The sequence below is a fragment of the Roseateles terrae genome, from assembly GCF_014192155.1.
GTDB lineage: Bacteria > Pseudomonadota > Gammaproteobacteria > Burkholderiales > Burkholderiaceae_C > Roseateles > Roseateles terrae.
On record NZ_JACHXO010000001.1, the window covers coordinates 460,069 to 575,002 of the forward strand.

The following is a 114,934-nucleotide window of genomic DNA, read 5'->3' on the forward strand; positions in this document are numbered from 1 at the left end:
CCACTGTATCCACCGCATCGAGCGCATCCACCGCATCCACCGCATCCACCGCATCCACCGCATCCACTGTATCCACCGCATCGAGCGCATCCACCGCATCCACCGCATCCACCGCATCCACCGCATCCACTGTATCCACCGCATCGAGCGCATCCACCGCCTCGACCTCCAGGGCCTCCGCAAGCTCCGCGACGTCACAGGCATCGTCCGCCGCCTCCACGGCATCCACGTCGACCCCGGTGGCCGCAACCTCCTCAGACGCCTCTGCCGCCGCAGCGGTCACCGCTGCAGACTCTGCCGACAGCGGCTCCAACGCCAGCGATGGCGGCAGTGCCACCACCAAACCCCGGCAGAAGCAGAAGCTGCAGCCGGTCGTCGTCACTGGCAATCCGCTGGGTCTGCGCGACCTGGTCACCCCCGTCCAGACCCTCAGTGGTGACGCCCTGACCCTCAAGCGCGGCGCCACCCTCGGGGACACGTTGGAGGACATGTCCGGCGTCGGTTCCACCTACTTCGGCCCCAACAGCAACCGCCCGACCATCCGTGGCCTCGATGGCGACCGCGTCAAGATGCTGAGCAACTCCGGCGCCTCGGTGGACGCGTCCAGCCTCAGCTTCGATCACGCGCTGCCGGTGGATCCGCTGGTGCTCACCCGTATCGAAGTCCTGCGCGGTGCGGCCGCCCTTCAATACGGCGGCAACGCCATCGGCGGAGTGGTCAATACACTGGACAACCGCATCCCCCGCGCGCCGCAACCCGGCATCAATGGCGCGGCCGAAGTGCGTCTGGGCGGTGCGTCCAATGAATACGGCGGTGCGGCGGTGCTGGACGGCGGTACGCAGCAATTCGGCTGGCACGTCGATGCGGCCGATCGCCACGCTGACGATCAGCGCGTGCCGCGTTTCACCGACAACGAAGGCACCACGAGCACGCACGTCCGCAACTCCGACAGCCACAGCCGCAGCGGCGCCCTGGGCGGATCGTTCTTCTTCTCGGACGGTTTCGCCGGGGTGTCAGTGGAGGACTATCACACCCAGTACGGCGTGACGGTCGAGCCGGATACCCGCATCGAAATGCAGCGTCAGCGCATCGCCACCGCCGGTGAATGGCGCAACGTGGCGCCCGGCGTCGCCCGGGTGCAGTGGCAGTTCGCCAGCAGCCGCTACAAGCATGCGGAAGTGGAGGGCGACGGTGCCATCGGCACCACCTTCCAGTCGGACGGCAAGGACGCCCGCATCGAAGCCCAGCATGTGGCCGTGCCCCTGGGCAGCGGCGAGCTGCAGGGCGTCGTGGGATGGCAGTGGGAAAACAGCGACTTCTCCGCCCTCGGCGACGAAGCCCTGGTGCCCAACACGACCACCCGCAACGGCGCGCTGTTCCTGATCGAGAACTTCAAGTCCGGTCCCTGGAGCCTGCAGGCCGGCGCCCGGTCGGAGCGGGTGACGGTGTCGTCCACTGGCGGTGACGAAGACCGCTTCGGCGCGCCCACCTCCAAACGCTTCAGCCCGAAGAGCTTTGCGCTGTCCGGCGCGGTGGATGTCGGCCGGGGCTTCAGCCTGTCCAGCAGCGTGAGCAGCTCCGAGCGAGCTCCGACGTTCTATGAGCTCTTCGCCAACGGCGTGCACGTGGCCTCGGGCGCGTTTGAGATCGGCGATCCGTCCTTGCGGCCGGAGAAGGCCAAGTCCGTGGATCTGGGTCTGCACTGGCAACAGAATGGCGCCAAGTGGGGCGTGCAGGTTTATCAAACCCGCTTCTCCAACTTCCTCGCCATGGACGCCAACGGCGACACCCGCACGGAGATCAATGACGCCGGTGAGGCCGAATCGATTCCGGTCTATGTTTATCGGGGCGTCCGGGCGCGCATGCATGGCGTGGAACTCGAAGGCCGTCAGCCGTTGCCGTCGGTGGCCGGCTGGGACCTGACCCTGGGCACGACGGTGGACCTGGTGCGCGGCACCAATCGCGACACCGGTCAGCCGCTGCCGCGTCTGGCACCGGTGCATGGCACCCTGTCGCTTCAGGGCGAGAGCGGTCCGTGGATGGTGCAGGCGGAACTGCGCGCTGCGGCGCGTCAGAATCGCGTGGCCGAGTTCGACACGCCCACCGCGGGTTACGGCACGCTGCGGCTGAATGTTGCCCGGCATTTCGACCTGGGCAGCTACGACGCGCTCTGGTATGTGAAGCTGGATAACCTCGCCAACAAGCTGGCCTACAGCGCCAGCAGCGTGGCCACCATCCGCGACCTGACGCCGCTGCCGGGCCGCAGCATCTTCACCGGCGTGCAGGTGAAGTTCTGATCCGCTGACCCCAAGGCTGCCGGCACCACGATGAAGCTGGACCGTGGTGCTGGCCGGTCGCCGGTGGCCGGTCGCCGGTGGCCGGCGGCCGGCGGCCGGTGGCGGTGGCCGACGGGAGAAGGAACGTCCTCAGGAGCGCCCGGAAAACCCCTGGGATGGCCGAGGGAAGCCCCAGCGAAGGCTTATGGTGCCAGCCGCTCCCGCACCCACTGCCCGTTCACCAGCCTGTAGCACAGGCGGTCATGCAGGCGAGACTTGCGGCCCTGCCAGAACTCCCACCGGTCGGGCTTCAGCCGATAGCCACCCCAATGCGGCGGCCGGCTGGGGCTCAGGCCGTGCTGGGCCGCAGCCTTGGCGGCATTGGCCACCAGCACGGCGCGGCTGCTGATCACCTGACTCTGCGGCGAGGCCCAGGCCCCCAGCCGGGAATCCAGCGGACGTGAAGCGAAGTAGGCATCCGACTGCGCCGGGTCGACCTTCTCCACCTGGCCTTCAATCCGCACCACCCGCTCCAGCTCCACCCAGTGGAACTGCAGGGCGGCAAACGGATTGCCCTCCAGCTGCTGCCCCTTGCGGCTGTCATAGTTGGTGTACCAGACAAGGCCCCGTTCATCCATGTCCTTGATGAGGACAATGCGGGTGGACGGTCGCCCGTCCGGCCCCACGGTGGCAAGGGTCATGGCGTTGGGTTCGGGCACCTGGGCGTCCATGGCCTGTCGCAGCCAGTGCTGGAATTGCAGCAAGGGCTCGGAGGCGGAGGCGTTTTCGTCGAGCTCGTCCCGTTCGTAGCTCTTTCGGAGATCGGCAAGTTTGTCCATAGGGCTGAAGTATGGGGCGAATCCTTAGGTAAAGCTCCCAGTCGTGAAACTCCGGGTGTGATGATGCGCCCCGGGCAGGCATGCTGGGATCAACTGATCGCCAAAGAGTCAGCCGCAGCGAGGAATCAACCTGAAGGAAGTACGCATGGATCAGCGACGACCGGCTGTCGTCGTGCTCGCGGCAGGACGAGGCCAGCGCTTTCGCGGCGAGGGTCACAAGCTCGAGCAGTTGGTGGGTGGGGAGACGGTGTTGGCTCACACCCTGCGCCAGACGATGGCCTCCGGATTGCGTTATTTGGTGGTGACGTCCACAGCGCTGGCACCGCTGGTGCGGCGCCATGTGGCCGAGCGTGACATGCTGGTGCTGCCCACGCAGGACCGCCTGGGACGCCCCGCGCCGGTCGGCATGGGACATTCAATCGCGGCCGGCGTAGCCGCCACCGGGGACGCGCAGGGCTGGCTCATCGTGCCGGCGGACATGCCGCTGCTGCAGACCAGCACGCTGCTGGCCGTGGCACGGGCGTTGGAGCACGACCCGATCGCCTATGCGCAGTACGATGGCCAGCGCGGCCATCCCGTGGGCTTCAGCGCCGAGCTGTTCTCCGAGCTGACGGCCCTGCAGGGGGACGAGGGGGCCCGCAAGCTGCTGGCCCGATTTCCGGCGCAAGCGGTGGATGTGAACGACCCCGGCGTGCTGGTGGACGTCGACACGGTGGAAGATCTGGCGCGGGTGGTGTCGGTGCATCCGGCGGTGCCGGTGCCGGCCTCGGCGCGCCACCGGCTGCGGCCGTCAGAGTCCGTGTGAACGCGCGAGCGCCAGCTGGTGTTCCAGGGAACGGTCGTGAATGCCATGCTCACGCAGGCAATGGACCGCGCGCTCCAGATAGTCCAGGGTGGTGCCGTAGCGGCCACGGGCATGCCGCAGGATGTGCAGCAGCCGGTCGTCCGGCAGGTCGCCGGCCCATCCCGGGCTTCTGCGTGACAGGGTGAAGGCGAGGGCGCGATGCTCGCCCACCGGGCTGAAGCAGGGCAGCCAGCGAGGCACATAGGTGCCCACCACCATCTCCCGCAGCCAGAGTCGCTGCAATTCGGCTTCGGCGCGTTCGGGTGGGATGCGGTAGACCAGACCCTTGCAGCTGCCGCCGGACAGCAGGGTCATGACCAGGCCGGGCACCTCGGCGCTGCCGCGGTTCACCAGTGAGCGCAGCCGCAGCGCACGGTGATAGCCCTGGACCTTGGCCACCAGCGTGTCCGCCGGCGCGAAGCCCGGGTTCCACATCAGCGAACCGTAGGCAAAGATCCAGAGGCCCTCGCTGCGGTCCCATTGCTGCTGGAACTGGGTGAGCCAATCGCGGCTGTGGGCGGGCAGGTCCTCCACACGCGCTCCCGCGAGCGGATCGCAGGCGGGATGTCCGGGCGCAGGGGCGGCCGTCTGGGCGGCCGTCTGGGTTGCCTTTGGGGCTGCCTCCTGGGCGGCCACACCAGCGGTTGCATCGGGCGCATTCAACATGCCCTTGATCCTGCCACAAGCACCGCCCGCCCGTCCTCAGTTGGACACACTCCGAGCGGGGGTGACACAGGAACTCACCGCTGTTGCGCACCTCGCACAGCCGGCGTGCTGCGCGCCAGCCAGACGCCGAACACCGAGAGCCCCATGCCGACGATGGCCAGTCCGCTCAGCGTTTCGTGAAACAGCGCCCAGGCGATGACGGCGGTGGTGGGCGGCGTCAGATAAAAGAGGCTGGCCACGTTCACCGCACTGCCGCGGCGGATCAGCAGATTCAGCAGGCTCACCGCGCCAATGGACAGCACCAGCACCAGCCAGCCCAGGGCAAAGAGGAAAGACGGCGTCCAGTGCACCGTGGTGTTCTCCGTGGCCAGCGCCAGTGCAGCGGTGATGCCCAGGCACGGCAAGAACTGGATGACCGCGCCTGTGCGCAGGTCGAAGGAGGGGCAAAAGCGTTTCTGGTAGAGCGTCCCTGCGGTGATGCCCAGCAGCGCCAGCACCGCCGGCACCAGCATCGTCACCAGCGCGTGGGAGGGCACCGAAGCCGTCTTGGCCGCCACAACGAGGCCCACGCCGAGGAACCCGAGCGTCAGCCCCGTCCATTGGGCCGGCCGTACCTGTTCACCCAGCACCGCGCGCGCACCCAGCGCGGTCACCACCGGCTGAAGGCCGACCACCAGCGCGGTGATGCCGGCCGGCAGCCCGTGGCTGATGGCGGTGAACACACCGCCCAGATACACCCCGTGGACCAGCAGCCCCGACACCGCAATATGCCCCCAGGCCCCGGAGGCTTTGGGCCAGGGCGCGCGTGTCACCGCGACGATCACGCCCATCAGCACGATGACCGCCGCATATCGCCACGCCAGGAAGGTCAGCGGCGCCGCATCGGGAAGGCCGAACTTCGCACCGATGAATCCGGTGCTCCAGAGCAGCACGAACAGCAGCGGATACAGCGCTTCAACGGCGGGCCGGGTGGCAGCGGGCGGCGGGACAATCGTCCCGGTAACAGGGCGGGAATCAGGCATGCCCCGAGTGTGGCCGAAAAGCATGGGCGACCGCCTTGCCCCGTAATCGTTCCGTACCCGGAAAAACGCTCCAAGCCCATGGCCCGAGCGTGTAATATGGTTACCAATACAACCCAAACCGAGTTACATCGGCAGCAGGCATGAACAAGACGCTTCTCGAGGTTACGGCACGCATCCGTGCCCGCAGCGCCGCCAGCCGCGAGCGCTACCTGGACCTGATTGACCGCATGTCGCGCCGCCAGCGCGGCGTGCAGCGCATGGGCTGCGCGAACGTCGCCCACGCGGTGGCGGCGTTGCCGGAGAACGACAAGCTGCGCATCGTCGCCGAGAAGGCGCCGCATCTGGGCATCGTCACGGCCTACAACGACATGTTGTCGGCACACCAGCCGTATGAAACCTATCCCGCGCTGATCCGCGACGAAGTGCACCGCCAGGGCGCGACCGCCCAGGTCGCCGGCGGTGTGCCCGCCATGTGCGACGGCGTCACCCAGGGCACGCCCGGCATGGAGCTGAGCCTGTTCTCGCGCGACACCATTGCGATGGGCACGGCGGTGGCCCTCTCGCACGATGTGTTTGATGGCGCGCTGCTGCTGGGCATCTGTGACAAGATCGTCCCGGGCCTGCTGATCGGCGCCTTGCACTTCGGTCATCTGCCTTGCGTCTTTGTGCCGGCCGGGCCGATGAGCTCCGGCCTGTCCAACAACGAAAAGGCCAAGGTCCGCGAGCTGTACGCCCAGGGCAAGGTGGGGCGCGAGGAGCTGCTCAAGGCCGAGTCCGCGGCCTATCACGGCGCCGGCACCTGCACCTTCTACGGCACTGCCAACAGCAATCAGATGCTGCTGGAAGCCATGGGCCTTCATGTCCCCGGCGCCGCATTCGTGCATCCGCATGACGGTCTTCGCGAAGCGCTGACGCGGGAAGCCGTGCGTCAGCTGCTGGGCATCATTCCGCAGCGCGACTACCGTCCGATCGGCCGTGTGGTGGATGAGCGCTGCATCGTCAACGCGATGGTGGCGCTGCTGGCCACCGGCGGCTCGACCAATCACCTGATCCACTGGGTTGCCGTGGCCCGCTCGGCCGGCATCCTGATCGACTGGAGTGATTTCTCCGATCTGTCCGCGGTCGTGCCGCTGCTGGCCCGGGTGTATCCCAATGGCAGTGCCGACGTGAACCAGTTCCAGGCCGCAGGCGGGCCCGGCTTCGTGATCAACGAGCTGCTCAAGTCGGGCGCCATGCATGGCGATGTGCTGACCAGCGTGTCCGGCCAGTCGCTGAGCGCCTATGCGCGCCTGCCCGAACGTGCCGAAGACGGCAGCGTGACCTGGCGCGACATGCCCGAGACCAGCAGCGACGAGACCGTGCTGCGCACTGCGGCGGCACCGTTCTCGCCGACGGGTGGCCTGAAGCTGCTCGCCGGCAATCTCGGTCGCGCGGTGATCAAGGTGTCCGCCGTGCCGGAAGACCGTCACACGGTGGAGGCGCCGGCCCGCATCTTTGACAGCCAGGAAGCCATGCAGGTGGCCTTCAAGAACGGCGAGCTGGAACGGGATGTGGTGGTGGTGGTGCGCTTCCAGGGCCCGCAGGCCAACGGCATGCCGGAACTGCACAAGCTGACGCCCCCGCTGGCCGTGCTGCAGGGCAAGGGCTTCAAGGTGGCGCTGGTGACCGACGGTCGCATGAGCGGCGCGTCCGGCAAGGTGCCGGCGGCCATTCACGTCAGTCCGGAGGCTCTGTCTGGCGGTCCGCTGGCCAAGCTGCGCGACGGTGACCGGGTGCGGGTCTGCGCCACCAGCGGTGAACTGACCGCGCTGGTGGATGAGGCCACCTGGGCGGCCCGTGAGATCGCCCAGATCACGCCAGAAGCCGTGCGTGACAACGGCGAGGGCCTGGGCCGCGAACTGTTTGCCGGCATGCGCCGCAATGTCTCCAGCGCCGAAGAGGGCGCGGTGACCTGGCTGTAATTCGACAAGGACAAGACTTCATGAGTGAGACTCTGGATACCCTCAGCCTGGCCCAGCATGGCCCGGTGATTCCCGTCATCGTCATCGACAAGCTCGAACATGCGGTGCCGCTCGCCAAGGCTTTGGTGGCCGGTGGTGTGAAGGTGCTGGAAGTGACGCTGCGCACGCCGGTCGCGCTGGACGCGATTGCGGCCATCGCCAAGGAAGTGCCGGACGCCATCGTCGGTGCGGGCACGCTGCGTACGGCGGCGGATGCGGCTGCGGCCAAAAAGGCGGGCAGCCGGTTTGCGGTCAGCCCCGGCTTCACGCCGGAACTGGCGCGGGCCTGCGAGGCCCAAGGCCTGCCGCTGCTGCCGGGCGTGTCGACCGCCAGCGAGGTGATGATGGCGGCGGATGCCGGTTATCGGTTCCTGAAGCTGTTCCCGGCCACGGCCGTGGGCGGCACCACGCTTCTCAAGGCGCTGGCCGGTCCGTTCCCGGACATCGCCTTCTGCCCGACCGGTGGCATCACGGTGCAAACGGCGCCCGACTTCCTGGCACTGCCGAACGTGAAGGTCTGCGGCGGCTCGTGGCTGACACCCGGCGATGCGGTCAAGGCCGGCGACTGGGAGCGCATCACGCGTCTGGCAAGGGAGGCCGGCGCCCTGCGCGGCTGATCGGCGGCTGACCGGCGGCTGATCGGCGTCGGGGACGGGTTGAGGGTCAGCGGAAGGATCGGCTTGGGGTTAGCCCCGGCGGATCCCGCTGTCGATGACCACGTCCCCGTCTTCCTTGGTGAAGGCGGGCAGGGGGCCCACCGGCAGCAATTCCAGCACCCGTTCGGACGGGCGGCACAGCGCTGTGCCGAGCGGCGTGACGACCACCGGCCGATTCATCAGGATGGGGTTGGCGGCCATCGCATCAAGCAAGGCCTCATCTGACACGGACGGGTCATTCAAGCCCAGCTCCGCCGCCTGGGCTTCCTTGCCGCGCAGCATCGCCCGCACGGGTTCACCGGTGGCGGCCACCAGCGCCCGCAGACCTTCCTTGTCCAGCGGCGTCTTCAAATACTCAATGACGGTCGGTGCCAGCCCCGCGTGACGGATCAGCGCGAGGGTGTTGCGGGACGTGCCGCACTTGGGGTTGTGATAGATGACGATGTCACTCATGGCGTCGGGTTCCCGTCCGGTCATTCCACTCGGTTCGCTCAGTTCAGTCAGTCCAGCGTGACGATGACCGGCGCGTGATCGCTCGGGCGTTCGTTCTTGCGCGGAGCCTTGTCGATGACGCAGGCGGTGACGCGTGGCTTGAGCGCTTCGCTCACCAGAATGTGGTCGATGCGCAGGCCCTGGTTCTTGCGGAAGGCCAGGTTGCGGTAATCCCACCAGCTCCAGCTCTTGGGCGGTTGCTCGAAGAGGCGGAAAGCGTCCACCATGCCGGCGGCCAGCAACTGCTGGAAGTGCTCCCGCTCCTGCGGTGTGCAGTGGATCTGCCCGGCCCAGGCGACGGGGTCGTAGACATCGCGATCTTCCGGAGCGATGTTGAAGTCGCCCATCAGCACCAGGTTGGGGTGGGTCTTGAGCTCTTGCTGCACCTGCGCGCGCAGGCCGTCCAGCCAGGCCATCTTGTAGACGAATTTGTCGCTGTCGGGCGCCTGACCATTGGGGAAGTAGGCGCCGATCACACGCACGCCGGCCAGGGTGCCGGAGATGACGCGGGCCTGCTCATCGGCATAACCGAGGATGTTGCGGGAGACGTCGGTGGCGGCTTCCTTGCTGATCAGGGCCACGCCGTTGTAGGTCTTCTGGCCGAACCACTGGACCTGGTAGCCGGCGTCCTGAATCTCCTGGGCGGGGAACTTGTCATCGGTCAGCTTGGTTTCCTGCAGCACGATGGCATCGACCGGATTGGCGGCCAGCCAGTCCAGTAGCTGAGGCAGCCGCACGGCGAGGGAGTTGACGTTCCAGGTGGCGAGTTTCATGAGGGTCCGGGCAGAGATGCGCGCGCGGGGGAGGGCGCGGGGTGCTCATGGTAGCTGAGTGCTCAGCCACCCTGACGGTTGCGTGCAGCGAGGGGCCCTGGCCAGGGGCCACGCCGCAGGGTGAGGGTCGCCCTGCCGCGAGAGGCCGCTTATCCCCGTCATTGACCACTGATGGAAGGAGGTGCGGTTGCGACTTCCGGTCATTGACGCACGAGGACGGTCGTTTCAAAGTTATCAGTCCCTGGTGATATCATCCGGAGGCGATTTTGGTTGAAGCGGGTCACTGGAAGGTCGAATTCCATGACGATTTCGAGAAGGAGTTTGAGGCCTTCACCGTCGAGGTTCAGACCGAACTCCTTGCGAGCGCGAAAGCCGTTCAGCGCCTGGGGCCGAAGGCGGGCCGCCCCCACGTGGCAACGCTTGCAAATGCCCGGCATCCCAACATGAAGGAACTGCGATTCAATGCGCATGGAGCCACTCAAGTCTGGAGAGCGGCCTTTGCATTCGATCCCGATCGCCGCGCAGTCGTTCTCGTTGCTGCGGACAAGCAGGGACTCGACCCCACGCGGTTCTACAAAGAACTTCTCAGGAAAGCGAATGACCGGTTTGATCGCCACTTGGCGAGCTTCAAGAACGACAGGCCGGTGTCAACCATAGAACCTGCAGGAAACTAGGAGCACCGATGGGACGCCAGATTGACGACATCATTTCAAGTCTGCCCCGCGAGCGGCGGGAGAAGATCGATGAACTCGCGCAACAAAAGGTGCGTGACATGGTGGCCCATGCGCGCACGCTCAACGACTTCCGGAGGGCCGTAGGCAAGACGCAAGCCGAGGTGGCCAAAGAGTTGGGAATTGGACAAAACGCTGTGTCTCAACTCGAGCGCCGATCTGACACCTATGTTTCCACGCTTCGAGGTTTTCTGGGGGCGCTCGGCCTGACCTTGGAAATGGCAGTGGTTGCGAAGAACGGCGAGCGAATCAGCCTTCCAAACTTCCGCCCCTGGGAAGCGTCAATGGACGACAGGCCACCCGCACCAAAGCGGGCCCCGGCGAAGCGTGCCCAGACGGCCAAACGCCAGAGCACGTCATCAGGCAAGAAGGGACTTACCACGTAGTTCCAGGTGAATGCCTCGTCGCGAGTGACACCCTATCGTCGCCCGTCTGCGCATTCCTGCCCTCCAGTGTGATCAGTGCGTCCTGACTGCACGCTGTTGCGTCATCCCGTGCACAAGCCCTCAACTCAGGGAAACAACTTGGTACGTTAACGATTGTGAAGCCGTACACTTCGTAAATTACGACGTACGTCTCAGAGTTTTCATGGCGCGGCTTCGAATCGTTCATGCGGTGTTTTCTTCCAAACTGGCGGGAGGCGAACAGCATTGCGCAGACCTCGCCAATGCGCAGGCGGAACTGGGCCATGAGGTCCACGTCGTCGGTCCCTGGGGCGCGCAGGTGGCCCATGCGCTGAATCCACGCGTGCGTTATCACGGCTTCCGATTCCCGGTGCTGCGCGGCCTGCGCCTGCGACGACTGGCGCAGTCGCTCGGTGCGGACGTGGTGCACGGCCATCTCGGGCCGGCCTGCAAAGCCACCGCTTGTGCCACTTCGACGCTACGCATCGGCACCCTGCATGTGGGTTACAAAACCCATCATCACGCCAAGATGGATGGGCTGATCTGCGTCAACATCAAGCAGGTCGATACGCTCAGCGCCTTTCACCGCCCGCATCGCGTCATTTACAACTGGGCGCCGGATCGCTCTCACTGCACCCAAGCCCATCCTGGCAAAGAGGGCGCATTGCGCACGTCTTTGGGCATTGCAGCGACGGCGCCGGTGGTGGTGTCCGTCGGACGATTGCATCCGTCCAAAGGCATGCATTCACTGATTCAGGCTTTCCAGACGTATGCGCCGCCGCAAGCCCATCTGGTGCTGATGGGCGAGGGTCCGCAACGGCAGGAACTCGAAACACTCGCCGCCGGCGATCCCCGCATTCATCTGGTCGGCTTCCGCTGGGATGTGGATGCCTGGCTGACCGACGCGAACCTCTACGTGTCCGCCTCGCTTGAAGAGCAGTTCCCGCTGTCGATGCTGGAAGCGATGCGCGCCCATTTGCCCATCGTGGCCACTGCCACGCAAGGCGCGTGCGAAATGCTGACGCCGGCACAGTCGGCCATCGTCCCGATCGGTAACATCCCGGCCATGGGCCAGGCCATCGCGAATGCATTGATGCCGGGCGCCCAGGGCGTTCAACATCACATTCATTACGACATGAGCCGGTTCGACCGTTCCACCGCCGTCAGCGCCACCGTCGACTTCTACCTCGAAGTCCTGCGGGCCCAGCGCACCCTACAAACTTCCCAGCAAGGCAGGACGCTGGAAGACGCGCGTGCTTAAACGCCCGAAGACGGATTTCTGGACCGTCGGCGTGGTTCCGGCACCCATCGCCGAACTGACCCCTGAACGCCTTCATCAGCTCCGCGACCGTATTCAGTGGATGCCGCTCGCCGGCCCCTGGCAGTACTACGCCGATCCTTTCGGGCTGCGGGAGGGGGAGCGTCTGCATGTCTTTGTGGAGCATTTCCACTATCGCAACAAGAAGGGTGAGCTGCACCGCCTCACGCTGGACCTGCGCACCGGCCGTTGGTCTGAACCGCAATGCGTGTTGGAGTTGGCCGGCCATCTGTCCTACCCCTTTGTGTTCTCGCATGAAGGGCAGTTGTGGATGGTGCCCGAATGCAGTCAGGCCGGCGAGATCGCCCTGTATCGCGCCGATGGCGGCGCCGACGATCCGACCTCCGCCTGGACCCGTGTGAGTGCGTTGCTCCCTGGCGTCCCTGGGGTGGATGCGTCGCTGATTCATCACGGCGGCCGGTGGTGGATGTTCTATGCCGTCATTGGTCCCGGAAAGAAGGACCAGCGCGAATTGCATGTCGCCCATGCGGAGTCGCTGCACGGTCCCTGGACGGTGTCGGCGGCCAACCCGGTATTCACCGCGGAATCCGGCGCCCGACCGGGCGGCACGCCCTTCGTGGGAATGGACGGCCTGGTGCATCTGCCGGTGCAGGATCGCACCCACGGCTATGGCTCCGGTGCGCGGTTGCTACGCGTTGACGAACTAACGCCTTCCAGCGTGAAGGTGGTCGATCCGGGCAGCCGCTACACCGGCGACCTGGTACATCCCGACTATCCCGATGGCCTGCACACGCTGTCTGCCTGCGGGGACCTGACGCTGATCGACGTCAAACGCATCGACCGTTCGCGCGGACGTACGGTGCTGGACATGAAGCGCCGCTGGCGGCGCGCGCTACAGCGCGTGATGCCCTGATCGCCGCAGGACTGCCCCGCATCGGGCGCTCCGGGCACACCCTGACTTTCCGCGGGGCCGATGCTCCGTCGCGTACTGGCGCATCACGGCTGCGACGTCGCCGCCGCATCCTTGGTGGGAGCCAGCGCTGGCGGCGACGCGTCCTGCAGCATCTCTCGCACATTCGCCGGAAGCGCCTGCTGCCGTGCGCGGATCAGGTCATAACGATCCAGCGTCAGCCGCTCGGCGGCGTCGTCGTCCAGCATGATCACCGGACGCAGAAACACCAGCAGGTTGGTCTTTTTGCGGGTGTGACTGCGGCTGCTGAACAGCCCGCCCACCAGGGGCAGCTTTCCAAGACCGTAGAGATGGTCCGCATCCGCGGTGTCGCTGTCTTCGATCAGGCCGCCCAACACGATGATCTTTCCGTCCTTCACCGTGACCGTCGATTCCACCGACCGCTTGTTGGTGGTCGGTCCGGCATTGGTCGTTCCCGGCGTGGTGGTGGACGAGACCGATGACGACTCCTGATAAATGGTCAACCGGATGCTGCCGTTGGGCCCGATCTGCGGCCGGATGCGCAGGGTGATGCCGACGTCCTTGCGTTCGATGGTCTGGAAGGGCGAACTGCTGGCGCTGGTGGTCGTGTAGGAGCCGGTGACGAAGGGAACGTTCTGCCCCACGACGATCTTGGCTTCCTCGTTGTCCAGCGTGACCAGATTGGCGGTGGAAAGGATGTTGGTGCCGGACATCGACTCCAGCGCATTCACCACCGTGCCCAGCGTGATGTCGGTGGTGGTGGTGCTGATGTTGAAGATCTGCTTCCACTGGATGCCCACGTCCAGCGCCTTGCTCGCGTCGACCTCGACGATCAGCGACTCCACGTAGACCTGAGCGCGGTTGGAGTCCAGCAGGTCCACCACCGCAGCGAGTTCGCGGAAGCGCGGTTCCGAGGCAGTGACGATCAGCGCATTGGTGGCCGGGTCCGCCTGGATGAAGCCTCCGGTCGAGGGTTCGGCCGTGGCCGACACCGGCGCCGTCGCCTGCTTGCTGGAGGTGCTGCTGTCCGACCCGCTGCCGGCACTGCCACTGCTGCTGCCACCGGACACCGACGCGAAGGCGGTGGTCGCGCCGCTGGAGCGGCCGCTGCTGCTGGTGCCGCCGCCGCTCTCGGTGGCATTCAAGCCGTTGTTGGTGTCCTGCGCGGAGAATGCTGCCCGCAGCACCGAGGCCAGTCGTGTGGCCTCCGCATGCTTGAGGTAGATCACATGGATGCTGCTGCCCGCAATGCCGTTGTTGCCGGGCTTGTCCAGTCGCGACACCAGCGCGCGGATGGCCTGCAGGCGTGCCTGGCTGGGTGCGCGGACCAGCAGGGCGTTGCTCGTGATGTCGGCATAGACCTGGGCAGACCCACTGCTCGTGCCCGTGCTGCCGCCATTGCCCATATTGCCTGCGGACGCGTTGCCGCCGGCCGCCGTGCCGGCCGAGCCGCCCTGTGCCCGCTGCACGCCGTCCACCATCCTGGAGACGATCTGCGCGACGGTGGCGGCCTGCATGTGCTTGAGCGGAATGACTTCCACATCGGTCGCACTGGGGGTGTCCAGCGCGGCGATGATGGCGGCCAATCGGGTCTGGTTGTCCGCATAGTCGGTGATGACCAGCGAGTTGTTGCCGGCATTCACATTGATGGTGTTGTTGGCGGTGATCAGCGGGCGCAGCACCGCCACCAGATTGCTGGCGTTTTCATATTGCAGCTGAAAGATGCGGGTGACGATCTGGTCCTGTCCGCGCGGTTCCGTCCCGGCGACGACAGTGCCGGACTGCACCTTGGCATCCCCCTCCGGGACGATCTTCAAAAGACCGGCGCTCTCCACCACGGCGTAGCCCAGCCCGCGCAGCGTGCTGGCGAAGTACTGGTAGACCTGCGGGCGGGTCAGGCCTTCGTCGCTGACCAGGGTCATCTTGCCCTTGACGCGCGGGTCGACCAGGATGGGGCGGCCCAGAATCGCAGCCACGGCGCGCGCGACCGCATCGACATCCGCATCGACGAACTTGACGACCGCGAGGGAGGTGGTGCCCATCGCCGGCGCGGGCGCGGCGCGACGCGCAGCCGAGGCCCCCTTCGGCGCGGGTGTCCTGGACCAGGTGGCGCTGCCGCTGTCCGGGTTTCGAGTGGGCGCAGACGCGGGCAAGGAGGAGGGCGAGGAGGAGGGCGCTGTTTTGCGGGCGCTCGCGGTCTCGGCGGACGGACGGGTCTCGGCGGACGCGCCGCTCTCAGCAGGTTCACGGGCCTCAGTGGCCTGGGCCAGAGCGGGGGGACGTGCACGGCCCGTCGGCGCCGCAGCCCAGAGTGTGGGCGTCACCATCAGCGCCGTCGACATCGCCAGTGCTGGCAAGCAACGGATCGACGCCATGAGCCGGTGGAGCCGGTTGAGCCCGATGCACCGGATGGTGCGGATCGAGCGGATCAACCGAACGGCGCAGTTTGACGGGAGGGCGGAGGCGCGCCGGGCAGACCGTGCGATCCGTGGGCGCCGGCGGCGGGGAGCGGGGGCAGTGGGCTTCAACGTCTCGAGGTGCGGTCAGCGTTCGCCCGCGACATCGGGCGATCAGGCTGACCATTTCAACAACGCAGGGTTGCTGCGCAGTTGCCTCAGAGACGAGAGTTGTGAAGCGAAGCCGGTGAAAGCGCAGGTCGCTGACACAAGGCGGTCAACAGGCCGGCACAGGCGGCGTGCTCCCGTCTGCCGCATGTCAACGTTGACACGCGGCAGCGCCGGTGGACGCAATCGCCGCGGAGGCGTGCACTCAGAGGTGCAGCCAGGCGGCGATGCCCAGGCCCACCCCCACCACGCCCACGCCGATGGTGGCGTATTCCATCCAGCGGCGACGGGTCAGGAGCGCGATGGCCGCCAGCGCAATGCCGATCTGCAGCGCCGTGGTCGCCTGGGCCCAGCGGTGATGCAGGTGCATCTGCTCTTCACTGCGGTGATCCCATTCCAGCGACTGGGCTTCCAGCTTGTCTGCCTTGGCCTTGATCTCGTTCTTCTCGGTCTCGTACCGCGCGGCCTTGTCCCGGTACTTCAATTTCTGCTCGTCGGTGGGAGCGAGTTCCACCGCCAGCTCTGCCAGGCTCTGCTTGCTGCTCTTGGCCTGGAAGTAGTTCCATTGATTGGCCGCCTCGGTCTTGGTGATGGCCGCGTTGTTCTTGTAGAGGCCGGCATTGGCCTGCGTAGCGCCGCCCATGTAGCTGAAGAACGCGCCGACGGTGGCGAGGATGGCGGTGATGACCGCGAGCTGGCCGCCAAGGCCTTTAGGCTCGTGCTGGGCCGCATGCTCCAGTTCGTGGTCATGCGGGCCGTGGACGTGGAAATGACTGCCGGACATTCGGGCTCCAGGGAAAAGTCAGGGGGATCAGAAGGCGATCTGAACGGAATCGGAACAGATTTGGGACGGCGCTGGCGTGTTGGAGTGCAACCAAGCTGCCGGTGGTGCAGGGTTCACTGCGGCGGCCGATTCAGCGCCGGATTCGCTCATAGCGGACGAAATCGAAATGCCAGCCCTGACCCTGCGCCGCGTCGCTGAGCTGGCGCTCCCGCGACGTCGCGTGGAACTCGGCGGAAGAGACGGGGGGGAAAAACGCGTCCGCCTCGAACTGGTGATCGATCTCGGTCAGTTCCAGCGTTTCGGCCAGAGGCAGTGTCTGGGCGTAGATCTGCGCGCCCCCCATGACATAGACGGTTTCATCTGCAGCGCAGGCCGCCAGCGCGGCGTCGACCGAAGCGAACACCTCGGCGCCTTCCAGCGTGAGGCCCGCCTGACGGGACAGCACCAGGTTGCGGCGTTGCACCAGCGGGCGGAAGCGGGCGGGGATCGAGTCCCAGGTCTTGCGGCCCATCAGTACCGTATGTCCCACCGTCAGGGCCTTGAAGCGGGCCATGTCCTGCGGGAGGCGGCAGAGCAGTTCATTGTCCCGGCCAATGCCTCGCGCACGGTCCAGCGCCGCGATGAGGATGAGATGAGGCATGAGAGACAACTCCACAGTGACGCCAATGGCGGAAAACGAATGGCGGAAAACGTACGGCGATTTTAGGGGGCTGCACGTCCTCGAGCTGTGACGTCTGGTCAACGATTTGGGGGGGCATCACCCGCAGGGAGAGCGGGGGAACTGCCGAGCGGGTGGCCGGCAAGAGCGCTTGCGCACGACTTGAGTAGACTCGCCACTCGGTCCCTGCTGTTTCCGGTCCTGCGCCGGGCTTTCCGCGATGTTGCTGCCACGCCCACGATTCCGCCACGCCACCTGGGAGTTTCCGGTGCATCACATGCGGGGTGGCACGTCCACCGGCCTCGTTTTGTGGACGCGCATCGCACCGGCGGAGGAAGACCTGCGGGAAGAACTGCTGAGGCACCTGATGGGCGTGCCGATGGACGGTGAACATCCAGGAAACCGGCAGACGACGGGGTTGGGACGCGGCACCGCCACCAGCAACAAGGTCTTCTTCGCCGACGTCGAAACGATGCCCGAAGGTCCCCGGCTGGTGAGCACCCTGGCCCAGCTCGCGTCGGACCATGGGCGGGTCGATTGGGGCGTCAACTGCGGCAACATGTCGTCCGCCTTGCAGCTGTGGGCCGTGGACTCCGAACTCAGCGTCGTCCGCACACCCGGCCCGCATCTGCTGGAGATCCACAACACCAACACCGGCGTGCGCACCACCTCGCGCATGGCGCTGGCCGACGACGGCACGTGGAAGACTGCGGAGATCCCGGGTGTGATGGGGCGGCATCCTGCGGTGGATCTGTTTTTGCATGCGCCGGCAGGTGCCAAGACGGGCCGGCTTTTGCCGACCGGTCAGGCGATGGAGGTGATCGATGGCGTGTCGGTCAGCTGCGTGGATGTGGCGGTGCCCATGGTCATCATCCGGGCCAGTGATCTGGGCAAGACGGCGCAGGAGCCGATGCAGGCCTTGACCGCGGATGTCGACTTCATGGGGCGCCTGCGTCATCTGTGGGTCGAGGCCGGTCTCCGCATGAGCCTGCGGCGAAAAGACGGCGTGCTGATGTCGGCGGAGGAACTGGCGCGCAGTGAGACGATTCCGAAGGTGTGCATCGTCGGAGCGGCCCCCCACCGATCTGCCGATCTGGCGGTCCGTTATTTCACACCGCAGACCGGCCACGCTTCCCTGGCAGTGTCCGGTGGTTGCTGCCTGGCGTCGGCGACCTTGATTCCCGGCACAGTCGCCCATGCCTTGGCGCCGAAGACGGTCTCTGCTGCGTTGCGCGAATATGTGGTGAATATTGAGAACCCAGCCGGCGTGCTGTCGACCACCGTCGTGGCCTCCATAGACAGCGCGGGCGTGACGATTGCGTCGGCAGCATATCAACGCAGTGCCCAGGTATTGATGAGGGGTTGGGTGCCGCTCCCTGCGGCGTCTGACCGACTGAAACAAGCCTTGGCCGCCGTGGCGGCCTGATCGTCATGCATGTGGAAAACACCGCACAGGGCGCACAGGGCGCACACGCCGATCATGCCGCCCCTGCCACCCGACTCGGGAGGACGGTTTCAGCATGCCTGATCGCGGTATCCGCGCTGTCTGCACTGGCGTCCGGCCCGGCGCTGGCGGAAGAAGAGACCCGCGACGCCAAAGCGGTGACATTCGCCTTCCAGTTCCAGACGCTGCCCGCCACCGCGTGGCCGGCGGATGCGCCGCCCATCCGTTTCTACTTCAACCCCGGATCGTCCGCCCCCGCCTGCGGTCTGCTGCTCAGCAGCACGCAGCGGCTCGTTCCCCTTGTTGAACCCGACGACGGCAGCGACTTTCCCCAATGCACGGGCGTCACTGCCGGGAGGGTGTTGGTGCGGGACACCCAGCGCTTCTACCTGCTGCGCGTCCAGCAGAAAGACACTCGGGAAGACAGTAGCGTGCAGGACGTGTTGCTGGCGCAGCAAGGGGATCGGGTAGTGCAGACCGATGGGCTCTTAACGTCCGCCGCCCCGATGCCGCCCAAACCGATCAGCCAGGTGGCTGCGTGGCTGCGGGCCCAATGGACCCTGGACGCGGAGGGTCGCCGGGGCGCTCACCCTTTGCCCGAACACACGGCGACCACATCCGGAAGCTATCTGGCGCTGTCCCTGAGCCCGCCAGGCACTTGCCGGTTGGCGATCGGCAGCGCAGAGCTGGATGCGCCCGTGCTGACCGTCACTCACCCCTGCGCACGCGTGCTGGCAACGTCGGCGTTTCAGCAGGGGGCGAAGGCCTGGTTCGTGGCCCTGATCGATGAAGCGGGACAGGGGGCGCAGGCGAAAGTCTTCGAGATGCAGGGCAGGGACGCGCGCGAGAGGCCCGAGATGGCGGCTGCCCTGCGCGGCCCTGCGTCCGAGGGCAAGATCCTGCCGGTGCGGCAGGCCTTGCAGAAACTGGTGGCGGCAGGTCGCTGAGGGCAGCCCCTGCCGCTGCTCACTCAGTTCTTGACGGCGGCGTTGTGCTTCTTGTTGTAGATGCGCGCGCTTTGATGGTTCTCGGCGTGCTGGATGTTGCGCTGCTCGCGGGCGCTGATGTGACCGTCGGCGGCGGCGTGAGCTTCACGCGCATCCACATGGGACTGGCCGCGCTCCAGACCGGCCGCTTCACGATTGGTCAGGCTGCCGCTGGCGACGCCCTGGTTGATCCGCTTCTCCTGCGCAATGTTGCGCTGCACATCGGCCTGCGCCCGCTGCGATGAGGCGGACAGCGGATTGGCGTTGACGCCGTTGTTGTTGGCCATGCGGATGTCGCGGCTGGCCTTGTCCTGCGCGGCGGTGACCTGGGCACGCTCGGCGGCGGTCATTTTGCCGTCCTTCAGGACCTTGGCCTCCAGGTGATCCACGCGGGCTTCATCGCTCTGCAGCCGGGCGTTCTCCCGCGGGGTGATCGTGCCGTTGCGCAGACCGTTTTCGATGCGCTGTTCCTGCTTGACGTCGCGCTGCGTGGTGGTGGCGGCGTTGGTTTGTGCCGATGCCGCAAAGCTGCTGCCGAAGGCGGCGGTGGCGATCAGGGCAGTGACGAGAAGGTTGCGGTTCATGGAGAGGCTCCAGAGTGTGTCGGTGTCGAGATAACGGGTCTGCGGAAAAGTCCGATGACCGTTTCGACAAACATCACTTGCAGTTGCAAGTTGTTTACCGAGCAGCAAAGGAAGGCGCCGGGCCGCTGTGCGTGCGCTTTCCTTTGCGGCGATGGTGTAGCTTTCAGGTGCCGCATCAGAAGGATGAAAAGTGCGGGATGATGACGCTCCTTTCCGCGCGCGCTCGACGCGCCTCTTCAGGCCTGCCCCTGTGACGACGCCAGCTTTGAACCCCCGATTGCACCCGCACGCCGTCAAGGAAGTGGTCGCCAGCGTGGCCGTGCTGGCCGTTCTGCTGTTTGGCCTGAAAACGGTCGGGGCGCTGGTGGCCGGGCAGATGGGGTGGCGGCCCGCTGCGGGGGATCTGCTGGGCGGGGTGCTGTCCTGCATTGGAGCGATCCTGCTCTACCGGTCGCTCGGTGTTGGCGGGCGGATCGCATCTGGCGTTAGCGCCGCACCATTCATTGCCACCCCGCCCCCGATCTCGATTCCGAATTCGGCGACCCCGAGCCCGACGTCCACGCGGACACCAACACCAACGCTGACGGGTAGGCCGACGCATCACGTCCAGAGTCTCGGCTTGGTCTGCCTCGCCAGCGGCCTGCTACTGGTGATGCATCTCGTGGCGATCAAGGCTTCCACGGTGTCGGCCTGGGCGCCGCTCACCGCGTTTCATGCGAGGTGGGAAGTGGCAGCCTATCTGATGTCTTTCGGTGTGCTGGCGCCGATCTGTGAAGAGACCCTGTTCCGGGGATATCTCCAGCGACGGGTCACCGCCGCGGCGGGCGTCATCTTCGCCATTGCGCTGTCGTCGGTACTGTTCGGCATGGCGCACTGGGCGTCGATGATCACCATGATCTTTGCCGGTCTTTTCGGGCTGGTGCTCAGCGTCTATCGCGCATTTGGCGGCTCGCTGGCGGTGTGCTGCGCCATTCACGCAGCACACAATCTGGTCGTCTATGGCGACAAGTATTTCTTCGGGTATTTCGTTCGGAGTTGATGGGACGCCCTGGTCCTTGCTCCCACATGGACCCAGCACCAGATCCGGAACGACCAGAGAGGCTGACCTACATCCGCGACCGCCGGGCAGCCCGGCGCTGGCGTCTCACGCCTTCAGCGGATAGGTGAACAACACAAAGTGCAGTGCGTTCACGCCAAAGTGGACCAACACCGCAACTTCGATGCGCCGTTGCCAGTGATACGCCACGGCGTACCCCAGGCCGGCCACCGCGGCGACGACGATCATGCCAAGCCCCCCACCCGCATGGACGGCGCCGAACAGCAGGGCAGAGACGACGATGCCAAGACCCGTGGGAACGATCGTGTGAATGCGCTGCGGCATGACCGAGCGCGCCCCTGTCGCCAACTTATCCTGCACCATCACCCGAAACAGCGCTTCCTCTGCCACGCAGGTGAGCAGCAGATTCGTCACCAGAAACTGCAGGGTCTGCGGTGGCCATTTGGGATCCCAGCGGATCATGCCCAGCGCTACCGCCAGGCCCAGCGCCAGACCGGCCACCGCCACCGTGAGCAACAGCGTCGACCCAAGCGTCCGGGCGACCGCGTCCTCGCGCCGCAGGCGAGGCGCGAGCAAGGCGAGCAGCACCAGTCCGACCGAGCCTTTGTCGAAGTTCAGATATTGCGTGAAGGGCCGCGCATCCTCCGAGAACCGGACGGCGTCGATGGCGATGGGGTTCCTGAATCCCGGCACGGCATGCAGGCACAGCGCCCCCACCAGCAGCAAGAGCGCCGCGAACACCAGTCCTTGGAGGGCTGGGCGCGTCTGGCGCCCCAGCGTGTCAGCCAGCAGCACCAGCATCGCCAGCGCTGCGGCCCCCGTCACGCTCACGACACCCTGCAACAACGCCAGTCCGATCGCGGCGGCATACAGCACCAGCCATGGTGCCACCCGCCATCCCCGCGCGCGATTCACCGGCACCGAAGGCAGCCAGACCGCCACGATGGACAGCAGCAACAGGACGAACGGCGCCGGCATGGTCAGCGAAGGAGCGGCGACGGAGGCCGTCCGGCGCCCACGGAATCAGACCGCCACCGGCGCCTTGATCGGCGCGTGGTGCTGATAGTCCTGTAGCTCGAAGTCCTCAAAGGCGTAGTCGAAGATCGAGTCCGGACGGCGCTTGATGTGCATCGTCGGATAGGGAAACGGGTCGCGGCTCAGCTGCGTCTGCACCTGCTCAAAGTGATTCGCATAGATGTGGCAGTCGCCACCGGTCCAGATGAAGTCACCCAGCGCCAGATCACATTGCTGCGCCAGCATCATCGTCAGCAGCGCATAGCTGGCGATGTTGAAGGGCACGCCCAGGAAGATGTCCGCGCTGCGCTGATACAGCTGGCAGGACAGCTTGCCGTCCGCCACATAGAACTGGAAGAACGCGTGGCAGGGCATCAGCGCCATCTGGTCCAGATCCGCCACATTCCACGCACTCACGATGATGCGGCGCGAGTCTGGATTGGTCTTGAGCTGCTGCACCACCTGGCTGATCTGGTCAATGTGCCCGCCGTCAGGCTTGGGCCAGTTGCGCCACTGCACGCCATACACCGGGCCGAGGTCGCCGTCTTCGCGCGCCCATTCGTCCCAGATGGTGCAGCCGCGCTCCTGCAGCCACTTCACATTCGAATCCCCACGCAGGAACCACAGCAGTTCCAGAATGATCGACTTCAGGTGCACCTTCTTGGTGGTCACCAGCGGGAAGCCCTCGTTCAGATCGAACCGCATCTGATGGCCAAAGACGCTGCGCGTGCCGGTGCCGGTACGGTCGCCCTTGGTCACGCCATGCTCGAACACATGGCGCATGAAATCTTCGTATTGGTGGCGGACAGGGCGATTCATCGGCGGGTCAATGACAGGTCGGGGGGATCGCGCGGGCGATCAACGGCACATTCTAGTGGGGCTCAATGGTTGAACTGCAGCGCCGCCAGTCGGGCATACAAGCCGCCCTGCGCGACCAGTTCCGCATGCCGGCCTTGCTCCACGATCCGCCCCTGGTCCATCACGATGATGCGATCCGCCCGTTGCACCGTCGCCAGCCGGTGGGCGATGACCAGCGTGGTGCGGTCCCGCATGGCTTCGTCCAGCGCTTCCTGCACCAGGCGCTCGCTTTCTGCATCCAGCGCGCTGGTGGCTTCGTCCAGCAGCAGCAGCGGCGCGTTCTGCAGCATGGCACGTGCGATGGCAATGCGCTGGCGCTGTCCGCCGGACAGCCGCACGCCGCGCTCGCCGAGGAAACTGTCGTAGCCCTGTGGCAGTTGTTCGATGAACTCGTGGGCGTGGGCGGCCCTGGCGGCGGCCACCACCTCGTCGCGTGAGGCCTCCGGCCTCCCATAGCGGATGTTGTCCAGCGCCGTGGCCGAGAAGATGACGCTTTGCTGAGGCACCAGCGCCATGCGCGCCCGAAGCTCGGCCAGCCGCACACGGTCCACCCGCACGCCATCCACCAGGATGTCGCCGTCCTGCACATCGTAGAAGCGCTGCAGCAGTTGCAGCACCGTGCTCTTGCCGGCGCCGCTCGGGCCCACCAGGGCCACGGTCTCGCCGGGGGCGATGTCCAGGTCGAAAGTGCTCAGCGCGGCCCGGTCCGGACGGGACGGGTAATGGAAACGCACCTGCCGGAACTGGACATGGGCAGGACCTTCCACCGGCGTCATCGCCAGCGGAGTGGCCGGATCGGCAACCGGAGAACGGGCGGCCAGCAGTTCCATCAGGCGCTCGGTTGCACCCGCGGCGCGCAGCAGATCGCCCCAGACCTCAGCCAGTACCGCCACGGACGAGACCAGCAGAATCACGTAGACGACGGTCTGGCCCAGGTGACCCGCGCTGATGTGCCCGGCCATGACCGCCTGGGTGCCTTGATACAGGCCCCAGAGCAGGGCCCCAAAGGTGGCGGTGATGATGAACGCCACCAGCAGCGACCGCACCTTGGTGCGCTTGCGGGCGGTGTCGAACGCCGCTTCGCTGGCCACACCAAAACGTGCCGCCTCGCGGTCTTCCTGCGCATGGGACTGCACCACCGAGATGGCATTGAGCATTTCGGCGGCGATGGCGCTGGTGTCCGCCACCCGGTCCTGGCTGGCGCGGGACAGGCGTCGGACCCGGCGGCCGAAGAACATCGCCGGCAGCACCACCAGCACCAGAATGCCCATCACCTGGCTCATCACCCAGGGGTTGGTGGCAATCAGCAGCCCGACCGCGCCGAGCCCCATGATCATGTTGCGCAGACCCATCGACAGGCTGGAACCCACGATGTTCTGAATGACCGTGGTGTCCGTTGTGATGCGACTGATCACCTCGCCGGTCTGCGTCGTCTCGAAGAATTCGGGGCTCTGGCGCAACACATGCGCGTACACCGCACTGCGAAGGTCCGCACTGACGCGCTCACCCAGCCAGGTCACCGCGTAGAACCTCAGCGCCGAGAACACCCCCAGTGCCGCGCCCACGGCGAACAGTCCGAGGAAGTGCTCGCGCAGCGCCATCATGCGGTCGCCCGGGTCGGCGGAGATCAGGCCTTGGTCGATCAATTGGCGCAGGGCCAGCGGGAAGATCAGCGTCGACACCGCCGCCAGGATCAGGAACAGCACCGCCGCGGCGATCCGTCCCTTGTAAGGCCGCAGGAACGGCCAGAGCGCCGGCCACATGGCCCGCAGGGGCGGGCTTTGAGCAGGCACGGCCTTGGTGGGCGAGACAACAGAAGCAGGGGCGGCGGCAGGTTGGGCGGACATCGGCGCAGTGTAGGGGCAGGCCCGTGACGGATCGCACGGACCGGTCAAAGCGGAGTATCTCAATAACCCTCATCTTTTCAGGTCTTTCAACACAAGTCCATGGCACGGCAAATACTGCCTAGGCAATAATTGACCACCGCCAGCCACTGAGTGCATGCCGTGACCCCCCGTCCGCCCCCGACCGAGTTCTACACCGCCGACAGCTTCACCCGGGAACCCAGCCTGGGTTGGCTGCTGCGTCAGATCAAGCAGTCGATGATCTGCCAGGCGGACAAGCTGCTGGGCGCCCACGACCTGACCCATGCGCAGTGGGCGCCGATGCTGCGCCTGCGCTTCCATGGACCGATGTCCAGCGCCGCACTGGCCCGGGAACTGGCCATGGACGGCGGCGCCATGACGCGTCTGCTCGATCGCCTGGAAGCCAAGAACCTGATCCAGCGAGAGCGCTCGACCGAAGACCGCCGGGTGGTGATGGTGTCGTTGACCGAGCATGGACTCGCCTCAATGGCGCGTGCCCCGGCGGTGCTGTCCCAGGTTTCCAACGAGCATCTCGCCGGCTTCACCCACGACGAATTCCGGACCCTCATCGGCCTGCTGCAGCGCGTGGTGGCCAATGGTCATGCCATCCGTGATGCCGGCAACGCATCCGAATCCTCCAACCTCAGTTGCAGCACGGAGGACGAGGGCTGAGCCCATGCCCGCCCGTCGTCTGCCGCTGCCCACGCTTTCCGCTTTCTGACCTTTTTCCCCTGAAGAAGAACAACACATGATCTCGAGGAACGCTCTCATGACGCCCCGATCCCTCCATCGCACCACCCTGGCCCTGGCCATGGGCGCGGCCTTGCTGCTGGTGCTGGCCGCCTGCGCCCCCATGCCCAAGCTGGCGGACCCCGGTCAGACGCTGGACGGCGATGTCGCCGCCCGTCAGCTCGGCCTGTCCACGAGCGACGGGCAGTCGCTGGACCAGCAGTGGTGGAAGCGCTTCGGCGACGCCCAGCTGGATGCGCTGGTGGATCAGGCGATGGCCCAATCCCCGTCACTGGCCCTGGCCCGTGCCCGCATCGCCCGCGCGGCAGCGATGACGGAGAACGCCGAAGCGAACGAGCGGCCCAATGCGGCGCTGGACGCCAGCGTCACCCGCCAGCGCATCACCGAACACGGCATCTATCCGGCACCGCTGGCCGGCAGCATCCGCACCTTCGGGAATGTGCAGGCCGGACTGAGCTATGAGTGGGACTTCTTCGGCAAGCATGAAGCCGAATTGAAGGCGGCCCTGGGCCAGCAGCGCGCGGCTGAAGCCGATGCGGCCGCGGCCCGGCTGAGCGTGGCCAACGCCATCACCAAGGCCTATGTGGCCCTGGCCCGCAGCCAGGCGCAGAGCCGCCTGCTGCAGGACCAGCTGACCCTGCGTCAGCAAGGCGCCGATCTGGTCCGCCAACGCTCGGAGGCGGGTCTGGACAACACCCAGGAACTGCGTCAGGCCGAAGCGCCGCTGCCGGATCTGCAGCGCCAGCAGCTGGTGCTGCAGGAACAGCAGACGCTGCTGCGCAACCAGATTGCCGCGCTGACCGGCCAGGGCCCGAGCGGGACTGCCACGCTGCAGGCCAGCTTGCCGCGGACCCTCGACTGGCAACAGGCCCCCAGCCTGGACCTGCTGGGTCGCCGCGCAGACCTCGCCGCCGCCCGTGCCCGGGTGGAAGCGTCCGCCCAGGACGTGCGTGCGGCCCGCACCCGGTTCTATCCGAGCGTGTCGCTCAGCGCCTTTGTCGGTCTGAATGCGATCGGCCTGGATGAGCTGTTCAAGTCCGGCAGCCGTCAGTGGGGTGGGGGCCCGGCCCTGAGCCTGCCGCTGTTCGATGCCGGCCATCTGCGCGCCAACCTGCGCGGCAGTGCCGCCGAGCAGGACGCTGCCATCGCCAGCTACAACGCCGCCGTGCTGGATGCCGTCCGCGACGCCAGCGATCAATATGCGAGCCTGCAGTCCCTGCGTCAGCAGCAGATTCAGCAGGACGCGGCCGTCGCCAATGCGGACAGCCAGTTCAGCCTGGCCCAGCAGCGCTTCCAGGCGGGTCTGGTCAATCGCCTGGCCGTCATCAATGCGCAGCAGTCCCGTGTGACGCAGCAGCGCGGCCAGCTGGACCTCCAGGCACAGACGGTGGATGCGCAGATCAATCTGATCCGGGCCCTGGGCGGCGGCTATGCCGACCCGGCTCGGCAGTCGCCGACGACCGGCGGCGCGAACACTCCGAACGCCCCGTCCACCGCCAACGCGGCGAACGCCACGAACGCCCCAGCGGCTCCCCAGATCCAAGCCTCCCACAGCTGAACGGTGAGCGCGGCGGACCGCCCGTGTGAGCCGGTCGCCGCCACCCACAACAACCAAGAACAGGTCAGAACATCATCATGAGCGCCCAAGACAACAACACGTCCACGACCCCCGCCGCTGGTGCCGCCAGCAACGGTGCCAGCGGCAACGGCCCTGCCAACACCGGCAACACCGGCAACACCGGCAACAATGGCAACAATGGGAATGGCAAGGGCAACGGTCAGCGCAAGAAGGGCCTGGCCCTGATTGCCGCCGCCGTCATCATCGCCGGCATTGGCTATGGGGGCTATCAGTGGCTGGTCAGCAGCCGCTACGAAGAAACCGATAACGCCTATGTGCAGGCCAACGTCGTGCAGATCACCCCCCTGGTGGGCGGCACGGTGCGCGCCGTCTATGCCGACGACACCGACTATGTGAAGGCCGGCCAGAAGCTGGTCAGCCTGGATCCGGCCGATGCCCGTGTGGCGCTGGAACAGGCGCAGGCGCAACTGGCGCAGACGGTGCGTGAAGTGCGCACCCTGTTCGCCAATAACAGCAGCCTCGCCGCGCAGGTGCAGGTGCGTCAGGCGGAGCAGCAGCGCGCCCAGTCCGAGATGGCCCGTCTGCAGGCCGACCTGGCCCGCCGCCAGCCGCTGCTGGCCACCGGCGCGGTCAGCAAGGAAGAGCTGGATCACACCCAGGCCCAGCTGACCGCCGCCCGCGCCGCCTACACCGCCGCGCAATCCGCCATGCTGGCGGCCCAGGAGCAGCTGCAATCCAACCAGGCCCTGACGGACGGCGTGGATGTGGAACAGCATCCCAATGTGCAGCGCGCCGCCGCCCGTTTCCGTGAGTCCTTCCTGGCCTTCCAGCGGGCCGACCTGGTGGCGCCGGTGGACGGCTGGGTGGCCCGTCGCTCGGTGCAGCTCGGCCAGCGCGTGGCCGCCGGCAGCCCGGTGATGGCGGTGGTCGGTCTCCAGCAGGTCTGGGTCGACGCCAACTTCAAGGAAAGCCAGTTGGCGAAGCTGCGCATCGGCCAGTCGGTGACGCTGAAGGCCGATGTCTACGGCAAGAAGACCGAATACCACGGCACCGTGCAGGGCATGGGGGCGGGCACCGGCGCGGCCTTTGCGCTGCTGCCGGCGCAGAACGCCACCGGCAACTGGATCAAGGTGGTGCAACGCGTGCCGGTGCGCATCGCGCTGGACCCGAAGGAAGTGGCGGAGCATCCGCTGCGCGTGGGCCTGTCGATGGACGTGCAGGTGGACATCCGCAATCAGGACGGTGCCACTCTGACCCAGGGTCAGCGTCAGGCGCCGGCGCTGCAGACCACCATCTTCGATGCTCAGGAACGTGCCGCCGATGAGAAGGTGAATCAGATCATCGCCGCCAACCTGGGCAAGAAGGCGGTCAAGTCCGGCAGCACGGCCAACGCGGCCCGTGGCGCCAAGGCGGCTGCCGCGACGTCCGCCAAGAGCAACGGCGCCCACGCCTGAGCACCGAAAAGCGAAACAAGATGAGTAATGCCGCTCCGGCGGGTCCGCAGCCACTGACCGGTTCAGCCCTGGTGCTGGGCACCGTGTCACTGTCGCTGGCGACCTTCATGAATGTGCTGGACTCGTCGATTGCCAACGTGTCCCTGCCGGCGATTGCCGGCGACCTGGGCGTCAGCGCGACGCAGGGCACCTGGGTGATCACGAGCTTCGGCGTGGCCAACGCGATTTCCGTGCCGCTCACCGGCTGGCTGACCCAGCGCTTCGGCGCGGTGCGGCTGTTCACCACCAGCGTGCTGCTGTTTGTGCTGGCCTCCTGGCTGTGCGGCTTTGCCCACTCGCTGGAGATGCTGGTGGCGGCGCGGGTGCTGCAGGGCCTGGTGGCCGGGCCGATGATTCCGCTGTCCCAGACGCTGCTGCTGGCCAGTTATCCCAAGCACAAGGCGGGCACGGCGCTCGCGTTATGGGGCATGACCACCCTGGTCGCGCCGGTGGTCGGGCCGCTTCTGGGCGGCTGGATCACCGACAACATGACCTGGCCGTGGATCTTCTACATCAACGTGCCGGTGGGCCTGTTTGCGGCCGGCCTGACGTGGAGCATCTACCGCACCCGCGAGACGCCGACCAAGAAACTGCCGATCGACAGCGTGGGCCTGGCCCTGCTGGTGCTCTGGGTCGGTGCGCTGCAGGTGATGCTGGACAAGGGCAAGGAGCTGGACTGGTTTGAATCCGGCCAGATCCAGATCCTGGCGGTGCTGGCGGTGGTTGGTTTCGCGGTCTTTGTGGTGTGGGAGCTGACGGCCGAACACCCGGTGGTGGACCTGCGCCTCTTCGGTCGCCGGAACTTCCTGTTCGGAGCCTCGGTGCTGTCGGTGGCCTACGGGCTGTTCTTCGGCAACGTGGTCCTGCTGCCGCTGTGGCTGCAGCAGTGGATGGGCTATACCGCCACTGCGGCCGGCTTTGCGCTGGCGCCTGTGGGGATACTGGCCATCCTGCTGTCGCCGGTGGTGGGGCGCAAGGTCTCGGTCTGGGACCCGCGTCTGATGGCCAGCTTCGCGTTTGTGATGTTCTTCATCGTGCTGCTGATGCGGTCGATGTTCACCACCGACACGAGCCTGGGCATCATCATGGTGCCGACGGTGCTGCAGGGCGCGGCCCTGGCGTTCTTCTTCATTCCGCTGACGACGCTGACGCTGTCCGGCATCACGCCCGACCGGATTGCGGCGGCGGCGGGTCTGTCGAACTTCGTGCGGATCACGGCCGGGGCGATGGGCACGTCCATCTCCACCACGCTGTGGGAAAACCGCGCCACGCTGCACCACACCCATCTGGTGGAGCACATCGGCCTGGGCGATCCGGTGGCGGGGCAGACGCTGAACACGCTGCAAAGCACCGGCATGAGCTACGACCAGGCCCTGGCCTATCTGAACCGTCTGGTGGATCAGCAGGCCTTCACCCGGGCGGCGGACGACATCTTCCTGGCCTCGGCCGTGCTGTTCATCGGCCTGATCGCCTTCGTCTGGCTGACCAAGCGGCCGCCGAAGATGGCGGGTCCGGTGGATGCGGGCGGCGCGCATTAAGCCGGCTCGGGATCCCGGGAGGGGGTCCCGTCCATGGCCCCAGCAACGCTGGCCGTCCCCGAAGGACGGCCAGCGTTTTGCATTGGGAGGTGGCTTCTCCCCGTAAGATGACCGACCACCGACACGCCTCCACCCCGGATCGCGTGCGGCCCGATCACCGCCTGATGGGCATTCTTGAGGGACAGCGATGACCGGGGACCCCAATAGGCCGACCACCGAGGCCGGTAATAGCGATCTGCCGGCCGCCGAGGCCCGCAACAGCGACATGCCGCCCACCGACGCCGGCGACAGCGACATGGGCCTCCTGATGCGCGGCGACCCCATCCAGTTCGAGCGGCTGTTCCAGCAGGCGCCGTCCTTCATGGCGCTGCATAACGGTCCGGACCATGTGTTCATCATGGCCAACCCGGCGTATCTGCAGTTGGTGGGGCAACGCCCGCTGCTGGGCCGGCCGCTGGACCAAGCGCTGCCCGAGGCGCGCGAGCAGGGCTATCTGGACTTGCTGAACCAGGTCTATCGGGAGGGCCGTCCCCACGCCGGTACCGAGGTGAGCTACCGGATTGAGGCCCCGGGCGAGGCACCGCGCTGGGTCACGGTGGACTTCGTCTGCCAGCCGCTGCTGGATGAAAGCGGCCACGTGACAGGCGTGTTCGTGCTGGGTTCGGACGTGACCGCACGGGCCAGCGCCCAGGAGAAGCTGGCAGCCAAGGAAGAGCAGTTGCGTCAGGCCACCGAAGGCGGCGGTGTCGGCGTCTGGGACGTGGACCTGGCCAGCGGCATGATTTACTGGACCACTCGCACGCGGGAGATGTTCGGCATCTACAGCGACCGACCGGTGTCCCTGCGTGACTTCTACGAAGGGCTGCATCCGGCCGACTTCGAGATGGTGTCGCAGGCCTTTGCAGCGGTCACCGTGCCCCATGGCGCCAAGCTCTACAACGTGGAGTACCGCACCGTTGGCAAGGAAGATGGCGAGGTGCGCTGGGTGGCCGCGCGCGGCGTGCCGGTGATGGACGCCCATGGGCGGGTGAAGCGGGTGGTCGGCTCGGTGATCGACATCACGCAGCGCAAGCACGATGAGCAGCGCATCCGGAACTTGAACGACGCGCTGGAGCAAAAGCTGTCGCTCTACCTGTCCGAGCGCAAGCTGTTCGGTGACCTGGTGGAAGGCACCGATGCGATGGTGCAGGTCTCGGACCACCACTTCAACTGGATGGCCATCAATCACGCCGCGGCGGTGGAGTTCGAGCGGATCTTCGGTGTCCATCCCAAGGTGGGCGACAACATGCTGGAGGCGCTGAAGGACTTTCCCGAGCAGCAACGGGGAATGCAAGCCGTGTGGACCCGGGCGCTGACCGGTGAGGAGTTCACCGATATCCGGGAATTTGGCCGGGAAGGGCGCAGCCGCCACTACGAGATGCATTTCCGGTCGCTGCATCGGGACGGACGCCGGATCGGGGCCTACCAGTTCGTGTATGACGTGACTGAGCGCATCGAGAAGGAAGAGCGGCTGGCTCGAACCGAAGCGGCGCTGGCGCAGGCGCAGAAGATGGAGGCCATTGGCCAGCTGGTGGGCGGCATTGCCCACGACTTCAACAATCTGCTGCAGGCCATCCGTGGCAACTTCGACATCATCGCGCGGCGGGTCTCCGATCCCGCGCTGGTGGCGCGCTGCGCTGAGAAGGGCCAGTCGATTTCCGCGCGGGCCACCAAGTTGACGTCTCAGTTGCTGGCCTTCTCCCGAGAGCACAGTTTTGACCTGAAGCCGGTGAGCCTGCAGCGGCTGCTGCAGGACCTGGAGCCCTTGTTCCGCACCACGCTGGGGGCGCGCATGGGCTACCGCCGCGTGGCACCGTTGCTGGCGGCGGGCGACCTGTGCGTGATGGCCGATGCGGTGCAGCTGGAAATGGCGCTGCTGAATCTGGTGATCAACGCGCGGGACGCGATGATGGACGGCGGCCAGCTGGTGCTGACGGTGGAGGAAGATGGCAACACCGTGCTGATCCGCGTCACCGATGACGGCGCCGGCATGACGCCGGAGGTGCTGGCGCGCTGCTTCGATCCGTTTTTCACCACCAAGTCAGTGGGCAAGGGCAGCGGGCTGGGGCTCAGCCAGGTCTATGGCATGTGCAAGCGGGTGGATGGGTCGGTGGACGTGCAGAGCACGCCGGGCGTCGGCACCACCGTCACGCTGCGGCTGCGTCGGGCCCAGCCGGATCTGCAGGCCTGCCATCCGCAGCAGGCCCATCCGCATCAGGATGCACGTCGTCACCATGTGCTGGTGGTGGATGACGATGCCGACGTGCGGGAGTTTCTGATCGACGCCGTCAGTTCGCTGGGCCACGACGTGGTGGCGGCGGCCGACGGGCGGGAGGCGCTGCGGGTGCTCGGGACCGAGCGGGTCGACCTGCTGCTGGCTGACTTCTCGATGCCCCACATGGATGGAGCGGAGCTGGCACGCCATGCGCTGGCCCTTCGGCCCGACCTGAAAGTGGTTTTTGCCAGCGGCCATCCCGATGCCGATGCCTTCCACGCCGCCACAGGGCGGGAAGCGGTGGTGCTGCGCAAACCCTTCGACATCGAAACGCTGCGGCGCACGCTCAACACCCAGCTCGGCATGACGAGCGGGACCGCCACGGACGCCTCAGCGGTCGCGGCCTCCGCATCCACCAGCGCCGTGCCGCCGCCTGTCACGTCCTGAGGCGGCAGGGGGCCGACCCGCGGCTGATGCCGCGGCCTCAGCCCGGCACGTGCAGGTCCAGCAGATAGGTGATCAGGTCGTCCAGCTCGCTGGATTTGTCGAAGGTCCGGTCCGCGCCAAGTTCATGGCAGCGGGTGCGCATGTCCACCGTGGCGTAGTTGCTCAGGATGATGATCTTCGCTTCCGGCTGCAGCTTGCGGGCCTTGGGCAAGAGGGAGAGGCCGGTCCCGCGCTTGAGGAAGATGTCGATGATGATCACATCACAGGGCACCGCCTCATCCAGCAGCCAGCGCAGGGCGCCGGCTTCGTCCTCGGCCTGACCAACCACCTGCAGATCCACCATTTCCTGCAGGGTGGCCACCAGATTTTCACGAATGAGGGGGCTGTCTTCCACCAGGAAGCAGCTGAGGGTGCCAGGCGTTGCGTGGGTCGGAGTCGTCTCGGACATGGGGGCGATTATCACGAACCCGCGCCTTGCTTGGCGCGACGGGCGAATGCCGCGTTGCATTCCGACAGCGCCGCCTTGGTCTGATCGTCCGGTTCTTCCCCCAGGTCCACCAGCGGCAGCAAGGCAGCCAGCGGCGCGACGGCGACACCCAGCACGGCGGCGGGCACCACGCGGCGCAGCAGCGGCGCCTTCTCCAGGCTGATGTCCGGATCGGACAGCGTCCCCTCGAGCTTGAGCGGCGTGCGCAGACTCAGCGGGCTGACGTCCTTCGGCTCCACCTTCGCCTGCAGCTTCATCCGCTCAGTCGCCAGTGAGACATCACCTTCCACCCGCACCAGGGAATCGCGGGTGTCCACGATCATCGGCGAAGGCGTCACGCGACCATCCTTGACCCGCAGGTCGGCGATGCCGCACTGCACCGGCAGGTCCTTGTCGCCCCGGATCAGCACGCCCACGGCCTGCGCCAGGTCGATGCCGGCCGCCTCCACGATCAGATGGGACACGCTGCCCTGGGTCCAGTACAGCACCATGCGTCCGTCCGCCGTGGCCAGCAGGTCCGCGGTGGAGCGGCCTTCACCGTCCAGCGAGATCCGACCGCCCATCAGGCCGGTGACGTAGGGCGGCTTGTTGTCCTTGCGTTCCACCTGCAGCCATTGCTCCAGATGCACGCCGGCCACCCGCAGTCGCACCTGCCAACGGGCCGTCGGCTGCCGGCCGTCGAGGGTGATGCTGCCGGCAAACTGGCCCTTGGCCACGCGGGCATCGATGTCGCGGATCTGCAGCACGCCATCGGCCAGCATGATGTGGCCCTTGAGCGGGCGAGCCGCCTGCAGCACGGCGGTGCCGGATTCGAAGCGGTCCAGGTTGACGGTCACGTCCGCATCCATCACCCGCAGGGAGGGCAGGTCGAACTGGCGGTCCGGCAGCACGCGGTTCGGCTTGGTGGAGGGCCGCGCCTTGGGCTCCGTCGGCAGACCGATGGAGGGACCCAGGTCGGCCATCCACAGCTCACTGCCACGCAACTCCCCGGTCAGCTTGGACTTTTGGTTGCGCGGCGTGTTGAATTCGAAGTGGCCATTCAGCTTGCTCTTGCCGATGGTCGCTGTCTGCACCACGGTGGACCAGAGGGTGCCTTCGCGGCGCAGGCTGCCCTTCATGGCAAAGGGGGGCGTGGTGGGCAGGGTGACACCCAGGGGCTCACCCACGGCGGCCAGCGACGGACCGGCGATGGTGTAACGGCCGGCCAGACCCTGACTGCCGAGCAGGTCACGCACCTCGCCATCGAAGGACAGCTTGGCCCGTCCGATATCCCCTTGCAGCTTGACGCCCACCGGTGGTGCCTGGGGATCGGAAGACAGCCAGGGCAGGGCGGAGGTCGTCCGCAGCGCGGCCTTGATTGGCATGTCATGGAAATGGCCTTCGGCGGTGGCGATCACGCCGAGGCGGCGCTCAGCGCCTTCGCTGCCCGGGGCGCGGTCGCCGCGACCGGAGGCTGTGGCGATGGCCGGACCGCTGGCTGAGGCGGTGTTTGGCTGGGTGTCAGCGGAGGCACCCGAGGCCGCTGGGGCCTTGGCATCGGACTTGGAGCGCTGCGCCGAGGCCAAATCCGGACCGGATGCGGACGGCGATGTCGCCGTCACCTGCGCGGTGCCGCTGGATCTGGAGGCGGAAGACGGATCCGCATCCTTGCCGAACTGGATCTGCGCGCGGTCCAGCAGATGCTCGTCCGCCGGCGGCAGGGTCCACGCTTCGCGCAGCGCAAACTTCGCCAGCAGGGAGAGCTGCTGGATCTTGTCGTCCACCACGGCGGAGCCCTGGCGGACCTCGAGCAGATCGAACTCGATGCCGTCCATCTTCGGACGCTCGCGGACCTGGGTGCTGCTGTCCGGCTGCGGGCCGAACTGCCAGCTGGCGCGGCCTTCCACATCCCGCTGCAGGCGCAGTGCCAGATCTCCGGCCTGCAGGCTCTTCACACGCAAAGGGTCGCCCTGACGCATGTGCAGCAGGTCGCTGTATCGCAGGGCCAGGCTGGCATCACGAGCCACCACCATCGGGCCCATCGTGCTCCAGCTGGGATTACTGATGGTCAGCGTGTCCGTCGTCAGGCGCAGGCCGCCAATGAAGCGCAGCTTCCACCGGGTCTGGCCGGAGCCGTCAAAGCTGACCATGCGGTCGGTTTTCTGGCTCAGCCAGTTCTCCAGCGGGCGGCGCAGGAAGGGCCAGCCCATCCATTCGCAGATCGCGATGCCGCCGACGAGCAGCGCCATCACCACGGCCACCCCGGTCAACCAGTGGTGGCGGCGGGGACGGGGGGAAGGCGTCGGGGTCGAAGAAGGAGCGTGCGCGTCGGCCGCAGGCGTTGGCGGAATTGGCGTCATTGTTGTCACCACCAATGTTCAAGAAGACTGTAGAAATATTCCTTGCTGCGCTGGAGCAGGGGCCGATGCTCCCAGGCGGCGAGGTCGATGTTGCGCGAGGCCTCGCGGTCCTTTTCAAACATGCGTGTCATGGCGGTGCCGAAGTCTTCGCCCAGCACCACGGCGTTGACCTCGTTGTTGTGCACGAAGCTGCGCCAGTCCATGTTGCTGGAGCCGACGGTGGAGACCACGCCGTCCACCACCGCTGTCTTGGCGTGCAGGACCGCATCTTTGAGCTCGTGGATCTTCACGCCGGCCTTGAGCAGGCGTTCGTAGTGGCTGCGGCCGGCATGCATGACCGGCGAAAAATCGCTCTGCGAGGGCAGGATGAGCTGAACGTCCACGCCGCGCCGGGCGGCACCGCTCAGGGCCTCCACCATGTCCTCGCCGGGGGCGAAGTAGGCCATCGTCAGATAGACGCTTTTCTGCGCAGCGCGAATGCTGCCCAGCAGCAGCGTATAGATGCGGTTTTCCTTGTCCTGCGGCGTGCTGGGCACGATGCGCATCAGCTGCTGGCCGGGCGCAGCGGTCGGCGCCGGGACGGCCTGCAGGGCGCCGTTGCACGCCTGATGCTGCCAGGTTTGCAGGATCATGCCGTGCAGCGCCTGCACGGCCGGACCTCTCACCTGGATCATCGTGTCGCGCCAGCCGCGCTCCTTGGCGGCCTTGTCGTCGTCCGCGGACCTGCCGCGGCTCTTGCCGCCGCCAAATGAGCCGGAGCCGGAGGAATACACCGCGCTGATGTTGATGCCGCCGGTGAATCCCACGGCGTTGTCCACTACCAGGATCTTGCGGTGATCCCGCTCGGTGATGTCGTTGTAGCGCCGGGTCTTGAGTGGATTGACCGGATTGAAGGCGCAGACGGCGATGCCTGCCTTGCGCATGCCATCGAAATACGCTTCCTGGGTTGAGAGGGAGCCGATGGCGTCGTAGATGACGGCCACCTGCACCCCTTCCTGCTTCCGCTTGACCAGCAGGTCGGCGAGTTTGCGGGAGACTTCCGCATCCTCAATGATGTAGCTCTCCAGCAAGATCTGGGTTTTGGCCTGCTGAATCGCGGCGAACATGGCCTCGAAGGTGGCCGGGCCGTCGATCAACAGTTTGGCGTCGTTGTTGGCAAACAGGTCCACGTCGCCAAAGGCGGACATGGCGGCCAGATGACGCTTCAGGAGGTCCGGACTGCCCTGTGCCGCGGCGTTGCGGATGGCCTGTTCGCGCCGCTGGGGCCCCATCGTGCCCTTGGCGCCCACCACTTCCACCTCGCTGGCGACCTTGGCCATGGCGGGCGTGGAAGCGGGCGGCGCAGGCAGCGGACCCTGGATCGGCGGGGCGGGTGTGGCACATGCCGACATCGCCACGGCCGTGAGCAAGCTCACCAGCACCGTCATCGGACGCGGAAGGCACACGCCACGCACGCCCCAGCCGCGGGAACGCTGAGGAGGACCACTGGCAGGCAGGGTCGGGTCAGCGCAGAGGGTGGGGGCGTGCGGTGCGGACATGGAAGGCTCAGTCCTTCAGCATGTCGAGCAGCTCGTCGGCGTGCTCTTCCTCGTCGGCCAGCACTTCTTCCAGAATGCGGCGAGTCGTCGGGTCCTTGTCGCCGATCAGATGGATCATCTGGCGATAGCTCTCCACGGCCACGCGCTCAGCCACCAAATTGGCGCGAACCATCGCCTTCAGGTCGTCCGAGGCGTCGTACTCGGCATGGCTGCGTTGCGTCAGTGAGTCCGGGTTGAAGTCCGGATCACCGCCCAGCTGGACGATGCGCTCAGCCAGCTTGTCGGCATGGGCGCTTTCCTCGTTCGCATGTTCCAGGAATTCGGCCGCAATGCCGGGGGAGGACAGGCCGTGCGCGGTGAAGTAGTGGCGCTTGTAACGCAGCACACACACCAGCTCGGTGGCGAGTGCGTCATTGAGCAGTTTGACGATCTGGTCCCGATACGGGCCGTAGCTCGGCGTCACCGCGCCATCGTCCAGGTGCTTGCGAGCGCGGTCCAGCGCTGCTTCGTCGAGTTGCATGGGTTGGTTGTTCTGACTTTGTTCCATTGGCTGGCTCCAGTGGGGGAGTGGCTGGGGAGGGCAGGGACGCTGGGGTCCCGCCCCGTTATTTCCGGATGGCGTTGACGCCGGTGATGCCCAGCACCAGGAGCACCAGGAAGATGACCAGGAAGATGCCGAACAGAATCTTGGCGATGCCGGCTGCGCCTGCAGCAATGCCGGTAAAGCCGAGCACGCCAGCCACCAGGGAGATGACGGCAAAGATCAGGGCCCACTTCAACATGATGATGTCCTTTCACTTCGGAAAACCGCGTCGCGGCACTTGAACTGACTGTAGGGACGCCCCCTCGCCGAAGGCATCAGCGAGCCCCACGTCCGTCTGTAGGACAGCACGCCGCCATTGGACGTGGCGCGAACGACGCGAGTGGCGGCTGAAGGCAGAGCGGCCCATTTGTCCCCCGTTTGCCCACTGCCGCACAGAGCGGTTCCCATCTATGTCGCTGGTGTGGCTCTACCTCTTATCGGATAGGTCCTACAAGCGCGGACGGCGCGGTACGACAGACGCCGGTGGGACCCGTCGATACGCTTCAGTCATCCAAGGTCCTCCGGGGCCGCCCAAGACCCGCCTTCCCTGATGTGAAGGCATCCGACCGGCCACTGGCCTGGCGCAAGGAGAAGACATGAAACTGCTGACAAATACGTCCACGGCTGCGCTGGTGACGGCGGGCGCGGTGCTTTCCGCGGTGATGATGGTGGCGGCCCCCGCCTTTGCGGCGACCGGTTCGGCCAAAGCGTCTGGCGGCAGCACCGCCGAGGCCACCTACAACAAGGAACGGGCGGCCTGCCTGGCCGGCCGCAGCGGACAGGATCAACAGACCTGCCTGAAGGAAGCTGCCGCCGCTCGCGAAGAGGCTCGCCGCGGTACCTTGAAGGTGGCCAGCAAGGAAGAACTGGCCAATAACGCCCTGCTGCGCTGCCAGCGTGTGGCGGAAGAGGACCGCCAGGATTGCCGGGACATGGTGATGGGTCAGGGGACGCAGGATGGCAGCGTCAAGACGGGCGGCATCCTGAAGCGGATCGACCGGATGGTGGAAGAGAACCCCACCGGTGCCGGCGCCGCGCCGAATCCGTCCACCATGAACACGCCGCCGACTCCGCCGGTGCCCCCGGCACCCCCGTCACAGACCCCGGAGCGCCCCAAGGCGCCGCCGCATCCGCTGCCCCCGGCCAGCGCCGCCCAGCGGTAATGGCCCACGGCAGGCTGCAGAACGCAGACTGCCCAGGACCACGAATCGATTGATCCCTCATCCAATCCCGAGGAGTTTCAGATGTTCAAACGTATCCTCCCGCTGGCCCTGGCCGGTTATGCCTTGTGGCAATGGCAGCAGTCGCGCAACCGCCGGCTGCATGGCCGCGTCGGCAAGAAGCCTGAGGAAGTCACCACCTGGGAAGGTGAGGGCGGCGCCTTGCACCAGACCGGCGCGCAGCTGGGCCCGGAACCCACCCATAGCAAGCCGATTGCGGAAGATCCGCGAGGCGGACCCGCAGCGGCCGCGGCAGGGTTGCACTGAGCTTCCAACGCTGCAGTGCACCTGGAGTGCCTGCAGCGCCTCCTGTGGGAGCCTCGAGACGAAGAAAAGGCCTGGTGGAGACACCAGGCCTTTTTGTCGTGTGGATGCGCTGAACGCCTTCAGCGCTTTGAACCCTTCGTCCCCTTGAGCCCCGGAGCGCCTAAGCGCTCATGGCCCCTCAGTGCCAGATGCGCCCGGGTTCTTCAAAGTCCGACGACCCGGGCGCGGCTCGATCATCAGCCGCCGGTGCCCTGCTGCGGCTCGCGCAGGAAGATTTCGACGCGGCGATTGCGGGCGCGGTTCTCGGCGGTGTCGTTGGACACCAGCGGTTCACGGGAGCCGCGGCCAGCCACTTCCACGCGGTTGCCCGGCACGCCGCGGTCGATCAGGTAGTTGCGCACGCTCTCCGCGCGGCGCAGCGACAGCGGATCGTTGATCGCATCGCTGCCGGTGTTGTCGGTGTGGCCGATGATGCGCACCACCGTCGCCGGGCCGCTGCCCAGCCCATTGGCGAAGCCGTCCAGCACCGGACGCAGACGTGGCTCGACCGCCGCGCTGTTGGTGGCGAAGGAAATGTCGCTGGGTACGTCCAGCTTCAGCTGGTTGTCGGCGGTGCGGGTCACTTCCACGCCGGTGCCCTGGGTGGCCTGTTCCATGGCCTGGCGCTTTTCTTCCATCCGGCGCGACCAGATGTTGCCGGCGACGGCACCCAGCGCGCCACCCACCAGAGCACCCGTGCCGGCCTTCCCGCCGGTGGCGGAGCTGAGCACGGCGCCCGCCGCCGCGCCGATGGCGGCGCCACCAGCCGTGCCGCGCTGGCGTTCATCCATATTGGCGCAGCCGGCCAGCAGCGCCAGCATTACGGCGGCGCATGCGGCACCCTGGGTTCGCCGGGAGGTGTGTGTGAATCGCATGTTGGTATCTCCTTGTCTGATCGATGAGGCTCGCCTCGCAAGGCGGAGTCTCGAGGCCGAGTATCTCCGCTCGGGTCCGCTCAGTGGCAAAAGACAGGCCCGAGGGCGCACCAGCCGGTGCGAAGGGCGGCCAGGTGCGGTGACAGAGTGTGTGGGACGCCGACGGGCTGCTTCGCAGCGGCGCCTGCCCTTGTAGGTGAGTGCTGAGGCCAGGACCTGCAAATGTTTGCTAGTTAAATGGCGCTGCCGACCTTGATCGGCTATTCGAGCGGGCGAGGGGCCTCCCTAGCATGGAGGTCAGTACTCAACAGGAAGGCCAGCATCATGTGGAAGGAAGAATTCTCCCGGTCAGCACGACAACTGCCGTCGTCCCTCGCCAGCGCGGCCGCCAACACCCACAACGACACAAACACCAACGCAAGCACCGACATCGTGACGGACATCGACTGCACCCCGGTGATGCCGCTGCTGCAGCCCCACGCTGCGTCGATCTCGCTCGCAGTGTCCGTCTCGGTGAATCCGTCCATCTGCGTGTCGGCGACACATGCACCCTTGCACGCCAACACGGTGGACCGGGCGGTGTCGACCTCGCCCCTGGGACTGCCCCCGTCGTGCCGTTCGCAAGTGTCGACCTCGCCGCCGAGTGAGCGCCGCGGCCGGGCCGCACTGCTGGCCTATGGCGCAGTAGCCCATCCTCGATCGGTCGCGCGCCCCGTGCCTTCCGCCGCTGCGGACCTGCGGCGCGCCCCCGTCGCCAACGCGGCCGATACCGGGGCTGCCGCTGGCGTCTGCAGCCGTTCGGCGCCCGCGATTCCTGCCGCCGACCGCGAACACGCCACCGCCCACCTGCGCTTCGCCCTTCAGCCCATTGTGGATGTGAGTGGCCGGCGCGTCGGCCATGAACTGCTCTTCCGCTGGAACAGCTCCGACCAGCCAGTGATGCCCACCCTGGGCGCCTACGCGACCGCATCGGCCCTGTGCCATGCGCTGATAGACGGGCAACTGCTCACCGGCGGCTCGGAGGAGCCGGTCGGTACGCTCTATGTCAACATGGACGAGCGCTTCCTCCTCAGTCCCATGGCCGAAGTGATGACGCCGGACCTGGGCGTGATCGAAATCCTGGAGACCATCGTGCCGACCGCTGAGGTGCAGCGTCGGGTCCAGGACCTCCATCGGCGCGGCTACCGCTTTTCGCTGGACGACGTGGAAACGACGGAGGACCCGCGTTGGGTGCTGGCCGAATACGTCGAAAGCGTCAAGATTGACGTCCAGGCAGTGCGGCCGGGCGCCTTGGTGCCGCTGATCAGCATGGCCCGCGCCGCCGGGTTGACGGTGGTGGCGGAGAAGGTGGAGACGCCGGAAGTCATCGCCGAACTGTCCGCCCTGGGCGTCCGCCTGTTTCAAGGCTACGCCGTGCAGCGGCCGATGGTCCGCTCGGTGCCGGCCTTGCCCGGCTGCCACTCCCGCACGCTGGGCCTGATGCAGCAGCTGGCGGCCCAGGGGATGGCGGCGGAGGCCCTCTCCGTGATTGCAGAATCAGACCCCGCCCTGGTCGCCCGGCTGCTGCGCCTGCAGGCGCTGCATGCGCCCCATCAAGCGCTGCTGTCTCGGGACCTGGCCCAGGTCATCGACAGCCTGCCTCGGCCGGTGCTGACCGGCTGGCTCACCCAGTGGCTGATCGCGGCCCAGCATGTGCGTGGGCAGGAGGCGGTGGCGCGCCTGTCCCGCGAGCTGGCGGCTGACCGGGCCCAACTGCTGGCAGCCGGACCGACCGAAGCCGCGGAACGCCGTGAGCAGCTGTTCAGCCGTTACCGGTATCGGGTCCAGACCTTCTGAGCCGCGCAGATCCACCAGCCGCTGACGCCAGGTGGCCCGACAGGGCCCCTGGCGTCTTTTTATGGCGGCTAACATCACCTGCTCAAGCAGGGGGAGGGGCGTGACTGTGGGGAGTCCTCGAGCGATCGATTCAGAACTGCGGACGGACCGACTGGTGCTCCGTCCGCCCCGTGCCGGCGACGGGCCGGCCGTGCATGCGGCGGTGGTGGAGTCCCTGGAGGCTCTGCGTGCCTGGCCTGCGTCGCTGCCCTGGGCCCTGCAGGCTCCGTCGGTGGACGCCTCCGAAGCGTTCTGCCGGCAAAGCGACGCCGCCTGGACGCTGCGTACCGCCTTGACCTACCTGGCCTTTGACGCGCAAGGGCAATTGGTCGTCAATTGCAGCCTGCACACCATCCAGTGGGAACTCCCGAAGTTTGAGCTGGGGTTCTGGTGTCGCTCCAGCCGCACCCGGCAAGGGTACGCGGCGGAAGCCTGCGAAGCGCTGGTGCAGTATGCGCTGGAAGCGCTGGGTGCCCGCCGCATCGAAGCGCTGCCGGACGAGGCCAATACCCCCAGCCGTGCTGTGTGTGAGCGGGTCGGACTGCAGCTGGAAGGAATCCTGCGCCATGAACGGGTCACGCCGGAGGGCCAGCTGCGCAACACATGCGTGTACGCGCGAATCCGCTAGCCATACCGTGCCATGAAAAAACCCCCGACCTTTGCAGGTGGGGGGGTCGCTGCTCCCGGAGCTGCGTTATTCAGTCATCCACCAACCCATGCATCCGGGCCACGCTGGTGGCCATCGCGCGGGAGTTCACATTCAGCTTGCGATAGATGGAGCGCAGATGCTGGTTGACGGTGAACCGCGAAATCGACAGGCGGTTGCCGATGTCCACGATGGGCAACCCTTCGATCAGCAGGTTCAGTACGCTCCACTCCCGCTGGCCCAGGCCCAGCTCCTTGAGCTTCTGGGTGCGGTCCACCTTCGGCTTGACGCCGGTTTCCAGGCTTTCCAGCTTCTCCAGCACCAGCCGCGACACGGCAGGGCTCAGCGGCGCATGGCCGTTGTGGGTGGCGATGATCTTCTCGATCAGCGACGGCTGGATCTCTTCCTTCAGCAGATAGCCGCTGGCACCCGCCCGCAGGCTGCGCATGACGTGCTTCGAGTCCCCGAAGGTGCTCACCACAATGCTGTGCGCATCCGGACACTTCTCCTTGATCAGCTTGATCAGGTCAATGCCATCGACATCGGGCAGCCCCAGATCGACCAGGTAGATGTCGGCGCGGTTGGCCAGGATGGCGGACACCGCTTCGCCGCGGTTGCGTCCGATACCGACGATCTGACAGGCGCTGCTGGCCGACACAACGTCGATCAGGCGCTGAAGCACATTGGCGTCGTCTTCAATGATGGTGACGGAAATGGTCATGAGAGTCCCTCTTGTAGGGTCGGGGTTGTGGCAGACAGGGAGGCGGGGTCCACCCGCCCTGCACGGATCAAGTGCCTGTCAGTGGGGGGAACCACCTTCATGTGCATGACTGTCAGCGTTCCCCCAGCGACTCAGACAGCGTTTTCTTGACCGGTTTGAGCAAGTAGTCCAGAACCGTGTGCTTTCCGGTGATGATTTCCGCGTTGGCAGTCATGCCGGGCTGCACCTTGATGGTGTCGGCCAGCGCGCCCTTGAAGCGATGGCCGCTGATGCGGATGTGAGTGCGGTAGTACGGCACTTCCACCCCTTGCGGCGTGCGCTCGGTCAGCGCGTCCGGGCTGATGTAAGTGACTTCCCCTTGCAGACTTCCATAGATGCTGTAGTCAAAAGCATCGAGCTTGATCGTCGCTTGCATGCCAGGCCGCACAAAACCGATGTCCGACGCCTTCAGTCGGCATTCGATGATCAGGTCGTCCCCGGTGGGGAGCAGCTGCATGATTTCGTCACCCGGCCGCAGCACCGCGCCGACGGTGGTCTGGGTGATCAGGTTCACGATGCCGTCCTGCGGTGCACGCAGCTGGGTGTGTTCCACCATGCCCCGACGGTCCTGCAATTGCTGATGAACCGACGACAGGTCTTCTTCTGCCTTGGCGAGTTCCGCCTGCGCGTCCTGCAGGAACTTGTTGCGGCGGGTGGTGACCTGGCCGGCGGCTTCGTTCGCGGTGCGCTGCAGGCGCAGGAATTCGGCGGCGCTGATGTCCCCGGCCCTGTACAGCGGTTCATTCAGCCGCACTTCCTCGGCCGCCAGCCGGGCCGACTGTTCCAGCACGGCCAGATCTTCCCTCAGGGCGGTGGTCCGGCGCTCATACAGGCGGCCCTGGAGGGTGTCGAAGCTGGTCTGGGCGCGCGGCCGGTAGGGGGTACCCAGGGTCTCTGCGCGCAGTCGGGAGAGAGACGCCTGCAGGGCCGCCGACTTCTGGCTGGCTTCCGCCAGCGCAGCGCGGGACTTGGTGTCATCCAGTTGCACCAGCAGGTCCCCCTGTTTCACCGTCTCCCCCTCCCGGACGAAGATCTTTTCCACGATGCCTCCATCGGCCGCCTGGATGACTTGTGTTCGGGAGGATGCCATGACCTTGCCCGTTGTGCGAGTCACCTCATCAATGCTCGCGCGGGAGGCCCAGTAGACGCCGGCGCCAAGGAGGGCCACCACGCCGAACACGGTCAGACGGATGCGACGCAGGTTGTGATGGGTGAAGGAAGAGTCTTTCATGAGGATCTCCTGGAGGCGGCTCAGGCCGCGGTGGGGGCAGTCGGGGTGGCGCGGGCGACAGCGGTCACCGACGCGGCGGAGGCGAGGGCTGCTGTGGTCGCGGCGGAAGCGGCGGCACCGGGGGCGGCGGGTGAGGACACCGTCACCTTGGCCGGCTTGACGGCGCCGGGGACACGGACTCCCCCCGGGACGTGGATCGAAGAATGGGGCGAGGGTCCGGTGGGGGCGCCAGCCGCCGCGGGTGTGCCCGGCCGCTGACGCAGCCGTGCCAGCACTTCATCTCGCGGTCCGTCCATCTGGATGCCCGTGGGCGTCATCACGATGACCCGGTCCACCAGGGCCAGCAGCGACAGGCGGTGCGTCACGAGGAAGAGCGTGGTCTCCGGCTTCAGCGCGGCCTTGAGCTGGGCGATGGTGGCCATTTCCATGCCGTCGTCCATGCTGGCGGTCGGCTCGTCCAGCAGCCAGTGACGGCGCTGGGCCAGCAGCAGGCGGGTCAGCATGACCAGCTGGCGTTGCCCGCCGGAGAGCCCTCGACCCCCCTCAGACAGCTTGCGGTCCAGGCCGAGGGGATGCTGGGCGATCAGGGGCAGCAGACCGGTCTTGCGCGCTGCATCGATGATCTGTTCATCGCTCACATCGGTCAGGCCAAAAGCCAGGTTGTCGCGCAGGGTGCCGGAGAACAGCCAGGCCTGTTGCGGGCAGTAGGCCATGTGTTCGCCGCGCCAGCCGGCATGCACCTGCTGCTGGTCCACGCCGCCGAAGGAGACGGTGCCGCGGGTGGGGCGGGTCAGGCCGCAGGCCAGCGAGAGCAGGGTGGATTTGCCGGCGCCCACGGTGCCCAGAATGGCAACCTTCTCGCCGGACTTCACCCGCAGGTTACCCACGCGGATGCCTTGCTTCTGACCCGGATAAGCCAGTTCCACCTCGTCGAAGACGAAGTCGCCGTCGGCATCTTCCGGCACCAGGGGGCGGGCCACGTCATGGTTGTCGGTTTCCAGTGCAAAGATGGCGTCCAGGGCCTTCATCGAGGTGAGGGCGTTGCCCAGTTGCACCAGCAGACCCGGAATGCTCGCCATCGGAGCGAGCACGCGGCCGGACAGGATGGAGCAGGCGACGATCGCGCCCTGCGTGATCTGGCCGTCCACCGCCAGGACCGCGCCAATGCAGATCAGGGCGACGTAGCTCACCTGCTGCAGGCCGGCGGCCAGGTAACCAGCGGCGTCGGTCTCATGCTTGAGGGCCAGGCTCTGCACGGCATTGGCGTCGGACAGACCCGCCCAGCGGGCCTCGAAACGCCAGCCCGCGCCCATGCCCTTGATGGCTTCCGCGCCTTCGATGGCTTCCACCAGCAAGCCCGTCTTGGCGTTGCCGCCCGTCTGGTTGGCTGCACTCAGCCGGGCGATCCGGCGGGCCCGCAGCAGGCCGGTCAGCAGCGTCATTCCGAACAGGACGACCGCCGGCAGGGCCAGCCACAGGCCGCCCACCGCGGCGATGACCAGCGCAAACAGCAGTGCCAGCGGCAGGTCAAAGAGCAGGAAGAGGGTGGAGGTGGACAGAATGGTCCGAATCGATTCAAAGCTCTGGATCTGCGAGGCCAGCGTGCCGACCGAACCCGGCCGCTGATCCATCCGGATGCTGTTGAGCCGCTTCATCAGCGCCTTGGAAATGGCCACGTCCAGATGCTTGAGCCGCGGCTCGAGCAGGCCGGCACGGGCCAGGCGCAGCAGCCATTCCAGGGCGACCGCCAGGCCGACGCCCAGCGTCAGCACCCACAGCGTCTGCAGACCCTGGCTGGGAATCACGCGGTCATAGACCTGCATGGTGTAAAAGCTCACGCAGATGCTGACGGCGGCCAGCACCAGCGACAGTCCCGCCGCTTCGGTGAGGGTGGGCCAGCTGCCGCGCAGCTGTCCCAGCATGAGGCCGCGAGCGCTTCGCACTTCGTGACGCTCACCGCCGTGGTCTTCAATCGCGTGCAGGCAGGCGCAGTCCGTCATCACCAGTTCGCGGCGGGTGCCCTGGGCGTCGGTGCAGCGCCACAGGCCTTCGACCGTGCGCGCCGTGATCACCAGCCAGCCGTGCTCTGCATGGTGCGTCAGCAGCGGCAGCGCCGACTGCTGGGGCGTGTCCAGCAGGACAAAACGCGCCTTGTCTTCCAGTTGATCCGCCAGTCGACGGGCCCCGGCGACGCCATGGAGGCCGGCATCGCCGAGCGAGAGCAGTTGCTGGCGGATGCGGTCCACCGGCACGGCACGGCCCTTGAGTCGCATCCACTGATGGAGGCACTGCACCAGGGCGGCAGTGTCCTGCGGGGTGTCGGCGGTGGCTTTGCGCCGCGAGGAGAAGAACCAGGACATGGGGATCACCTTTCTGGGGAGTCGTGACGATCAGGGGCCGGGGCGGCCTTGAAGGGGGAGGGCGGCAGCGGCGACAGCCGGGACAGGGGTCCGACGGACGCCGCGTCGCTCACTGCGAAGACGTGTCCATCAGGATGCGCAGGCGATAGAGGCTGGCCCGTGCTTCCACGGCAGCGTCGTGCTGCGACTGGCGCGTGGCGTGGTTCTCGCGAACCATGTTCAGCAGGTCCAGCCATGCGCGTTTGCCCGCTGCGAACTGCCGCTGATACGAGGCGAGCACCTGATCGCTGCTGGCGGCGGTGCCCATGGCGGCGCTGGCGGATGCATCGGCCGAGGCGTAGCGGGTGAACTCAAGGTGGTAGCGGTTGAACAGGTCCTCTTCGGTGGCTGCCACGGCGGCTTCTGCCGCCTGGATGCGGCTGCGGGCGGCGTCGATGCCGGCAAAGCTGCCCAGACCGTTGGTGAGACCGGACTGCAGGACCAGGCCGATGCGGGTGTCCCGCACCGCGCCCGTCTGCCGGTCGAATCGCAGGCTCAGCGTCGGCATCAGGCTCGCCTTGGAGCGGGCCAGTTCCTGATGCGCCTGGTCCACGCCGGCGCGGGCCAGGCCCATGTCCGGAGACAGCTGGATGCTGTTCAGCATCTGGGCCAGGGTCGGAGCGGCCGGCGTCCGGCCATCCAGCGCATGCATCAGCGACGGCGGCACCGGATGGTGCGACAGACGCTGCAGCTGCTGGCGTTGCAGGTCCGATTCCATGCGGGCCTGTGTCCATTCGGTCTGGACGGCACTCAGGCGGGCCGCTGCCAGGGCCGCATCGGCATTGGTGGCCGTGCCGGCGTTGGTGCGGCGCTGGATCATTGCCAGCAGGGTTTCGTGCTGACGGGTGAGTTGCTCCAGGCTGGCCGCCCGCTGGCTGGACTTCACCCAGTCCGCCCAGGTGCTCACCAGATTGATCTTCAGCTGGCGGCGGGCAGCGGCCATTTCCTGCTGGCTGCTGTGCACCGCGATGTGGGCGGAGCGCAGGTTGGCCGTCAGCCCGCCACCGGTATAGAGCGGTTGCTGCACCCGCAACACCTTCACAAACTGACCTTTGGTGGTGGATTCGATGCTCAGGCTGGGGGTGGGGCCGAACTGCCACTTGGCAGCCGTCACGCCCAGTTCGGCGGCCGCCAGCGAAGCGCGGGCGCGATCCAGGACCGGGGCAGCGGTGAGGGCGGACGCAATGAAGTCGTCCATCTGCAGACCCCAGCGGCTTGCGTGGTCGTCGCTGTCAGAGGCTTCTTTCGACACCGGGTCCGACGTGACTGCGGCAGTCAGCGCAGAAGTGGCGGGTTCGGCGACTGCGGTGGTGACCGGATCGCTACTCCCATAACCCAGGCCGGGGACTGCCATCAGTCCTCCCACCAGCAAACATGGAAGCCAGCGGGTTTGAATCAGCGGGTACTGAGTATGTGCAGTATCTTCGGTGGGGTTTGCGAATTGGCGGGTTGTCATGGCGAAACTCTTTGGCTGGGGTGTGATGAGAGTTTCGATGGCCTGAGAGTCAGCCGCCAATAGCATCAAAATGCTAGTTAAATGCAAAGATTTGAGGTTTCACCGGACAAGTGCGGCGGGGACTAGCAAAAGATTGCAGGTGCGTCCCGAAATTGTCAGCCTCAACGGGCAGTGCAGCCCCCTCGAACCATTAGCTACAACGCAGAACGGTCCCCCTCTTCGCCGCAGAGCTTGGATCCGTCTCCCCAGGGAATGGGAGTTGCCGATGAAGGCCACCCAACTTTTGGAGGATCCATGAACACCGCCGCCACCCCCGCCACCACCGAAGACCTGTCCGCCTGTGTGGCCGCCTGCCTGGCGGCCCTGGAACAGACCCAGGCCTGCGCCAACGCATGCATCCGCTCGGGCGACCGTACGCTGGAGCGTTGCGCCTTGATGTCACTGGACTGCGCCACGATCTGCCAGGCCACACTGAACGTGCTGCTGCGGCAGTCCGACCACCATGGCGATTTCTGCGCCCTCTGCCAGCACATCTGCAACGCCTGCGCGCAGGAGTGCGAGCAGCATCAGCATGCGCATTGCCGTCGCTGTGCCGCCGCCTGCCGGGACTGCGAGCGTGCATGTGCCGTTCATGCCGGTGAACGTCATGCCTTGCCGGGCGCTCACTGACAAACATAGCAAACTATTGCTAGTTGGAACCCATCCTTGGGTATTTGCATTGGCTATGTAGTCAAGGATTGCTATCCAAATGGCGGGCGGGGCTGAATAGAATTTTGACCATAGCCCCAGCCGCTGAATCCTTGAATTGTCGCTATTTAATTAAATCGCCAGTTCATTCTCCTGTTCGGATTCATATCGCAGAGTATATCTGCGCCGTGATGGACGACGTTTCAGAGTTTGGGGCCCCGCTGTGGCCCCATGAAGGGCCGCAATTGCGACACCAATTTCTGAAGCGCCATGATTCACCGCTCCGACACTGCGTCCTCCCGTCCGGCCCCGTCTGCCGCCTCTGCCGCGCCGGCCGCCCTCATGCCTCCGCGCGGTTCGGCCCTGAGCCGCAAGCGCGAGCAAGAAGCGCTCGACGGCGACGCCGCACAGGGGGTCACGGACTCCCCACCCGGCGGGCAAGACTCGGGCGCTGACGGCGCAGCCGAGGCCGGCGCGACGCCCGAGGCGTTCACCGCCGCCCCGGCAGCTGCTGACGAGGACGCCGCAGCGCCGCAAGCGACGACCACCGAGACAGAAGACAACGACCGCGGGCTCGGTGTGCCCTTGTTTGGTTTGTTCAGCGGCGCTGGCGTGGCGGGCATCGCCATGCTGGCCGGCGGCGGATCGTCGTCCGACGCCTCTTCGGCCGGGCAGTCACCGACCGGCGGCGATGTCGCGATCACGCCCCCGCCCACATCCCCCCAGACACCCGCCACGCCGACGACCCCCACGCCCCCCCCGGCAGCGCCTCCCAGCGACGCCGCCGAGCCCGCTCAGCCAGCCCACCCGGACCCCGACAGCGGCCAAGCCGCCTTGCCCCCGCCGCCGCGGGCCGGCCAACTGGTGATCCAGCTCCCCAACGACACCGGCGCCAGCGCTCTCGACCGCATCACCGCGGACCCCACCGTGAACCTCCGGGTTGATGGCGCGGAGCCCGACGCCTCTGTCCGGATCGAGCGCTCGCCCGACGGCGGCAACACCTGGGAGGTGGTCACCGATCCGACCGCCCCCTGGCCGGAGGGTCAGTACCTCGTTCAGGCGGTGGTCAGCAATGCCGGCGGGGCGAGCACGACGCCCGCCGTCTCCCTGACCATCGACAGCCAGGCGCCCGCCGTGGCCGAACTGGTGGTGTTGGGCGCCCCCACGCGGGGCGAAGTGCAACTCGCGATGAACGGCGTGGAGGCAGGCGCTGCCGTCGCCTACCAGGTGTCGGTGGACCAGGGGCAAACCTGGCACCGCACCCTCGATGCGCTCCCCAGCTTGATGGACGGTCAGTACCAGTTCCGCGGCGTGGTCACCGATGCCGCCGGCAACCAGAGCTTCACTGCCCCTCAGACGGTGACGGTCGACACCGAGCCGCCCGCGCCGGTGACCTTGCAACTGCGCAAGGTCGGGGCGCAGGGCTGGGAAGCCATGTCCGCGCTCAGCAGCACCGGCGATGTCAACCTCAAGCTGCCACTGGCGGCCGGTGTCACTGCGCGTTATGAGCAGTCTTCAGACGGAGGCGCGACCTGGACCGCAGTCACCAGCGCCGTTCGCGGCCTGCCGGAAGGCCACTACAGCTTCCGCGCCTTCCTGCAGGACGCTGCGGGCAACGAAACCGCCCTGGCGCCTGTCACGCTGACGGTGGACCGCACACCGCCTCCCGCCCCTCAGATCTTCACCACGATGGAAGCTATTGAGGGCGATCCAGCCAACGGCTATCTCACCACCGACGGCAGCTATCAATTCATCCTCAGCCATCTCGATCCGGGCGCGCGGACGTTCTACTTCATGCGTGAAGCGGGTACGACGGAATGGAAGCCCGCCAGCGGCTCCGGCACCGACATGCTGGACGGCCGTTATGAATGCCGGGCCGGTTTCCAGGACGCGGCGGGGAATTTCAGCTATTCCAACATCCTGGCGCTGGTGGTCGACACCCGCCAGCCTGGCGCCGGAACGATCACGCTGTCAGGCTATACCGACCGCGGCTGGTACGCCTTCGACCATCATTCGTCTGACAACGAATTCACCCTGGTCCACATTCCCGATGGGCCGGTGACCGACATTCAGTGGCAGCTCAGTACGGACGACGGCGGCCACTGGGTCGCCACCACCGAGCAACAGACGCCGCTGGACTACCCGTATCTCTACCGGGCCATCGTCACCGACGACCAGGGCCAGACCTACACCACCCGCACCATCCGCGTGAACGTCAGTTCCCAGCCGCCGGCAGGCGGCACCCTGGTGCTCCAGGACCTGGACGATACCGGCAGCAACAACAAGGACGTCATCACCCAGGACGGTGCGTTCACCTTGGCCATCCAGAATGAGCCGGAGGGCACCTTCACCGTCTATGAGATCTCGGACATCCGCACCGGGGGCTGGTCGCCCACCGGGCCGGCGCAGGATCTTCCGTCGGGCACCTATTTCTTCCGAGCCATCTCCTACGAACCTTCGGGCGTCGGGGGCTCAAGCAACATGATCCGGGTAGTGGTCGACCGGGACGCCCCCGCCGCCGGTCCGATCCTCCTGTCCGACTTCGACGACACCGGTGCATTTGGCGACAGCATCACCAGTGACACCAGCTTCACCTTGGCCCTTCCCACGCTGGAGACGGGCGCGACGGTCCGCTACGCCCGGTCCTCGGATGGCGGTGAGACCTGGGCGGACACAGCGGCCGTCCAACAGGACCTTGCCGATGGGGTGTATCAATTCCGCGCGGAAGTGACCGACCTGGCCGGCAACAGCAGTGTGGGGCGTCCGATCACGGTGACCATCGACACCACGGCTCCCGATGCGGGAAGCCTGTCGCTGAACGCCGGACCTGGCGGCAGTCTGGGTCTGCAATGGACCGGCCCCGAGACGCCGGACACGCTCGACTATCAGGTGTCACTCGATCAGGGCCAGACCTGGTTGCCGGTCGCGGCGCATGCCGAGGCCGTGCCGGCCGGAAGCTACCTCTTCCGTGCGGTGCTGACCGACGCCGCCGGCAATGGCGCGACCACGGAAGCCGTCGCCTGGGAGGTGCCCACGACGCAGGCGACCGCGCCCGCAACGGAGCCCACCGATGCAAGGCGTCCGTCCGACCCCAGCGATGCACACGCCTACAGCAGCACCGAGGCGCTGTGGGTGTCCGCCCTTGGCAATGGAGCGGCGCTCAGTGCCAGTGCCTCCCTGCCGGTGCCGCTGGCACCCGTGATCTGACGCCGCGCACCCCTGACGACACGCACCCCTGACTCCGTCAGCCGCCTTCCGGCGGCTGGCGACCCCACCCCTCGCGCCCTCCGGTCTGCGAGACGCCCTAGGAGACGTTCATGTTCCATCCCGCCATGTCCCCGCGCTTGCCCCAGACTTTGCAGATGTTCCGGCATCCGTCCTGGCCGACCCTGGCCGACAGCCGGCTCGCGGTGATGGACTCGCCGCCGACGATGGCCATGGACGACGCCTTCGCAGGCATCGCGCCTGCGGCGCAGCGGCGGGATCCGGTGGCCGCTCCACCGGGCACCCTCGGCCAGACCGCCGAGCGCCGGTTCGCACTGCACGACATCGCCGACGACTGCGGGCGTGTGCACGCCCGGGATCTGCTCTTCCGTCGCGACAGCATGCTGCAGTCCTCGGCGAAGATCGATGCTCTGGACCGCGTCAGCGCGGCGCTCGCCAACGCCTTGCTGGACGGGTATGCCGCCAACAGTCTTCCCAAAGGCCAGCTGCTGGTGGCGATGGACGAAGCTGCGCTGTTGTCGCCGATCGCGCAGGCGGTGACGCCGGACATCGGCGCCGTGCTGCTGCAGTCGGACCTCACCATCAGCACCCAGGTGCTGATGCGGGTGGCACAGCTGCGCGCCGGCGGTGTGCGCTTCAGCATCGACGGTGTGACCCGCACCGATGACCCGCGCTGGCTGCTGGCGCCCTACGCCGAGACGGTGCGGCTCCACCTGGACCGCACGCCGCCGGACGCACTCAATGCGCTCGTCGCGCGGGCGGAGGCCGAGGGGCTGGAAGTGATCGGCTGCGGTGTGCAGTCAATGGGCGGATACCAGCAACTGGAGCATCTGGTGGTGACCCGGCTGCAAGGGCCGTTCATTGCCTCGCCGCTGGAATTGATCGTGCCGGCATTGCCCGGCTGCGACCCCGCCGTCCTGCGGCGGGTGCAGCTGCTACAGGCCAACCGGGTGTCGGCGCAGGGCATGGCGGTAGCCATCTCGGCGGATCCTGCCCTGGTGATGCGTCTGCAGCTGCTGCACCGCCTGTATGTCGGGCCGCGCCAGGAAGAGCCGACGTCTTTGGTGACGCTGGTGAAGGCGCTGAATGCCGGCGTACTCGCCGCCTGGCTGGAGATCCTGCGCCGCACGGCGTGTCACGGCCATCAGCAGCAGTGGGCCAAGGCGGTGCGGGACCAGGTGGAGGTCTACCAACGCTCCCTGCTGTGCCGAAGTGGCGCGCACGACCGTGACGCGGTCGAAGCCTCCGTCTGGCTGTTTCTACGCCGGCTGTGCAGCCCGGCCCATTACCTCAAGACGCTCAAGTATCAGCGTTGAGATCGGGGGTTCCGGTCGCGCTGTCACCGGTGCCGCGGTCATGGCTCCCTCCATCGCTCCCTTCGGCGGAGGGCTGCTCAGCCCCCCGCACCAGCGGCAGTGTGACGCAGGTGACCGCGCCGGTGTCCGTCAGCTCGAAGTGGAACTGCCCGCCCAGCTGCTCCACGCGCTGCCGCATGTGCGTCAGCCCCATGCCGGTCGAGGTGCCGAAGGCCGGACGCTGAGGCAGTGCGTCGGACAGCGAGGATTGTCCGTTGTCAGTGATGCGCAAATGCATGCCGGTATCGGTCTGCGTCATGCGGATCGAAACCCGGGTGGCATTGGCATATTTCAGCGTATTGGCCACCGTTTCTTCGACCACCCGCAGCAGGTCCCGTGCACCGTCGTCCAGCATGACGAACTCATGTTCGGACGGCACGTCGTACTCCAGCTGGAAGTTCTTGCCGCTCAGCAGGGAGTCGAGGCTGACACAGTAGTCGAACAGGATGTTCTGGAACTCCCGCTCCTCCCGCTGCGGGCTGTTGGACACCAGTGCCCGAACGCCTTGCAGCAGGTCCAGCAGGTTCTGCTCCAGCTGTGCCGCATTGACATGGCCGTCGCGTACCGAAAACAGCGTCGTCACCAGCCGCGAACCGATGCCATCGTGCAGCTCGCGGTACAAGCGTTCGCGCTCTTCCTGCGCGGCCTCCCGTCGTTCCAGCGTGCTCTGGCGGTCGTAAGCCAGCGTCAGTTCCAGCTCGCGCCGGCGCAGGCTGTCCGCCAGGATCCGGTTGGCTTCCCGGACCCGCTCGGTACTCTGCCCATACTTCATCAAGTGGACCCGCGCCATCACGATCAGCAGCGGCGGCAAGGCCAGATGCGTGAGGTACATGGGTGTGCCGATCAGACGCAGGAGTGATCCTGGCGACGCGTTGCTCAGCGGCCCGATGCGATGGGCCATCACATGAAAGTCGTGGAAGATCAGCAGGGCGGCCACGCCCATCTGCCCGAGCAGGATCATCGCCGGACCGCTGCGGGTGCGGCGCACATACAGCGCCAGTCTCCACAGCACCCAGAGCTGCACCGGCAGCATCAGCCAGATCCACACATGGGCCAGATGCACCTCGCCGCGGCTGCCCAGAAACGGTGACACCACCGCCGCCGCCGAGGAGGAGAGAGTGACCAGCACCGCCATCGGCCGGGTCAGCGGCTCCTGGATGAAACGCAGCACAAACAGGATGGTCAGCGCATTCAGCGCGCCGGTGCAGGCGTAAAAGCTCCACAACCAGGCATCCCGCCACGCAGGCGGCAGATGCACCCACAGCGACAGGGTGTAGACCGTCGCCCAGAAGAGCGCCACCGCACCGATCAGCCCGAAGGTATCGTCATGCCGGTTGACCGCCCAGATGCCCACCATGAACAGGCCGGTGAGCAGACAAAAGGCCTTGCTGGCGTCGGCCAGGGAGCCGCCGATGAAGTCCAGCACCTCGGTGATGAACGCGACCTGGCCGGTCTTCCCGATGTAGACCGGCGAGAAGGTCAGGTGGGGTTCCCAGCTGGTGTAGTCGATGGTCAGATGATTCGGGCCCTGGGGCCGCAACAGCTTGACCGGTAGAGGCACCATGATCGGGCGAAACCACATGAATCGGTCTGCCGCGGTGGAGCGCGGGAAGCCATCCAGCCAGACCCCGTTGAGGTAGACATCCACCCCATGCACCGCCTGGCTGATCAGAATGGCCTTGGCGGGCCCGCGCAGGTGGATTTCGCGGTTGCCTTCCCGCGTGTCGTCGTAGCTGTCGCCCGGCTCCAGGTAAGGGTCAAGATCGATGACCAGACGCGCCTTGCGCAGTTGAGATGGCCCCTCCTGGTGATCGACGATCGGCATCGACGCATCAACCTCGCTGTCCAGCAGTGACCCGTCGAATCGGAGCGCCTCGGGATCATCCGGAGGCACGGCCCGCAGCTCGTAGCGCTGCGCCTGTGGAATGGTCTGGATGGCGGACAGCTGCGTCGCGATGTTCCAGATCATGAAGCCTGCAAACACCACCACCACGCTCAAGGCGAGCAGGGGGCTCCACCAGAATCGGCGGCCGGCCATCTCGACGGCGGGCCACGGCGGCAAAGAAGGAACCGTAGGCATGACACCCCTCCCGGGGACGGCAGGCGGCCCGGCTGAGGACGAACCGGGCCTGCGATTCGACGCCGCTGCTTTGGCGGCCTCTGTGACGCGGGCGGTTCGGCGTCCTCAACACCCAACCACCCGGGGGCCGCTCAGTGTAGCGCCAGGTTCAATTGGTCCACCACTTCGGCCCAGTCGGCGTCTTCCAGCAGAAGATCTTTCAGCAGCCGGGACTGGGACGGAGTCCAGAAGGGCGCTTCGGTGATCTTCACACCGTTCGGGAGCGGACGATGCTCGTCAATGAAGGACTGAATCTCGGATTCGGAGGACGGAAGCCCGAGTTGATCGAAAAGTTCGGCAAAAGGATGGACGCTGGGTTCCATGCAAGACTCCTGGACGGTCAGTTCTTTGAAAATGCGGCGTTACCTCTCGCACGAGAGGCCTCCCGGCAAGGCTAACATCATGCCCGGGGTCTACAGCGGAGGAACGATGACAACAGGCCAGGACCAGCGACAGCCCGTACCCACCGCCAGTGACGCGGCGGACGACTCACGCCTGAGGCTGGCGGGCAGCCGCCTGCGCCATTTCCATGTCTGCGCGTTTTTCAACAGTCGGGAGGAAGAACATCAGGTGCTGGGTTCTTTTTACCGGGACGGCGTGCGGCTGGGCGAGCGCAACCTTCATCTGGTCGAGGGGGACAGCATGCCGACACACCGGGCCCATCTGGCTGCGGGCGGCATGGACGTGCCCGGATGCGAAGCCTGCGGGCAACTGGTCATGATGCCCTGGCATCACGCCTATCTCGACGGCGGGCAGTTTGATCGGCAACGCGTGCTGACGCTGATCGAGCAGGTCGCCCGTGAAGCCAATGCCCCCGGCTCGGTGCCCGTGCGGGTCATGGGCCAGATGGACTGGATCGTTCAGCCGGGGGTGGACCGGTCCGAAGTCATTGCCTATGAGGCGGAGGTCAACGAAGTGTTGTCCCGCCACCAACAGCCCGCGATCTGCGTCTACGACATCGCGACGCTGGATGGCGCGATGATGATGGACCTGCTGCGCACCCATCCGCTCACCCTGATCGGCGGGGCCCTGCGGGAAAACCCTTTCTACACCCCGCCGGCGCAGATGCTGAGAGAGCTCGCTGCCCGCCGCGGCCAAGATCCTGCCAACGCCGCACCGTCCGTGCGGCTGACGTTGACCTGAACTTCCAATGCGTGCCTTGCATGTAGATACCGGTCGGCCCACGTCTGCGGCCGACGAAGCGCTGCGGGACCTGATGGGCCTGCTGGCGCTGCCGGCGCTCTGGGTGGGCCGTGATGCGGCGACGGTGCTGCAACTCACCACCGAAGCGGTGAACAGCATTGTCAGCACCGCCGTGTGCCTGGTCCGGGCGCCGTTGTCCGCGGGCACCGAACCCTCGACCTGGCTGTATGTCGGCGGCGTGCAAGTGGACGCCGAAGACGCCTGGGACGGCTTCATCAACACCTGCCTTCAGATCGACGAAGGCCCGGAAGATCCGGTGGCCTTGCCATCCCCGCTGGGCACCTTGCGCGTGGTGCGGCTGCATCTGGGGCCGGCCGGGCGCTTTGGCGGCCTGTGGTTCGGATCCTCCCGCGGCGACTTCCCGTCTCTGCATCAGAGCGCCTTCATGCGGGCCGCCGCCACCCTGGCGGGGACCGGTTTGCATGCGGCCCGGCTGGACCAGGAACGCGAGCGGGCCGCACGGGCCAAGGACGAGTTCCTCGCGATGCTGGGGCATGAGCTGCGCAATCCGCTGGCGCCGATTTCGACGGCACTGCACCTCATCAAGATGCGCAGTGATGGCTTGGGCCGGGAGCATCAGATCATCGAACGTCAGGTGGGTCATTTGTCCAAGCTGGTGGATGATCTACTGGACATCACCCGCATCACCCGCGGCAAGGTGGAACTGAGTCGCCAGCCGGTGCTGGTCGAGGCGCTGCTGACCGACGCCATCGAAGGCGTCAGTCCGTTGCTGGAGGAGCGGCAGCAACTGCTCAGCACCCGCTTCGAGGTGCCGCCCGATGTGCAGCTGATGGGTGATCCGGGCCGCCTTCGCCAGGTGCTGGTGAACCTGCTCAGCAATGCCGCCAAATACACGCCGGTGCATGGGCAGGTGGGCATCCGCGCCGAGCTTCTGGGCGCGCAGGAGGTCTTGATCGAAGTCAGCGACAACGGCGCCGGCATCGACGCCGACCTGCTGCCGCGCATCTTCGACCTTTTCGAGCAGGGCTCCACCACCCTGGACCGGGCCAAGGGCGGCCTGGGCATTGGCCTGGCCATCGTCAAGCAGCTGGTGGATCTGCATGGTGGTCGGGTGGAGGCCTACAGCGATGGCGTGGGGCAGGGGGCCCGGTTCCGCGTTCTGCTGCCCGCCGTGCGAGCGTCGGCGGAAGCGCCCGCCACGCCGGCGGTGAGCGCCCCGTCCGCCGGCCAGGAATCGTCGGGCCGTGTGCTGGTGGTGGACGACAACCGCGATGCCGCCGAAACGCTCAGCCTGGCGCTGCGCTACAGCGGCTACGACGTGGTCACCACCACCTTGCCGCAGGAGGTGCTGGGGCTGCTGGCGGAACAGGCCTTTGATGTGGCGGTGCTGGACATCGGCATGCCGGTGATCGACGGTTATGAACTGGCTGCACTGATCCGCGCCGGCATGCCGGACCGGGCGCCGCGGCTGATCGCCCTGACCGGCTATGGACAGTCTTCCGACCGGGACAAGGCGCTCGCCACCGGGTTCGACGAACACATGGTCAAACCGATCGACCTGGATCGCCTGCTCCAGACCTTGGAGGGCATGATCCCCCGTCGCTCCCCCCTAGAATCCCTCTGAACTATTGCGCGCGTGCGCCCATGTCCTTGACTGGTTCCTTCCCTGCTTCCCCGTCCGCCGGCGCGCCGGTTCCCACGCACATCGCCGTCCTGGACGATGAGCCCGACATCACCCTGCTGCTGGCGGGTTACCTCGGTACGCATGGGTTCCGCACGACGCAGCTGCACAGCGGCCGGGCCCTGATGGACCTGATGGCGAGCGATCCGCCGCACCTGGTGCTGCTGGACCTGGGGCTGCCGGGCGAAGACGGTTTCGCCATTGCCCGGCAGTTGCGGGAGCATTGGCGCTGCGGGCTGGTGATCGTCACCGGTCGCGGGGATGCGGTGGACAAGGTGGTCGGACTGGAGATCGGTGCGGACGACTATGTCACCAAGCCGTTTGACCTGCGCGAACTGGTCGCCCGGGTCAAGGCGGTGCTGCGGCGTCTGCAGGCCGAACCGGCCGCCGCACCGGCGCCTGCTGCTGCGGCACCGTCTGCGCCCCAGCCGGTGCCGCCGGATGATGTCGACGACCGCGAACTGATGCACTTCGAAGGCTGGTCGCTGGACGTGGCCGCCCGGCGCCTGAATGATCAGGCCGGCGAAGAAGTCATGCTCACCACCGGCGAATTCGATCTGCTGCTGACCTTTGCCCAGCACCCCGGGCGGGTGCTGTCGCGGGACTTTCTGCTGGAACACACCCGGGGCCGGGAGTCGTCGCCTTTTGACCGCACGATCGACGTGCAGGTCGGCCGCCTGCGCCGCAAGCTCGGGACCGATGCCAATGACGGCAAGTGGATCAAATCGATCCGGGGCGCTGGCTACCTGTTCGTCCCGCGCGTGACCACCACCCGGGCCGCGCCATGAGTGGATCGGTGAACGAGCCACTGGACTCGGCGCCGCTGCCTCCCGGCATCGATGCCACCACCGTCTTCCGATCGCTGTTCGTGGCGTCTCCTGATGGGATCCTGCTGGTGGATGCGGCGGGCGAGATCTTGCTGGCCAGTCCGTCCGCCGAGCGTTTGATGGGGTATGAGCCAGGCACGCTGGCCGGTCTGCACATCGAAGCGCTGGTGCCGGACAGCATCCGTCCCCGCCATGCGGAGTTCCGGGAGCGCTACGGCCACGCCCCGCGCGCTCGTCCGATGGGTACGCAGATGGACCTCGTGGCCAAGCGCCGTGACGGCTCCGAAGTCATGGTGGAGATCGCGCTCAGCCCGCTGCAGGCCCATGGGCTGCCGTATGTGATGGCGTCCGTGCGGGGCATCGGGGAATATCCGCGGGTTCGCCAGGCTCTGCAACGCGCCCGTTGCAGTGAGCATCTGGCGCAGCTTGGCAAGCTCGCGGTGGATGCCCGCGATCCGCAGGACATCCTGGCTCAGGCGCCGGCCATTGCGGCGGAGGCCCTGGAACTACGCACCGCCATGCTGCACCTGCTGGACCCGGGCCGCACCTTGCTGCGCCTGGCCGGCGGGGTGGGGCTGGGCGCGGGTGAGCGCCTGGGCGCCAGCACCGAATGGCGCGCCGATTCGCCGGAGGGCCTGGTGCTGACCCGGTCCGAGCCCTTGATGGTGGAAGACCTGCGGCAGGAGCAGCGATTCCCGGTGGAGCATGCATTGCGCCTGGGGCGCCTGTCGCTGCTGTCGGTGCCAGTCTCCGACCGCGGCAAGGTGGTGGGGGCACTGACCGTGTGGTCCGGCCTGGACCGCCGCTTTGGAGATGCCGAACTGCGGTTCATGGAGTCGGTGGCGAACCTGCTGGGCACCTGCCTGCAACGGGCGCAGACCGAGGAGGCGCTGAGCCATTCCCAGCGCCTGGAAGCGGTGGGGCAACTCACCGGCGGCATCGCGCATGACTTCAACAATCTGCTGACCGTCATCCAGGGCAACCTCCAGGTGCTTGCCGACCTGCCTGCGGTGGGCGGCGACACCTTGGCGCCTCAACTGGTCGCGGCGGCGACTCGGGCCTCCCGGCGCGGCGCCGACCTGACCGGCAAGCTGCTGGCCTTCTCACGCCGTCAAGTGCTGCAACCGACCGCCGTCGATGTGGAAGCCTTGCTGCGCTCCCTCGCGGACATGCTGCGACGCACGCTGGACCAGCGCATCCGCATTCATGTCGACGTGGCGGACGGCTGCCCGGATGTGCTGGCGGATGCCAGTCAGCTTGAATCGGCGGTGCTCAACATCGCCATCAATGCGCGGGATGCGATGCCCGGCGGCGGCGATCTGGTCTTCTCGGCAGCGCCGCTGCCGCAACTCACCCCCGAACTCCGGGAGCAGCTGGAACTGGATCCCCAGGACCCGGGCCCCGGTTATGTCTGCATCGCCATCCGGGACACCGGCACCGGCATGCCGGAAGCGGTCAAGGAACGCGCTTTTGAGCCGTTCTTCACCACCAAGCAGGCGGGGCGTGGCACGGGCCTGGGCCTGAGCACGGTCTACGGCTTCGCGCGTCAGTCGCAGGGCACCGTGCTGATCGACAGCGAGGCCGGGCTGGGCACGGTACTCAGCATCGTGCTGCCGCAGCCACCGGCGGAGGCGCTGGAAGCACGCGCCGAACTCCCGGCGACCAGCGAGCTGGCGCCCGGTACGCGGGTACTGCTGGTGGAAGATGATGCGGAGGTGCGCCTGGTGGCCCGCCGGTTCCTGAAGGACCTGGGCTGTGGCGTCACGGCCTGTGCCAGCGGCGAAGAAGCGCTGGCCTGGCTGCAGGAGCTGCGAGAGAAACAGGAGATGCTGCCGGCTTGTCTGCTCAGCGATGTGGCGCTGGGCGCGGGCATGCGGGGCACGGAGCTGGCGCGTCAGGTGCAGGAGGCCTGGCCGGACATGAAGATCCTGCTCACCTCGGGCTTTTCGGCGGACTTGCTGCAGGGCGCCGCGGACTGGTCCTGGCCCTTGCTGCCGAAGCCCTACAACCGGGCGGAACTGGCCGAGGCGCTGGCCCGCATCCTGCGGGACTGATCGCGCCGCGGCCAGCGGCCGCCTCCCTCATTGCAGGCGGGCGGTGCGGGCTGACGAGCCGCTGATGACGTATTGCTCCAGACGGGCCAGATCCGGAATGCTGATCTGGCGCCGACCGCGCTCGCCGAAGCGGATCAGCTGCTCGCGGTTCAGGCGGGAGAGGCAGCGGCTGACGGTCTCCAGGGTCATGCCCAGATAGTTGCCGAGGTCGGCACGGGTCATGCGCAGGGTGAGTTCGTCCGCCCGCAGGCCGCGCTGGGCCATGCTGCGGGCCCAGGCGCAGAGGAATTCCGCCACACGGGCCTGGGACGCCAGGGTGCAGACCGACATGAGCGATTCGCGCTCGCGGCGGATTTCGGTGCTCATCGCTTCGTGGACCACCGCCATCAGCTCGGGGTGGCGGACGCAGCCTTCGAGCAGGGTGGCGTAGGGAATGATGGAAACGTTGCCGGTGTCCATCGCGACGGCGTCGCAGGCATGGCGGCCGTGGGCGATGCCGCTGAAGCCCAGCCAGTCACCGCGGAACTTCAGGCTGACGATCTGCTCGCGGCCGTCCAGGCTGCGGCTGACCAGCTTGTAGGCGCCGGAGTTGATCAGGAAGACGGTGTTGAAGGGCAGGCCCGAGTGATACAGCACATCGCCGGGGCGGACGACCTTGGAGGCCGGCTGCACCAGTTCCCGCACGGTGCGCATCATCTCCAGCATGCGTTGCTGCGGATCCTGCAGGGACTGGAAGCCCTGGAAGGGGCTGAAGCCGTCGTGCAGATCGGTCGAGTCATCCATCACGGACGAGCCGCGCGCCGAGACGGCGCGAGTGCCTGGATGGGAGACGGTGTGGGGGAAGGCGGGCAGACGGTCGCGCGAAGAAATTTGATGAGAGCGGTCGTGCTGGATGAGTTGAGCGGCTTCGGACATGATCGTTTCGGTCGTTGAGGTGTTGACACGCATCGTAAAAAACGCTCGCAACCGGCGTGGCAATCGACAACATCGCTGGGTAACACTGGGTGAACCGACGGTAACGATCAGATGTCTTTGCGCATCTCGTGAAGCCGTTTTCATCTGTACTCCCTAAGAGGAGTTGGTTGATTGACAACAATCAACGATTGCCGGGCATGTGGCACTTAGGCTGTCGTCACGTCTAAGAAGTGCCACAACGCGTGCTTGCACGCGCGCCACACCCACTCGCCATGCTCCATGTTCCCCCGTCAGATCGAGAACCGCCCCGTCGTCCAGCCGCCAGCGCGGCAGAGCCGGCGTCCGGCACGCCGGTCATGGAGCGTGTGGGCAGTGATCGGACGGGGGGCGAGCGTGCGACGGGTGCGCGGCCCGGTGGGGACAGCATGACGCGGCCGCCAGCGGGGAGCGCGTCGCAGGCGCTTGCGGGACGGCGGATCGGTCTGATCTGCGCCTCCCGTCAGGCCCCGGCGGCGGCGCTCTTCATCGAGGCGGCGGAAGGGCTGGGGGCGCAGGTGTCCGTGCTGCATGCGGCGGACGTGGTGGATGCGCGCGCGGCCCAGCAGGACAAGCTGGTGCGGATGCTCTCGCGGCTGTACGACGTCATCGAATGCCAGGATCTGCCCAGCACCGCCGTGCGGCACATTGCCGAGCTGGTGGCGGTGCCGGTGCTGGCGGACCTGGGAGCGCGGGCGCTGGAAGCGGCCGGTTCACACCGTCCGGAGCCGGGCACGCCCGCATGGGAACAAGGCCTGGCGCAGGTGCGGCAGGCCTTGCTGATGGCGCTGTAAACCAGCGCCGGTGTCGGTGACGCTCAGGCCCTTGCGGCCGGGCGTCGCCCCAAGGCTTACTTCTTCGCCTTCTTGCCATCCGCGGCGCGGGTGGAGGTCTGCAGCGCCTGGGCTTCCTGCAAATGATGCTGCAAGGTGGGCAGCGTCTTGGTGGCCCAGGCCTTCACATCGGCATCGTCCGAGTCCTTGGCGGCCTTCTCGAACAGCTTGACCGTGTCCTTGTGGGCTTCGACCCCCACGGTTTCTGCATAGTGGCGGTCGAAGCTGGCGCCATCGCGGGCGCTCAGGACCTTCATCTTGCCCTTTTGCATCACCGACGGATCCTTCGGCAGGTCCACGCCCTTGGAGGCCGCGAGCGCGGCCAATTCCTCGCTGGCCTTGGTGTGCTCATCCACCATCTTCTGGGCGAAGGCCTTCACATCGGCATTGCCTGACTTCTGCAGGGCCAGCTTGCTGTTTTCGACCTCGGCATGGCCGTTTTCAGCCGCCTGCTTCATGAAGGCGGAATCCTTGTGGCTGATCTTGCCGGACGCAGCCGACGCCGAGGCCCCGGGCACCACGGCCTGGGCGAAGGCGGCCGGGGCCTGCACGCTGGCGATCAGGCCGACCGCCGCGGCGGCCAAAGCCACGCGGCTCCAGCGGGCGGCGGTGTGGGGGCGGCTGCTGCGGAACGTCACGACGTCATTCATGGGGAACTCCATGCTTGTAGGGAAGAACCCCCTTTGAGCAATCTGGATTCCCGCCGCCGCCAGGCCGTCATGACGCTTCGGAATGCCGCCGCACAGCCGCTGTCATGCGGTGCCGACGCCCACGTCGTCAGCCCGCAGGCCGGCCGGTCAGGCGGTCGGCTGCTGGCGATAGCTCTGCCCCAGGGCGGTCAGCACGCCAGGGCCTGCCAGCAGGCTGGTGAAGTGGGGATCGGGGCTCATGCGGCCGATGAACCACGCATACCGGACAACGTCCGCCCGGGTTTCACAGACGCGGACCATCTTGGTCATCTCTTCGATCTGCTTGGCGGACGTGTTCACATCGGCACCATCGCCGTTGTGCCAGTTGGCCATCTCGGTCACCCAGAGCGGCTTGCCAAATTTTTTCAGCCGGTCCAGCTGCTCATTCAGGCCGTAGTCATACCAATGGAAGGCAAGCGCGTCGATCTGCGGATCCCGTCCGCCGTTGTTGGCGCGGTAGGCCGCATAAAACGCGTCCAGCCAGACGACCGGATCTTCGTAACCGCCCATCGTGCCCCAGGTCATCGCCGGTCCGACGATCTGCACGCCGGTCTGGGCGGCGACGGCTTCATAGCGCGGCCACAAGGCTGCAGCGTCCTGCGGCGTCAGGTTGGCCTGGTCCTTGAGGTTGGGCTCATTGAGCACCAGCAGGTGCTTGACCGTCGGTCGGCTCTTCAACTCCGCCACGACGGTTGCGACGTCGAAGTTGAAGTTCCACAGCATCGGAACGTGACTCATGGCCTTCGCGATCGACGGCGTTGCGCGGACGGCGGCATCCGGCTGCAGAGCCCAGTTGTACCACCAGCCCACCGGGCCGCTGAGGGCGCTGAAGTCGGCGGCGTCGCTCAGGTTGTAGGCGATGCCGCGCTTGACGAGGGGCGCGGGCGCCGGGGCGGGCGTCGGGCTGGGCGCCGGTGCGGGGCTCGGTGACGGCGAGGGCGAAGGAGAAGGAGAAGGAGAGGGCGCCGGGGAGGGCGATGGCGTGGGGCCGGCGGACGGCGGAGGCGCGGATGGCGACGTGTCGCTGCCGCCACCGCTCCCCCCGCCACCGCAAGCCGTCAGCAGCGCGGCCCCGGCGGCAGCGATCAGCGTACGGCGACGGGGATCCACTGCCAGACCCGCCGAAGGCGGCTGCGGAGCGATCAAGCGGGAGGACGGAGTCTGTGAACGGTTCATTCGAAGCTACCTGGCTACCTGGCCCATGACGCTGTCCCTGGATCCAGGGGCAGTCGATGCGGGCCGGAGTATGGCGCTGCAAAAGCCTGCGTGGTTGCCGTGGAAACAGCTTGTTAAGCTTGCTGACACACCTCCAAAAGACTGACTTTTCTGGCGGGGGTCCACCCGCCGCAGACCGTCACCGCCTGACGAGAAATGTCGGGATTCGGGCGAGCATCGCGCCACGTGAGGCATGACTCTTGCGACACCGGCGCCTGCGTCGGCGGGTCGACGGGCGGGCGCCCCCGGCTGGAGGCCGCTACGTCAGCGCCCGCACCAGCCACTGGATGAGCAGGAGGACGCCCAGACCGGTCCAGAAGCCGTTCCATCCGCCTTCGCGCTTTTTGAAGCGGAAGGCCATGTGCGCGAAACCGCCGACGACGACGAAGCTGGAGACGCCCGCGATCCACAAAAAGAGCAGCAGGCTTGATTGGAATCCATACTGCGCCCAGGGCGGCGGTGGCAGCTTGGTCGCGTTGGCGGGGTGCGCGGCGTCGGCTGCGCCCCGAGCGCTCGCCGCCGACGCCCCGCCTGTGGCGCCTGGCACCGGCGTGCCGGCCAAGCCCGCACTTGCTACTGCCGCGCGCGATGGTGCCCCGCCGACGGCCGCCGGCGAGGGCTGGCCGAGCGCGGCGGCGCGTTTGTCGCGTCGCGCGTCCTTGCGTTGCGCGTCGGTCAGCTGCAGCACGGGTGCTGGCCGCTCGGCCGGCTGCCACCAACTGCCGCGCTTCAGCTGGGGCGCTTGTCCTTCCGCTGACTTCGTACGGAAGGCGGCAGCATCGCCTGAACGCGGCGGCGCTGCGGGACCGGGCAGCCGCATCGCCTGGGCGATCAGCGGCGCGCCCTGGGCCGCATCCACCATCGCCACGAACCGGCTGTAGCCCAGCAGCACTTCGCGGGTGGCCGGCTGGTCATGCCAGGTGGCCGCTTCCATGCCTTGATGCCGGGCGCGATGCAGCGCCGCCCGCAGCTTTCGCCGCTCCTGGCGGGACACGGACGGCTGGTCATTGACCACCACGCCGGTCACCTGCTGGCGGGCCCCTGCGCGCATCACATGCTGCTTGGCCGGATGGGGTGTGAAGCCCTCGTCCTTGAGCACATGCCGCACCTGCCGCAGCAGCTTGCCGACCAGCGCTGCAGCCTCCCCGGAGCCGGAGAAGGTGAGGTCGTCCGCGTACCGGGTGTAGGTGAAGCCCAGCTTGTGCGCCAGGCCCTGCAGGCGACGGTCCATGCGCCGGCACAGCACGTTGGTGAGCATCGGGCTGGTCGGGGCGCCTTGCGGCAGCACCCGGTCGCGGCCCTTGCCTCCAACGAAGAACGCCTCGCCGTCGACGACCAGCTCGTCACACGGGTTCTCGCTGCACAGCAGCGCCAGCATCGTGGCCACCGGTTCGGGGTAGCCGAGCCCCTGGAACACGCCCTTGATGCGCGGGAAGGTGATGGTGGGGAAGAAGTTCTGGATGTCCAGGTTGATGACCACGTCCTGTCCCACATGCGGCTTGGCATTGGTCAGGATGCTGCGACCCGGCAGGAAGCCATGCGCGGCGGCATGGCAGGGCACCTGGGCCAGCACGTTGTCCAGCACCCAGTATTGCGCACGCTTGAGCCGCGGCATGGGCGCTGAAATGGTGCGGTGACCGCCGGTCTTCTTGGGCAGCAGGAAGCGGCGGTAGTGATGGGTGCGGGCCACCTCGCGATGGAAGGTGAGGAACTTCAGCTCCGGCAGCGTCAGGCCCATGGCCTGGGCCAGTGCCATCGGCGTGTCGAGGCTGGGCAGCCCGGCCTGCAATGCACGTGCTGGCGCCTGCGCTGTCGGCAGGGACAGCCCGCCGGACACACCTGCACCGAGATACGGCACCTGCGTCTTGCGCGCCTCATGCCAGCGCAGGGCGCGCTCGTGACGCCGCTGCTCGCGCAATTGCGCGGCGGCTTCCCGGCGGATCAGCGATTCCTGCATCCGCTGCTTGCGCATGGCCTGCAGCGCGGCTTCCGGATTCTGGATGACGCGCAGGCGTTCCTGCAGTCCTTGCAGGGCCTGCGTGACTTCGGCTTCGCGCTCGATCAGCGCGGCCTCCAGCGTCGGCTGAGCTTCGCCCTGAGGCCAGAAGCCCAGACGCTGCATCTCCTGCAGCACCACGGCGTCCTTGGAGCTGGTGCGGATGCGTTCGATGAGGTCGGCCCGGGTGGGCATGCGCTCGGTCATGGCGCACCTCCCGGGGAGGTGGCGACCCGCCGGATCAGGGAGAGGGGGAAAGAGAAGGGGAAAGAGAAGGGGAGTGCAGCGCGCTTCTCGTCGAAGAGCCTGAAAGGCTTGAAGGACGGGCGCTGTCCACTCGACGCCACCCGCCCCACCATGGGCCATATTGCTCCAGGGGAGCCATATCGGAGATGCCCATGGTGGGGCTGGGTGGCACAGTGAAGACGGCGCCCGTGACGCATGGAACGGCAGGGAGCAAAGACGGCGAAACACCGCCCGGATTGCAAGAGCCTGCGCGCTGCACTCAAAACCAGTTTAACCGCATCGAGCCTCATGCGGCCTCCATCGATGTGCCAGGTGTTGCCGATGCCACGGAGGGCGCCGGCCGTTCTGCGAGACGGGGTTGCGCCAGCTGGCGCAGGGCCAGCATGTGGGCGCAGGGCCCGCGGCGCAGCCGGTTCTGGCGGAAGAAATTGCAGCCGCACTGGCCGTCGACGAACTGATGGTCGGCGTTCAGGACGACCTGCGGCGTGTAGCGCTGCGTCCCCTGTCGGACCTCGCCCTCGATCACCAGCCGCGCGCCTTGCGGCGCCAGCGAGCGCAGCTGGGCCTTCCCGCCTTGGATCAAGGCCAGCGCGTCCGCTTCCTCGGGGCTGGCGAAGCGCAGGTCGTCCAGCGGCAGCGGATCCCGCGCCAGTTCACGCCAGGCGTAACGGCCGCTGGGCAGGTCAAACACGGCGCGTCCGGCCTGCACCCACAGGCCCAGGGCTGCGTCGACGTCACGGACAGACAGCCCCGTCTGGCTGGCAACCGACGCGCTGGAAGCCATCCAGTCGCGCTGCAGCGCAGTCGCCACCGCCAGTTTGGTGGGGTCGCTGACGGTGTGCCGCGGCTGCAGCAGGTCGAAGCGGCCGGCCGCGGACCAGTCGTTGCTGGTCCAGCCGGAGAGTCCCAGTGTGACGGTGATGTCGCCCAGCTCCACCACCCAGAAGCTGGGCATGCCGGTGCCCAGCAGATGCACCCGCACTCGTGTGGCCACAGCGATCAGCCGCTCCAGCGTCAACAGCCGTCGACGTCCCCAGACGCGGATGGTGCGCGGCTCCGTGAGCGGCTCGCCGACCAGCGCGCTGCGGCGTGCGGTGAAGACCTGTTCCCAGGGTTCGAGCACCAGTCGCGCCGGGCCGCCCGGCGTCAGCTCAAACCGCAGCGACCGGGGCCCCGCACGTTCCTTGCGCTGGCGCAGGGCGGCGCAGAGGTTGTGCAGATCCATCGGATGCAGCTCCAGCACGGTGGCCGGCAGCGTCATGGCTGAGGACACCTGCAGGAAGCCGCGGACCCAGCTGTCCGGCAGGTCGATTTTTTCCTCGCGAAAAGCGGGGTCGTCGCCGCTGGTCACGGTGAAGCCGGCCGGGTCGACCTGCAGCCGGGTGGCCTTGTAGTCGCGGATCTTCTGGAACTCGTCGTACAGGCTGCTGGAATAGTCGATGTTGGTCGTGCCGAAGGCCATCTCGCCGGTGCGCTCAAACACGTCGTGGCGCACGCTGACGGCGCAGTAGGTCGACTCGTCCTGGCTGAAGGCTTCGAACAGCAGGCGCTCGGGATGGACGCTGATGACCGGATCCAGCACGAACCAGGCGTCCTTGTTGGCGGTGTAGAGCCAGTTGAAATACTTCTGGCGTGCCGCGTAGAACGGGGCGAGCAGGGCGCTTTTGCGTTCCCGCAGCTGCTTGAGTTCCGACTGGAGCACGGCGGATTGGGCACGGACCTCCTCCGCGGTGGCCATGTAATCGGTGAGCATGGCCTGCTCGTTCTGGGCCAGCCAGGCCTTGTAGGCCGATGTGTCGCGGCCGCGGTAGCGCAGGTCGCTCACCACCACCTCATGCAGGGCGGAGAGGGCCTCGCGGAAGGCGAGATGAGCGTGGGAGTCGCGGCGCAGCACGCCGTCGAAGGCGGTGGGCGGGCGCAGCGCATCCGGCACCAGATGGAAGGCCTGGGCGGACGTGCTGTCGTCCACGCTGGTGCTGCCGTAGTACTTGTAGCGGAATCGCATGGTCGTCAGGCGTCGGTGGCGGCGCTGGAAGCGGCCGCGGGCGTCTTCCATTGCAGGAAGGGCAGCGCGATGGTCGGATGGCGGGCGGCGATGTCCCGCAGGCCCGCGATGTATTGCGGCTTGTCGGTCAGACTGGCGGTCACCACCTGCCGGGCGAAGATCGCGGCGACGACTTCGGCAGTGGCCGGCGCATCGATCCGACCCCGCAGGAACTCGATGACCCGTGACTTGGCCGTGCGCCCGCGATGCACCTGGCTGAGCACGGCCAGGAAATAGGGCGTCAGGCCGCGCAGCCGCGCGGCGAGCGCGGCCGGATCGTCCGTCGGCAATTCCAGCAGCCACTGCGTCACAAAGAGCTGCACCTGCGGGCCGGGATGCTGGCTGAGGCGGGTCAGACACAGGGTGGCATCCGCAGCGCTCATGCGGCGCACGAGGCGTGACCGGCCCAGCGCCTGCACCCAGCGGCTGGGATGGTCGACCAGGCTGATGAGGAACTCCAGGCTCAGAGACTCATCCGGCAGGCGCTCACCGATCAGGGTTTCGGCGTAGAGCCGGGCGTCGTCGAAGCCGGCTTCCGCAAGCGGCAGCAGCTCATCGGTCTGCTGCAGCGTCGGGCTGGCGGGCAGCAGATGGTCCAGGGACTTCATGGCGGCCAGGCGCACCTGCTGGTCGATATGCCGGGCCAGCGTGGCCCACTGGCGAAGGCTGAAGTCCGTCGCAACCCGGGAGGTCAGCGCCCAGGCGCCATACCGCTGCGCGCCGCTGCTGCGGGCCTGCAGGGCCCGCCAGGTGCCGGACGGATCGCGCGCCGGAGCGGCGTTGGCGAGTGGCCCGGTGAGCCAGCGCAGGGCGTCGTCATGCGCGCCGTCGCCGGACTCGGTTTGAAAGAGCGAAGCATGCAACCGGTCGGCGACGGTCCGGGCGAACCCGGCATCCTGCGCCGCCACGCGCAGCAGCGCAGGGCCAATGGCCGCGCGGATGGCAGCAGCGTCGCTGGTGGCGAGTGTGCCCATCATCTCGGCCTGGCCGCGCAGCACTTCGTCGGACAGCGCGGCCAGCAGTCGGGCGCCGCAGGCGCGGCGGCCCGCGTCTTCGGCGCTGAGCAGTCGGGTGAGGGTGGTCGGCGGCAGGAAGGACGGGCCGGCCGGATGCCGCAGCAGCCAGGTGACCGCCAGGCTCACCACCGGCGTGGCCGGATGGTCGAGCAGAGGCAGCAGGTCGCCGATCATCGGCATCAAGTGCGCAGCGGCGGCTTCACCCAGCGGTCCGGCCAGCATCTCTTCCAGCACCGCGCCGGTTTCAGCGAGTTCCGGCGCGTCTTCATCCACCGCAGCCAGGGCGGACAGCAGCTCCTGCAGCAGCGCGGGCGTCGGCGCCAGCAGCGCCAGGCCCTGGCCCTGCTTGCGCGCGCGGGGCTGGCCGGACAGCAGCAGCCCAACCGTCAATGCCGGGAATTGTGCAAACGTCACCGGATCTCCGGCGATGTGCAGCAGGGCAAAGTCTTGCGCCGGGGCGTGGCTGGAGGCAGCCAGCAGGCGCAACCAGCCCACCTGGTCCGGCGGGGCGGAGGCCAGCAGCCTCGCCTTCACCGCCTGGAAACCCAGGTCGACCGTCGTGGGATAGGGGCTGCGCAGCAGCGCTTCCAGGACGGGAACCGGCTGTTGCTGCAGCAGGGCGACGTGATCCTGCAAGGCCCTCGCCGCCACCCATTGCACGATCGCGCTGCGACTCTTCATCGCCAGTTCCAGCAGGGCCCCGGGAGACTGGTCCCACAGAGCCTGAAACGCCTCGGGGCGCTGGGCCGGCGGCTGGCTCAGATCCAGGGGCTGGCGGGTCCAGAATCGCAGCGAACGGGGACCGGACCCGTCATGCGGCAGATGCGGCAGCAGCACCTTCGACAGCAGCTTCCAATGGGCACCCGTCGGATAGAAGCGCTCCACCCGCTGGTATCGGCCGTTCTCGTAGGGGTAGTGGGCTTCCGAGGTGGCCGGGGTGGCGCGGCCGTCGTCCATGCCCAGCAGCAACTGCACGGCCAGCGTGGGCGCGAAGGGATGCTGCATCCAGGCCAGCCGGCGCAGCTGGCGCAGGCCGCGGGCCACCAGATAACGCCGGGTGGCGACCGTGAAGGTGTTTGGCGGTGTCGGACGCTTGCGGGTGGGTCGGCCGGTCGTCTCGCGCGGAGCGGGCGACAGGTCGTACGGGGCGGGCGGCCACGGCGGATTGGGCCGGGCCTGCTCGAAGCGCGCATGCAGACGGCCGATCACCTCGGCATCGCGGCGCAGTTCCGCCGCCTTGTAGACGTAGCGGATCCCCTGAAACGCTTCCTGTCGCAGGGGCAGATGGTCCAGCAGATCCAGCAGCGGCTCGCGCACCTCGGGCTGGACCAGGGCCAGGTCGTACCAGTCCTGCAGCAGATCGGGCCAATCCAGGGACAGGCGAGACATCGTGGCCACCATGGCGGCCACACGGCCCTCGCCGAACGCTTCGAGGGCGAGTGCGTCGCCCCAGCGTTCCTGCAGTCGAGCCGCTTCGGCGGTTCGTGCCTGCGCATCCAGCATCAGCCAGGCCTGGCGGGCGTAGCGCTGGGTGGCGGGGCTGCGGCCACGGGAGGCAAGCTGCTTCATCGCCTCAGCGGCGCCGGGGTCGGCGAGCCGCGCAAGCGCGGCAGCCAGGCACAGGTCGAGCAAATCGTCACCGGTCTCCAGCAGATCCACCAGGCGGGGCACCAATTGGCGGAGCGCCTGCTGGGCGGCGGATGGCGGATGATCCGCGGCACTGCACTCCGCCACCCGCCATGCGGCGCGGCTGCGCTGGCCGGGCGGCAGCAGCTTCCAGCGATCTGGCTGGAAGCGGGCAACCAGCGCCGCGACGGACGGTGGCACGGGTCCGGTCGGGCTCGCCGATGGCGCTGTCGACAGCGGTTGCGGAGCCGTGCCTGCCGCGGCACCCGCCGAAAGCGATGAAAGCGACGAAGGCGGCACGCCCGTCGGTGGCTGGGACACCGCGGCGTCGCCTCCCGTGCCGGGCAGCATCTCGAAGCCTTCCTGACGCAGGAGCCGGTCGCCGGCGGCGAGTCGCCGCTGAATGAAATCGTAGGCTTTGCGCAGCGCCTCCTCGCGGGAGATGGGCGCAGCAGTCAGGCTGGATTCGCTGAGCTCGTGGCGCACCGTCACGACGAAGCGGGCGGCGGGCGCGGGGGTGGTGCCCGGCAGGTCCAGTTCCACCACGTCCACCGTGCTGCGACGGGCGGGCGCTTGGGGGCGTGCCAGCGTGGCCGATGCGATCTTCTTCAAGACATCCTCTCCGGGCCCGGGGAGCGACGGCTGAAGTGGCCGGACCGGGTCCCGCAAGCGTCTGGTGTCGCGTGCGCCCGTCCAGGGGCGCAGCGCACCGGTTTGTTCTCGATCGACGCCTGGGGCCGACGACCGCTTCGAAGCATTCTTGCATGAGTTCGGCCGCCCCTGACGGGGACATCCGCCAGGGCCGGAGCCGTTGGCGCGCCGTGCAAAAGTGCACGGTTGGACACACGCAGGGTCGGGGGGGCGGCGGTGCCCGGCAGGGGCGAGCCCGGGCCCGGTCTGCATCCCCAAACGGTTGTAGGTAAAACCCCCTCAGGGCTTTCGGTCGAACCTAGCGGGACCGATCGGCGGATTGCGACATGCAGGGGGGGCGGGTGTTGCGTAGAGTTGGTTCTGACAGCGGAACTCGAGCTTCGCTGTTCATGCTTCTCTCTCGCATGGTCCGTCTCTTCCCTCTGCGGACGGACAAACTTTCGGCCCTGGTCTCACGACCAGGGCCATTTTCTTTTGGGCCTTTGAAGCTCCGCTTTGAAGCCTCACCGAAGCTGGCCTGGCCTGGCTTGGCGTGCGGCTCAGCGCTTCTCGAGGTTGGGCAGCAGGGCGGTGATGATGCCCAGCAGCGGCAGGTAGGCGCAGAGCGCATACACCTGACGGATGCCGTAGTGGTCGGCGACCTGCCCGAGGCCGGCAGCGGCAATGCCGCTGACGCCGAACATCAGCCCGAACATCAGGCCGGCGATCAGCCCGACGCGGCCCGGCACCAGTTCCTGCGCATAGACCACGATGGCGGAGAACGCCGAGGACATCACCAGTCCGATCAACACGGTCAGCACCGCGGTCCAGAACAGGCTGGCGTGGGGCAGCAGCATCGTCAGCGGCGCCACGCCGAGGATCGATGCCCAGATCACGTATTTGCGCCCGATCCGGTCGCCCACGGGGCCGCCGGCGAATGTCCCCACCGCCACCGCCGCCAGGAACAGAAACAGATACAGCTGCGCAGCCTGCACCGAGAGGTGGAACTTATCGATCAGATAGAAGGTGTAGTAGGTGCTCAGGCTCGCCATGTAGATGAACTTGGAGAACACCAGGAGAGCCAGCACCGCCAGCGCCAGGCCGATCTGCCGATGGCTCAGCCCATTGGCCTTCACGGCGCCTTTGTGGCCGCGCGCGGCCTGATGGCGCACCGTCCAGCCGCTGACCCGGAACAGTACCGTGATGGCCAGCATGGCGAACAGGGTGAACCAGCCGATGGCGCCTTGCCCACGTGGAATGATGATCGCGGCCGCCAGCAGCGGCCCGAAGGCCGAGCCCGTATTGCCGCCGACCTGGAAGCATGACTGCGCCAGCCCGAAGCGTCCGCCGGACGCCATTCGTGCCACGCGGGATGCTTCCGGATGGAAGGTGCTGGAGCCGATGCCGATCAGCGCCGCCGCGCCGAGCAGCAGCGGAAAGCTGTTCACCACTGCCAGCAGCGCCAGGCCCAACAGCGTGAAGCACATGCCAATGGGCAACAGATAGGGCTTGGGGTGCTTGTCTGTATACAGCCCGATCCACGGCTGCAGCAGTGACGCCGTGCACTGATAGACCAGCGAGATCAGGCCGACCTGGGTGAAGCTCAATCCGAACTGCTCTTTCAGCATCGGATAGATGGCGGGCAAGGTCGCCTGGATCAGGTCATTGAGCAGATGCACGAAGGCCACCGCGCCGACGATTGGCATCACGATGCTGCTGGCGCTCGGCCCGCTGGCCGCACCAGCCGGTGGTGCGGCACCGCGATCGATCTCGATGTCAGCGGACTGGGCGACGTCCGCCGGCATGGGCGGCAATGGATTGGAGACAGTGGTCATGAATGGAGCGCCGCACCTGGACGGAGGACAGGGCGGGGAACAACAGGGGCAGGGCGCTCGAGTCTAAGGTGGCTGCTTGTCGCCAGCGAGCCAAGTTCTATCGAGAATCGGACACGCTCGAGGTTTTGGGCGAGGGATGGTTGCAACGACTCGTCCTGGCCGGACATGCCGTGTCGTTCGCTCGACCTTCCTGGTACATGACCTTCCCGGTACGTCAGTACCCGCGCGTCTCTACCGGCATTGTCCCGGCACGCACCATCGCCCGCGCCGCGGCCTGTTCTTTGACGAGCCGTCCGTTGGCCACTCGTCTCACGATCCAGGGCAGCTGTCGCGGCGTCCCGCCCGCGCCGACCGCACACACATACGCCTTGGCGCATTTCTCGAACAGTTCCGCATTCAACGCCAGCCGCGAGGGTGTCATGCCCAGCAGCAGCACCTGGTTTTGGAACACGGCCGCATTCGCTCCAGAGGCCAACGCCCGCCGCAGTCCGATGAGATCGTCGCTGCCCGAGCCCATCATCCCCAACTGTCTCACCTGTTCATCGAATACTGCGGGCATGGTCCCGCCGAAGCTGGGGAGCAATCGTCCGAACGCTGCGCCGCCCCAGAGCATGGCGCAGACATCGTCCCGCGCCGCATACACCGCCTGGTGCACCTGCGATTGAAGCGTCTCCGCCCTGACCGCTGTCGACTCGTCAGAGCCCGGCGTGGCACAAGCGGCATCTGCGGCGGAGGCGGATACCCCTTTCACCGAAGCCAAGGCCATGCACAGCGGCTGCGCATCCCCCGCCAACCCCCACCACATCTGCGCGCACCCCGCAACCCGCAGCGACAGCGAATCACCAGCGCCGGGCATCAACCCGCGGCTCAACAGCCGATGCCTCAATGCAAACCACTGCTCCTTCATGGCCGACGCTCCCTGACGTGCTCACACCAACGCAAACACATCGTCAAACCGATTCAGCGCCTCATCCACCACCTCATCGGTATCGGCCAGGCTCGTATACAGCCGGCTTCCCGCCACCGAGATCAGCCCATGCGCGGTGAATGCAGCCCCCATTTCCTCCATCATGTGTTTGCGTCTGCGTGCCTCTTCCTTCACCCGAATCAGCTTCAGCAGACTGCTCGTGTCGAGCAGCAGCACCCCGGAGGTCTGCAGATGCACGATCGAGCCCAGGTTGTAGGCCACATACGGCAGGCCTCGACGCTGGATGATCTCGTCCAGCCCCCGCCGCAGCCGATCCCCGGCCCGACCCGCCATCACCGGCGCATTCGTCCGCTCCGTTTCCAGCAGGGCGTGATACCCGGCCACACAGGTCATCGGATTGGCCGACAACGTGCCGCCCACAAACGCTCGCCGTGACGTCGTCCCGATGCCCCCCACCAGCGACATCATGATGTCCTTGCGCCCCCCGATCGCGCCTGACATCGGATAACCGCCTGTCAGACACTTGCCCAGCACGGTGAGGTCTGGCGTCACGCCGAAATACCCTTGTGCGCCGCTCAGCCCTGCGCGGAACCCGGTCACCACCTCATCGAAGATCAGCAGCGCGCCAAACTCATCACACAGGCGCCGCACCTGCGCATTGAAGTCCTTGTGCACTGGCCGCGTCCCACTTTCCGGTCCGAAAGGCTCCACCAGCACTGCCGCCGTCCCTCCACGCAGTCGATTCCAACGCAGCAAGCGCCGCAAGGCTTCGGGATCGTTCGGCAGGCATTCCTGCGTCTGCGCCGTCGCTCCACGCGGAATGCCCACCGCCTCCATCCGTCCGGTTTTTGGCAGACGCATGCCATAGACCAGCTGGTCACTCCAGCCGTGATACGCCCCGCCGATCTTGATGACCCAGCGCTTGCGGGTATGGGTGCGGGCCAGCCGCACCGCGCCCATCACCGCCTCGGTCCCGGAGCCCAGCATCCGCAGCATCTCCACCCCGGGCATGTGCCTGCACACCAGCTCGGCCAGCTTCACCTCGTATTCATGCAACAGCCCGGTCACCGGGCCGCATTCATTCAGAACGGCCACCACCTTCTCCCGCACCGCCGGCGGATTGCTGCCCAGCAGCGTCGGCCCGCCCGCCTGCAGGAAATCAAGGTAGCGGTTGCCGTCGATGTCGCTCAGCCACGCGCCTTCCGCCTGCCGGATCGCAATCGGGAACGGATGATTGAAGGCGAGGTTGTGCTGCACCCCACCCGGGATCACCGCCTGTGCCCGGGTCGCCATCGCCTTCGATCCGGCGCACCGCTCGTCGAACCAGCGCATCACCTTGGGCATGGCGTCCGGCCGGATCGGCCGCATCGGCTGCTTCACCAGCGCGGCCAATCGCTCATAAAGTGCGTGCGTGTCGGGCCATTCCGAAACGGCGAATCCGGGGGAGGGCGACGGTGTGATGCCGTGGTCGCCTGCAGGGCCCGCACCGGTGGCATGGCCCGCGGGATCATCGTTGCGGCTGCCGTCATGTGGGGCGACCGGACGGGTCTCCGGAGCGGCGCTGGGCGCGGCGCCCGAAGAAGCGCCTGATGCAGCGCCTGATGCAGCGCCTGCCCCGGCGCTTGATGCTGCAGCACCTGCACCCGCATTCCCGTGCAAGGGCCCCGATGAAGCCTGAGAGGGAGAGGTCTCGATCATATGGATTCCTTTGATGACCACAGCAACTGCCTCAGTTGGACCAAGGGGTCCGGGGCGGACCCACGTCGATCCGCGGCGCCGGACGTCAGTTCCGGCCCTGAATGCTGCCCCTGTGGCGATGCCTGCATTCGCCGTTCAATACGCGAGATCAGATGGTCCCGCGCCAATGATTCCAGTTGTTCAACCGCCGCCAGCGCCGCAGTGCTGTCCCTGCCGCAACACACGATCCCATGATTGCGCAGCAGCCAGGCCTGCCGACCTGGTTGCACGGCGGCCGCCAGTTTGCTGGCCAGCCAGCCGGTTCCCGATGGGGCATACCCCACCACCGGCACGGTCGCGCCCAGGACCGACTGCAAGTCGGGCGGCACCTGCAGCGCTTCGCCGATCAGGGCGCAGGCGCTTGCCAGCGGCTGATGGGTGTGGATGGTGCAGCCCACCTCCGGCCGCGCCCGCATCACCCGGGCATGCAAACCGGTTTCCACCGACGCGGGCCGCGCGCCTTCCACCACACTGAGGTCCGCGAGCCGAAGCAGACACACATCCTGCGGCTCCATCGTCAGATAGTCGGTGGCCGACGGCGTCACCGCCACCAGCGTCTCATCGATCCGCAGCATCAGGTTGCCGCCCGTGCCGGCGAAGTACCCACGCTTGGACAGGCGCAGGCACAGCTGCACCACGGCCATGCGGGTGGATGCGTGCATCATGCGGCGACCCCTTCAGCGCCTTTGGCACCGGTCCCACCGGTCCCACCCGCCACGCCGGCTCCTCCGGCCACGCCCGCGGGGTCCGCCATCCCGGACGCCCCCGGCGCGCCGGTCGATGAGACCCGGTTAATCCGGTGGTAGAGAGGCGCCAGGCGCTGCCTCACTTCCTTGAAGGTCTCGAACTGATCGTTGTGAAGCTGACGCAATGAGGCGGTTGGCTCATACACCCGCCGGGTTTGGCGCAGCTCCGTCAGATCCTCGAAGCGCCGCTCCCCAAGTCCCACGGCCGCCAGATAGGTGGCTCCAATCGCATTGGCCTGGATCGGCTGCGCCAACTGTCGGATCGGCTGGCCGGTCACATCCGCCAGGATCTGGCACCACACATCACTCTGCGCGCCGCCGCCCACCGCCGTCACCGTGCCCGGCGAGCGTCCCAGCAGCCGGCTGAATGGCTCCATCATCCAGCGGGTGTTCAAGGCGACACCCTCCAGAAATGCACGGAAGATGTCCTCCCGCGAATGCTCCAGCGACAGGTTCAGCAAGCCCGCGCGCAGCAGCGGATCGTCCACCGGCGTGCGTTCGCCAAACAGCCAGGGCGTGTAGATCAGGCCACGCGCCCCGGGAGGCACCCGGGCCGCAATGCGGTTGAGCACCTCATACACGGCGGGGTGTTCCTCGTCACTGGCCAGTTCATCGGGATGGAACAGGATGCGGTCCCGCAGGAAGGAGAGGTTGGCGCCCGCGGTCGATTGCAGCGCCAGCGCCAGGTATCGCTGCGGCACCGCACACGGCACAGCGGCGATCTTGTGCCGCACGTCCGTCCGCATGCGGGGCAGGTGCGCGCCCAGCCATGACGACGTGCCCAGGTACAGGTGGGTCTCGTAGTCCCTCACTGCGGCGCTGACCGCCACCGCCGACGTGTCCACCGCGCCGGCCACGACCCGCGTCTGCGGTGACAACCCCAGCCGCTGTGCCACCTCCGGCCGCAGCGGTCCCAGCACATCGGTGGAGCCGACGATGTCCGGCAGCTTCGAAGCCTCCAGCCCGAGCATGCGGATCAGACCCGCGTCGTAACGCACGCGGGCGGGGTCACGGTTGTCCGTGACCCAACTGGTGAGGATGGAGTCCTGCGTCGCGCACAGGCGGCCGCAGAGCTTGAAGTTCAGGAAATCCAGCGCGTTCAGGAACTGATGCGTCCGCTCATACACCTGCGGCAGATGGTCCCGCACATAGGCCATGTGACCGGCGCCGTCCCGGCCGGTCCCGGAGGGTGCACCACCGGTCAACCGCAACCATCGCCAAAGCTTGAGCGGCCCATAACCTTCGATGTTGAGCCAGCGTCCGCGCGTGCGGCGGGCGATGGCCTGCGCACCCCGTGCATCCAGCCAGCTGAAGGCGCGACCGATGGGCTCGCCGTCGCGGTCCATGCACACCGTCACTTCCGTCTGGGTGGAACAGCACACCGCCGTCACCCGCTGCCGGCGCCGGGCATCACCAGCGAGCAGCTCATCCGCCGCGGCGAGCAGGGCGGACCACCATTCCAGCGGATCCTGCTCCGCCTGCACGCCTTGCACATGCAGGGCCACCGGGCGGAAGGCCCAGCCCTGAACGTGTCCATCCAGCGTCACCAGGGCGCATTTGCAGCCGGAGGTGCCCAGGTCGATGGCGAGCACCAGGGGGGAGTTGTCGCCGCCGGTTCCGCCAGTGAGCGGCATCACAGTCGCGGTGGGTACGGCGGCTGATGCCGGTGGGGCGGAGCTGTTCGGTGAGGCCGATGCGGTGGGAACTGCGGTTGCAAACATCAGAACTTGTAGCCCACCGACACCACCAGCCGATCATCGTCCTGGCGCTTCCAGCCATTGCCGTCCGGAATCAGGAACAGCTCGGGCCGATGGGTGCGCGTGGTCACCCATTCGGCCGTGAAACTCATGCCCCAGCGCTGATGCGTCACCCCGATGCTGTAGTCGCTGAAATCCGCCTCCTTGAAGTGGCGGATGCGCTGCGTGCCGGCATGCAGATTCAGCGTGGTGGTCGGCGTGAGGTCGTACTTGTAGCCGATGTCGTAGAGCATGCTGCCCCGCGACGTCTTGTCCCCGCGCAGGTAACACTCGATCGCCGGGGTGGGGTCCACCGCCGCAGCCAGGATCTGGCCGCAGACGCCGCCGGTGTCCGCGCCGCGATAGGTCCGGGAGATCACGTTCAGTATGCGCCCCTCCAGCTTGCCCCAACCCAGTTCCAGCACGGCGTAGGCGGTGTCGTAGCGGGTGCGGCGGAAGTCCACCGGGACGCCGGCTTCCAGGTCGATGCCGTGCGGAGCGTCGAACTTGGCGCCGGGGAAGAACTCCTTGGCCAGGCCCACGCCGAAGTGCCAGGCGTCCGGATCACCCCAGCGATAGCCGGTGGCCAGCAGCAGGTTGTAGCCGTCGGCATCGGTGAAGGCCTTGTCGCTGACGGTCGAGAGCTGGGCCAGCGCAATGATCCCGCTCTCATGGGCGAGTTGAACATTCAGTTGTGCGGAAGGTTTGCGGCCGGAGTCCGAGATGCCGCGATTGCGCAGGTCGGACAGCAGCTTGATCTCAGTGTCGATCGCCATGGTGGCGGTGCCGCTGGTGTCGGCCAGGGCCGGAGCGGCGAGGGTGGTGGCCAGCAGGGCTCCCAGCAGGAAGCTGGAGAGACCGCCGGCGAGCGGAGTCGACTGGGCAGATGTCATGGAGCAGTTCCTCCTGATGGGGTGTGCGAGGTTGGGCAGGGCGGCCCTGGAAGCGCTGTCACGCGACGCATCTGCTCGGTCTGCCCGAGGATCTCCGTGCCGATGTAGGCGCGGATGAACAGGTCGCCGTTCTTGATGCGCAGCGCGCCTTTGTATTTCTTGCGGTCTCGCGGGTCGTACACCCAGCCGTCCCGCCACGCGTCGTTCTCGAACCTGTCCAGTTGCGCGATCTGCACGCCGCAGGTGTCCGCAGGCGTGCCTGCATCCTTGTCCCACACGATGCGACCACACAGGGCGGAGGCCTTGTCGGCACAAGGTTTGAACTCGATCACCGCGCCACCGTCAGCGCTGAGCCAGAGGCCCTTGGCGTCCTCCGGCGTCGTCGCGTGTGAGGCGCCAGCCGCCATCAGCATCAGCATCAGCAGTGACGCCAAGGCCGGGACGCGTCGGACGCCCAATAAGGCAGGGATGGCAGGCATGGCGCGGAACCTGCGCTTCCAAGCGCTGACCCGCGGAGGGCGATGCGCTCGACATGCACGGTCGTTATCCTTGGAACGCGACAAGCGAAGGGGATGCGACACGCAAGACCTTCGGGAAGCATCCGGTGGGAGCGGAAGGGGAGGCGCATCGTGGGCGCCGGGGTGTCCAGACATCGCGGATCTCCTGAGGGATCGGATCCCAAGCTTGTTTAGTAGTGATGGCTATCGTAGCCATCGCTACTTTTATGAGGCTGGGGACAAACCCGCAACTGCCGCCGCGTGGGGCCTGGGCATCAGGCGATCAGGCGATCAGGCGACCTGGGGATCGAGCGATGGACGTTCAGGCCGACACACTGCGGTTGGCCGCTGCGCGCCGGCCTTGCGTCACCACCAGCGCCACGATCGCCAAGCCGGCAAACAATGCGGCCACCAGGGGCACCGGCCCGACTTCATCGCCACTGAGCATCAGCGAGGCCACCAGCGGCCCGAACGCGCTGCCGAAGAGCTGTGCCGCTGGCACCAGGGCGGCGACCTGTCCGCTGCCATCGGCGCGAAACGCCAGCGCCATCTGGAACGGCAGCATGAACAGCCAGGTGAAGGTGAACACCCCGCAGAGCCATGCAAAGGGCAGCGGCCCGCCATGCGCCGTCCCGGCGACCCCCAAGGCACACAGGCCCAGCGTCAGGCTGCATCCCAGCAGCGTGGGCCCTGGCGGCAGCCGACGAACCAATGCCGTGCCCACCGTGCCACCCACCACCTGCAGACCCAGCCCCGCGGCGATCAGCGTCTGCACCGCCACCGTCGAGAAGCCGGCACGCGTGCCCAGCGGCTCTGCGTACGCCCAGAACGCGCCCAGCGTTGCGAGCTGGAAGAACACCACCAGCAAGGTGCCGATGCGCGGCCGGGTCCATCGCATGCCGATGCCCGCCTGGCTGACGGTCGGCGTCAACGGCCCCAGCGGCCGTGCCCGGATCGCCGCCAGCAGCGCCGCCCCGACCGCGAGGCCCGCCAGAGTGTGAAAGCCTCCCTGCCAGCCGACGCGGGGAATGACGCCGTGGGCGAGCACCAGCCCGACCAGGGCCTGCGCCAAGGTCTGCACCACAAAGAAAACGCCCGCCAGCCGCTCCCGCGCTGCGGACCGCACGATGACGGCGGTGGTGCTCCACACCAGCAAACCTTCCGCCACACCCGCAGCGGCACGCACAAGGCCCAGTGCCAGGTCCCCCTGCATGCGGGGGGTGACGACATCCATGGCCGCGGCGAGCAGCGCAGCCGCCACGGTGATCGGCCGGATCTGGCCGACCGACAGCCGCAGGTCGCCGATCAGCACTCCCAGGCCCAGTGCCACGATTTCTCCCATGGCCACCAGGCCCACGCCCTCCAGCGTGACTGCGCGCGCGTCCAGCAGGGCGCCCAGCAGCAAGGGCTGAAGTCCCAGCATCAACAGCGCCACCGAGCCCACGGTGATGGCAAGTGCGGCGTCGCCGCGTCCGGTGGATGTGGATGAGTCCATCGCGCCTGTCCCCTGGAGGTGTGAAATCCGCGCGCGGTCGCGCCGGCAGCATGGGGAATCATCTTATAGTGATGGCTATCGTTATGGTGCGGGTGTTGTCCTTGGGACAATCCCTGCACAGGACGAAAGCGCTGTGCCTGCCATACCTCACTGCGTGTCGTTGGCCTTCGCCAGCGATGGCTGGCCTTGGCTGGCGATCACTGGATGTCGCTGGCCCTCGCGGGCACTGGGGGGTCCGCGGATGGCGCACGCAATCCCAGGTATCCTCGACCTGACTGTCGCCTGGTAGTTTTTTGCATGCCTACTTCCCGCCGCAAGACCGTAGCCGCTGTTGCCCCTGGTGCCGCGCCCACGTCCATGTCCACGCCTGGGTCTTCCGCGGGGCCCGACCTGGCCACCAAGCTGCAACCCGCCCAGCAACGGGCCACGGAAACCTATGAGCGGCTGCTGGAAGCCGCGGCGCAGACGCTGATTGAAGTGGGCGTCGAGCGTCTCTCCACCAATCTCGTGTGTGAACGCGCCGGGGTGTCGCCGCCTGCGCTGTACCGGTACTTTCCCAATAAATACGCGCTGCTGCATGAGCTGGGTCAACGGCTGATGCAGCGGCAGAACGAGTGTGTGGCGCGCTGGATGTCCCCGGAAGTGATCCAGGGCGGCGTGCCGGCGCTGGAAGAGGCGCTGGCGGGCCTGCTGCTGGAGACGTATGAGGTGACGCGTCGCACCGAAGGGGGCGTTTGGATCATGCGGGCGATGCGCGCGGTGCCGGCATTGCAGGAAGTGCGGCTGGCTTCCCACGCAGCGGTGACGGAAGCGCAGACCCAGCTGCTGGTGAAGGCCTTGCCGGGCGCGAAGCGGTCCGAATTGAAGCTCGCCAGCCGGATCGTGGTGGAGCTGATCTACGCCACGGTTGAGATGCTGTTCGACGAGACGCTCAAGCCCAAGGACGTGGCGCGCATCGCCGCCGGCATGATGGCCAGTCATCTGCAGCGCGTCATGCCCTGATTCGTGCGCTGATTCGTGCGCTGATTGATGCGCTGATTGAAGCGTTGCGTCTCGCCCAGCCTGCGGCCTGACTCGTGACGGCGTGATGCGGTCGTCGATGCTTGCCCACGCGGCTCGAGCAAGCCTGGCGCGCAGCCATGAAAAAGGGGACTTCCTTTTGAGAAGTCCCCGTGGAGGGCGATCCGGTCCGTGACCGGATGCCTCGCGGTCGCCCGGTCAAACAGGGCCGCCGCGCTGCGCTGGATCTTCAGCGCACCAGACGTCCGCCGGATCCGAGGATGGCGAAGTCCACATACTTGGAGGTGGCCTGGCCCTTGCCGAAGCTCAGGCGGTGACCGCCGATGTCGGTGTCCATGCCGCGTTCCAGCGTGTCGGACAGGCCAGCGGCGGTCAGCGTGGCGCTGCGCTCCAGTGCCTTCGTCAGGGCCTTGGCAGCGATGAAGCCTTCCACCGAGCGGGCCGACAGGTCCGCATCCTTGGAACCCTGGCGCAGACGCGCATAGTCGCGCATCACTTCGCGGTCCTGGCGGTCATCGGTCGGCAGGGTGATCGAGAACGCGAAACCCCGCGCCTGATCCGGACCGAGCTTGGCCAGCAGTTCCTGCACGTCGATGATCGACATGCCATAGAGGCCGGCACGGCCGCCCGCGGCCTGATAACGCTTGGTGAATTCGATGGCGGCAGAGGTGGTGGCGGCCAGGAAGATGACTTCCGGCTGCTGCTTGACCATCTCATTCACGGCGGCGCCCACTTCGGTGGTGTTGCGGGCATAACCCGACTGCGCCACCAGCGTCAGCCCGTGGGCCTTGGCCGAGGCCTGTGCACCCGCCACGGCATCGCGCCCGAGGCCGTCGTCCTGGTACACCAGACCGACACGGGTGCGGCCCATCTCGCCCAGCTGCTTGAACAGACGCTCGACTTCCTCGCGATAGGTGGCCTTGACCGGATACATGTTGCGGGCATTGACCACGCTGGTGGCACCGGAAACGGCGCCGAGCATCGAGACCTTGCTCTTTTCCAGAATGCCGTCCTGCTTCAGCGCTTCCAGGTTGGTCGTGCCGATGGTGCCGATCAGTGCGGTGGGGTTGTCCTGCTCGATCAGTTCCTTGACCAGCCGCACCGTCTCTTCGGGCTTCTGGCCGTCATCACGGGTGACCAGCTTCAGCTTCTGACCCTTGATGCCGCCGCGGGCATTGACCTCGTCCAGCCAGAGCTTGGCACCGGCGCGGATCGCCTTGCCGGTGACCGCCTGCGGGCCGGTGAACGGGGCCACCTGGCCAATGACGATGTCCGCATGCGCGGCCGGAGCAGCGGCAAGGCAGAGCAGGGCGAGGAGGCGGCGAACGCGGGGAGCAAGAGCGAGATTCATCGGGGGGTCGTCTGAGCCGGACGGCTGAATGGGGTTGAGCTACTTTTCGTGACAAGCTTCACGAATTGTCGAGGTTGGCAATTAGGGTAATTGCGGAGTCATGCATGGTGCAGAACTCTTTGCTCAACGTAAAGCGATTCTTATTGCTTGTTGAATGCAAAAATACTGCATTCAAGAAAATCTCCCCATGGACATCACCCTCGCGCAGACCTTTCTCGAGATCGTGGCCTCCGGCAGTTTTGTGCGAGCGGCCGAGAATCTGCACATCACCCAGACGGCGGTCAGCGCGCGCGTGCGCACGCTGGAGGAGCACCTGGATGCCAAGCTGTTCGTGCGCAACAAGGCCGGTGCCACGCTCACCCATGCGGGTGAGCAGTTCACCCGGCATGCCGCGATGCTGGTGCAGATCTGGCAGCGTGCCCGCCACCAGGTGGCGTTGCCACCGGGGCGGGAATCCATCATCACCATTGGCTGTGAACTGAGCCTGTGGGATCCGCTGCTGCAGGACTGGCTGCTGCACATGCGCACGGCCGCGCCGCATCTGGCGTTGCGCACCGAGGTTGGACATTCCGATGCACTGATCGACCGGGTGGCCAGCGGCACGCTGGATGTGGCGGTCGTGTATGCACCACAACTGCGGCCAGGGCTGCGCATCGAGCTTCTGCTGGAAGAGAAGCTGGTGCTGGTGACGACCCGGGAGGACGCGACGCTGCGTCCCGAAGAGTATGTCTACGTCGACTGGGGCCCCGAGTTTGCGGCGCAGCATGGGCTGGCCTTCCCGCATCTGGTCAACGCCGGCATCAGCGTGGGCCTGGGGCCGCTGGGGCGCGAATACGTGCTGGCGGCCGGCGGCACCGCCTACTTCCGTCTGCAGGTGGTCACGCCTTATCTGCGTAGCGGTCGCATGCACCGCATCCCGGGTGCGCCTGAATTCCTGTATCCCGCCTATGCAGTCTTTGCCGAAGGCGCGGACATGGCGGTGGTGCGGCCGGCGCTGGAGGGTCTGCGTGCCGTGATGAATCCAGGCGGTGCCGCGATGACAACGACTACAGCGACGGCGACCGGGACGACTGCTGCGTCGACAACTGCTACGTCGGCGACTGCGATGCCTTCGCCGCCTCCGCCGGCATCGGCTTGAGCGACTGCAGCACCGTCGGCAGCAGCTCACTCACGGTGGGGTGGATGCGCACGCCGCCCTGGACAATCTCCGTATACGGACGCCTGGACGCCATCACATCCAGCAGCGACTGGATGGCCTCGTCCCCATCGACACCCAGCAGCGTCGCACTCACAAGCGCCCGCGTTTCGGCATCCACGATCAGCTTGATGAAGCCCGCTTCCTCACCTTTTTCCACCGCGCGGCCCACGCGTGACATCGGCCGTGTGCCGATCAGCGCCGGGCGACCGCTCTTGCGCACCTCCTGCTCACTCGGCCCGATGCGGGCCAGCGGCGGATCGGTGTAGAGCGCATAAGCCACCAGCCGGTCCTTGATGCTGCGGCTGGCGCCACTGAAGAGGTTGTCCGCCAGCACCTCGAAGTCATTCCAGGCGGTATGGGTGAAGGCGCCCCGTCCATTGCAATCGCCCAGGGCCCAGATGTGCGGCACGTTCGTCTGCAGCTGGTCATTCACCCTGATATAGCCCCGCTCGTCCGTGACCACGCCAGCGCGATCGAGCCCCAGATCGTGGGTGTTGGGTTGCCGTCCGGTGGCGATCAGCACATGGCTGCCGAGCAGTCGCGGCTCACCTTCGCTGCAATTCACGTCCACCGCGATCCCATCGCGCGCCGGCGCCAGACGCACGCACTCCGCCCCGGTGCGAATGCCGATGCCTTCGCCCTCCAGCAGTTGCTGCAGCGCCTGGGCGACGTCGGCATCTTCCTTGGGCACCAGCTGTTGGCCGCGCTGCACCACCGTCACCTCGGCGCCAAAGCGCCGGAACATCTGCGCAAACTCCAGGCCGATATAGCTGCCGCCCACCACCACCAGATGCCGGGGCAGGCGGTCCAGCTGCATGATGCTGGCATTGGTCAGCCACGGAACGTCCTCCAGTCCCTCCACGCCAGGCTGCGCGGGCCGTCCGCCGACGTTGATGAAGATCCGTTCGGCCTGCAGCCGGCGTTGGCCGACCCGCACGGTGTGGTCGTCCTCGAACTGCGCATGGCCCATGATCAGCTCGACCTGGCGCATGCCCCGCAGCCACAGGTCCACGCCCTGGCGGGACTTGCCGGCGATGCGGTCCTTGCGCGCCAGCACGGCGGCCAGGTCCACCTCGGCGCCGGCCGGCACCCGCACGCCCCAGCGCTGCGCCTGCTGCACCACCCAGGCCGCGTGCGCGCTGGCCACCATGGCCTTGGTGGGGATGCAGCCGGTGTTGACGCAGGTGCCGCCCACGCGGCTCCGCTCGATCACCGCCACCCGCCATCCCGCCTGGGACATGCGCTCGGCCAGCGGCGGTCCGGCTTGACCGGCGCCGATGATGATGGCGTCAAACGCGGTGGCTTCCATGCGGGTCCTTCGAGAGCGGGAGGACCCCGAGCCTAGAAGCATCGGGCGGGTAACGCAAGGCATGGCGGATGCAGCGCTTGACCATACCCCCAGGGGGTATACACTCCGGCCCATGCCACATGCGCTAGAAGACAAACGCAAGGCCCTGCTGCGGGTGCGCCGCATCCAGGGGCAGACTGAGGCTTTGGCGCGTGCGCTCGAGGCCGGCGAAGACTGCGGCCCGGTGCTGGTGCAGCTGGCCGCCATCCGTGGCGCCGTCAACGGACTGATGTCCGAAATCCTGCAATCGCATATCCGGGAAGAGCTCGGGGCCTTGCCGGAGGCGGATGATCGGCATGCCCGGCTGGCCCAGGACATGACCACGCTGGTCCGCACCTATCTCAAATGAACCAGAAAGGCTCCCCCATGAAATCACGTGCCGCCGTTGCATTCGAAGCCGGCAAGCCGCTGCAGGTCGTTGAAATCGACGTGGCGCCGCCCCAGAAGGGCGAGGTGCTGATCCGCATCACCCACACGGGCGTCTGCCACACCGACGCCTTCACCCTCAGCGGGGACGATCCCGAAGGCCTGTTCCCGGTGGTGCTGGGCCATGAGGGCGCGGGCATCGTGGTGGAAGTGGGCGAGGGCGTGACCAGCGTCAAGCCCGGCGACCACGTCATTCCGCTCTACACCGCCGAATGTGGTGAATGCCTGTTCTGCAAGTCCGGCAAGACCAACCTCTGCGTGGCGGTGCGCGCCACCCAGGGCAAAGGCGTGATGCCGGACGGCACCACCCGGTTCTCTTACAACGGCCAGCCGCTCTATCACTACATGGGCTGCTCCACCTTCAGCGAGTACACCGTGGTGGCGGAGGTGTCGCTGGCGAAGATCAACCCGGATGCAAATCCGGAGCAGGTCTGCCTGCTGGGCTGCGGCGTGACGACGGGCCTGGGCGCGGTGAAGAACACCGCCAAGGTCCAGCCGGGCGACACCGTGGCAGTGTTTGGCCTGGGCGGCATCGGCCTGGCGGTGATCCAGGGCGCCAAGCTGGCGCAGGCCGGTCGCATCATCGGCATCGACACCAATCCGACCAAGTTCGAACTGGCCCGCGTCTTCGGCGCCACCGACTGCGTCAATCCCAAGGACTTCGACAAACCCATCCAGCAGGTCATCGTGGAGATGACGGGGTGGGGCGTGGACCATTCCTTCGAATGCATCGGCAATGTGAACGTCATGCGTGCCGCACTGGAGTGCGCCCACCGTGGCTGGGGTCAGTCGGTGATCATCGGTGTGGCCGGCGCGGGTCAGGAGATTTCCACCCGTCCGTTCCAGCTGGTCACCGGCCGCACCTGGAAGGGCTCGGCCTTCGGGGGGGTCAAGGGACGTTCGCAGCTGCCCGGCATGGTCGAAGAAGCCATGCGGGGTGACATCCAGCTGGCCCCGTTTGTCACCCACACCATGCCGCTGACCGACATCAACGAAGCGTTCGACCTCATGCACGAAGGCAAGTCGATCCGCTCGGTGGTGCACTTCTGAGGCCCCACCGCTGCGTCTCTTGATTTAGTGCAAGGACAGGCGGCAGGGCCGCTGGCAGGATGGCCCGCTTCATGACTGAATCGGCCTGTCCATGTCCAGCACCCTGTCCCTGTTCGACCGTCTCTCGCTGGCGGGTCTCCAGCCACTGACGCTGGCCGGTCGGCAGCTCCTGCCCATCGTGCAGGGCGGCATGGGCGTGGGCGTGTCGGCGCACCGCCTGGCGGGCAGCGTGGCCGCGCAGGGCGCCATGGGCACGATTTCTTCAGTGGACCTGCGCCGTCACCATCCCGACCTGATGGCCCAATGCAGCAGCGCCGAGGTCGGCAACGACCTGGAAGCCCGCAAGACCGCCATCGTGGCCGCCAATCAGGTGGCGCTGGCGCGGGAGATCCAGCGGGCGCGCGAACTGTGCAAACAAAGCGGCCTGCTGGCCGTCAACATCATGCGCGCGGTGAGCGACTACGCGGCTTCGGTGCGCACGTCGCTGGAGCAGGGCATCGATGCTCTGGTGGTGGGCGCCGGTCTGCCGCTGGAACTGCCGGACCTGGCCAGCGACCATCCCAAGACCGCGCTGATTCCCATCCTGTCCGACGCGCGCGGCGTGTCGCTGCTGTGGCGCAAATGGGAACGCCGCAAGCGGGTGCCGGACGCCATCATCATCGAACATCCCGGCCATGCCGGCGGCCACCTGGGCGCTGCGCGGGTGGCGGATGTGACCGACAGTCGCTTTGATTTTGAGGTCGTCATTCCCGCCGTGCGGCAGTGGATCCGGGACGCCGGCATGGAGGGGCGGGTGCCGCTGATTGCTGCCGGCGGCATTCGCCGCTGCGAGGACATCCAGCGGCTTCAATCTCTGGGCGCAGATGGGGTCCAGATGGGCACGCCCTTTGTGGCCACCCATGAATGCGATGCCCACCCCGAATTCAAGCGGGTGCTGGCCGAAGCGCCGGACGAGGCGCTGGTGGAGTTCACCAGCGTGGCGGGTCTGCCGGCGCGTGCGGTGATGACGCCCTGGCTGCGCAAATACCTGGGCGCGGAGCCACGCCTGCAGACCGTGGCCCAGCTCAAAAAGCACTGCACCATGGCCTTCGACTGCCTGGCGCAATGCGGCCTGCGGGATGGCCTCAAGGGCTGGGGCCAGTTCTGCATCGACCAGCGTCTGGCCGCCGCACTGCGCGGCGAGGTGGACAAGGGGCTGTTCTTCCGCGGCAAGGGGGCCTTGCCGTTCGGCTCACAAATGGCGTCGGTGCGGGAACTGCTGGAACGTGTCCTGACCCCCGGTGTTCCGACGCCTGCGGTTCAGACCAGCCCAGGCACCTGACTCTGCGAATTGGCCTGGCTGACGTGGCTGCCGGGCTCCACGCTGCGGGTCAGCCACACATTGCCGCCAATCACCGAGCCCTTGCCCAGCGTGATGCGGCCGAGGATGGTCGCGCCGGCGTAGATCACCACATCGTCCTCCACCACCGGATGGCGAGGCGCGCCTTTGCGGATCTGGCCTTGCTCGTCCGTGGGGAAGCTGCGGGCGCCCAGCGTCACCGCCTGGTAGATCCGCACCCGCTCGCCGATCACGGCGGTTTCACCAATCACCACGCCGGTGCCGTGATCGATGAACAGGCCCGGCCCGATGGTGGCACCAGGATGAATGTCGATGCCGGTGCGGCTGTGTGCCAGCTCCGCCACGATGCGCGCCAGCAGCGGCACACCGAGCTCATAGAGCTTGTGAGCCAGCCGATGGTGAATCATGGCGGCGATGCCGGGGTAGCACAGCAGCACTTCGTCCACGCTGCGCGCGGCGGGATCACCCTGGAAGGCGGCCAGCACATCGGCGTCCAGCAGGCGACGGATCGTGGGTAGCTCGCGGGCGAAATCGCCGGTCACCTGATCGGCACGTGCCCATGCGTCGGGATCGGCCGGATGGGCGCCGCTGGCGGACGTCAGCTCCAGCAGCACCTGCTGGCGCAGTGCTTGCAGCTGCGTGTCCAGCGTGTGGCCGATGTAGTAGTCCTCCGCTTCCGGCCGCAGGCTTGGCGGTCCCAGGCGCAGCGGGAACAGCACGCCGCGCAGGCCCTGCACGATGCCGTCCAGGATCTCGGTGGATGGCAGCTCGCGGCCCCTGGGCTCATGCGGCCGATGATGTTCCCGCCAGTCGTGACGGGCCGCCCGCAGGCCGGCGACCACCTCGTCCAAAGGCCAGTCGCCGCCGAGGCGCTTGGGGGCATTGCTCACGCTGGAATCCTCACTGCCGTCGATCGGCGTCAAGAGAAGTCGGAAGGGATGGGGAGCAAGCCTAACAAACAAAAAAAACCCAGGCCGAGGCCTGGGCAAGCTGCTTAGGGAAGCAGGAGGTAATCGTTGCGTCTGCCGGACGTCCGGCAGGCGTGGTGTCCGGGGCGGCTCAGGCCGCGCAGGCAATCACATCAAACAGTTGCAGGCGCGGCGCGCGGATGACCAGATGGGTGGGCATCAGCACCGGCGGATTGGCAATGGCCACCAGCACCAGGTCGCTGCCCAGCTGCAGGGCGGTCACGCCGTCCTCGCCGCTCCAGCGCACCCGGCCGACCAGGCAGACGCGGCCTTCCTCTTCGAAGATCGCTTCGTCTTCTTCCCGGCTGCCAGCCACTTCATATCCCCAGGTCAGCACCCCGGGGATGGCCAGTTCCACCTGTCGGCGTGCGCCTTCTTCAGGTCGCAGCCCCACCCATTGGGCGGTACCCCAGCCATGTGGCGACTCGAAAGTCACCGTCGACATGCTGCCGTTGAGTTGCCGAAACTGATGAAGATGAACCTGCATGTCCCATGTCCTGATCGCCGGGATCGGTCCCGGTCTGTCCATGGGTGTGAACTGTCGCAGCCAGCCGTTTCATCACCGTTTCACGACGCAACCGGCGGCGGCGCGGCAGGGACGGCGACGGACACGCCCTCTTGCGGGGGTCTGGCGGCATCGATGCGCTTGGCGCGATACTGGGCCGGGAGTCTTGGTCAACACCACCGAATGTTCAGGGAGGACAAGGTGTTACAACAACAAGTGTCGGCGGCGGACGCAGATTCAAGGGCCTCGGCGGGGCGATTCTGGTCGCGTCTTCTGCATTGGCGCGCGCCATGTCTGGCCGCGCTGCTGGTCGCTTGTGCGCCCGCCACCTGGGCGCAATGCGTGATGGAGAACATGGAGATTCCGGTGCGGATCGTCGGGAACCGCCCGATTGCCATGCTCACGCTCAATGGGGTCGAGGCCCCGATGCTGGTGGACTCGGGCGCCTTCCACAGCATCCTGTCGCCGTCGACGGCTGCGCGGTTGAACCTGCCCCTGCGCCATCTGCCTTTCGGCATGGACATCGAGGGATACACGGGTGACATCGAGGCCCAGCTCACCCGCGTCGAGCGTGTCGGCCTGCGCGGTGCCGAGATGAAGAAGGTCGATTTCGTGGTGGGCGGCAGCGAGCTGGGCAACGGCATCATGGGGATCCTGGGGCGCAACATCCTGTCAGCCATGGACACCGAATATGACTTTGCTCATGGGGCCATTCGGTTGTCCAACCCGGGCAAGGACTGCAGGTCGGCCAATCTTGCGTACTGGGCCAATGGTGCGCCGGTGGTCACGGCGGAACTCAAACGCGGCAGGAACAGCCGTGACACGACCATCCGCCTGGATATCGCGATCAATGGCAAGACCACCGAGGCGCTGCTCGATACCGGCGCGCCCGTGACGGTACTCACGCTGAAGACGGCCAAACGCGCCGGCATTGCAGTCGACAGCCTGGTCGCGAACGGCTACTCCAGGGGCGCTGGCGAAGGGCGGGCGAAAAGCTACCTGGGCATGGTGGATACCTTCGAGCTGGGCGGCGAAAAGATCAGCAACGTCAAGATGTCGATCGACGATAACGACGTGTTCGATTCCGGCATGTTGCTTGGCCTGGACTACTTTCTGGCCCACCGCATCTATATCTCGAAGTTGCAGGGGAAGTTTTACGCCACATGGAATGGCTCGCCGATCTTTGCCGCGCACAAGGGCATGGCCATGAGGGAGGAAGACCTCCAATACGCGGCCCGGCCGGATGATGTGCAGGCCGACAATCCCGATGCACTGGCCCGTCGCGGCAATGCCTTCGCCGCCAATCGCGAGCACGACAAGGCGCTGGCCGACTTGAACCGGGCGATCGAACTGGCGCCGACGGTGGCTGGGTACCGGCTGGACCGGGCGCATGTCCTGCTGGCGCAGTCTCATCCTAAAGAGGCGCTGATGGACCTGGATGAGGCGCTGCGTCTGGATCCTGCACAGGCGGACGCGCGGGTCATGCGGGCGCAGTTGCGGGTGCGGCAGCGCCGCGGTGCGGACGCCCGGGCAGATCTGGAGGCCCTGGATGCGCAGCTGACGCCGTCCGCGCCGCAGCGGATACAGATGGCGACGATGTTTTTCGTGATGGGTCGGCTGCCGGAGGCCATTCGTCAGTGGAGCCTTTGGCTGCCGACGCACGAAAACGACCATGACTACCCGACCGCCATGAACAACCGCTGCTGGTCGCGGGCGCGGCTGGGGGTGGATCTGACGATGGCGGTGAAGGATTGCGAGGCGGCGATCGGCAAGGATGAAGCGAACGCGGCCTATCGCGACAGCCTGGGGTGGGTGTATTTGCGGCTGGGTCAGCCTGCACAGGCTCGCAAGGCGTTTGATGCGGCGCTGGAGCGGGATGCGAAGTTGAGCTTCGCGCTGTACGGGCGGGGACTGGCGCTCTTGCAGCTGAAGGATGCTGCGGGGAGCCAGGCGGACCTCGCGGCGGCTCGTCAGGCGAAGTCCGATATCGACACGCGGGTGCGCCGCATGGGATTTGAGGTGGCGCCGGATGCGCCGGTGGGGGCGGCGCCCGATGCAGCGAAGGCGCCCAAGGGGCCGGATGGGCGCGAGATGCCCAAAGCGGGGGCGGCGGTCGGGGAGCCTTTGGAGGCCGAAGATCCGGCCTCGGAGGCATCCAGAGGGACACAGGCGCCATATCAGTGAGGCCTGCTGAAGGTCACTTCATCCCGGACCGGAACGACGGTCACGATCACCGGCGAGCGGATGAGCCCTAACAAAAAAGCCCGCAGGTCCATGTCCCTGCGGGCTTGCATCAGCCTCAGCGCTCGCTGAGGACCGATTCAGCTCAGTACGTGGCGACCAGCGAAGCGCCGCTCACCGTAGCGTAGGCATTCAGCAGGATGTAGTAGGTGCCCGCCGTCGTCGCCGACACCGTCACGCTTTCTGCATTCGTGCTGCCTTCCGACTTGCCGTCGTAGGTCGTTGTTGTCGGCGCCGAGCCGCGGCGGACGTAGATGTCGCCGTCGCCCGTGCCGCCCGACAGCTTCACCACCAGGCTGGACCGGCCGGAAGGCACCGTGATGCTGAACAGACGGGTGGCATTCTTGGTCAGGCTGATGCCGGTCACCGGCACCCCGGTGGAGAGCACCGTCGTGGTTGGCGTGGTGCCGCCGCTGCAGCTCACGCCCACCGCCGCGAATGCCTTGGTCACATCCGCCGTCACGTAGCCGCGCGCCGTGGCTGCCTTCTCCACCCCGCAGGCACCCTGGGCAAAGGTGCTGTTGGGCGTCCAGTACAGCCGGTTGGCGTCCACCATCACTTCAAAGGCCTTGCGGGTGTTCCAGCCCGCCGTCTTGGCCAGGGTGTAGAACGCCTTGTTGTACACGCCGCTGGAGTAGTGGACATCCAGACCGCTGGTGTACTTGCTGGCGTTGTCGATGGAACGGCCATCCCGCGTCGGGTCCGCGAAGTAACGCAGCGCGCCGCTGCTCTTGAAGATCTCGGTGCCCACCAGCCAGTCATTCACGCCATTGCGGGCGTAATACTCGGCTGCTTCACCTGCCATGTCGGAGAAAGCTTCATTCATGCCGCCCGACTGGCCGGAATACACCAGTCCCGAGTTCTGCTCGGTGAACCCGTGGCTCACTTCGTGCGCGGACACGTCCAGCGACACCAGCGGATAGAAGGTGGTGGCGCCGTCACCGAAGTACATCGCGGTGCCGTCCCAGAACGCGTTCTCGTAGTTGCTGCTGTAGTGCACCTTCATGTAGAGGGTCTGGGAAATCGGCCGCAGGTTGAACCAGTCCCGGTACATGTTGAAGATCACGTTGCCGAAGAAGTGGGCATCGTTGATCGGCGAGTACGCGCCGTTGATCTGCTTGTACTCATTGCGCGGGCAGGTGAACTGAAACGGCGTGCTGCCGCTCGTGCCGCCATTCAGGTTGACGGTGATCACATTGTTGTTGGTGTTCATCTGGCAGGTGTCGGTCACCTGCAGCGCGGGATAGTTGGTCCCGTATTCATACTTGCCAGTCTTGGCATTGCCGCCGGGGCCGGTGGCGTCGCGGTGATTCAGGCCTTCCCAGCGCTGCAGCACCGCGCCGGAGTTGGCGTCGATCATGAAGTGCGGGCGGCTCGGCTTGCTGCGGTCATGGCGCACAAAGGACACCAGGTAGAACAGCTGCGCCTTGTTGCTGTCGTCCAGCTTGATGTAGAGCTTGACCTGCTCGTTTTCGGTGATCGTCGCGTTGACCGAGCTCTTGGCCATGGTCAGCACGCTCGCGGGCGAGAGGCTGGGCTGCGTGGTGTTGAGATCCTGCTGGATGTCGGTGACGAGGCTGCCCGAGAAGCGGGCGGCGCTGACGCCGGGGTCGCGGTGTTCCACCACGGCTTCACCCCAGATGGGCACACCTTGGTAGTACTGCTGGTGCCGGGTGATGACGCGGCCATTCGGATAGAGCTGGCTGCGCACCGCCTGCAGATCGCTCGGGGCCAGGCCCAGCGCGTTGGCCGCGGCTTGCGGGCCGCTGGCAGCGGTGGCGGTTTGCAGAGTGCTGACGGGGGTACTGTCGTCCAGGGTCACGCGGTTTGCGGCCCAGGCCTGGCAGGTGGCGGCGGCCGCAACGGCCAGGAGGCTGGCCTGCAGGAAATGAAGGGATGCCTTCTTCATAGCGGTTCTTCCGTTCGTGATAGATCGTGGTTGAGGATCTCCCGAAGAACTACCCGGCCCTTGAACTGTGGTGGAGGGGCCGGTCTCCCCACTTGCTCACCGGGTGTCGGCGAGGGGGTGGGTGTTGGTGACTGCGAATGCCGGAACAAGCCGCGAATGTAGGCAGTGAGATGGCCCGATTGGACTGTCAGATCTGACATCCGGGGTAACCCGTGTCATGGATTTGATGGGCGCCCAGGGCGATGAAACCGTCTGAAACGGCCTCGGGACGTGGCTTTGGCACGAGACAAGGCCGGGGAGAAGCGCCACGGGGCTGGCGCCCGATGCTGTGGCGATTTCGCCGCGATTGCGGGTTCCTCCTTGCCACCGCATCAGGGGACGGTGGGTCGGTGCGCTGGAACTTACCGCTGGCTGAGGTCGATGTAAGGCGCCGTACGGGAGGCCTTGGCCAGGGCCACCTCCTGGGGCGTGCCGGCCGCCACGATCTGTCCGCCCGCCTGGCCGGCGCCCGGTCCCAGGTCAATGACCCAGTCCGCCTGCGCCACCACCCGCATGTCGTGTTCCACCACGACCACGGTGTGGCCCGCATCGACCAGATCATTGAGCTGCACCATCAGCTTGTCCACATCCGAGGGATGCAGGCCGGTGGTGGGTTCATCCAGCACATACAGCGTGTGGCCGCGCGAAGAACGCTGCAGCTCCGTCACCAGCTTGATGCGCTGCGCCTCGCCGCCGGACAGCTCCGTGGCCGGCTGGCCCAGCCGCAGATAACCCAGCCCGATGCCCTGCAGCAGTCCGAGCGGCCGCGCCAGAGACGGCTCATCAGCGAAAAAGTCGAGCGCGGCTTCCACCGTCATGCCCAACACTTCCGCAATCGACCGCTCGCGGTACCGCACTTTCAAGGTCGCCTCGTTGTAGCGGGCGCCGTGGCAGGTGGGGCAGGGCGCAAACACGCTCGGCATGAACAGCAGCTCAACGCTGACAAAGCCCTCGCCCTCGCAGGTCTCACAGCGGCCCTTGGCCACATTGAAGGAGAAACGGCCGGCGTCGTACTTGCGCGCCCTGGCCGCGGGTGTGGCGGCAAACAGCTTGCGGACGTGATCGAACAGCCCGGTGTAGGTGGCCAGGTTGGAGCGGGGCGTGCGACCGATTGGTTTCTGGTCCACCTGCACCAGACGGCGGATGTGGGATGCCCCGGCAGCAATGCGGCCACCCGTCGGAGCGACCGGCTCCCCATCGAGTTCGTCGTTCTCCTCGGCGGGGGCACTGGTGTCCTGGCCGAGATGCTCCGACACCAGATCCACCAACGCCCGACTGATCAGCGACGACTTGCCGGAGCCGGAGATACCGGTCACTGCCGTGAACACACCCAACGGGAACGCCGCGCTCAGGTCCTGCAGGTTGTTCTGGGTGACACCTTCCAGCCGCAACCAGTCCTGCGGTTCACGCGGGTCGCCGCGTGACGGTCGTCGGGGATCCTTCGACGGAAACAGATGCGCCGCCGTCTTCGACCCTTGAACCCCGGCCAGCCCTTCCACCGGCCCGCTGTAGAGCACCCGCCCGCCGCGTTCACCGGCTTCCGGGCCGACGTCGACCAGCCAGTCGGCCTGCCGCATCAGCGTCAGGTCATGCTCCACCACATAGACCGAATTGCCCGCTGCCTGCAGTTGCCGCAGCGCCGTCATCAAGGCTTCGCCGTCCGCGGGATGCAAGCCGGCGGAGGGCTCATCCAGCACGTAGATGACGCCGAAGAGGTTGGAGCAGATCTGCGTGGCGAGCCGCAAGCGCTGCAGCTCCCCGGGGGACACGCTCGGCGTGGCCCGGTCCAGCGACAGATGCCCCAGACCCAGCGTCAGCAGCGGCCCCAGCCGCATCAGCACATCGGCCACGATGCGCTCGGCGGCGATCTTCTTTTCCTGCGAGAGGCCCGTGTGCCGCACCTGCTGCAGCCGCTGGGCCACGTCCGCCAGCGGCAGTTGCGACAGTGTGCCGATGTCCAGGCCGTCGAAGGTCACCGACAGCGCCTCGCGTTTAAGCCGCTTGCCGTCGCACACCGGGCAGGCGCCGCCGATCATGTAGCGGGACACCCGGCGCTTCATCAGCGCGCTCTGGGTGGTGGCGAAGGTATGCATCACATAGCGCCTGGCGCTGCTGAAGGTGCCCTGGTAGCTGGGCTCCATCTTGCGGCGCAGGGCATCGCGGGTTTCAGCAGGGGTGAAGCCCGCATAGACGGGCACGGTGGGCTGCTCGTCGGTGAACAGGATCCAGTCGCGGGTCTTGCGCGGCAGGTCCCGCCAGGGCTTGTCGACATCGATGCCCAGGGTCACCAGGATGTCGCGCAGGTTCTGTCCATGCCAGGCCGGGGGCCACGCGGCCACTGCACGCTCACGGATGGTGAGGCTGGTGTCCGGCACCATGGAAGCTTCGGTCACCTCATACACCCGGCCCAGGCCGTGGCAATGCGGGCACGCGCCCTGCGGGGTATTGGGAGAGAAGTCTTCCGCATACAGCATCGGCTGCTTGGCGGGGTAGGCGCCGGCCCGCGAATACAGCATGCGCAAGAGGGACGACAGACCGGTGACGCTGCCCACCGACGACCGCGCGTTGGGCGTGCCGCGCTGCTGCTGCAGGGCCACGGCGGGCGGCAGGCCGTGGATCGCATCCACTGCCGGCACACCCACCTGATCGATCAGCCGCCGGGCGTAGGGCGCGACGGATTCGAAGTAGCGGCGCTGCGCCTCGGCGTAAATGGTGCCAAAGGCCAGCGAGGACTTGCCCGAGCCGGAGACGCCGGTGAAGGCCACCAGCGCGTCGCGCGGGATGTCGACGTCCACATTCTTGAGGTTGTGCTCACGCGCCCCTCGCACCTGCACGCAACCGGCCGGTGCGGAACCCGGTGGTTGGGCGGCTACCGGAGCCCCACCCGTTCCCGACGCTGACCGTGAAGCCGCACCCGCCATGGCCGAGCCTGAAGGCCCTGGCCCTGTCGGGTGGGTCTGGCGTGCAGAACGGGCGGGACGGGACGAACGTGGCGAATCTTTCGGCAAAGCGGCACCTGACGGAAAGGGAGCAGGAGTATGAGACCTGCCGCCCCTTCAGCAAACCGGGTGCCCGCGCCCGTGTGCGGTGGCTTCAGCTGCTGCGCAACTTGAAGACGCGCACCGTCTGCGCCAGCTGTTCCGCCTGATGCCGAAGGCTGTCCGCCGCCGCTGCGCTTTCTTCCACCAGGGCGGCATTTTGCTGCGTGACCTGATCCAGCTGCGCCACGGCATCACTGACCTGGCTGATGCCGGAGGTCTGCTCCGTGGTGGAGTGGGAGATTTCGCCGAGCAGGTCGTTGACCTTCTGCACCTGCGCCACGATGGCCGTCATGCTGCGGCCGGCCTCATCGACCAGCCGGGTGCCCGTCTCCACCTTCTGCGCGCTGTCCTCGATCAGTTGCTTGATTTCCTTGGCCGCGCCGGCCGAGCGCTGGGCCAGCGTGCGCACCTCGGAGGCCACGACCGCGAAGCCACGCCCCTGTTCACCAGCCCGCGCTGCCTCCACGGCAGCGTTGAGCGCCAGGATGTTGGTCTGGAAGGCGATGCCGTCGATCACCCCGATGATGTCGCCGATGCGCCGGGAAGAGGTGACGATTTCCTGCATCGTCGAGACCACATTGCCCACCACCACGCCGCCGCCGGCCGCTGCGGCCGAGGCTTCGCCGGCCAGCCGCGCCGCTTCCTGCGCGGTGTCCGCATTGCTGCGCACGGTGCTGGTCAGCTCTTCCATCGAGGCGGCGGTCTCCTCGAGATTGGCCGCCTGCTGCTCGGTGCGTTGGCTGAGGTCGGCATTGCCGTTGGCAATTTCGCTGGAGCCGGCGGCGATGTGCTCGCTGCCCTGACGCACCGTGCTCACGATGCGGGACAGGGACGTCTGCATGTGCTGCGTGGCGCTGAGCATGTCCGCGACCTCGCCGCGGCCCACCACATGGATGTCCTGGGACAGATCCCCGTCGCCGATGGCGGTGACCGCCTGAATGGCCTGCCCCAGCGACTTGCGGATGCCGGTCACCACCGCCCACGCCAGGAAGCAAAGCAGCAGCACGCCGCATCCGCCGGAGAGGATGATGATCCAGCGATAGCTGTTGACCATCTGCAGCGTGCGCTCCGCCTGCTCGGCCGAGCGTTCCGCCTGGAAGCTCACCATCTTGTCGGCCGCTGCGTTGTACTTGTCCATCAACGGCGCATAGGTGCTCTGCGCCACCGTTTTGGCCTGGGCGAGATCACCGGCCTTCTTCAGCGCCAGGCCCTTGTCCCGCGCTTCCAGATACGGTTTGCGCGCGGCATTGAGCTCATCCAGGATGGCCAGACCTTCGGGACTCTTCTCGAGTTCCACATAGCGCTTCTGAACCTCGGACGTGTCCTTGGTGGTGGCGGCGATGGCGTCCTTGAAATAGGTCTGGAGGTCGTCGCCCTCGGACATGATCACCGCGAACACCCGGGTCGAATTGACCGCGATGTTGCTTCGCCAGCGCTGCGCCAATTGCAGCCGGTCCATCTGCTCATTGGCCAGATGGTCGACGGTATCGCCGAGTTGATTGACCCGGACCAGGCTGATGGCGCTCAGGCCCAGGAGGATGGCGGCCGCAATGGCCACCAAAAGCACGAACTGCTGAGCGATGCTGAATCGCGCGCCCAGGCCGCCCACAGCTGCGTTGGTGTGCAAGGTGGTCTCCCCGTCAGCCTCCAGGAGGCTTTCAGACATGCAAGCGGTCGATCGGAACGCCAGAGTGCTGGCGCCGTCGTCCGTCTTTCTCCCTGACGTCCCACGGCGAATGGTACGAGTCAAGGGCGATGCTCGCACGGGGAATGTGTCCCCGACTTGAGTGGAACGCGACTTTGTGCGCGGACACCGCGGGCCGTCGGGCCCTGACGTCAGTCCGCCGGGCGCTCCAGTCGGTACAGGCCCACGTCCACCCGGCCGGCCAGGAAGCCGGCTTCGCAATAGCAGAGGTAGTACTCCCAGATGCGCTTGAAGGGCAGGTCAAAGCCCAGCGCCTCGATCGACGGCCACTGCGCCAGGAAGCGATGGCGCCATTCGGCCAGCGTGCGCGCATAGTCGCGGCCAAAACGCAGGTCGGTGGAGAAGCTCAGCCCCACCTGCCGCGCATGGGCCGCCATGCGCTCGGGAGTTGGCAACATGCCGCCCGGGAAGATGCAGCGCTGGATGAAGTCCGGGCTCGATCGATACGCTTCGAAATGCGCTTCATCGATGGTGATGGCCTGGATCACGGCGGAGCCGCCGGGCTTCAGCCGGTTCTTCAGCGTCTGGAAATAGACCGGCCAAAACGCTTCGCCCACCGCTTCGATCATCTCGATGGAGACGATGCGGTCGAACTGCCCATCGACGTCGCGATAGTCCTGCAGGCGCAGATCCACCCGGTCCTGCACCTGCCAGTCGCGGGCCCGGGCCTGGGCAAACGCGAGCTGCTCGGTGGACAGCGTCAGACCCACGACCTCCGCATCGCAGCGCTTCGCCAGCGTGGCAGCCAGCGTGCCCCAGCCGCAACCGATCTCCAGCACCCGCTGGCCCTTTGAAGCGTCCAGCAACGAGACGATGCGCTCCAGCCGGCGCTCCTGCGCCTCTTCCAGGGTCGCGGCGAGCGGGGCGCCGTCGGCCTCGAACACCGCGCTGGAATACAGCATGGTCGAGTCCAGCCACTGCTCGTAGAAGCGGTTGCCCAGGTCGTAGTGGGCCGAGATGTTGTCCCGACTGCGGCGCCGGGTGTTGGCCTTGGCACGGTGCAGCAGCAGGCCCAGCCAGCGCGCCGGCCCACGGGCGCGGCCCTGGCTGGACAGGGCGCTTTCATTGGCAATCCCGAAGGACAGCAGCTCGGTCAGGTCGGGCGTGGTCCAGTCCCCATCACGGAACGAGAAAGCCAGTCCGAGGTCGCCTTCCATCGCCAGGCGCAGCAGCGGCCGCCAGCGGTGCAGATGCAAGGCGGCCTTGGGGCCAGGCAGCGCACCGCCCAGCACGGCGGTGCTGCCATCGGGCAGGGTCAGGTCGAGATGGCCGTGGCGGATGCGCTCACAGGCGCGGCGGACGGCGGGCAGGCGGAACAGCCAGTGGGTGGGTCGGGCAGGTCGCGAAGCCGGCGCGTCGGTGGACGACGGCGTCGGCGGGAGCGTGCGACTGTTGTGATGCATGGCGCTTCGTTCCTGGTTCACGGTCGATCGGTTGGGACCGGCTGCGCAGGCCGGACCACGGTCATGGGGAGATGGGGGGGCTGACCCCGGTCATGCAGGCGGGCGCCCTTGGTCCACAGCTTCAAGGCCTCCCAGTGGATGCCCACGATGACCTTGAGCGTCAGCAGTGGATAGGACACCAGCAGACGGAGCAGGGCGCTGTCGCTGAGCGGGACCCGGCGGGCGTCGTGCCGCGCATTGAGCACCGGCGAGCCGTCCTGGTTGTCATGGACCGAGATTCCGAGAGACAGCTGCTCGCGCGGCGGGTCGATGCGGAAGCGATAGTGCAGGTCCATGCCGAGGAACGGCGAGACATAGAGCTGCTTGTCGCAGCGCTGCTGCACCGTGCGTGCGCGCCGCTGCTCGGACGACACTTCCGCGAGGTAGCTGTGCCGCTGGCCGAAGGTGTTGTTGACTTCGTAAATGATGGCTTGCAGGTCACCGTCCGGTGCATGGCAGAACCAGACGCTCAGGGGATTGAAGGCGTAACCCAGCAGGCGGGGCATGGTCAGCAACCGCAGCCGGCCGCCGACCGGCAGACCGGCGCGGGTCAGATGCGCTTCCATCTGCGCCTTCAGGGCAGCCGCGTCCTTCGCCTGGCCGTCGCCATGGTCGGCGGGCCGGAAACTGAAGAGATTGAATCGGCCGATGCTGAACCAGCGCAGGCGACGGTCCAGTGCGGGCAGTTCATCCAGGTCGAGGAGCAGGGTGAACATGCGGTATTGCAGCCGGTGGCGCATCGGCCGCAGGCGCTGGTGCATCACCTCGCCGCGGTAGATGGCCGACCCCATGCCCGCCGCAGCCGAAGGGGAGGCGCCGACCGCTGATCCAGTGTCCGCAGCCGTGGCCGGATGTCGGATGTCCGTCATGCGGCGGCCGCCTGCGGCAGGTGGATGCGGGACGATTCCCCCTCCACGGTCCAGGGACGGCGCACGCCGCCCAGGGCTTCGGCCACCGCCAGGCCCGCCTGCAAACCGTCTTCATGGAAACCCGAGCCGAAGTAGGCGCCGCAGAACCAGGTGTTCTGGTGGCCCTGCAGGCGCCACAGCTCGCGCTGCGCCTGGATCGCGCCAGCGTCGAAACGCGGGTGTTCGTAGACCTCGGTGGACACCAGCAGCTCCGGACGCGGCGCCACGGTCGGATTGAGCGTCACGAACAGCGGCGTGGCCTGCGGGCCTTGCGGCAGGTGGGGCTGCAGCCGGTTCATCCAGTAGGTGACGGTGGGTGGCGATTCGCTCGCGGCGGCGCCGCTGCCGGCCAGGTAGTTCCAGCTGCACCAGACCGAACGGCGGCGCGGCATCAAGGCCGGGTCGTGATGCAGCACGGCCAGGTTGCGGCTGTAGGGCAGGGCACCCAGCACCCGGCGCTCATCGGCCGTCGGGTCGGGCAACATGCGCAGGGCCTGGTCGGCATGGGCGGCAATGACCACGTGATCGAACAGGCGGCTCAAGGTGCCGCTGCGGGTATGCAACCGCACGCCGCCGGGCTCGCGCAGCACCGACAGCACGGCTTCGTTGCGGTGGATGCGGTCGCCCAGCGGCTCGGACAGGCGACGGACATATTCCCGGCTGCCGCCATCCACCGTGCGCCACACCGGGCGTCCGGAGACCTTCAGCAGGCCATGGTTCTCGCAAAACCGCACGAAGGACGCCATCGGATACTGACCGATGTCCGACGCGGTGGACGACCAGATGGCGGCACCCATCGGATAGAGGTGGTCGTCCCGGAAGGCGCGCCCATAGCCGCGGGCGTCCAGGTAGTCGTCCAGGGGCAGGTCGCCGCAGCGGGCCACATCGGCCGGCGCTTCGCGGTAGAAGCGCAGCAGTTCACGCAGCATCTTGTAGAAGCGCGGGCGGAGCAGGTTGCTGCGCTGGGCAAAGAGCCCGTTCAGGTCCGTGCCCGCATATTCCATCCGCCCGTCGTTCAGGCTGACCGCGAAGGACATGTCCGACGCCCGGGTCGGCACCTTCAGATGCTCGAACAGGGCGGTGAGGTTGGGGTAGGACGGCTCGTTGTAGACAATGAAGCCGGTGTCGACCGGAACCTGGCGGATGCCGCAAGGCGCATCCACCGTGTTGCTGTGGCCGCCGATGCGGCCATCCGCCTCAAACACCTCCACCTCATGGCGCTGGGACAGCAGCCAGGCGCAGGAGAGGCCGGAGATGCCACTGCCGACGACGGCGATGCGAAGAGGGCGGCCCGGCGCGGTCGTGTCAGCCGTGGGGGCGCCAGTCGCGGAGAAGGGGGGCAGGGCGTGCGGAGGTGGGCGATCCATGATTCTTTTTGCGCAATTTTCCCTTGTACGGGGATGGGGTCACTTTGGATCGCAGGGCTTCCCCGGGTTGCCAGGGTCTGCGAAACGAGGAGCGCCGGGCGCTTGCCAGGCACTCGGCAGGCGCTTGGCAGGCGCTTGGCTGTGGAGGCGCGCGACTGAAACCCCGTCCCCCGGGCGCGAATCGCCCTGGTGGCGGCCGGCGCCGTGATCAGCGATGATCCAAACCGCCGTCGGACGCGTATAGGAGAGTATGGGCACTCTGCGACGCGACTCTCTGGCACAGACCCCGGCGACAAAGCCGGGAATGGCGGCTTCGCCCAAGCCGTTCCCGTCGCCCGTGCCTCACTTGAAGATTGTTTCCCTCCATGGCGAGCCGCCGCCCGATCCGTCTCGTCGGGTGCCGCCCGATGGCGCTGGCCTGTCCGCCGCTGATCCGTTGCCGACGATGGCTGATGCGGATGAAGCGGTTCAGGCGTCTGAGGCCGCCGCTGCTGCGGCGGCGTTGGCGGTCGATGGGGCCGGTGGCGCCGGTGCCGAATGGTCCCGGATGCTCCGGCGCATTGCCGAGCATCGGGACCGCGACGCCTTTTCGCGACTTTTCCAACATTTCGCGCCACGGGTGAAGAGTTATCTCATCCGCACCGGCAGCAGTGAGTCGATGGCCGAAGACCTGGCCCAGGAAGCCCTGGTGACCGTCTGGCGCAAGGCCGCGCTGTTCGACCCCGCCCAGGCGGCGGTGTCGACCTGGATCTTCACTATCGCCCGCCGCCTCCGGATCGACGCCGCCCGCCGGCACCGCCTGGAGGACACCGGCGATGAGAGCTTTGATTTCGACCGCCTGGAAGCCGACCAGCGGGACGTGGGCGAACATGCCGACGCCAACCGTCTGAGTCGGCGCATTCGTGACGCCCTGAGCCGCTTGCCTGCCGAGCAGGCCCAGGTGCTGCGTCTTTCCTATTACGACGACGAGCCGCATGCCCGGATCGCCGCGGAACTCGGACTCCCCCTGGGGACCGTGAAGTCGCGCATCCGGCTGGCCGTGGCGCAGCTGCGCAAGATGCTGGACGCCTGACATGTTAGCGATGACTGTTTCCGCCCCCGTGGCGCCGACCCGATCTCAGGCCGGCATTCACCATCATCCGAGCGATGAGCATCTGCTGGCCCTGGCCACCGGCGGTCTGCCGGTGGGCATCCGGCTGGTGACCCAGACGCATCTGGAACTGTGCCGGAGCTGCCGCGAGCGCGTCTCCCTGCTGGAAGCAGTGGGCGGCGTGGTGCTGGAAGATCAGCCGGCTGCGCCGATGCGTGCCGACGCGCTGGATCGCGCCCTGGCGCGCATCGACGCCATCGAGCAGGAATCGCCCCGCGCCCTGCGGGTGGCCGGTCCCCCGCCACTGCCCGCAGGTGCGGTCTGGCCCAAGGCCCTGGCCCACTGCAGCGCCACCCGCTGGCGCTGGCTTGGCCCGGGCATGCGCTGGAGCCGGGTGAATGTGCCGGAGGCACCGGAAGCGAATGTCTTCCTGCTGCGCATCGGCGCTGGCAAGTATCTGCCGCAGCACACCCATGACGGCGTGGAACTGACCCAGGTCATCTATGGCCACTTCCACGACGGCCGCGCGCTGTTTGGTCCTGGCGACTTCGACAAGGCCGACGGCGACGTGCACCACCAGCCGGTGGTGCAGGACGGCAGCGAATGCATCTGCATCGCTGCCGTCGAGGGACGGCTCGCTTTCGACGGGTTTATCGCCCGCTGGTTCGGGTCACTCGTCGGCATGTAGCCAGAGTGAGCGCGGTGGAGGCCCAGGCGGCCACCCCGCTCGCGAACGATCCCCAGACCAGATCCATCAGCGTGATGGCCCACGGCCAGTCGCGCAGCGTGGCCTGATTCGTCAGGTCATAGGTCGCGTAGGCCATCAGCCCGAAGAGGGCCCCCCGGCCGAGCGCCGCCAGGCTGCGGCCCTGCTGCAATGCAGGCGCCTGGCCGAAAAACACCACCCCGCCGATATAAAGCGCGTAGAAGATCGCGCCCGCGACCCAGTCGACCGTGGGCGCCATCAAGTGGCCGATGCCGGGCTGATACACCTTCTGATAGGCGTTGCTCAGCCAGACGGCGTCCATCGCCAGAAAGATCACGGCGGTCAGCCCATACGCGAGCGGCCAGCGCCACAGGGGTGCCGCGGCGGGTGCGGTCGGGGTGGGGGCGTCGTGATCGGCCGATGGGGCGCGGACACGCCGGGACGCATCACCGGCGGCGGACAGACTGGGGGCGGGCATGAGAGTCTCCTGAAATGAAAAAGGGCCAGAGAGCAGGTTCAAAAACCCCGGCAACCTGAGGCCCCGGGGGTGACGAGATGATGCGGCGAACGTTGCCGCGGACAGTGCCGCGAACGGTGCGGCGAGTGTGCCGCTGAAGCAGCCGCCAAGGGGTCGTGCAGCGGTCCTGACGCGGGCGAGCAACCGCCGTGAGGCTGTCCTCAAAGCAACCGGTAGGTCAGCACCCGGTCGCCACGCACGCGGGCGTCCAGGCCGAGCCAGCGCTGGTCGCTGCGGTCCAGCCAGAGCGTCAGGCGCTGGGCGTCACCCTTGGGGGGCTTGGTGAGGAGCTGCCAACGGGCAGCCAGAACTTCGCGTCCGGCGACGGTGATCGTGGCATCCGGCAGACGCTCCACCTTCACCTCGTCCATCTTGCCGGTCTGCGGATTGAGCAGGCGGGTCTGTTGGACCAGGGCGGGATGCCAGTAGGCGTAACTCATGACGCAGGCCCCCGCGCCGCCGGCATCCATCGCGCTGCTGCTGGCCGCGCCGTCAGGAGTGGCGCCGCCCGAGGTGGTGCCGTTGCTGCCGCCGCTGCCACCGTTGCCAGCCCGATCGCCGCCCTCCCGACGCCAGTTGACCTTCTCGGCCTTGCCGTCATCGTCGGTGGTGCTCTGGATGGCGTCGATGCAATCCCCTTTCCAGCGCTCCTGCGCCTGATGGCGATAGCGGAATACCGTCAGTCCCAGCAGCTTGACGGCCATGGTGGCGTCGCTGGTGACGGTGCGCGCTTCCGGCGGGCCGGACACTTCAAAGCGGTGCGTGCCGATGGGTTTGCCATCGAGCCGGATGTCGAAGTTCCAGGTCTGGGCCTGACTCAGGCCGCTGACCCCCAGCAGGGCGCCCAGTACCAGGGCGCCGAGAGGACGTTGGACAGAAGTGTGCATCTGCAAAGGACCGGGAGTGGAGGAAATGATGGGCCTCGCCTGACGGTGCCTGGGAGGACTGCAGCCGATGCCGAGCATGGCTGCCGCGCCTCTGGGGATGCGGCTCAGGTCAGGCGCGGGCGGACGCGGAGCGCTTGCGCTTGGGCGGCCACGGAATAAAAGCACTGGTGCGTTCGATGTAATCGCGATAGGCCGGCCGACGCTCGCCGATGTCCTTTTCCAGCAGGCTCACGCCGGACACCTTGAGCAGCAGCACCGTCATCAAAAGCGGAGAGATCAGTGCCCACAGGCCCGACACGCCAGCCGCGGACAGCGCCATCACGCCCACGCCCCACCAGAGGCAGCATTCGCCGAAATAATTGGGATGGCGGCTGTAGCGCCACAGGCCGGTGTCCATCACGCTGTCCTTCTGGCGCGGGCTGCGGCGGAAGCGCGAGAGCTGCGCATCCGCCACGGTTTCCATCACCACTCCCACGGTCGCCAGCACCGCGCCCAGCGTGTCCAGCGGTCCCCAGGCCGCCGGTTCCGCAGCGGCCGCAGCCAGGAAGGGGAGGCTCACCACCCAGCCGAGGAACGCCTGCAGCAGAAACACGAGGTACAGACTCTTGAAGGCGAAGCCAGGGTCATTGCGCTGGCGCATGTCCCGGTAGCGCCGGTCCTCTTCATGGCCCCAGTTGCGGACGGTGATGTAGACGGCCAGTCGCACCGCCCAGATCAGCGTGATGCTGATCATGAAGAGCGTGCGCAGGTCGGTGCCCAGCCGCCACACATACCAGACCGCCGGCGCGGCGATGAACAGGGACCACACCCGGTCCGCCACGCTGGCGTCACGTACCGCCACGCTCACCAGCCAGGTCGGCAGCGCGATCAGTACGCAGATCAGCAGACCGCCACCGGCCGCGGCCAGCAGGCTGGTGGGGTGGAGCAGGGGAGCGAGGAAGTCCATGGGATGTCAATCGAGAAGGGCGGATGAAGTCTGCGGGGCAGGCGGCGTTCCGCTCAGCGACGCGGCGCAAACAGATAGTGGCTCACCCACCACTGCTGGCCCTGGTCATAGGCAAACAGCTCCTGCACGGACAGCAGGAACAGCCGCCAGCGCTGCCACCACATCGGCGCCTGCGCTGCACCATAGACCGACTCCAGTACCGGCATCACCGCGAGGCGGTTGGCATCGAACTTCTCCAGCCAGGCGCCTGCTGTGCGGGCGTAGTGACGGCCGTCCCAGCGCCATTGCTGCTGCAGCGCAAGATCGCCCTGGCAGCGCAGGGCCAGATCGTCACTGGGCATCATGCCGCCGGAGAAGAAATACTGGCTCATCCAGTCCGTCTCGTCCCTCACTTCGAAGGCGTAGGGCGCGCCGCGATGGGCAAAGACATGCATGAAGAACCGGCCGTCATCCCGCAGCCAGCGCGACACCTTGCGGAAGGCCTGCGGCCAGTTGCGCAGATGCTCGAACATCTCCACCGACACGATGCGGTCGAACTGCCCGTCCATGCCGCCTTCGTCGCCGAGACGGTTGAAGTCCATGGTGAGCACCTGCAGGTTGTGCAGGCCGCGCTCCTGCGCACGCGCCAGGATGAATGCCCGCTGCGAGGCCGAATTGGACACCGCCGTGATGCGCGCTTGCGGGTAGTGCGCCGCCATCCACAGGCTCAGCGAGCCCCAGCCGCAGCCCAGTTCCAGGATGGTCTGCCCATCGGCCAGGCCGGCCCGAGTGGCGGTCTCCTGCAAGGCGGCGTCCTCGGCTTCTTCCAGGGTGTTCACGCCCTCCGGCCACCAGCAGCAGCTGTACTTCAAGTGGGGGCCCAGCATGTTGAGATAGAGCGCGGCCGGCAACTCATAGTGCTGCTCATTGGCTTTTTCCGGCACCAGCGCCAGGGCAGACCGGTCCAGCGACGCGATGAATTGCGCCGTCAGCTGGGCGGCCGATTCCGCATGCCGCGCCTGGGATTCATCCAGACGCTGTCGCAGCAACTGGCGAATGCCGGCGCGCAGCGCCACATCAGGCAGAAGTCCGCGTTCGGCCATCTGGACGGCCAGGGAGGAGAGCTTGAGAGTCATGGGACGCCTGTGCAGGTTGCTTGTTCGCTTGTACGCAGGGCGAGGCGCAATGGATCTGCGTGCTTCAATTTGCGCGCTTTTATCGATTCAGTCACGACTGAACTGCCATAAATATCAATGCGCCGGACCGCTCACTCGTATAGTGGGTGTTCAGAGAGGTGTGCCCATGAAGAAAGTGTTGGTGGTCGACGACCACGCCGACATCCGGCGACTCATCCGCATGACGCTCGACTTCGAGGACTTCGAAGTGCGCGAGGCGCCGGATGGTCTGGAGGCGCTAGCCGTCCTGCAGGGCTGGACGCCGGACGCCATCCTCATCGATGTGATGATGCCGGGCATGGACGGTTTCACCTTGTGCCGCACCATTCGCGAGCAGCCAGCCACCCGCCACATTCCGGTGCTGTTCCTCAGCGCCCGCGGCCATGCCCGGGATACCGCTGAAGGGCTGAAGGCGGGCGCCAGCGCCTACCTGATCAAGCCTTTCAGTCCCCTCCAGCTGATCCACGAACTGAGCCGCGCCAGCGCCAAGGCGGCATGAGCGCATCTCCCATGGCCGACACCAATTCTTATGACGCCCAGGCGTTTGCCCAGATGGAGCGCATCGTCTCGGACCTGCGCATCATGTATCGTGAGCGCAATGAGGCCCTGCGCCAGGTCACTCGCGCCCACCACGACGCGCTGATGCGGCTGGCCCGCGCGGCCGAACTCCGCGACGACGACACCGGCGTGCACATCTTCCGCATCGGCTATCTGGCTGAAGCGCTGGCGCTGAAGCTGGAGCAGGGCGAAGCCTTTGGGCGACTGCTGCGCAGTGCCGCCCCCATGCATGACATCGGCAAGATCGGCATTCCGGACCATGTGCTGAAGAAGCAGGGACCGTTGACGCCGGAGGAGCGGGCCATCATGAACCGTCATCCCGAGATTGGCGCGGACATCCTGGGCCGGTCCAACATCCCCTTGTTCCTGCTGGCGGCGGAGGTGGCGCAATGCCATCACGAGCGCTGGAACGGGCTGGGCTACCCGTGCGGGCTCAAGGGCGAGGACATTCCCATTTCCGCCCGCATCGTGGCGGTGGCCGATTTCTTCGATGCACTCGCCATGGACCGCTGCTACCGGCCCGCCTTTGCGCCGGAAGTGGCACTGGGCATGCTGCAGGAAGAAAGTGGCAAAGCCTTCGACCCGCGGGTGGTGCAGGCCTTCACCCAGCACTTCGAAGAGCTGCTGGCCCTGCGGGACCGCATCAACGCGGCGCCGCCGACGCATGACGAATTGCTGGGCAACTTCTGACAGGGAGGTCACCATGCTGCGAGCTTTTTTCCTGACGCTGATGGTGGGGATAGCGATGGCCGCGCCCGGCATCACCGCTGCGCAGCCGCCGGCACCGTCTCAGACCCAGGCCCCGCCTGCCAACCTCTCCACCCCGGTGCTGACCCGGCTCAAGGCGACCGGTGAACTGTCGGTCTGCATCTGGCCGGACTACTACGGCATCACCTTCCGCAACCCATACTCCGGCCAGTTGACCGGCATCGACGTCGAGCTGTCAGAGGCCTTCGCGAAGGACCTCGGGGTGAAGCTCCGTTATGTCGAATCGTCCTTTGCCACCCTGATCGATGACGTCACCCAGGGCCGTTGCGATGTGGCCATGTTTGCCATCGGCGTGACGCCACAACGTCGTGAACGGCTGGCCTTCAGCACCCCCTACCTGCAGAGCGACATCTACGGCATCACCACCCGCTCCAGCCGGCTGGTGAAGTCCTGGGACGACATCGACCAGCCGGGCGTGGCGGTGGCCGTGCAGGCGGGCACCTTCATGGAGCCGGTGATGGCTGAGCGACTCAAGCAGGCGCGTCTGGTGGTCATCCGGCCGCCCAAGACCCGCGAAGCCGAGCTGGCCGCCGGACGGGTGGATGTCTTCATGACCGACTATCCCTACAGCCGCCGGCTGCTGGAAAACGCCGACTGGATGCGGCTGATCCCCCCACCCAAGCCCTTCCATGTGATCCCCTACGCCTATGCGGTCCGACCCGGTGATGACGCCTGGCTGGCCCGCATCAACACCTTTGTCGCGGCCATCAAGGCGGATGGCCGGCTGGCCGCTGCCGCGCGCCGCAACGGCCTGACCGACATCGTCGCCCGCTGAGCCATGCCGCACCGCCGCCGTCCTTCCACCGTCTCGCTGGTCTGGCTGGCGCGCGGGGTGGGTGCGGCCCTGGCCTTGGCCGCCGTGGTGGGGATGGGCTTCCTGACGTGGCAAAGCCGCAATGAAGCGCTGGAGGCGGCTGAGGAGCGCAGCCACCTGATTGCGCGCGTGCTGGAAGATCACGCCACGCAGACCGTCGAGTCGGCCGCGCTGGCCTTGACCACCGTCGGCGACGGCATTCGCGGCCAATCGGCCATCGATGCTGCGCATGTCTCCCAGATGCTCGGGCAGATGCTGCTGGCGCAGCCCGGCCTGCGGGAAGCGGCGCTGCTCAGCGAAAGCGGACAGATCATCGCCAGTTCGGCCGGTCATCTTCCCGGCAGTCTGGTGCGGCTGGCGGAATGGGGGCCGTTGCCGGTCGGCGATGGCAAGGCCACGCTGATGCATCTGCAGCCGGGCCGAGGCCTGCTGGAAGGCCGTCGCGCCCAGCGCATCGATCAGGTGGCCTACCTGCCGCTGGTGATGCCTTTCCAGATGCATGCGCGTCGGTTCTATCTGGTGGCGGCCATCAACCCCGATGCGCTGGCCAACTACCAGCAGGGCGTGGCGGAGCCGGAGTGGCATGCGGCGCTGTTCAGCTACCAGGGTCAGTTGCTGGCAGCCACCACCGAATTTCCCCTGAAGCCGGGCAGTTGGCATCAGGCGCACCGGCTGTTCCGGGAGTGGCTGCCGGCGCACGCCATTGGGGACCGGCAGGAGCCCGCCTTCGGCGACAGCCAGCAGGTGCTGACCTATCGCGTCTCCCGATCCCGGCCGATGGTGGTGGTGGTGGTGCAGGAGCGCAGCCGCCTGCTGACGGACTGGCGCGACGACCTCTGGTTGAATGCCGGGGCGCTGCTGGTGATGGAACTGCTGATCCTGGGCGGCATGGCGGCCACGCTGCGCGCCTTGTCCACCCGGGCCCAGGCCCAGCGGGTGCTGGATGAGGCCTATGCCAAGCTCTCCGCCAGCGAGCAGGAAATGGCCCTGGTGCTGCGCAGCATCCAGGAACTGATCTTCCGCACCGACGCCGACGGCCAGCTGGTGTTCGTCAATGCCCGCTGGGCCCTGGTCACACGGGAGCCGACGGAGAAGATCCTCGGTCGCAAGATGTCCACGCTGGTCGCGCCGGCCGATCGCGCTCAGGTGGAGCGGCTGTTCTCCGATGCCGCGCCGGACGGCGTGCGTCACGCGGAGGTGAGCGTGCCGGTGTCCCCGGGCGAGCTGCGGCGGTTCTCGCTGGCGGTGGTGCCGCTGATGACCGGATCGCGCATCGATGGCTTTGCCGGCTCGGCCGTCGACGTCACCGAGCGGTATGAAGCCGAAGCCCGGCTGCAACAGCAGTTGCATCTGGTGGCTCTGCTGCTGGAGCTCAGTCCGCAGCCGGTCTCGATGGTGGACCGCGAAGGCTGCTATGTCACGGTCAATCGGGCCTGGGAAGACTTCACCGGGCGCCATCGTGACGAGGTGGTGGGCCGGCCGGTGGACCGCCATCTGCCGGAGTGCGGCATGGAGCCGCCGACGTCCGACTGGGTGCCGATGGAAGGCATCGAGGGCCAGAGCCTGCTGCGCTACGAGACGCAGTTCTACGACCGCAACCGGGACTGCCGCGATGTGGTGCTGTCGAAGGTCGTCGTGCCGGGGGATGAGATGGGCCCCGCCGGCGTGCTGTTCACCCTGACCGACGTCTCCGAATTCCGCCGCGCCGAACGGGCCACGACCGAAGCCAAGGAGGCGGCGGAGGAGGCCTCGCGGGTGAAGTCGGAATTCATCGCCAACATGAGCCACGAGCTGCGCACGCCGCTGCAGTCGATCATCGGCTATTCGGAACTGGGACGCAGCCGGGGTGAGGCGACCTGTCCCAAGCTGTCGGCCATGTTCGGCGACATCCACGATTCCGGCCGTCGCATGCTGGACCTGGTGAATGACCTGCTGGATGTGTCTGCGCTGGAAAGCGGCGTCGGCACCTTCAGCCTGGAGCGCTGCGACCTGCGGCCCTGCATCACGGCCGTGGTGCGGGAGCTCAAGCCCCTGATGGCCCACCGGCGGCTGACGCTGGAGATGTCACAGGCGCCGGAGCCGCTGGTGGCGCGGGTGGATCCGCTGCGCTTCCAGCAGGTCATCCGCAATGTGCTGGCCAATGCGATCCGCTTTTCACCGGAGGGCAGTGCCATCACGGTGCGCTCCATCCGCCGCTCGCAGGGCGAAGCGCATCTGGCCATCATGGATCGGGGGCCGGGCATTCCCGAGCCGGAGCTCGAGCGCATCTTCGAAGCGTTTGTGCAGTCCAGTGCCACCAGCACGGGCGCCGGCGGCACCGGCCTCGGCCTGGCCATCTCCCGCAAGATCATGACGGCCCTGGGCGGCCGCATCCATGCCGAGAACCGGCCCGGCGGCGGGGCGGTGTTTCATGTGTTGATGCCGCTGGGCGTGGTCGCCGAAATCTGACCCGTTATCGTGATGACGCGGCTCTGCCGCTTTTTGGCGGCGTGTGGCCGCATCTGCAGGCACGTCCTCACAGTACGGCTTCCCGGTGCCACAGGCTCAGCAGAAATCTCAGACCATCGCCCAGCCAGGAGCTTCGTTCTGAGGCGGACAGGTGCACCGAGCCGAAAATTTCCCGCTGGGGGGCTGCTTCACTGCCGCAGCGGTCGAGCCGCAGATGAAAGGTGGGGCGCACCGGCGCATCCCGGCCGTCCTGCAGGCGTTGCACCGGGATCGGGCCGCCATGCACATCGGCCAGGCCGGTTTCCTCCAGCGTGGCCAGTTGCACCGGATCCACCCGGGTCAGTTCACAGCGACGACTGCGTTCTTCCGGCACGGCCGGCACGAAGGTGCCGGTGATGCCGCTCATGAGCCCTTGCAGTGCCGCTTCGTCGGCATAGGCGTCGACCTTCAAGCCGCCGACA

94 protein-coding genes (1 of these 94 cut by a window edge) are annotated in these 114,934 nt (G+C 67.0%); 40 read left to right on the forward strand and 54 right to left on the reverse strand.

All coding sequences use genetic code 11. The features are described 5' to 3' along the window. On the reverse strand, positions 1-229 hold a 229-nt coding region (locus tag FHS28_RS01935; protein WP_184294003.1), incomplete at its 3' end, for a hypothetical protein. A gap of 10 nt (positions 230-239) precedes the next feature. Between FHS28_RS01935 and FHS28_RS01940 the strand changes: the two genes are divergently transcribed. Beyond that, positions 240-2,297 (forward strand): TonB-dependent receptor, encoded by a 2,058-nt coding sequence (locus FHS28_RS01940; RefSeq protein WP_088449340.1) that lies wholly within the window; start codon positions 240-242, stop codon positions 2,295-2,297. 182 nt (positions 2,298-2,479) lie between these two features. Here FHS28_RS01940 and pdxH read toward each other — a convergent pair whose 3' ends face one another. Next, entirely contained in the window at positions 2,480-3,115 is a 636-nt protein-coding gene (pdxH, locus tag FHS28_RS01945) for a pyridoxamine 5'-phosphate oxidase (RefSeq protein WP_088449339.1), read from the reverse strand. A gap of 145 nt (positions 3,116-3,260) precedes the next feature. Here pdxH and FHS28_RS01950 point away from each other — a divergent pair, with 145 nt between their 5' ends. Beyond that, positions 3,261-3,920: a nucleotidyltransferase family protein gene (locus FHS28_RS01950; RefSeq protein WP_088449338.1), complete on the forward strand. Its 660-nt coding sequence runs from the start codon at positions 3,261-3,263 to the stop codon at positions 3,918-3,920. Here FHS28_RS01950 and FHS28_RS01955 read toward each other — a convergent pair. Next, a complete protein-coding gene (locus tag FHS28_RS01955) occupies positions 3,906-4,625 on the reverse strand; it encodes a gamma-glutamylcyclotransferase (RefSeq protein WP_088449337.1) in 720 nt (239 codons plus the stop codon). The genes FHS28_RS01950 and FHS28_RS01955 overlap by 15 nt on opposite strands. 74 nt (positions 4,626-4,699) lie before the next feature. Then, complete coding sequence (locus FHS28_RS01960; RefSeq protein WP_088449336.1) at positions 4,700-5,647, reverse strand: DMT family transporter; 948 nt, start codon at positions 5,645-5,647, stop codon at positions 4,700-4,702. A gap of 140 nt (positions 5,648-5,787) precedes the next feature. On the opposite strand from FHS28_RS01960, the gene edd reads away from it, so the two are divergent. Then, positions 5,788-7,608, forward strand: a complete 1,821-nt coding sequence (gene edd / locus FHS28_RS01965) for a phosphogluconate dehydratase (RefSeq protein ID WP_088449335.1) — start codon at positions 5,788-5,790, stop codon at positions 7,606-7,608. Between the two features lie 20 nt (positions 7,609-7,628). Beyond that, positions 7,629-8,264, forward strand: a complete 636-nt coding sequence (locus tag FHS28_RS01970) for a bifunctional 4-hydroxy-2-oxoglutarate aldolase/2-dehydro-3-deoxy-phosphogluconate aldolase (RefSeq protein WP_184294005.1) — start codon at positions 7,629-7,631, stop codon at positions 8,262-8,264. Between the two features lie 69 nt (positions 8,265-8,333). On the opposite strand, the gene arsC is transcribed toward FHS28_RS01970, so the two are convergent. Then, positions 8,334-8,756, reverse strand: a complete 423-nt coding sequence (gene arsC, locus FHS28_RS01975) for an arsenate reductase (glutaredoxin) (RefSeq protein ID WP_088449746.1) — start codon at positions 8,754-8,756, stop codon at positions 8,334-8,336. A gap of 47 nt (positions 8,757-8,803) precedes the next feature. Further along, complete coding sequence (gene xth / locus FHS28_RS01980) at positions 8,804-9,568, reverse strand: exodeoxyribonuclease III (protein ID WP_088449334.1); 765 nt, start codon at positions 9,566-9,568, stop codon at positions 8,804-8,806. 266 nt (positions 9,569-9,834) lie between these two features. On the opposite strand from xth, the gene FHS28_RS01985 reads away from it, so the two are divergent. The 4 genes from FHS28_RS01985 to FHS28_RS02000 all read left to right on the forward strand — a co-directional run bounded on the left by FHS28_RS01985 (position 9,835) and on the right by FHS28_RS02000 (position 12,895). Next, positions 9,835-10,242: a type II toxin-antitoxin system RelE/ParE family toxin gene (locus tag FHS28_RS01985; protein ID WP_088449333.1), complete on the forward strand. Its 408-nt coding sequence runs from the start codon at positions 9,835-9,837 to the stop codon at positions 10,240-10,242. A gap of 8 nt (positions 10,243-10,250) precedes the next feature. Beyond that, a complete protein-coding gene (locus tag FHS28_RS01990) occupies positions 10,251-10,685 on the forward strand; it encodes an XRE family transcriptional regulator (protein WP_088449332.1) in 435 nt (144 codons plus the stop codon). A gap of 202 nt (positions 10,686-10,887) precedes the next feature. Further along, a complete protein-coding gene (locus FHS28_RS01995; protein WP_088449331.1) occupies positions 10,888-11,964 on the forward strand; it encodes a glycosyltransferase in 1,077 nt (358 codons plus the stop codon). Next, positions 11,957-12,895 carry a glucosamine inositolphosphorylceramide transferase family protein gene (locus tag FHS28_RS02000; protein WP_088449330.1) on the forward strand — a complete coding sequence of 313 codons (939 nt, stop codon included), beginning with the start codon at positions 11,957-11,959 and terminating at the stop codon, positions 12,893-12,895. The genes FHS28_RS01995 and FHS28_RS02000 overlap by 8 nt, the downstream gene beginning before the upstream one ends. An 83-nt stretch (positions 12,896-12,978) precedes the next feature. On the opposite strand, the gene FHS28_RS02005 is transcribed toward FHS28_RS02000, so the two are convergent. The 3 genes from FHS28_RS02005 to FHS28_RS02015 all read right to left on the reverse strand — a co-directional run bounded on the left by FHS28_RS02005 (position 12,979) and on the right by FHS28_RS02015 (position 16,901). Then, the gene (locus FHS28_RS02005) at positions 12,979-14,955 is read right to left on the reverse strand and encodes a secretin GspD/PilQ domain-containing protein (protein ID WP_184294007.1); all 1,977 of its coding nucleotides are present in this window, start codon (positions 14,953-14,955) and stop codon (positions 12,979-12,981) included. A gap of 727 nt (positions 14,956-15,682) precedes the next feature. Further along, entirely contained in the window at positions 15,683-16,261 is a 579-nt protein-coding gene (locus FHS28_RS02010; RefSeq protein ID WP_088449328.1) for a DUF4337 domain-containing protein, read from the reverse strand. Positions 16,262-16,391: 130 nt separating this feature from the next. Continuing rightward, a complete protein-coding gene (locus FHS28_RS02015; RefSeq protein ID WP_088449327.1) occupies positions 16,392-16,901 on the reverse strand; it encodes a dihydrofolate reductase in 510 nt (169 codons plus the stop codon). A 238-nt stretch (positions 16,902-17,139) separates the two neighbouring features. Here FHS28_RS02015 and FHS28_RS02020 point away from each other — a divergent pair, with 238 nt between their 5' ends. Next, complete coding sequence (locus FHS28_RS02020) at positions 17,140-18,345, forward strand: PrpF domain-containing protein (RefSeq protein WP_221193666.1); 1,206 nt, start codon at positions 17,140-17,142, stop codon at positions 18,343-18,345. Positions 18,346-18,350: 5 nt separating this feature from the next. Next, a complete protein-coding gene (locus FHS28_RS02025; protein ID WP_088449326.1) occupies positions 18,351-19,310 on the forward strand; it encodes a hypothetical protein in 960 nt (319 codons plus the stop codon). A 23-nt stretch (positions 19,311-19,333) separates the two neighbouring features. Here FHS28_RS02025 and FHS28_RS02030 read toward each other — a convergent pair whose 3' ends face one another. Next, positions 19,334-19,933, reverse strand: a complete 600-nt coding sequence (locus tag FHS28_RS02030) for a hypothetical protein (RefSeq protein WP_088449325.1) — start codon at positions 19,931-19,933, stop codon at positions 19,334-19,336. 277 nt (positions 19,934-20,210) lie between these two features. Here FHS28_RS02030 and FHS28_RS02035 point away from each other — a divergent pair, with 277 nt between their 5' ends. Beyond that, positions 20,211-20,972, forward strand: coding sequence for a CPBP family intramembrane glutamic endopeptidase (locus FHS28_RS02035; RefSeq protein WP_088449324.1), 762 nt, complete (start codon positions 20,211-20,213; stop codon positions 20,970-20,972). A gap of 105 nt (positions 20,973-21,077) precedes the next feature. Here the strand turns inward: FHS28_RS02035 and FHS28_RS02040 are convergent, their stop codons facing one another. From FHS28_RS02040 to FHS28_RS02050, 3 genes are all read right to left on the reverse strand, one after another. Continuing rightward, positions 21,078-21,968 (reverse strand): CPBP family intramembrane glutamic endopeptidase, encoded by an 891-nt coding sequence (locus tag FHS28_RS02040; protein WP_088449323.1) that lies wholly within the window; start codon positions 21,966-21,968, stop codon positions 21,078-21,080. A 45-nt stretch (positions 21,969-22,013) separates the two neighbouring features. Further along, the gene (locus tag FHS28_RS02045) at positions 22,014-22,823 is read right to left on the reverse strand and encodes a thymidylate synthase (RefSeq protein WP_088449322.1); all 810 of its coding nucleotides are present in this window, start codon (positions 22,821-22,823) and stop codon (positions 22,014-22,016) included. 62 nt (positions 22,824-22,885) lie between these two features. Next, positions 22,886-24,709: an ABC transporter transmembrane domain-containing protein gene (locus FHS28_RS02050; protein ID WP_088449321.1), complete on the reverse strand. Its 1,824-nt coding sequence runs from the start codon at positions 24,707-24,709 to the stop codon at positions 22,886-22,888. Between the two features lie 159 nt (positions 24,710-24,868). Between FHS28_RS02050 and FHS28_RS02055 the strand changes: the two genes are divergently transcribed. The 5 genes from FHS28_RS02055 to FHS28_RS02075 all read left to right on the forward strand — a co-directional run bounded on the left by FHS28_RS02055 (position 24,869) and on the right by FHS28_RS02075 (position 32,788). Further along, positions 24,869-25,399, forward strand: coding sequence for a MarR family winged helix-turn-helix transcriptional regulator (locus tag FHS28_RS02055; protein ID WP_310736725.1), 531 nt, complete (start codon positions 24,869-24,871; stop codon positions 25,397-25,399). A 97-nt stretch (positions 25,400-25,496) separates the two neighbouring features. Further along, positions 25,497-27,035, forward strand: coding sequence for an efflux transporter outer membrane subunit (locus FHS28_RS02060; RefSeq protein ID WP_184294009.1), 1,539 nt, complete (start codon positions 25,497-25,499; stop codon positions 27,033-27,035). Positions 27,036-27,112: 77 nt separating this feature from the next. Next, a complete protein-coding gene (locus FHS28_RS02065; protein ID WP_088449319.1) occupies positions 27,113-28,510 on the forward strand; it encodes an HlyD family secretion protein in 1,398 nt (465 codons plus the stop codon). 20 nt (positions 28,511-28,530) lie between these two features. Then, a complete protein-coding gene (locus tag FHS28_RS02070; RefSeq protein WP_088449318.1) occupies positions 28,531-30,087 on the forward strand; it encodes a DHA2 family efflux MFS transporter permease subunit in 1,557 nt (518 codons plus the stop codon). A 187-nt stretch (positions 30,088-30,274) separates the two neighbouring features. After that, positions 30,275-32,788, forward strand: a complete 2,514-nt coding sequence (locus FHS28_RS02075) for a PAS domain-containing protein (protein ID WP_088449317.1) — start codon at positions 30,275-30,277, stop codon at positions 32,786-32,788. 37 nt (positions 32,789-32,825) lie between these two features. On the opposite strand, the gene FHS28_RS02080 is transcribed toward FHS28_RS02075, so the two are convergent. The 5 genes from FHS28_RS02080 to FHS28_RS02100 form a co-directional block, all read right to left on the reverse strand. After that, positions 32,826-33,236, reverse strand: coding sequence for a response regulator (locus tag FHS28_RS02080; RefSeq protein WP_088449316.1), 411 nt, complete (start codon positions 33,234-33,236; stop codon positions 32,826-32,828). Between the two features lie 11 nt (positions 33,237-33,247). Continuing rightward, the gene (locus FHS28_RS02085; RefSeq protein ID WP_088449315.1) at positions 33,248-35,614 is read right to left on the reverse strand and encodes an AsmA family protein; all 2,367 of its coding nucleotides are present in this window, start codon (positions 35,612-35,614) and stop codon (positions 33,248-33,250) included. A gap of 5 nt (positions 35,615-35,619) precedes the next feature. After that, positions 35,620-37,152, reverse strand: a complete 1,533-nt coding sequence (locus FHS28_RS02090; RefSeq protein ID WP_246409411.1) for a phospholipase D-like domain-containing protein — start codon at positions 37,150-37,152, stop codon at positions 35,620-35,622. A 7-nt stretch (positions 37,153-37,159) separates the two neighbouring features. Next, positions 37,160-37,672, reverse strand: coding sequence for a ferritin-like domain-containing protein (locus tag FHS28_RS02095; protein ID WP_246409413.1), 513 nt, complete (start codon positions 37,670-37,672; stop codon positions 37,160-37,162). Positions 37,673-37,757: 85 nt separating this feature from the next. Beyond that, positions 37,758-37,934 carry a DUF1328 family protein gene (locus FHS28_RS02100; protein WP_083525569.1) on the reverse strand — a complete coding sequence of 59 codons (177 nt, stop codon included), beginning with the start codon at positions 37,932-37,934 and terminating at the stop codon, positions 37,758-37,760. 397 nt (positions 37,935-38,331) lie between these two features. On the opposite strand from FHS28_RS02100, the gene FHS28_RS02105 reads away from it, so the two are divergent. Together FHS28_RS02105 and FHS28_RS02110 are read left to right on the forward strand one after the other, a co-directional pair. Beyond that, positions 38,332-38,898, forward strand: a complete 567-nt coding sequence (locus FHS28_RS02105) for a hypothetical protein (RefSeq protein ID WP_088449312.1) — start codon at positions 38,332-38,334, stop codon at positions 38,896-38,898. Positions 38,899-38,979: 81 nt separating this feature from the next. Next, positions 38,980-39,222 carry a hypothetical protein gene (locus FHS28_RS02110; RefSeq protein WP_088449311.1) on the forward strand — a complete coding sequence of 81 codons (243 nt, stop codon included), beginning with the start codon at positions 38,980-38,982 and terminating at the stop codon, positions 39,220-39,222. A gap of 236 nt (positions 39,223-39,458) precedes the next feature. Here FHS28_RS02110 and FHS28_RS02115 read toward each other — a convergent pair whose 3' ends face one another. Further along, entirely contained in the window at positions 39,459-40,136 is a 678-nt protein-coding gene (locus tag FHS28_RS02115) for a YiaD family glycine zipper/OmpA-like lipoprotein (RefSeq protein ID WP_088449310.1), read from the reverse strand. A 324-nt stretch (positions 40,137-40,460) separates the two neighbouring features. On the opposite strand from FHS28_RS02115, the gene FHS28_RS02120 reads away from it, so the two are divergent. Beyond that, a complete protein-coding gene (locus tag FHS28_RS02120; RefSeq protein WP_184294011.1) occupies positions 40,461-41,972 on the forward strand; it encodes an EAL and HDOD domain-containing protein in 1,512 nt (503 codons plus the stop codon). A 154-nt stretch (positions 41,973-42,126) separates the two neighbouring features. Next, on the forward strand, positions 42,127-42,639 hold the full coding sequence (locus FHS28_RS02125) for a GNAT family N-acetyltransferase (protein ID WP_221193668.1): 513 nt from the start codon (positions 42,127-42,129) through the stop codon (positions 42,637-42,639). 70 nt (positions 42,640-42,709) lie between these two features. On the opposite strand, the gene FHS28_RS02130 is transcribed toward FHS28_RS02125, so the two are convergent. The 4 genes from FHS28_RS02130 to FHS28_RS02145 form a co-directional block, all read right to left on the reverse strand. Beyond that, the gene (locus tag FHS28_RS02130) at positions 42,710-43,378 is read right to left on the reverse strand and encodes a response regulator (RefSeq protein ID WP_088449307.1); all 669 of its coding nucleotides are present in this window, start codon (positions 43,376-43,378) and stop codon (positions 42,710-42,712) included. A 112-nt stretch (positions 43,379-43,490) separates the two neighbouring features. Further along, positions 43,491-44,648 carry a beta-barrel domain-containing protein gene (locus tag FHS28_RS02135; protein ID WP_088449306.1) on the reverse strand — a complete coding sequence of 386 codons (1,158 nt, stop codon included), beginning with the start codon at positions 44,646-44,648 and terminating at the stop codon, positions 43,491-43,493. Between the two features lie 20 nt (positions 44,649-44,668). Beyond that, positions 44,669-47,008, reverse strand: coding sequence for an ATP-binding cassette domain-containing protein (locus FHS28_RS24425; protein WP_088449305.1), 2,340 nt, complete (start codon positions 47,006-47,008; stop codon positions 44,669-44,671). Positions 47,009-47,117: 109 nt separating this feature from the next. Continuing rightward, on the reverse strand, positions 47,118-48,401 hold the full coding sequence (locus FHS28_RS02145) for a TolC family protein (RefSeq protein ID WP_184294013.1): 1,284 nt from the start codon (positions 48,399-48,401) through the stop codon (positions 47,118-47,120). A gap of 396 nt (positions 48,402-48,797) precedes the next feature. Between FHS28_RS02145 and FHS28_RS02150 the strand changes: the two genes are divergently transcribed. The 3 genes from FHS28_RS02150 (at position 48,798) to FHS28_RS02160 (ending at position 53,731) form a co-directional block, all read left to right on the forward strand. Beyond that, a complete protein-coding gene (locus FHS28_RS02150) occupies positions 48,798-49,172 on the forward strand; it encodes a four-helix bundle copper-binding protein (RefSeq protein ID WP_088449303.1) in 375 nt (124 codons plus the stop codon). Between the two features lie 288 nt (positions 49,173-49,460). Continuing rightward, on the forward strand, positions 49,461-52,397 hold the full coding sequence (locus tag FHS28_RS02155) for an Ig-like domain-containing protein (RefSeq protein ID WP_088449302.1): 2,937 nt from the start codon (positions 49,461-49,463) through the stop codon (positions 52,395-52,397). A 110-nt stretch (positions 52,398-52,507) separates the two neighbouring features. Beyond that, on the forward strand, positions 52,508-53,731 hold the full coding sequence (locus FHS28_RS02160) for a hypothetical protein (protein ID WP_088449301.1): 1,224 nt from the start codon (positions 52,508-52,510) through the stop codon (positions 53,729-53,731). Here the strand turns inward: FHS28_RS02160 and FHS28_RS02165 are convergent. Both FHS28_RS02165 and FHS28_RS02170 read right to left on the reverse strand, forming a co-directional pair. Then, a complete protein-coding gene (locus tag FHS28_RS02165) occupies positions 53,715-55,850 on the reverse strand; it encodes a sensor histidine kinase (protein ID WP_088449300.1) in 2,136 nt (711 codons plus the stop codon). The two genes, FHS28_RS02160 and FHS28_RS02165, sit on opposite strands and share 17 nt — an antisense overlap. A 131-nt stretch (positions 55,851-55,981) precedes the next feature. Next, positions 55,982-56,212, reverse strand: coding sequence for a DUF2789 domain-containing protein (locus FHS28_RS02170; RefSeq protein WP_088449299.1), 231 nt, complete (start codon positions 56,210-56,212; stop codon positions 55,982-55,984). Between the two features lie 106 nt (positions 56,213-56,318). On the opposite strand from FHS28_RS02170, the gene FHS28_RS02175 reads away from it, so the two are divergent. The 4 genes from FHS28_RS02175 to FHS28_RS02190 are packed head-to-tail and all read left to right on the forward strand — an operon-like array spanning position 56,319 to position 61,615. After that, on the forward strand, positions 56,319-57,032 hold the full coding sequence (locus FHS28_RS02175) for an MEDS domain-containing protein (protein WP_088449298.1): 714 nt from the start codon (positions 56,319-56,321) through the stop codon (positions 57,030-57,032). Between the two features lie 7 nt (positions 57,033-57,039). Then, positions 57,040-58,677, forward strand: coding sequence for a hybrid sensor histidine kinase/response regulator (locus FHS28_RS02180; RefSeq protein WP_088449297.1), 1,638 nt, complete (start codon positions 57,040-57,042; stop codon positions 58,675-58,677). A 20-nt stretch (positions 58,678-58,697) separates the two neighbouring features. After that, complete coding sequence (locus FHS28_RS02185; protein WP_088449296.1) at positions 58,698-59,522, forward strand: winged helix-turn-helix domain-containing protein; 825 nt, start codon at positions 58,698-58,700, stop codon at positions 59,520-59,522. A gap of 8 nt (positions 59,523-59,530) precedes the next feature. Continuing rightward, positions 59,531-61,615, forward strand: a complete 2,085-nt coding sequence (locus FHS28_RS02190) for a PAS domain S-box protein (RefSeq protein WP_310736726.1) — start codon at positions 59,531-59,533, stop codon at positions 61,613-61,615. 27 nt (positions 61,616-61,642) lie between these two features. On the opposite strand, the gene FHS28_RS02195 is transcribed toward FHS28_RS02190, so the two are convergent. Continuing rightward, a complete protein-coding gene (locus tag FHS28_RS02195; protein ID WP_184294015.1) occupies positions 61,643-62,530 on the reverse strand; it encodes a Crp/Fnr family transcriptional regulator in 888 nt (295 codons plus the stop codon). Between the two features lie 425 nt (positions 62,531-62,955). Between FHS28_RS02195 and FHS28_RS02200 the strand changes: the two genes are divergently transcribed. Continuing rightward, entirely contained in the window at positions 62,956-63,360 is a 405-nt protein-coding gene (locus tag FHS28_RS02200; RefSeq protein WP_184294017.1) for a Rossmann-fold NAD(P)-binding domain-containing protein, read from the forward strand. A 56-nt stretch (positions 63,361-63,416) separates the two neighbouring features. On the opposite strand, the gene FHS28_RS02205 is transcribed toward FHS28_RS02200, so the two are convergent. The 13 genes from FHS28_RS02205 to FHS28_RS02265 form a co-directional block, all read right to left on the reverse strand. Beyond that, positions 63,417-64,049, reverse strand: a complete 633-nt coding sequence (locus tag FHS28_RS02205; RefSeq protein WP_088449292.1) for a DUF4142 domain-containing protein — start codon at positions 64,047-64,049, stop codon at positions 63,417-63,419. 147 nt (positions 64,050-64,196) lie between these two features. Beyond that, positions 64,197-65,264, reverse strand: a complete 1,068-nt coding sequence (locus tag FHS28_RS02210; RefSeq protein ID WP_088449291.1) for a glycosyl hydrolase — start codon at positions 65,262-65,264, stop codon at positions 64,197-64,199. Between the two features lie 298 nt (positions 65,265-65,562). Then, entirely contained in the window at positions 65,563-67,506 is a 1,944-nt protein-coding gene (locus tag FHS28_RS02215; RefSeq protein WP_088449290.1) for a reverse transcriptase domain-containing protein, read from the reverse strand. Positions 67,507-67,831: 325 nt separating this feature from the next. Continuing rightward, positions 67,832-69,550, reverse strand: coding sequence for a hypothetical protein (locus FHS28_RS02220; RefSeq protein ID WP_088449743.1), 1,719 nt, complete (start codon positions 69,548-69,550; stop codon positions 67,832-67,834). A gap of 5 nt (positions 69,551-69,555) precedes the next feature. After that, on the reverse strand, positions 69,556-72,843 hold the full coding sequence (locus FHS28_RS02225; protein ID WP_088449289.1) for a hypothetical protein: 3,288 nt from the start codon (positions 72,841-72,843) through the stop codon (positions 69,556-69,558). 578 nt (positions 72,844-73,421) lie between these two features. After that, complete coding sequence (locus FHS28_RS02230; protein ID WP_088449742.1) at positions 73,422-74,567, reverse strand: MFS transporter; 1,146 nt, start codon at positions 74,565-74,567, stop codon at positions 73,422-73,424. Positions 74,568-74,910: 343 nt separating this feature from the next. Next, positions 74,911-75,603, reverse strand: coding sequence for a hypothetical protein (locus FHS28_RS02235; protein WP_088449288.1), 693 nt, complete (start codon positions 75,601-75,603; stop codon positions 74,911-74,913). A 21-nt stretch (positions 75,604-75,624) separates the two neighbouring features. Further along, on the reverse strand, positions 75,625-77,322 hold the full coding sequence (locus FHS28_RS02240; protein WP_246409415.1) for an aspartate aminotransferase family protein: 1,698 nt from the start codon (positions 77,320-77,322) through the stop codon (positions 75,625-75,627). After that, the gene (locus FHS28_RS02245) at positions 77,319-78,026 is read right to left on the reverse strand and encodes a class II aldolase/adducin family protein (protein ID WP_088449287.1); all 708 of its coding nucleotides are present in this window, start codon (positions 78,024-78,026) and stop codon (positions 77,319-77,321) included. Before FHS28_RS02245 ends, FHS28_RS02240 begins: the two co-directional genes overlap by 4 nt. Continuing rightward, a complete protein-coding gene (locus tag FHS28_RS02250) occupies positions 78,023-79,828 on the reverse strand; it encodes a xylulokinase (protein WP_246409417.1) in 1,806 nt (601 codons plus the stop codon). Before FHS28_RS02250 ends, FHS28_RS02245 begins: the two co-directional genes overlap by 4 nt. Further along, the gene (locus FHS28_RS02255) at positions 79,828-80,736 is read right to left on the reverse strand and encodes a TorF family putative porin (RefSeq protein WP_088449285.1); all 909 of its coding nucleotides are present in this window, start codon (positions 80,734-80,736) and stop codon (positions 79,828-79,830) included. The genes FHS28_RS02250 and FHS28_RS02255 overlap by 1 nt, the downstream gene beginning before the upstream one ends. Continuing rightward, a complete protein-coding gene (locus tag FHS28_RS02260; protein ID WP_184294019.1) occupies positions 80,733-81,215 on the reverse strand; it encodes a DUF2147 domain-containing protein in 483 nt (160 codons plus the stop codon). Before FHS28_RS02260 ends, FHS28_RS02255 begins: the two co-directional genes overlap by 4 nt. A 340-nt stretch (positions 81,216-81,555) precedes the next feature. Then, on the reverse strand, positions 81,556-82,728 hold the full coding sequence (locus FHS28_RS02265; protein ID WP_088449284.1) for an MFS transporter: 1,173 nt from the start codon (positions 82,726-82,728) through the stop codon (positions 81,556-81,558). A 297-nt stretch (positions 82,729-83,025) separates the two neighbouring features. Here FHS28_RS02265 and FHS28_RS02270 point away from each other — a divergent pair, with 297 nt between their 5' ends. Then, complete coding sequence (locus tag FHS28_RS02270) at positions 83,026-83,730, forward strand: TetR/AcrR family transcriptional regulator (protein WP_246409419.1); 705 nt, start codon at positions 83,026-83,028, stop codon at positions 83,728-83,730. 247 nt (positions 83,731-83,977) lie between these two features. On the opposite strand, the gene FHS28_RS02275 is transcribed toward FHS28_RS02270, so the two are convergent. Continuing rightward, complete coding sequence (locus FHS28_RS02275; protein WP_088449282.1) at positions 83,978-85,099, reverse strand: ABC transporter substrate-binding protein; 1,122 nt, start codon at positions 85,097-85,099, stop codon at positions 83,978-83,980. A gap of 187 nt (positions 85,100-85,286) precedes the next feature. Between FHS28_RS02275 and FHS28_RS02280 the strand changes: the two genes are divergently transcribed. Further along, on the forward strand, positions 85,287-86,237 hold the full coding sequence (locus FHS28_RS02280; protein WP_088449281.1) for a LysR family transcriptional regulator: 951 nt from the start codon (positions 85,287-85,289) through the stop codon (positions 86,235-86,237). Here FHS28_RS02280 and FHS28_RS02285 read toward each other — a convergent pair. After that, positions 86,188-87,606 (reverse strand): FAD-containing oxidoreductase, encoded by a 1,419-nt coding sequence (locus tag FHS28_RS02285; RefSeq protein WP_088449280.1) that lies wholly within the window; start codon positions 87,604-87,606, stop codon positions 86,188-86,190. The two genes, FHS28_RS02280 and FHS28_RS02285, sit on opposite strands and share 50 nt — an antisense overlap. A gap of 112 nt (positions 87,607-87,718) precedes the next feature. Here FHS28_RS02285 and FHS28_RS02290 point away from each other — a divergent pair, with 112 nt between their 5' ends. From FHS28_RS02290 to FHS28_RS02300, 3 genes are all read left to right on the forward strand, one after another. Beyond that, positions 87,719-87,994, forward strand: a complete 276-nt coding sequence (locus FHS28_RS02290; protein WP_088449279.1) for a metal/formaldehyde-sensitive transcriptional repressor — start codon at positions 87,719-87,721, stop codon at positions 87,992-87,994. A gap of 17 nt (positions 87,995-88,011) precedes the next feature. Further along, the gene (locus FHS28_RS02295; RefSeq protein WP_088449278.1) at positions 88,012-89,121 is read left to right on the forward strand and encodes an S-(hydroxymethyl)glutathione dehydrogenase/class III alcohol dehydrogenase; all 1,110 of its coding nucleotides are present in this window, start codon (positions 88,012-88,014) and stop codon (positions 89,119-89,121) included. A gap of 91 nt (positions 89,122-89,212) precedes the next feature. Continuing rightward, complete coding sequence (locus tag FHS28_RS02300) at positions 89,213-90,442, forward strand: NAD(P)H-dependent flavin oxidoreductase (protein WP_088449277.1); 1,230 nt, start codon at positions 89,213-89,215, stop codon at positions 90,440-90,442. Here the strand turns inward: FHS28_RS02300 and epsC are convergent. Continuing rightward, on the reverse strand, positions 90,421-91,350 hold the full coding sequence (gene epsC, locus FHS28_RS02305; RefSeq protein WP_184294021.1) for a serine O-acetyltransferase EpsC: 930 nt from the start codon (positions 91,348-91,350) through the stop codon (positions 90,421-90,423). The two genes, FHS28_RS02300 and epsC, sit on opposite strands and share 22 nt — an antisense overlap. A 169-nt stretch (positions 91,351-91,519) precedes the next feature. Next, on the reverse strand, positions 91,520-91,873 hold the full coding sequence (locus FHS28_RS02310) for a hypothetical protein (protein WP_184294023.1): 354 nt from the start codon (positions 91,871-91,873) through the stop codon (positions 91,520-91,522). Here FHS28_RS02310 and FHS28_RS02315 point away from each other — a divergent pair. Next, positions 91,844-94,117 carry an aspartyl protease family protein gene (locus tag FHS28_RS02315; protein WP_184294025.1) on the forward strand — a complete coding sequence of 758 codons (2,274 nt, stop codon included), beginning with the start codon at positions 91,844-91,846 and terminating at the stop codon, positions 94,115-94,117. The two genes, FHS28_RS02310 and FHS28_RS02315, sit on opposite strands and share 30 nt — an antisense overlap. Positions 94,118-94,259: 142 nt before the next feature. On the opposite strand, the gene FHS28_RS02320 is transcribed toward FHS28_RS02315, so the two are convergent. The 6 genes from FHS28_RS02320 to FHS28_RS02345 form a co-directional block, all read right to left on the reverse strand. Continuing rightward, on the reverse strand, positions 94,260-96,083 hold the full coding sequence (locus FHS28_RS02320; protein WP_088449274.1) for a M4 family metallopeptidase: 1,824 nt from the start codon (positions 96,081-96,083) through the stop codon (positions 94,260-94,262). Between the two features lie 401 nt (positions 96,084-96,484). Beyond that, positions 96,485-99,043: an excinuclease ABC subunit UvrA gene (locus tag FHS28_RS02325; RefSeq protein ID WP_088449273.1), complete on the reverse strand. Its 2,559-nt coding sequence runs from the start codon at positions 99,041-99,043 to the stop codon at positions 96,485-96,487. 172 nt (positions 99,044-99,215) lie between these two features. Beyond that, positions 99,216-100,829, reverse strand: a complete 1,614-nt coding sequence (locus FHS28_RS02330) for a methyl-accepting chemotaxis protein (RefSeq protein ID WP_088449272.1) — start codon at positions 100,827-100,829, stop codon at positions 99,216-99,218. A gap of 170 nt (positions 100,830-100,999) precedes the next feature. Beyond that, entirely contained in the window at positions 101,000-102,271 is a 1,272-nt protein-coding gene (locus tag FHS28_RS02335) for an SAM-dependent methyltransferase (RefSeq protein WP_088449271.1), read from the reverse strand. A 17-nt stretch (positions 102,272-102,288) separates the two neighbouring features. Then, positions 102,289-103,179: a DUF1365 domain-containing protein gene (locus FHS28_RS02340; RefSeq protein ID WP_246409421.1), complete on the reverse strand. Its 891-nt coding sequence runs from the start codon at positions 103,177-103,179 to the stop codon at positions 102,289-102,291. Then, positions 103,176-104,585 (reverse strand): NAD(P)/FAD-dependent oxidoreductase, encoded by a 1,410-nt coding sequence (locus tag FHS28_RS02345; protein WP_088449269.1) that lies wholly within the window; start codon positions 104,583-104,585, stop codon positions 103,176-103,178. The genes FHS28_RS02340 and FHS28_RS02345 overlap by 4 nt, the downstream gene beginning before the upstream one ends. A 346-nt stretch (positions 104,586-104,931) precedes the next feature. On the opposite strand from FHS28_RS02345, the gene FHS28_RS02350 reads away from it, so the two are divergent. Both FHS28_RS02350 and FHS28_RS02355 read left to right on the forward strand, forming a co-directional pair. Then, a complete protein-coding gene (locus FHS28_RS02350; protein WP_246409423.1) occupies positions 104,932-105,657 on the forward strand; it encodes a sigma-70 family RNA polymerase sigma factor in 726 nt (241 codons plus the stop codon). Between the two features lies 1 nt (position 105,658). Next, positions 105,659-106,363, forward strand: coding sequence for a ChrR family anti-sigma-E factor (locus FHS28_RS02355; protein WP_246409425.1), 705 nt, complete (start codon positions 105,659-105,661; stop codon positions 106,361-106,363). Here FHS28_RS02355 and FHS28_RS02360 read toward each other — a convergent pair. The 4 genes from FHS28_RS02360 to FHS28_RS02375 form a co-directional block, all read right to left on the reverse strand. Further along, entirely contained in the window at positions 106,326-106,859 is a 534-nt protein-coding gene (locus FHS28_RS02360) for a DUF2177 family protein (protein WP_088449266.1), read from the reverse strand. The genes FHS28_RS02355 and FHS28_RS02360 overlap by 38 nt on opposite strands. A gap of 200 nt (positions 106,860-107,059) precedes the next feature. Continuing rightward, positions 107,060-107,785, reverse strand: coding sequence for a DUF6134 family protein (locus FHS28_RS02365; RefSeq protein ID WP_088449265.1), 726 nt, complete (start codon positions 107,783-107,785; stop codon positions 107,060-107,062). A gap of 109 nt (positions 107,786-107,894) precedes the next feature. After that, the gene (locus FHS28_RS02370; RefSeq protein ID WP_088449264.1) at positions 107,895-108,731 is read right to left on the reverse strand and encodes a DUF1295 domain-containing protein; all 837 of its coding nucleotides are present in this window, start codon (positions 108,729-108,731) and stop codon (positions 107,895-107,897) included. 53 nt (positions 108,732-108,784) lie between these two features. Continuing rightward, positions 108,785-109,846: a cyclopropane-fatty-acyl-phospholipid synthase family protein gene (locus FHS28_RS02375; protein ID WP_088449263.1), complete on the reverse strand. Its 1,062-nt coding sequence runs from the start codon at positions 109,844-109,846 to the stop codon at positions 108,785-108,787. Positions 109,847-110,012: 166 nt separating this feature from the next. On the opposite strand from FHS28_RS02375, the gene FHS28_RS02380 reads away from it, so the two are divergent. Genes FHS28_RS02380 through FHS28_RS02395 form a run of 4 tightly spaced genes read left to right on the forward strand, consistent with a single transcriptional unit; the run spans position 110,013 to position 114,473 of the window. Next, a complete protein-coding gene (locus FHS28_RS02380) occupies positions 110,013-110,384 on the forward strand; it encodes a response regulator transcription factor (protein ID WP_088449262.1) in 372 nt (123 codons plus the stop codon). Next, positions 110,381-111,133 carry an HD-GYP domain-containing protein gene (locus FHS28_RS02385; protein WP_088449261.1) on the forward strand — a complete coding sequence of 251 codons (753 nt, stop codon included), beginning with the start codon at positions 110,381-110,383 and terminating at the stop codon, positions 111,131-111,133. Before FHS28_RS02380 ends, FHS28_RS02385 begins: the two co-directional genes overlap by 4 nt. 13 nt (positions 111,134-111,146) lie before the next feature. After that, positions 111,147-111,986, forward strand: a complete 840-nt coding sequence (locus FHS28_RS02390; RefSeq protein ID WP_088449260.1) for an ABC transporter substrate-binding protein — start codon at positions 111,147-111,149, stop codon at positions 111,984-111,986. Positions 111,987-111,989: 3 nt separating this feature from the next. Further along, on the forward strand, positions 111,990-114,473 hold the full coding sequence (locus FHS28_RS02395) for a sensor histidine kinase (RefSeq protein ID WP_088449259.1): 2,484 nt from the start codon (positions 111,990-111,992) through the stop codon (positions 114,471-114,473). A gap of 67 nt (positions 114,474-114,540) precedes the next feature. Here FHS28_RS02395 and FHS28_RS02400 read toward each other — a convergent pair whose 3' ends face one another. Next, positions 114,541-114,934, reverse strand: the 3' portion of a protein-coding gene (locus FHS28_RS02400) for a site-2 protease family protein (protein ID WP_246409427.1). Its footprint extends 1,736 nt past the window's final position; only the last 394 of its 2,130 coding nucleotides appear in the window; its start codon lies beyond the right edge, outside the window; its stop codon occupies positions 114,541-114,543.

Bases quoted from the DNA above. Each gene is read 5' to 3' on its own strand.
- FHS28_RS02085 (WP_088449315.1), bottom strand. From the start codon at position 35,614: ATGACGCCAATTCCGCCAACGCCTGCGGCCGACGCGCACGCTCCTTCT.
- FHS28_RS02370 (WP_088449264.1), bottom strand. From the start codon at position 108,731: ATGGACTTCCTCGCTCCCCTGCTCCACCCCACCAGCCTGCTGGCCGCG.
- FHS28_RS02320 (WP_088449274.1), bottom strand. From the start codon at position 96,083: ATGAAGAAGGCATCCCTTCATTTCCTGCAGGCCAGCCTCCTGGCCGTT.
- FHS28_RS02310 (WP_184294023.1), bottom strand. From the start codon at position 91,873: ATGTCGACGGTGACTTTCGAGTCGCCACATGGCTGGGGTACCGCCCAA.
- FHS28_RS01960 (WP_088449336.1), bottom strand. From the start codon at position 5,647: ATGCCTGATTCCCGCCCTGTTACCGGGACGATTGTCCCGCCGCCCGCT.
- FHS28_RS02075 (WP_088449317.1), top strand. From the start codon at position 30,275: ATGACCGGGGACCCCAATAGGCCGACCACCGAGGCCGGTAATAGCGAT.
- FHS28_RS02220 (WP_088449743.1), bottom strand. From the start codon at position 69,550: ATGCGATTCCGCTACAAGTACTACGGCAGCACCAGCGTGGACGACAGC.
- FHS28_RS02295 (WP_088449278.1), top strand. From the start codon at position 88,012: ATGAAATCACGTGCCGCCGTTGCATTCGAAGCCGGCAAGCCGCTGCAG.
- FHS28_RS02395 (WP_088449259.1), top strand. From the start codon at position 111,990: ATGCCGCACCGCCGCCGTCCTTCCACCGTCTCGCTGGTCTGGCTGGCG.
- FHS28_RS02355 (WP_246409425.1), top strand. From the start codon at position 105,659: ATGTTAGCGATGACTGTTTCCGCCCCCGTGGCGCCGACCCGATCTCAG.
- FHS28_RS02280 (WP_088449281.1), top strand. From the start codon at position 85,287: ATGGACATCACCCTCGCGCAGACCTTTCTCGAGATCGTGGCCTCCGGC.
- pdxH (WP_088449339.1), bottom strand. From the start codon at position 3,115: ATGGACAAACTTGCCGATCTCCGAAAGAGCTACGAACGGGACGAGCTC.
- FHS28_RS02235 (WP_088449288.1), bottom strand. From the start codon at position 75,603: ATGAAGGAGCAGTGGTTTGCATTGAGGCATCGGCTGTTGAGCCGCGGG.
- xth (WP_088449334.1), bottom strand. From the start codon at position 9,568: ATGAAACTCGCCACCTGGAACGTCAACTCCCTCGCCGTGCGGCTGCCT.
- FHS28_RS02180 (WP_088449297.1), top strand. From the start codon at position 57,040: ATGCGTGCCTTGCATGTAGATACCGGTCGGCCCACGTCTGCGGCCGAC.
- FHS28_RS02290 (WP_088449279.1), top strand. From the start codon at position 87,719: ATGCCACATGCGCTAGAAGACAAACGCAAGGCCCTGCTGCGGGTGCGC.
- FHS28_RS02200 (WP_184294017.1), top strand. From the start codon at position 62,956: ATGACGCGGCCGCCAGCGGGGAGCGCGTCGCAGGCGCTTGCGGGACGG.
- FHS28_RS02095 (WP_246409413.1), bottom strand. From the start codon at position 37,672: ATGCAACTCGACGAAGCAGCGCTGGACCGCGCTCGCAAGCACCTGGAC.
- FHS28_RS02105 (WP_088449312.1), top strand. From the start codon at position 38,332: ATGAAACTGCTGACAAATACGTCCACGGCTGCGCTGGTGACGGCGGGC.
- FHS28_RS02045 (WP_088449322.1), bottom strand. From the start codon at position 22,823: ATGAATCGCCCTGTCCGCCACCAATACGAAGATTTCATGCGCCATGTG.
- FHS28_RS02135 (WP_088449306.1), bottom strand. From the start codon at position 44,648: ATGAAAGACTCTTCCTTCACCCATCACAACCTGCGTCGCATCCGTCTG.
- arsC (WP_088449746.1), bottom strand. From the start codon at position 8,756: ATGAGTGACATCGTCATCTATCACAACCCCAAGTGCGGCACGTCCCGC.
- FHS28_RS01990 (WP_088449332.1), top strand. From the start codon at position 10,251: ATGGGACGCCAGATTGACGACATCATTTCAAGTCTGCCCCGCGAGCGG.
- FHS28_RS02145 (WP_184294013.1), bottom strand. From the start codon at position 48,401: ATGGCAGTCCCCGGCCTGGGTTATGGGAGTAGCGATCCGGTCACCACC.
- FHS28_RS02110 (WP_088449311.1), top strand. From the start codon at position 38,980: ATGTTCAAACGTATCCTCCCGCTGGCCCTGGCCGGTTATGCCTTGTGG.
- FHS28_RS02155 (WP_088449302.1), top strand. From the start codon at position 49,461: ATGATTCACCGCTCCGACACTGCGTCCTCCCGTCCGGCCCCGTCTGCC.
- FHS28_RS02385 (WP_088449261.1), top strand. From the start codon at position 110,381: ATGAGCGCATCTCCCATGGCCGACACCAATTCTTATGACGCCCAGGCG.
- FHS28_RS02325 (WP_088449273.1), bottom strand. From the start codon at position 99,043: ATGGCGGGTGCGGCTTCACGGTCAGCGTCGGGAACGGGTGGGGCTCCG.
- FHS28_RS02185 (WP_088449296.1), top strand. From the start codon at position 58,698: ATGTCCTTGACTGGTTCCTTCCCTGCTTCCCCGTCCGCCGGCGCGCCG.
- FHS28_RS02040 (WP_088449323.1), bottom strand. From the start codon at position 21,968: ATGCCGGCGCCGTTCGTCCTGTTGCTGCTGTCCATCGTGGCGGTCTGG.
- FHS28_RS02120 (WP_184294011.1), top strand. From the start codon at position 40,461: ATGTGGAAGGAAGAATTCTCCCGGTCAGCACGACAACTGCCGTCGTCC.
- FHS28_RS02315 (WP_184294025.1), top strand. From the start codon at position 91,844: ATGTGGCGACTCGAAAGTCACCGTCGACATGCTGCCGTTGAGTTGCCG.
- FHS28_RS02090 (WP_246409411.1), bottom strand. From the start codon at position 37,152: ATGTCCGCACCGCACGCCCCCACCCTCTGCGCTGACCCGACCCTGCCT.
- FHS28_RS02150 (WP_088449303.1), top strand. From the start codon at position 48,798: ATGAACACCGCCGCCACCCCCGCCACCACCGAAGACCTGTCCGCCTGT.
- FHS28_RS02070 (WP_088449318.1), top strand. From the start codon at position 28,531: ATGAGTAATGCCGCTCCGGCGGGTCCGCAGCCACTGACCGGTTCAGCC.
- FHS28_RS02240 (WP_246409415.1), bottom strand. From the start codon at position 77,322: ATGATCGAGACCTCTCCCTCTCAGGCTTCATCGGGGCCCTTGCACGGG.
- FHS28_RS02250 (WP_246409417.1), bottom strand. From the start codon at position 79,828: ATGTTTGCAACCGCAGTTCCCACCGCATCGGCCTCACCGAACAGCTCC.
- FHS28_RS02260 (WP_184294019.1), bottom strand. From the start codon at position 81,215: ATGCCTGCCATCCCTGCCTTATTGGGCGTCCGACGCGTCCCGGCCTTG.
- FHS28_RS01955 (WP_088449337.1), bottom strand. From the start codon at position 4,625: ATGTTGAATGCGCCCGATGCAACCGCTGGTGTGGCCGCCCAGGAGGCA.
- FHS28_RS01950 (WP_088449338.1), top strand. From the start codon at position 3,261: ATGGATCAGCGACGACCGGCTGTCGTCGTGCTCGCGGCAGGACGAGGC.
- FHS28_RS02195 (WP_184294015.1), bottom strand. From the start codon at position 62,530: ATGTCCGAAGCCGCTCAACTCATCCAGCACGACCGCTCTCATCAAATT.
- FHS28_RS02255 (WP_088449285.1), bottom strand. From the start codon at position 80,736: ATGACATCTGCCCAGTCGACTCCGCTCGCCGGCGGTCTCTCCAGCTTC.
- FHS28_RS02050 (WP_088449321.1), bottom strand. From the start codon at position 24,709: ATGTCCGCCCAACCTGCCGCCGCCCCTGCTTCTGTTGTCTCGCCCACC.
- FHS28_RS02265 (WP_088449284.1), bottom strand. From the start codon at position 82,728: ATGGACTCATCCACATCCACCGGACGCGGCGACGCCGCACTTGCCATC.
- FHS28_RS02160 (WP_088449301.1), top strand. From the start codon at position 52,508: ATGTTCCATCCCGCCATGTCCCCGCGCTTGCCCCAGACTTTGCAGATG.
- FHS28_RS02330 (WP_088449272.1), bottom strand. From the start codon at position 100,829: ATGTCTGAAAGCCTCCTGGAGGCTGACGGGGAGACCACCTTGCACACC.
- FHS28_RS02020 (WP_221193666.1), top strand. From the start codon at position 17,140: ATGTTGCTGCCACGCCCACGATTCCGCCACGCCACCTGGGAGTTTCCG.
- FHS28_RS02175 (WP_088449298.1), top strand. From the start codon at position 56,319: ATGACAACAGGCCAGGACCAGCGACAGCCCGTACCCACCGCCAGTGAC.
- FHS28_RS02390 (WP_088449260.1), top strand. From the start codon at position 111,147: ATGCTGCGAGCTTTTTTCCTGACGCTGATGGTGGGGATAGCGATGGCC.
- FHS28_RS24425 (WP_088449305.1), bottom strand. From the start codon at position 47,008: ATGTCCTGGTTCTTCTCCTCGCGGCGCAAAGCCACCGCCGACACCCCG.
- FHS28_RS02375 (WP_088449263.1), bottom strand. From the start codon at position 109,846: ATGACTCTCAAGCTCTCCTCCCTGGCCGTCCAGATGGCCGAACGCGGA.
- FHS28_RS02285 (WP_088449280.1), bottom strand. From the start codon at position 87,606: ATGGAAGCCACCGCGTTTGACGCCATCATCATCGGCGCCGGTCAAGCC.
- FHS28_RS02005 (WP_184294007.1), bottom strand. From the start codon at position 14,955: ATGGGCACCACCTCCCTCGCGGTCGTCAAGTTCGTCGATGCGGATGTC.
- FHS28_RS02345 (WP_088449269.1), bottom strand. From the start codon at position 104,585: ATGGATCGCCCACCTCCGCACGCCCTGCCCCCCTTCTCCGCGACTGGC.
- FHS28_RS02215 (WP_088449290.1), bottom strand. From the start codon at position 67,506: ATGACCGAGCGCATGCCCACCCGGGCCGACCTCATCGAACGCATCCGC.
- FHS28_RS02165 (WP_088449300.1), bottom strand. From the start codon at position 55,850: ATGCCTACGGTTCCTTCTTTGCCGCCGTGGCCCGCCGTCGAGATGGCC.
- FHS28_RS02060 (WP_184294009.1), top strand. From the start codon at position 25,497: ATGACGCCCCGATCCCTCCATCGCACCACCCTGGCCCTGGCCATGGGC.
- FHS28_RS02380 (WP_088449262.1), top strand. From the start codon at position 110,013: ATGAAGAAAGTGTTGGTGGTCGACGACCACGCCGACATCCGGCGACTC.
- FHS28_RS02010 (WP_088449328.1), bottom strand. From the start codon at position 16,261: ATGTCCGGCAGTCATTTCCACGTCCACGGCCCGCATGACCACGAACTG.
- FHS28_RS02080 (WP_088449316.1), bottom strand. From the start codon at position 33,236: ATGTCCGAGACGACTCCGACCCACGCAACGCCTGGCACCCTCAGCTGC.
- FHS28_RS02025 (WP_088449326.1), top strand. From the start codon at position 18,351: ATGCATGTGGAAAACACCGCACAGGGCGCACAGGGCGCACACGCCGAT.
- FHS28_RS02205 (WP_088449292.1), bottom strand. From the start codon at position 64,049: ATGAATGACGTCGTGACGTTCCGCAGCAGCCGCCCCCACACCGCCGCC.
- FHS28_RS02210 (WP_088449291.1), bottom strand. From the start codon at position 65,264: ATGAACCGTTCACAGACTCCGTCCTCCCGCTTGATCGCTCCGCAGCCG.
- FHS28_RS01995 (WP_088449331.1), top strand. From the start codon at position 10,888: ATGGCGCGGCTTCGAATCGTTCATGCGGTGTTTTCTTCCAAACTGGCG.
- FHS28_RS02300 (WP_088449277.1), top strand. From the start codon at position 89,213: ATGTCCAGCACCCTGTCCCTGTTCGACCGTCTCTCGCTGGCGGGTCTC.
- FHS28_RS02360 (WP_088449266.1), bottom strand. From the start codon at position 106,859: ATGCCCGCCCCCAGTCTGTCCGCCGCCGGTGATGCGTCCCGGCGTGTC.
- FHS28_RS02270 (WP_246409419.1), top strand. From the start codon at position 83,026: ATGCCTACTTCCCGCCGCAAGACCGTAGCCGCTGTTGCCCCTGGTGCC.
- FHS28_RS02245 (WP_088449287.1), bottom strand. From the start codon at position 78,026: ATGATGCACGCATCCACCCGCATGGCCGTGGTGCAGCTGTGCCTGCGC.
- FHS28_RS02115 (WP_088449310.1), bottom strand. From the start codon at position 40,136: ATGCGATTCACACACACCTCCCGGCGAACCCAGGGTGCCGCATGCGCC.
- edd (WP_088449335.1), top strand. From the start codon at position 5,788: ATGAACAAGACGCTTCTCGAGGTTACGGCACGCATCCGTGCCCGCAGC.
- FHS28_RS02340 (WP_246409421.1), bottom strand. From the start codon at position 103,179: ATGACGGACATCCGACATCCGGCCACGGCTGCGGACACTGGATCAGCG.
- FHS28_RS02015 (WP_088449327.1), bottom strand. From the start codon at position 16,901: ATGCCTCATCTCATCCTCATCGCGGCGCTGGACCGTGCGCGAGGCATT.
- FHS28_RS02130 (WP_088449307.1), bottom strand. From the start codon at position 43,378: ATGACCATTTCCGTCACCATCATTGAAGACGACGCCAATGTGCTTCAG.
- FHS28_RS02230 (WP_088449742.1), bottom strand. From the start codon at position 74,567: ATGCCAATCGTCGGCGCGGTGGCCTTCGTGCATCTGCTCAATGACCTG.
- FHS28_RS02170 (WP_088449299.1), bottom strand. From the start codon at position 56,212: ATGGAACCCAGCGTCCATCCTTTTGCCGAACTTTTCGATCAACTCGGG.
- FHS28_RS02365 (WP_088449265.1), bottom strand. From the start codon at position 107,785: ATGCACACTTCTGTCCAACGTCCTCTCGGCGCCCTGGTACTGGGCGCC.
- FHS28_RS02065 (WP_088449319.1), top strand. From the start codon at position 27,113: ATGAGCGCCCAAGACAACAACACGTCCACGACCCCCGCCGCTGGTGCC.
- FHS28_RS01970 (WP_184294005.1), top strand. From the start codon at position 7,629: ATGAGTGAGACTCTGGATACCCTCAGCCTGGCCCAGCATGGCCCGGTG.
- FHS28_RS02100 (WP_083525569.1), bottom strand. From the start codon at position 37,934: ATGTTGAAGTGGGCCCTGATCTTTGCCGTCATCTCCCTGGTGGCTGGC.
- FHS28_RS02275 (WP_088449282.1), bottom strand. From the start codon at position 85,099: ATGAATCTCGCTCTTGCTCCCCGCGTTCGCCGCCTCCTCGCCCTGCTC.
- FHS28_RS02335 (WP_088449271.1), bottom strand. From the start codon at position 102,271: ATGCATCACAACAGTCGCACGCTCCCGCCGACGCCGTCGTCCACCGAC.
- FHS28_RS02030 (WP_088449325.1), bottom strand. From the start codon at position 19,933: ATGAACCGCAACCTTCTCGTCACTGCCCTGATCGCCACCGCCGCCTTC.